Below are 93,748 nucleotides of genomic sequence, written 5' to 3'. Positions count from 1 at the left end.
GCATCAGCGTCAGCATCGGCATCGGCATCAGCGTCAGCATCGGCATCGGCATCAGCGTCAGCATCGGCATCGGCATCAGCGTCAGCATCGGCATCGGCATCAGCGTCAGCATCGGCATCAGCGTCACTGTCGTCTCCAGAGGATCCGCCACCAAGAGCGAGAGCCGCTCCGCCGGCCAGCAGGCCGAGTGCCGCCAGACCAAGAATAGAACCATCGCCTGTTGTGGCACCGACCAGCTGGTCTACACCTTCAATTTGCGAGAACTGGAAATCCGCCAAGCCATCGCCATGTTCGCCAAGCCAGAGATTTCCGTTTTCGTCTTCCAGCACCAGCTGGCTGTGTTCGCCGTCAACCTCATGATAGAAGTTGCCTATCCGGATCGTCTCACCTGATCGCATGCGCATCAGCAGATCGTCGCCATCACGAACGAAATTGGCAACGTCATTGGGCGACGCATTAATCTGTACGATACTGGGTCTATCTACATTCAGGTCATAGAGTGACACCGATCGAGAACTTCCCTCTGACTTATCTGTGACTATCGCAACCATGAAATTGTTCTCCTGCAACGCGGCAACAAGCGGTGACAGAAATTCACTGCCACTCGGAACACCAAGCAACTTTCAAGAAACCGGATTTTTGCGAACGGCGAACCGCCGCGAGGTGTAGAGCTGAACCATCAGCTCTGATTTTTGGCCTTAAGGAAATTTACCTCTGAAGGGCCTCTCCCATTCTCATAATTGCATAGAAGCTGGGCGTTGCAAGAAAAACAACCAGCAATAGTATTAGTAAAGTCTACTTTAGTTAATTCTTCGAAAACAAACGGCAATTTCCCAGAACAAAAAGCAGGGAATTAATGTGCGGCGCTCAGAACCACCTGTGCCGTTACGAAGGTGGTCTCAAGTAAAAAATCTGCTTTATTTTTGTTCTCTAGCGATCATTCGTACCGCTTGTAGACAGTACCGTTCCGATTTGTGCCACGTCAGCGGGCGGTAAAATCTCAATTAGAAGAACCGGCAAAGGTTCAGGAACCTACTCACACAACATGAAAAGACTGGAATATTTTCAATAAAATGACAAAAATCAATTATTTATCGGCCTCAAGATGGTTGTGTTGGCAACCACCTACAATGGCACGCCTTGAACGGTTTGACCTTCAAGCGCAAAAGCCTTGCGTATTTGTCCCGCACTGAACGTACAGTCAATATTCAACCGATGCAGATCATATTTAATATTGCTGATGTCAAACCTCGCCGCATGCAACTCCTGATCAGCATTGAGCAAATCCAGCAGGCTTCTGGTGCCTAGTTCAATATATTGCGTCTGGTAGAGATCGCGGGTCTGCCGCATGGTGGTTTGGCGGACGGAAAGAGAGCGATACAGGCTTTCCTTGCTCGATATCTGGCTGCTGGCCTCCGTGAGGTTCCGCAAGATATCGACCCGCGCGCGTGCTTCTGCCGCCTGCGATGCACCAAGCGCCTGCGTTGCCATGTTACGCCGGGCACTTGTTGCGCCGCCATTGTAGAGGCTGCCGGTTACCCGCAAGCCAACGCTATAGTCCGGTTTGTGAGAACCAATATCCGTGGGATCGACACCGATGCCTGCATCAAGCGACAGGGTTGGAAGCCCTTCGGCCCTGGCAAGATCAACCTGCGCTGCGGCAGCCTTGCGGTCCGCATCTGCCTGCATGACTGCCGGTACCTGCGACCAGTCCAGATTTGTCGAGCCACAGGCTTTCGCCAGCCAGACTGGCATCGCGTCAGAAACATCAATCCGTCCGGCAATACCGCTCAGATTCGAAAGCACCGCTTGCCAGCGGGCCAGTTCTCCCTCGATCTCCAGTAATGTGGCTTCAGCAGCCTGGACACGTGCCTCCGCCTGAAGCAGGTCGGAACGGGTGCTTGCACCCTTGTCTGTCCGGGAACTGACCAATTCCAGAATTGCTTTGGTATCCTTGATCTGGTCACGCGCCACAACGCGCAGAGCACGATTGCGCTGAATTTCAATCACCGCATATGACGTCTCTCGCGCGAGGTCATCCACTGCCATCAAAACCTGCGACTTGCGGCCAGAAATACCGGCCGTGGCAATCTTCACCTTGTTGTCGACCTTGCCAAAGTCATACAGCATTTGCGAGACATTGAGGTTAAGGTCCGGGCTGTAGCGATCCGATCGATTGGTATTGTAGGCCGAATCCACACCCCAGCTGACATTAGGCAGATAGCCTGAACGCGCTTCGTTAACGGCCTCTGTTTGTTGGCGCAGGCGGCCCACCGTCTCCGTGACTGCGGGGTGCCAATCAACGGCTTTTCGTACCGCCGTTTCAAGCGACAAAGGCCCCTTGTGTTCGGCCTTTTCAAAATTGCCCGGCTTGATTGAGCCGGTTATCGGCCCAGTCACGCCTGGCAGATCATCACCCTGCGATGTGCGCGCCTGAGCACCGGCATCTCCCGTACTTGCCGTGTTGACCTGTTGTTTCTGGATACGGGAACCGTTTGCGCAACCGGTCGCCAAGACACAAACGGCAATAGTGCAAAGAAGCGCGGGAAGCCAGTGAGACTGCATACAACGTTCCACCTTCAAACGAGAAGAATGAGCAACTTGCCAGTACGCAGAACAAAAAAATGGCCTGTGATACGCCGATACAACCCGGCTTTATAAGCCAAAGCTAAATGAGCATGGTTAATGGTAAGTTAATTGAAATTCGTGCACCGCAGCAATGCAGGGTAGAGCCAATAGTTATCGTAGCAGGCTTAAGCTGCTTCAATCGGTCTGCCACGGCGGCAGACCGAGCTTCATGTCATCATTAAAGATTGGCCGGACGCGGTGTCGGCACTGGTACATTCAGCACATTTTCGCTCGCCCATGTCCGGATAGCGTGCGGACGACCTGGCATTTCACTCTCTAGATAGCTGGCATGGCCCGGCAGTCCCATCGGGTACAAAGCCTCACGGCTGTTCTCATAGGCAACGCTCTGGTTTGTGCAAAGGCGAACACGCATATCCTCAGGCGCGACATCAGGTCGGTTACGGATATCATCCACGCGGCCTGCATTTGCGGTAAGACGTCCGTCAAAGGCCTGCGTTAGATACTGAGCTGAACGCTCATTGCGTTCGCGTTCAGTGGTTGCACCGAGAACAACCACCATCACCTGTTTGCCGTTACGCTCGGTAAGCCCGACGTAGTTTCTGCCAGAGGCACACAGGAAACCGGTCTTCATGCCAACCGTGCCGCTGAAGCGGGTCAGCAACAAATTATTGGACTTAATTTCCTTACCATCGATGGTGACCGCCGTTGCTTCAAAGAAATGCCGATACTGCGGAAACAGCCGGTCGATTTCCATTCCAAGGATCGCAAGATCACGCGCTGTGGAATAATTCTGTCGGCTGAACAGACCGTTTGGGCTAGCAAAATGCGTGCCGGTCATACCAAGCGAAGCCGCCCTTTCATTCATGTGCGCAACGAATGCTGGCTCACTGGCAGCCACGGTTTCCGCAAGGGCAACGGCCACATCGTTGGCGGACGCTGTGATTGTCGCGTAAAGGGCATCTTCAAGCGTCATAGTACGCCCAAAGGTCAGCCCCGATTCCAGAAACGCCTGCTTCGTTGCATTGCGCGTCATCACGACCGGCGTCGTCAGGGTCACTGTATTTGCACGAAGAGCCTCGAAAGTCAGCAGGGCCGTCATCAACTTGGTTGTGGAAGCAGGATACCACGGCACCCCTGCATCTTCCTGATAAAGCACGCCACGACTTGCAACATCAACAACAAGGACAGGCGTTGCATTTGCCGCTGAACTCGCCAGGAAAGAAGCGCTGAGCAACACGCTTGTCAGCATTTTTCCTGTGAGACGCTTTAGCGTCGTCCCCAGGTTTGCGATTGAACCGCGTTTTGGACAAGAAGAATGAGAGCGCTCTAAGAATGACATGCGGCATATGCTTTGGTTTGTGAACAGTCCCTTGGGTATAGGGCGGATCGGGCATGTTTGTCGATGCTGTCTTGCAATAAGCTCTGTTCAATAGCCGCATATGTGAACAGTACATATGTCGCGAATTACTTTTGTTGACTAAAATTATCATGTATTATAGAGCAATCCCCTGAAGCCGTTACCGGCTTTTTGCATGGGGGAATTTATGACATTTTTGGGAGTTTTAACCGCGCCAGTGGTGGCAGCGGCAGTCTTTGCTGTGCCTGCAAATGCCCAGCAACTGAAGGCTTTCACTGAATTTGAAGCACGCTGGCAAAGTCAGGAGTCCACGGCAAACCTTGGGCTAATGTTGCCGTTCATGCTGGATAACAGCACTGCACTGTTTTTCGATATCGGAGCCGCCATCCAGGAAGGTGATGTGCAAAAAGGCTCATTCGGCGGCGGCTATCGATTTTCGGCTGGCAGCTGGGTCAGTGGCCTTTATGGTTATTACGATTATCTCAACAGCGGACTGGACAACAGTTTCCACCAGATGTCCTTCGGTGTTGAGGCAATCGGCCAGATTTATGAAACAAGGGCCAACATCTACCTGCCGATTGGTGCGGGCAAGTCCGTCGATGGCGCAGGCGCCGGGGTGATTGATGGTGGAACCTTGAAATTCCGCGAAGGCATGGAAAGAGCAAGACCAGGCATCGATACCGAAATCGGCATCAAGGTTCCCGGAATATCGTCCACTGGCAACGCAGAACTCAAGCTGTTTGCCGGTAGCTACTGGTATGGTGGCAAGAACATGGACGACATGTTCGGCGCAAAATTGCGAGCAGAGCTGGCCTTTGCAAATCTTCCGGTGTTACCCGCAGGATCGACTGCGCATATCGGGCTGACAGGAACCTATGATAATGAGGACCGATTTGACGGCGCCCTGATGGCACGTCTCAGAATACCGTTCGGTGTTACAGAAACAGAAAACGCAGAGCCCTTTGATCCGTGGACGCAGCGCGTCGAGCGTAATTCTGCAATTCGCACACATGTTGGGGCAACAGGCGATCTCGAAGATGCTATTATCGACCTGAATGGCCAGATGGCTGGACAGGTTGTCTCTATTTCATCGGCAAGCGGCAACACATCGGCCATAAATGCGCGCATCGCATCGGCGGGCACTGGCGCGGTGATCCTAATCGATGGCAGCATCGGGCTCGACCAATCCTTATCACTGGCAAGCGGACAGACGCTGCTTGGCGGCGGTGGCAATCTGGCACTGCGCGGTGCCTCAAGCGGCGCCAAGGGAAGTTATGTCAACCAGAATGCTGCTGGCGTATTGACGGGTTATGACCCGTCGCAAGACGTCATCACCATGGCGTCGAACAGTGTTGTATCGTCGCTTTCGATCTCTGGCGGATTGGCGGGTATCGGCAGTAACGGTACATCCAACCTGTTCATCGACAGCGTTGATGTAACCAACACCGCACATGACGGCATTCGATTGACGCAGGTGGATGGAGCAACCATCCAGAATAGCCGTATCCACGATCTGTTCATTTGCGAAAACAATACTGCGTGTGAATTTGCCGTCGGAAATCCGAATGTCGCGCCTTATGCAGCTGTCAGCGCGCACGGCACCCGAAACCTCACGGTCAAGGACACGACAATCGACAGCGTAACATACGGTATCTTTGCAGGCAGTGCGATCGATGACAGTGGATGGCCACCCGTGGTCACGGATCTGGCCAGCAACATCAGCCTCGACAATGTGACGATTTCCCGCTCCCGTCGTGAAGGTATTCTTCTCGTTGCTGCAGACACAGTCAGCATGAATGAGGTTACGATCGATAACTCGCAGCAAGGCCGCGACATGGACCTGGTTGTTCTGCAGGGGACTTCTAATGTGACGATAACGGACATGACACTGAAGGGAGGCGTCAACGGTCTGATGTTGATTTCCGCCAGTACGTTGCCTGATGAAGCAAAGACAACCAATGTGCGTGTGAACGGACTGTCGATCGAAGACACCAACAATGCCGGGATATTCTTCAATCCAGTGACCGACATCAGCCTCAGCAATGTGACCATCAAGAATGCCGGTACTTATGGCATGTTCCTGTATGGCGATGAATGGGGTTTCCTGGGCGGCCCCATCAAAGACATCAGTTTCGACAATGTCGTCATCGATGACACGACGCTGGCAGGGCTTTATTTCATGGGGCCAAGTGAAAACCTCACAGGTAACATTCGCGTTATCAACACGCCACGCGATTGCAAATCCGACGCGTCGTGGATGGGCGGCCTGAGCGGCTCGATTTCGCAGGATCCGGGTTCCGTGCTGCTGCTTAACGGCACGGCGATCGACAGCACGAATTTCAATGGACGTTGCGGTTAAACCAACACAATCGGCTGAAAAACATCGAGGATCGGGCTATCCGGTCCTCGAACCAGCGGTTTTCAACATCAATTCCCTTGCTCTGATCAAAACGGGCCTTGGTGCCAATCAGCATCTTTTCCCCCGGCGTAGATCGGTGCCTTGTCATCCCTCTCACCGGCCAGAACGCAGCCACAAGTTTTATGCGTACCCGGCGGGAACGCCAAAAATTGCAAATTGGCTCTAGCTTTGGAGCGTGGTCTTGTTATACCTCTCTGCCCCAGAGGAAACCGAAAATGCCAGACGAAGCCGAAGACGGCGACAGTACTGACGGATACCGAATGACCGCGACCCGCTTCGACGCGGCGTCGCTTTTTCATGAAATCAAAGCTTTTACATCAACCGCGCCGGCAACGGGGCGGCTTTACGCGTTTCCTAATTTCAACAACAGAAGGATTGGCCTCACCCTGACGGGCGGTCTCTACAATATATGATTTTCGAATGGATGTCCGACCCGGCCGCTTGGGCGGGTCTTGCCACCCTTATCGTTCTCGAAATTGTTCTCGGTATCGACAATCTTGTCTTCATTGCCATTCTGGCGGACAAGCTCCCGGAACACCAACGCGAAAAGGCCCGCCTGATTGGCCTTAGTCTGGCGCTGGTCATGCGCCTCATCCTGCTCGCTTCGATCGCGTGGATCGTTACCCTGACCGCCCCATTGTTTACCGTTGCAGGCATGGAGATATCCGGTCGTGACCTGATCCTTATTGTTGGTGGCGTCTTCCTGTTGTTCAAGGGAACGATGGAACTGCACGAACGGCTAGAAGGACATACCGAACACAAGGAAGGCAAGATCCACCACGCCATTTTCTGGCAGGTTCTTGTCCAGATCGTTGTGCTTGATGCAGTCTTCTCGCTCGACAGCGTCATCACCGCCGTTGGCATGGTGAAAGAACTGTCGGTCATGATGATCGGTGTTATCGTCGCAATGGCCGTCATGATGATGGCATCCAAGCCACTGATGGCATTTGTGTCCAAACATCCAACCGTCGTCATCCTTTGCCTTGGCTTCCTGATGATGATCGGTTTCTCGCTGGTCGTTGAAGGTCTCGGCTTCCATATTCCGAAGGGCTACCTCTATGCCGCTATCGGTTTCTCGATCCTGATCGAAGCGTTCAACCAGGTCGGTCGCCGCAATCGCGAACGGTTCATGAGCACGGGTGACCTGAGAGAGCGTACCGCCAATGCGGTTCTGTCGCTACTTGGCAGCCGCAAGAGCGAGACGTCGCTTGGCGAAGCAGGCGACGTGATTGCCGACCGGGCAACGGAGAACGAACTCTTCACCCCGGTCGAGCATGACATGATCGAAAGTGTGCTGGCGCTCGCCGACCGTCCGGCAAAATCCATCATGACCCCACGCCGTGATGTCGAGTGGCTTGATATTGACGACAGCGAAGACGAGCTGAGAAAGCAGATCATCGAGACGGGCCATTCCCGTTTCCCGATCGGTCGTGGCAGCCTGGATGACTTCGTCGGCGTCGCGTTCGCGAAGGACTTGCTCCGCGACCTCCTGGAAACCGGTAAGATCGATTTCGACCGCTCCCTGCGCCAGCCTCTTGTCGTGCATGAAAGCGTCAGCGCCCTGCGCCTTCTGGAGCAGCTTCGCCAGTCGCCTCTTCAGGTTGCTATTGTCCTCGATGAATATGGTTCGATGGAAGGTATGGTCACACCAACCGACTTGCTGGAAGCCATTGCCGGCGAGTTCCTGGATGATGACGAGCCGTTCACTCTCGAGCGCGAGGCAGATGATGCCCTGCTGGTCGATGGTCGTACCGACATCCGTCACGTGTCAAAGATCGTTGATGCCGATCTGGTGGATGATGCCAACCGTTACTCCACGTTGGCGGGCCTCATCCTGTGGCGTCTTGGCCACCTTCCGCGTCAGGGTGAAACGGTCGTATTTAACGGTCTAGTCTTCGAAGTGGTGGCGCTTGATGGCCGCAACATCAACAAGGTGAGAATTAAAAAACACGTCACAGAGTTGGAAATAACCTCTCTCGAGGCGTGACTTCGGTCCGTCACTTACAATACATGCCCCGGCAGTCGTACCGCGAGACTGCCGGGGCGCCAACGACCTGTAGGCGTTGACTTTGCAGGGTCCGACCTCCATCTTTAACTGACATGCCGAAGAAAAAGCCGACAGAAAATGATGGCCCTGAGCTGGTCAAAACGTGGGAGTTGCCAACCTCGGCAACGCTCGGATCGGCTGTACGCGCCAAAGGCATTCTGCAGGAAGTTCAGGCACGGCTTCCGATGACCATTCGCAAGTCGATCGACCTTGAGGTCGGCATACTCACGCTGGCACTACCGGAAACGTCGAGAACAACTTTTCGTGCCGCATCAGCAACGGTTTCCGAAGTGCTCGCCAATATTGCCAGCCTGCCGGTAATACCCCGGGAAATCGAAGACATCCTGACCATCTCGACAACGGAACGCCATAGGTGGCTGAATGATGGCCGATTGCCCAGTGCCGGAACGCGCACGGTGAAACTGCGAGGACGTGCGAAAAAGATCACCTTCCATGTCTTCGAGCCGAAGGTTGTCGAAGATCTGCTGGACCGTGGAACGGTCGATGAATGGCGTGAAGAAGATGCCGCCGCCAAGCTGGAAAACAGACGGCGAGCAGCCTATCAGGCCAAACTCACACGCTCGTTGAAAAAGGCCAGCAAGGACAAAACAAAAGCAAAACCCAAATCCGATGAGACCAATCTGTCAGGATGGGAAGATTTCGACCGCGACGGATTTTTACGCTAGATTTTTGAGCGGCACGTAATGAGATACCTTGCTAGCACTATCCCATACGTTCAGAAACATATTCGCCCGGCGATGCTGGAAATACCACGGTCTTGTTTCCATTCAGGAAGACCCGGTGATGAATATGGGCATGTATGGCGCGGGCCAGCACTTGGCTCTCCACGTCACGGCCAAGACTGACATAGTCCATCGCACTTTGTGCATGGGTTACGCGCGTGGTGTCCTGCTCAATGATCGGCCCTTCATCGAGATCTGCGGTGACGTAATGCGCCGTCGCACCAATCAGCCGCACACCTCGCTCATAGGCCTGTTTGTAAGGGTTGGCCCCTTTGAAGGATGGCAGGAAAGAGTGGTGAATATTGATGATCCGGCCAGACATTTCCTGGCACAGTTGGTCCGACAGAACCTGCATGTAGCGAGCCAGCACAACAAGTTCCGCATTGGTATCATGGACAACCTGCAGGATCGCCGCTTCGGCCTCGGGCTTGGTCTCCGGCGTGACGCGAATGTGGTAAAAAGGAATGTCATCATTTACCACCTGCTTTTGATAGTCGAGATGATTGGAAATCACCGCAACGATCTCCACCGGCAGCGCACCTATGCGAGAACGGTACAGAAGATCATTCAGGCAATGGCCAAAGCGCGACACCATGATCACCACCTTGGCTTTGCGGGACTGGTCGTGGAACTCGTATCCCATGTCAAAATCTTTTGCGATGGATGCAAAGCCCTCAGCCAGGGCGTCCCGGTCCGTGCCCTTCTCCGAAACAAAACTTAACCGCATGAAAAAGCGGTCATTTTCCTGATCGGTGAATTGTGAACTGTCGTTGATGTTGCATCCGCAGTCGGCCAGATAACCGGACACGGCGGCAACGATACCGCTTCGTGCGGGGCACGAGACTTTCATGATGTATGCCATTCTACCCTGCTCTCCTGCTCAACCCTATCACCGGGGTAAAATCCGCTTTCACAGTGTTCTATTTCGCTGCTGCACGATATTTTAGACGATTTCTGCAGCAAGTTCCTTGCAGCCGGTTTCGAGCAGATGGCCAAGATGCGGCGCAAAACTGTTCCAGATATCCATGCGGAACCGATCTGCCGCATCACGCCGCAGCACCACGGTTACACCGTCGAAATTTGTACGACGCGCCTCACCAACAGGAATGGTATCGATGTCGCGGGCGCAGCCAAGCGTCAGCAGTTCGGCGGCCTGTGGCCCCTCGATCACCACTGTCACTTCGCGGCCGGAGATATCGACAAGACTATGCGGATGAGCCGCATAGATGTTTGCACAGGCAGCAACCAGACCCGCAACGTCATCCACCGGGCAATGGATCGTCCACTCATCCGGACCGAGGTGAACCACCTCGACTGCGCCTGAGGAAACACGCGCACCGATCCTGTTTGGCAAAACAAGACCAAGAGTATTGTTCAGCGGTGACAGGTCACCACGCGCCCGCAGCGACAAGCGCCCATTGGCCGAGGAAAGGCCGACCCGCGCAGCATTGCTTTCGGCCAGCGTACCTGAGGTGGGAAAAGAAACGCGCATATTCATGGTCATCTCCAGATCAGATCTTCAGGCGGGAGTTTTCGGGATCGACAAACACCATGCCGGTAATTTTTGCGGCAATGGTGCGGTCCGGCATCGGGATGTAGACCGTCTCACCGGCCCTCTCATGACCACCCTCCACCAGAGCCAGTGCAATTGGCTGGCCAACCGCGTCCGAGTGGTAAGCGGAGGTCACGTGACCCACCATTTTCATCGGGATCGGCTGGTTTGGATCAAAGACGATCTGGGCACCCTCTTCCAACTTCGAGCGGTCTTCGGTCAGAAGGCCGACAAGGTGTTTGCGCCCCTTGGCAGTGAGATCAGGGCGTGCAAGGCCACGTTTGCCAACGAAGTCAGGTTTGTTCTTGCCAACTGCCCAGCCCATCGCGGCGTCATAAGGCGTGACCGTGCCGTCGGTGTCCTGACCAACAATGATGTAACCCTTCTCGGCGCGCAGCACGTGCATGGTTTCCGTGCCGTAGGCGGTAATCCCATATTGCTGGCCGGCCTCCCAGAGGATGTCCCACAGCTTGCGACCAAGCGGCGCCGGAACATTGACCTCAAAACCGATCTCACCAGTAAAGCTGACCCGGAACAGTCGCGCCGGCATTCCGGCCACCGTGCACTCCACACAGGACATGTGCGGGAAAGCCTCTTCCGTCAGTTCGACACCCTCGACCAGCGGTGCAAGCAGCTTTGCCGCATTCGGACCGTTCAGGGCGATTGTCGACCACTGTTCGGTAGTGGAGGTCAGCCAGACATTAAGGTCAGGCCATTCGGTCTGGAGGTAATCCTCCATCATGTTCAGAACCCGCGCCGCACCGCCGGTGGTGGTGGTCACGTGGAAACGATCCTCCGTCATGCGGCCGATAACACCGTCGTCGCGGATAAATCCATCATCGCCGAGCAGCAGACCGTAACGGCAACGACCTGGTGCCAGTTTGGTCCACGGATTGGTATACATCCGGTTCATGAATTCAACGGCATCGGGGCCGACGACTTCGATCTTACCAAGTGTCGAGGCATCGAAAATACCGATGCTGTCGCGCACCGCACGGCATTCGCGGCCAACCGCAGCATCCATATCTTCGCCGGGCTTCGGGAAATACCAGGCGCGGCGCCATTGGCCGACAGGCTCATAGGCGGCGCCGTGCTCTTCGGCCCAGCCATCAATCTGTGTCTTGCGTGTTACCTCAAAATGTCCGCCACGGTGATACCCTGCAAAGGCGCCAAAGGTCGTCGGCGTGTAAGGCGGACGGAATGTGGTCAGACCGACTTCCGGCTGGCGTTTGCCCAGCGCTTCGGCCGCAATATTCAGGCCGTTGATGTTGGACATCTTGCCCTGATCGGTCGCCATGCCATTGGTGGTGTAACGTTTGACATGTTCGATCGAGCGCATGCCTTCACGAACCGCCAGTCGCAAGTCCTTGGCAGTCACGTCGTTCTGGTAGTCGACAAAGGCTTTTGCCTTGCCGGGATGACGGTCGCTTGGCAGTTCTGTATGCGAGACGCCTGTGCCTACCCGGTCATGATCCACCAGATAGCCGGAGGTACCACTTGTCTTGCCAAGCGCTTCTGCAACTTCACAGCCTCGTTCCGCACCGTCCTTCAGCGCAGCTTCAATGCCCCAAAGTCCCCGCCCTGCACCGGCAATCAAGCAATCTTCGTTGGTTACAACTGGCAGGAAAGTGGTGCGTTCATCATCCCAGGCTATCTTGCCTTGAGTGTGGGAAAAGAGATGCAAGGAAGGGGTCCATCCGCCCGACATCAGCACCGCATCGCAGGCGATAGACTGGCCGGCGCCCACTGTAGAACCATTGACCGGGTTCGCGCGAACTGAACTGACACGCAGCCGTCCCGACGTCGCCGTCACCGTATGAGACAATCGAACCGGGATGCCGAGTGCCCGGGCTTCATTCACCAGTTCTGGCCGTACATCAGGCCGTGTATCGATGATTGCCTGAACGCGAGCACCAGCACCATGAAGATCAAAAGCGGCATACCACGCACTGTCATGGCTGGTGACCACCACTGGCCTGTTGCCGACCTTAACGCCGTAACGGTTGAGATAGGTCTGGGCAGAACCAGCCAGCATTACCCCCGGACGATCATTGCCATGAAACACCAATGGCTTTTCCAGCGCACCCTGCGCCAGCACCACCTGGCGCGCCCGTACCCGCCACAGGCGTTCACGCGGCACATCCTGCGGCAGGGTTTGAAGGTGGTCGGTTAGCTTTTCGCATAGACCGATCATGTTCTGGTGATAATAGGCAATGGCTGTTGTCCGGGTCATGACCCTGACGCCCAAATCCTTCAATGCCTTCAGCTCATTGGCTAACCAATCCCACGCAGGTTGACCATTGATTTGTGCCTGCGGCTCAGACAGCAAGGTACCGCCAGCCTCGGCATTTTCATCGACGACAACGACTTTCAGACCATCAACGGCGGCAGCGCGCGCAGCAGCCAGACCGGCTGGACCGGCACCGACGATCAGCACATCGCAGTGAAGGTTGCGCGAGGCATAATGGTCCGGGTCTTCTTCGGTTGGGGAAACACCAAGTCCGGCCGCGGCCCGGATGAAAGGTTCATAGACCTTGTTCCAGAAGCTCTTCGGCCACATGAAGGTCTTGTAGTAGAAGCCGGCCGAAAACAGCATATAGGCCATGTCGTTGATGGCGCCGACGTCAAACTTCAGGCTTGGATATTTGTTTTGGGATGTGGTCTCCAGACCGTTCCAGATTTCCTGCACGGTGGCGCGGGTATTTGGCTCGAACCGTCCTGCACCCCGTCGTGTACCGATCAGCGCGTTCGGCTCTTCCGATCCGGCAGCGACCGGACCACGTGGTCGGTGATATTTGAAGGAGCGGCCCATCAGGTGCACGCCATTGGCAAGCAGTGCTGACGCAACCGTGTCACCCTTGGCGCCGCGATAGGTCTTGCCGTCAAAGGTAAAGCTTACAGGGTTGCTTGTATCGACCCGGCCACGACCGGAAACGCGGTATGAGTTCATTTCGACACCTCGGAGCGGACTGGCGAGCCGACAGGAACACCCGGCAAAGAAGCAAGATCAGGGCGTGGCTCACCTGCTCGGTAGGTGGTCAGGAAGCGGTCGCTGACCGTGTCGCGCACAGCATTGAAGAAGCGGCCACAGCCATGCAGATGCCGCCATCTTTCAAAATGCGGGCCTTTGGTGTTTTCACGGATGAACAGAAACTCTTCCCACTGCTCGTCCGTCTGTGACGAGGGATTAGCTGGGCGAATGACATGGGCCTGACCGGCATAGGTGAATTCAGCTTCCGGCAGTGTTTCCTGGCAATAGGGGCAATTGATCAGCAACATATCTTAAGCTCCTCAGTGAGCCACAGCCGCGGCAGCGGCCTCGTCGATCAGGCGACCCGAGCGGAAACGCTCCAGCGTGAAAGGTGCGTTGATCGGATGCGGTTCGTTTTTCGCAATGGTCCATGCAAAGGTATGGGCAGCACCCGGGGTTGCCTTGAACCCGCCGGTTCCCCAGCCGCAATTGACGTAAAGACCGTCAACCGGCGTTTTGCCAAGAATGGCCGAGCGGTCCGGTGTCACATCGACAATGCCGCCCCATTTACGCAACATCCGCATGCGGTTGAAAATCGGGAAGATTTCCGTAATCGCTGCAATCGTGTGTTCGATCAGCGGCAAACCGCCCCGCTGCGAGTAGGATGTATACTGGTCGGTACCCGAACCGATCACCAGTTCACCCTTATCGGACTGGCTGATATAGGCGTGAACGGCGTTCGACATCACGACGCAAGGGAAAATCGGCTTGATCGGCTCAGAGACCAGTGCCTGCAACGGATAACTTTCCAGTGGCAGGCGAACGCCTGCGGTTTCCATGACAACCGATGTATGGCCTGCGGCGGAAACGGCGACCTTCTTGGCCTTGATGAAACCTTTTGCGGTTTCTACACCGGCAACGGAACCATCAGCATTGCGGCGAATGGCCGTAACCGGGCAATTCTGGATGATGTCGACACCACGTGCTGCTGCACCGCGTGCATAACCCCAGGCGACCGCATCATGACGTGCCGTACCTGCACGCTCCTGCAACGCGCCGCCTACGACAGGATAACGAGCATTGGGCGAAATGCTCAGCGGAGGGCAATATTCCTTGCATTCCTCGGCGCTCAGCCAGCGGTTATCGACGCCGTTGAGACGGTTGGAATGAATGTGACGCTTGAAGCTCTGCACGTCATGCACCGTATGGGCCAGCATCAGAACACCGCGCCGCGAATACATGACGTTGTAGTTCAGTTCCTGACTGAGATTTTCCCACAGGTCGACGGCGTGGTCGTAAAGCCGCGCACTTTCATCATAGAGGTAATTTGAACGGATGATCGTGGTGTTGCGGCCGGTATTTCCACCGCCAAGCCAACCCTTGTCGATGACAGCGACATTGGTAATGCCGTGCTGACTTGCCAGATAGTAGGCGGCCCCCAGACCATGACCGCCAGCGCCGACGATGATCACGTCATATTCGGCCTTTGGCGCACTGTCGGGCCATTGCTCGTCCCAGTTCTTGTGGCCGGTAAGGGCGTTCCGCAATAGGTTAAAGGCATTAAAGCGCGTCATGAGCGGGCCTGCTGGTTGGAACATCTCGTGATGGAAAATCTACGGAGATTTATTTGGACCAAGCTGGACAATTGCGTCCCTTTGAATGAATATTTGCGCCATGTCTCTACAACACCCCAAGAAATGTCTCAGCGTCGCCTTCCTGCTTGCCGACCGATTTACGCTGTCAGCATTTGCAAATTTCGTGGATGTGTTGCGTTTGGCGGCCGATGAGGCAGACCGTTCCCGGCCTATATTGTGCGAATGGTCGGTGCTGTCGGCGAGCATGGACAGCGTGCGGTCAAGTTGCGGCGTAAAGGTACAGCCCGATACCCGTCTCACCCAGGCGAAAGACTATGATTATATCGTCGTCGTGGGCGGGTTGATTGGTGACCAAAGTGCGTTGGATCCGGAAACGCTGCGTTTTCTCCAGTCGCGAGCAACAACCGGCCTCCCTGTTGTTGGTTTGTGTACTGGTGTCTTTATCTTGCATGAGGCAGGTCTACTGGATGGTTATCGCTGCTGTGTAAGCTGGTTTCACCATCAAGATTTTCTGGACCGCTTCGATACCGAACAACTGGTTGCAGATCAGATCTTTGTGGTGGATCGCAACCGCCTGACTTGTTCCGGCGGTCACAGTGCTGCGCATCTGGCAGCCTTTTTGGTCGAGCGGCATATCGGTCAGTCGGCGGCGATCAAAAGCCTCAACATCATGATGATCGACAACGCGCTAAGCGGTGAAAAACCTCAACCTGGGCAACAAAGCTCAAGACGGGCCAATGATCCGCTCGTCAAAAAGTCCATCCTTCGCATGCAGCAGAATATCGAAACCCCAAAGACAGTCGCGGAGATCGCGGAGGATCTGGGCGTTGGACGGCGCAGTCTGGAACGGCGGTTTTTGAGTGATCTAGGCACGACGCCATCAAAGATTTATCTGGAAATTCGCCTTGAGAGAGCGCTCTCGTTGCTTCGCACCACAGAAGAAACCGTCACGCAAATTGCGCTGGCGAGTGGTTTTTGCGATGCTCCACACCTGACTAGGCTTTTGCGGGCCGAACGTGGAATGAGCCCAAGCGAATTTAGAAAAAGCCATCTGAGACAGGGCACTCCAACCGGGGAGTTTGCTGTCGGCGTTTTGGTGCCGCAAACCTAACACTTACACATGTCCCAATAAGACAATTTCGATGTTCTGACTTGCGACACAACGTTTTACTCAGGACGGAAAAACCGCCTGAAATAGATGCTTTAGTGGCGGGCTGTCATATCATTGAGAGCCTTATGGCGGGCCATGGCATCCTGCAGATCTGGCACATTTCTGTGGCCTTCCCGGAAAAGATTGATGCAAATCTCAGCTGCAATGCTGACATCCGGATCATCTTTTTTCAGCGCGTGATGGCTGCGCCACTCATGCAAAGCAGTATCAATAATTTTTAGTTCAATAGGTCCAAAAGTGGTTTCAAAAAACGATGGCATTACAAATGTGACCTCCACAACGGAAAGCGATGTAGGAGTCAGGTTTGATAATTCAAGACAGCCGATGGCAAATGTATTTGCTCAACCCCCCAGCCAAATTATCAATAATGTCGGGGATCGTTGCGGCACGCCTGACAATTGCTATCCGGTCAAAACGCCGGGGAAGTCCATGTCGTGAGCGTGCCGCGCGATGTGTAAAAGAAAACGGCTGAAGCCTTATCCAGTTCCCAAATTGGCGCCTTGGACGCAAAATAGTGAAGAGTGGGCAACAACGATAATATGTGTTTCGCGCCCTTATCTGCAACTTCGCTACGCTTTGAGACGTTGGTGCCTCAAACTGTCATCACCCTTCATTGGCCATGAAACTTGCTTTGTCAGACGTGGGGCATGACCATGACGAACCCCGAAACCGTTAAAGAGGAGATACACGGATGAAAAAGGGATTTTTGTCTGCTGTTTTGTGCGCAGCACTGACAGCAAGCACGTTCGGAGCAGCACTGGCCGATCAGGTTGCCATGATATCAACGGCAACTGTCAAGAATGACCTCAATTATCTGATTTACACGCCGGAGGGTTATGAAACCTCAAGCGAAACATATCCTCTCGTTGTCTGGCTTCACGGTGGCGACCAAGGCGGCAGCGATATTGAAAAAGTCAAATCGAGCGGGCTTCCGAAGCTGATCGCAGATGGCAAGCAGTTTCCGTTTCTGGTTTTTTCACCTCAAAACCCGAGTGAGGAGCTGCTTTACCCTATCGAGAAAGTAAAATCAGCGCTTGATGAAGTTATTGCAAAACACCGTGTCGATCCATCCCGTATCTATGTTGTAGGGTATAGCCGTGGCGGCTTTGGAGCCTGGGCCTTGGCTGAGCAATATCCTGAAACCTTTGCTGCGTTTGCGCCGATAGCGGGCGGCGGCAATCGCCACTACCTCAACAGAACCAACGAAAAAGCGACATTCTGGGTCTTTCATGGCGCCAATGACGACGTGATCCCTTTGTCGGATTCCGTCATCCTGTATGAACGTCTCAAGACTTTGAAACGGGACGCCAAACTGACGGTGTTTGAAGGTGTCGATCACTCAGGCGTTGAACTGGCTGCCTTGAACGACCCCGAACTATGGGACTGGCTTTTGAAACAACGGCTGCAAACCACCCCAAAATAACCACTTTAAGCGCCCGGATCAGCCGCTGGTTGTCCGGGCGTTTCTGTGTCTGAATTGACGACTGAAATCTGCACAAAATCAGCCTGCGTACCAACGGTATAGTATCAGGCAAAACCAAAACTCCTCTTCTTGCAGGGTACCAACATTTGCCATCATAATTTTCAAGCAATGTCTTGTTTTCGGGTATAGAAGATATGCTTTCCACCACGAGAACAGGCTCAAGGCAGCAGAAATGAACAGTAAAGCATCGGGCTACGTCTACGTATTGCTCGCCGTCACGATATTCGCCGGTCAGGATGCTTTTTCGAAGCTGCTTGGAGAAAAATACCCGCCAATCATGGTGACCATGATCCGGTTCTGGGCATTCGCCGTTTTTGTGACAATTCTGGCGGCCGCTGCACCTGGTGGCCTGCGGGCATCGCTCACCACCAAACGGCCGTTTCTGCAGATCATCCGTGGTTTGCTGCTGGTTAGCGAAGTGGTTGTTGTTGTTATTGCCTTTACGACTGCAGGCCTCGCCATGAGCCAGGCAATCATGCAGTCCACTCCCCTCATCGTCACGGTTCTGTCCATTCCGCTGCTTGGTGAGCAGGTTGGCTGGAAAAGAGGTTTGGCCGTTCTTGTCGGTCTGATCGGAGTTCTCGTTATCCTCAACCCTGTGAATGTCGATTTTGACGTTCGACTGCTCATTCCGCTCGGCGCCAGCCTGATGTACGCACTCTACAACGTCGCAACCCGTGCCGTCGGGCATCACGACAGCGCCACCACGAGCGTTTTTTATGCGGGCATTGTGGGCGCGATCGCGGCCTCCATCATTGGTCCCTTCTACTGGACACCCATTGCCCCAAGCGACTGGCTGCCGATGGCAGCTCTCTGCATCTGCGGTGCGATAAGCCACTATTTTCTGATCAAGGCGTATTCACTGCTGACAGCGGTCGAGGTGCAGCCGCTGACTTATTTCCAGCTGGTGCTCAGCGTCGCAGTTGCAACCCTGTTCTTCGGTGAAACCATCACATTGAACATGGTGTTTGGCGCATTGATTGTGGTGGGAGCCGGCCTGTTCACGGTCTGGCGAGAATATCGCCGCTCCAAGGTCATCACGAAGATCATCTGAACCATCACGTCAGATGAGCCGCTGACAAGAGGAAACTCCGGCTAACAATCAAGCCGGAGCCATTATTTTATCCAAACAGCGAAACCAGCTTGAAGGTCGCGTAGGAAATCAGCGCCGCTGCTGGCATGGTAACAATCCAGGCAATGACGATATTGCCCGCCAATCCCCAGCGCACCGCCGACATACGACGGGCTGCACCAACACCGATGATAGCGCCAGTGATCGTGTGGGTGGTCGAAACTGGAATGCCGAGCCACGTCGCGGCAAACAGCGTCAATGCGCCTCCGGTTTCCGCGCAGAATCCCTGCATTGGGTTAAGACGAGTGATCTTCGATCCCATCGTGTGAACGATGCGCCAGCCACCAAACAATGTGCCGAGCGCCATCGCCGATTGGCAGGTAATCACGACCCAAAAAGGAACGTAAAACTCAGAGCCGAGATAGCCTTGGCTGAACAAAAGGACCGCGATGATACCCATGGTCTTTTGAGCATCGTTACCGCCGTGACCGAGTGAATAAAGCGATGCCGAAATGAACTGCATGATACGGAAGGTACGATCAACCGCAAACGGCGTCTGGCGCACGAAGATCCAGGACACCGCCAGCACCAGAACCAGGGCCAGAAAGAAGCCGATTGCCGGCGACATAAAAATCGCGCCAGCGGTTTTCAGGAAGCCGCTCCAGACGATTGAGGAAACGCCGACCTTGGCAATGCCAGCACCGATCAAGCCACCGACCAGAGCGTGCGACGAGCTGGATGGAATGCCGAAAATCCAGGTAATGATGTTCCAGACGATCGCCCCGATCAATGCGGCGAAGATCACCGCAGGCGACACGATACCGGGGTCGATGATACCGGTTCCAAGTGTTTCAGCCACATGCAGGCCAAAGAACAGAAAGGCAATGAAGTTGAAAAATGCAGCCCAGGCTACCGCATATTGCGGGCGCAAAACGCGCGTCGAGACGATCGTTGCGATCGAATTGGCCGCGTCATGCAGCCCGTTGAGAAAGTCGAAAAACAGCGCGATGCCGATCAGGGCCGCCAAAAGCGGAAAAGCGAGTGTCGCGTCCATCAGACGTTCTCAATCACAATGCCGCTGACTTCATTAGCGACATCTTCGAACCTGTCGACAACCTTTTCCAGTTCGCCATAGATCTCGCTGCCAATCATGTAGGCCATCGCGTTGCCAGTCGCGCCGTGGCGCAAGAACAGGTCTTTTAGACCCTGATCGTGCAGGTCATCCGAACGACCTTCGACACGCGTAACGTCCTCGGCAATTGCGCTGAGTCGCTGGGCATTGGCGCCAACCTTGTCGAGAAGTGGAATGGCCGCTGCGACAAGATGTGCAGCCCGCACAATCTCTTCACCCATCTGGCGCATCAGCGGATCGAAGCTTCTCTGCTCAAACAGGCGGATGGTCTTTACCGTTTTGTGCATCATGTCGATCGCGTCATCCATCGACTGGATGAGATCCTTAATGTCACCACGGTCAAAGGGTGTGATGAAGCTGCGACGAACCGCAAGGAGAACGTCACGGGTGATATTGTCGGCGCGATCTTCAAGCTCAACGATACGTTCGCAATTGGCTTCAAGGTCTATGCCATTCAGAAGATTCCGCAAGGCTTCTGCAGCCTCCACGACCGTTCGCGCATGTTCATTGAACATATCGAAGAACTTGTCTTCGCGCGGCATCATTTTCCGGAAGATACTCATCATGACTTCTATTCCTTGCCTTCAGGCTGATCGCTGTTGCGCTGTCATAAAACTGTCATAAATGCAACTGGACGATTGAAGCTTGGCTAAAAATCAGCGATTTATCTTTGGATGAAAGCCCCAAAACCGGACCGTAAGAGGTCGCCTCCCAAATCAAGCAGTTTGCTGCAACAATTAGCATCGATGCCGGACAAGCTGTTCACTGGCGGGTTTCGAACGCAATATGGCGCGTTGTGTTTTCGGCGGTTAGCCGAGCAAGATGACATTCAGATCCTGCTGGTCACAACGAGAGGCACGGGGCGATGGGTCATTCCCAAGGGCTGGCCGATGAAAAAGAAAAAGCCCTATCAGGCTGCAGAAATCGAGGCCTGGGAAGAAGCGGGCATTCGTGGCCGCGCCAGAAAGAAACCGGTTGGTCGATACACATACCTCAAATGGCTGGATGACGGCGATGTCGCACCCTGCGTGGTTGAGGTTTTTCAAGTCGAGGCCACCGATGCCGTCGCCGACTTCAAGGAACGAGGGCAGCGCGAGGTCGCATGGTTTTCTCCCGACGAAGCCGCGCGCCGTGTCCGTGAAGTAGAGCTCAAGTCGCTGCTGGTCGAATTTCGGCCAAAAGGAAAGTAACAGCGAAAGTGCAGGCAGACGCGGCTGAAATCGAAACTTAGCTGACGAAGCAAAACACCCCCATACCTCCCCGAAATGCCAAGCGGCATCAAAAATAAATAGTAATAAATCATCACGATTTTTATTAAAAATTGAAGCTTTAGGCACATAGTCCCGAGGAGAGATATTTCGCGGAGGGGGACCGAAATGAATGCGAAAGCCGTAACAAAACCACTTTGGATCAAAATCACGGGCTACGGCTTTGCCGCTGTGCTTTTTGCCAGTGCTGCCATCGGTGGACTGGCCTGGTATCGTCAGGCGGATATGAATGACAAGGCGCTTGATAGCAAGGCAGCAAGTGATCTTCAGGTTATCCAGACCGATATGGCAGCCATTCAACGCTCTGCTTCGGCGATGGCTTTGGCCTTTGCGGGTGAACCTGATATTGCAGGCCTGGTTCAGGCAAATGATCGCCAGCAACTTCTGGAAAAATTTTCCAAGAACATCAAAGAAATCGCACAGGTCGGCGGGTTGCAGAACTTTACCGTTGCCGACGCCAAGGGTAACGTCATTGCGCGCGCCCATGCGCCTGAAAAATTCGGTGACAACTATCTGAACCGCCGCAAGACGGTCGCCTCGACAATCTCGACCGGCAAGGTTTCCGCCGGTATCGAGCCCGGTCGTACCGGCATTGGCATTTATGCCGTCGCACCTGTTCTTGTCGACGGCAAGGTTGTCGGTGTCGTCGATATCGGAACCGAACTTTCCAACGCCTATTTCACACCGCTTGCCCAAAGACTGGGCGCAGAGATCGCTGTCAACGTCATGTCCGAAGGCAAGCTGGTCAACCAGTCATCGACCGAAGACGGTAAGACGCTTCTGTCTATGGAAACGGTGCAGGCTGCATTTGATGGTAAAGCCATCTTCGAACCGTTGGTGCTCGACGGTCGCGACATACTGGTCAAGGCAGTACCTTTCAATTCCTTCTCTGGGGAAAAGATCGGCGTCTTTGAAATTGGCACCGATGCAACGGATATGCTGGCGCAGGCCCGTACCGCATTGTGGACCATGATCGGCGTGACCATTGTGACGTCGCTGCTTGCACTTGCGGCGTTCTTTATGTTTGCAAAATCACTTGGTGATGCAATCGGTCGCCTGACTGGGACTATGTCACGTCTTGCGGCTGGCGATCTCTCGGTTACCATCGAAGGCGAAGGCCGCTCTGACGAGACCGGTGCCATGGCGCGCGCCGTTCAGGTCTTCAAGGACAATGCCCTCAAGACACAGGAACTTGAACGTCAGGCCGACGAGCAGCGCAATCTGACCGAAGAGCAGCGCCGCAAAAATACCGAGGAAGAGCGTCAACGCGCCGAGGCCATGGCTGAAGCCACCAACGGCCTTGCTGCCGGTCTTAAACATCTGTCATCCGGCGACCTGACCTATCAACTTGATCGTCCGTTTGCGGCAGACTTCGAAAACCTGCGTGCAGACTTCAACGCAACGGCCGAACAGCTGCGCAACACGCTTCAATCTGTTGCGCACTCGACCAGCTCTATCGATAGCGGCTCGCGCGAAATCAGCCAGAGTGCCGACGACCTGTCGAAGCGGACTGAACAGCAGGCGGCATCACTGGAAGAGACCGCAGCGGCGCTCGACCAAATCACGGTGAACGTCACCAACTCTTCTAAACGCGCCGAAGAGGCTCGTACGGTCGCGATCCGGGCAAACGAGAGCGCACGCCTTTCCGGGGCCGTTGTTGCCAACGCCGTACAGGCGATGGGACGGATCGAGGAGTCCTCCGGCCAGATTTCCAGTATCATCGGTGTGATCGATGAAATTGCCTTCCAGACCAACCTTCTCGCCCTGAATGCCGGCGTTGAAGCCGCCAGAGCAGGCGAGGCTGGCAAGGGCTTTGCGGTCGTTGCACAGGAAGTGCGGGAGCTGGCCCAACGCTCAGCGCAGGCTGCCAAGGAAATCAAGGAACTGATCAGCAAGTCGTCTGTCGAAGTTGGCAGCGGTGTCAAACTGGTCAGCGAAACCGGAGAAGCTCTTCGTACCATTGAATCCTACATCGTCACCATCAATCAGCATATGGATTCGATTGCGACATCGTCGCGCGAACAGTCTGTTGGATTGGCGGAAGTCAACACGGCAGTCAACCAAATGGACCAGGTAACGCAGCAGAACGCGGCGATGGTGGAAGAAGCCAATGCCGCCGGTGCAACGCTTGCCACCGAAGCCGGTCGTCTGCGCGAATTGATCAGCCAGTTCCAGCTTGGACATGGTGGCGTTGGTGGCGCAACGAACCAGACCGCAGCCCTTCGCAAGACGGCAGGCGTGATGGCTGCCTCGCCGCGTTCAACCCCTGCCCCGTCGCCTGCGCGTGGTATGGTTGGCAAGATTGCCCAGGCCTTCAGTGGTCGTTCTGGTGCGGCAACGGCGGCAGCGACCGACAGTTGGGAAGAGTTCTGATCTGAAGGTTTAAAACGTTGAACAAGCAAAGGCGGGAATGGAGATCATTCCCGCCTTATTCATATCCGGACACCACGGGTATGCTGATCGCGAGATACGGGCTCCGCAATTAGACAGCAGCGCGACCTTCTGCCAGACGAATGGACCGCCGCTCCCATGCGACAAGAACAAGGCTTGAGGCAACGATTACAAAGGCACCGACAAAAACATTGGTCGCGGGGATTTCGGCCCAGATCAGATAGCCGTACACGAAAGCCCAGATGAGACCGGTATACTCCACCGGCGCCAAGGCAGACGCCGGCGCATGGCGGAACCCTTCGTAAAGCAGGTATTGACCTATTGTCGCGACAAGACCCAGACCGATCATCAAGGACCAACCGAGCATGTCAGGCGTTTTCCAGATCCACGGAAATGTCACGGCGCAAGCAAGACCGAACAGCAGGCTTGTCGCCCACATCTGGGTGAGCGTCGTTTCCGTCTTGCTGACAAGGCGAATGAGAATGGTGCTGCAAGCCCAGAAAAAACCAGCAAGGATACACATCAGCGCCGGAATGACGTGGGGTGAATGGGTCGGATTTGCCGCGATCACCATGCCGGCAAACCCGCCAAAACAGGCAATCCAGCGACCAATACCTACCTTTTCCTTCAAGATCGGGATCGACAGGAACACAACCATGATTGGCGCGGAAAAATAGAGCGTCGTCAGCTCCGCCAGCCCCATGACCTTGGCGGAATTATAAAAAAGCAACCAGGCAAACAACATCAAAGCCGCGCGAAGCACCAGCGTCCCACGATATTTACTCTTGAATATCGACGGGTGGCGAAATTGCGCTGCAAGCGTGCCGGTGATCAATACGATGACCAGACTTCGCATGAACAGGATTTGCGGCACTTCATAGGTATCCACCAGCCATTTAACCAGCGCGTCCTGTAAGGCAAAACAGGCGTAGCCGCCAGATGCAAGGGCAATTCCAAGAAGAGTTCTGCTGTGGGGAGCTGCGGTCATTATCTCAATGCTTTTACGATCGTGACGCTATCCGCCCGATGTTGTGGTACAAGGCGTTAGAGTGTGGCGCGCTTTGTTGCAACTGCAAAAGCAACTTGCAGGAGCCGGTGAGATTTGATTGTGCAAACAACCTTTGTCGTCCTGCGCCTGACACGTCGATTGACGAGACCAAGAATTGCGGCGTTCTAATTTCAAATCGCAAGCACTATCATATGGATATGCAGACACTTTGGCCGAATGGCTTGGAAAAGCAAATCTCTGATGCGACCAACTTTATTGATCGACTTTTAAGTAGTCGACGCTAATATGCCTTAATATTGAGCCAAGAAAAGAGCTTCTAGCAGCCTGTGATGAGGGAGAATCTCTCAGAGATGAGCAAAGCGCAATCGAGTTGGCAACGGTCTTCCGGCGGCACCAGTGATTGTGCTGACAAGTTGACGATCTTCGATCGTCAGTTCAAACTCGTTGATGTCACGGCAACTGTGCAAACCTCCGTTTCGCGTGAAAGCGATTTATCCCTTTGGGAGATCTATCCAGAGTTGGACAGGACGAGCGTCTTGAGCCACTTTGGTGCGACACCGGATCAACCACTGCGTCTCAGCCGTGACCTCGGTGCTGGCGCATTTCGCGAACTTGCAATCCACGCGATCGGTGATTTTTACGGCGTCGTCCAGACCCATCGAACGGCAGATGAAACTGAACGCATGGCCCTGCTCTATCAGGCAACCCATGACCCGCTGACCGGACTGCCGAACCGGCGCCAGTTCGCGCGAGATTTATCGGCGGCACTCACCGCCATTTCGTCTGATGGCAACAGTGTTTCACTGATGCAGCTTGACCTTGATGACTTTAAACCTGTCAACGACACGCTGGGGCATCCCGCTGGCGACAAACTGCTGCAACTGGCTGCTGACAAGATCAAGGAATGTCTTGTCGGCAAGGAGTCCGCCTACCGTTTGGCAGGGGATGAGTTTGCCGTCATCACCTCCGGTCAGGACCAGCGCCAACGTACCAGTGAATTGGGGGATGCCCTGGTTCACGCCTTCAAGCGATCCTTCACAATCGATGGAATTTCGGTATTCGTAGGCCTCAGCGTTGGCATTTCGATTGCGCCGGGTGATGGCAGCGATCCCGAGACACTGATGAAGGCCTCCGATATCGCGCTTTATGCGGCCAAAAAGGAAGGTCGCGGCCGCGCCAGCGCCTTTGATGTCGCGATGCTGCAAATCATCGAACAGCGCGAACTGCTGCGGAGAAGCCTACGCATAGCCTTGGAAAAAGACCAGTTTTCCATTGAGTACCAGCCGATTGCCGAAGGCAACAGGATATTCGGCTTTGAAGCTTTGTTGCGGTGGCAACACCCGCTGTTAGGCGAGATTCCGCCTGCCGTCTTCATTCCGATGGCAGAAACAGATGGCCTGATGAGTGAAATAGGACATTGGGTTCTGGAGAATGCATGCCGCGAAGCCTTGAACTGGCCTGCCGACTACATCGTTGCCGTGAACCTTTCGCCAGCCGAGTTTCTGGTCAGCGGGTTGACCGACCGGATTTCACAGATACTCGATACCGTGGGCCTTGCTTCCGACCGTCTTGAACTGGAGATTACCGAGGGTGTGCTGCTGGAACGCACCGTCAACAATCTCGACACACTCAATACTCTGAGTGTGCTCGGCATCCGAATTGCGTTGGACGATTTCGGAACACAGTACTCGTCGTTGAGTTACTTGAAGAACTTTCCCTTCGATACGCTGAAAATCGACAAGTATTTTGTGTCCGACCTGGAAACAAATGCCAAAAGCCAGGCCATTGTTCGATCTGTGATAGTGCTCGCTCACGATCTGGGCATGGAGGTTGCGGCGGAAGGCGTTGAAACCACCGAACAGGTTACCTGGCTGCGTGGTCTTGGATGTGACCGTCTGCAGGGTTATGCCATCAGCAAGCCGATGCCACCATCGGCGATAAATAGTTTTATGGCCGGTTCAGTGTCACTGCCGGAGACAGTCCCCCGACGATCGATTACTCCTGACAAATATACCCGTCTGTAAGCAATATCTCGACATCTTACCTGAAGTGTTTGGAGGTGATCATGACCGGACCATATGCCAGTCCCAACCCGGAAACGTTTCAGGACATGGCAGCATTGGCGCTAGACGTCAGCCTTTTCACGTCGGAGTTTCGCCTATGTGACACAATCTCCGAATATCTCGCCGACATTGTTGCCCAGTCGCACGAGGACCCGTCTCGCTACGCCAACTTCAGTTCGATGCTTATCAACGAGATTGTGGAATTGGCTTTTCGTTCTGCGAAACCTGTCGGCAATATTGATTTTAATCTTCTGAGGGGTGACGCATGTGTTCGCGTCTGTGTGGGCTTTACCCCGGACAGAAAGGCCCTGCTGCGCTGGCAAAACCCTGATCGATCAGCACGGAGAGAGGAATATCATCCCGACCACGATCTGCTGGTTCTTGCTGATGCCATAAAGGTCAATGTCCAAGCTGAGACAGACGCCGGCGATCGCGTAATCCTGACTGCAGATTTCATGCTGCAGGAGGGCGCATAATGAGCCCGTTCTCGCCATCATTTTCCGCTGAATTCGACGATATCAACCAGGAAATCGTGCTGAGCGGCAGGATACGTCCTTCGTCCCCTGACGAGATGGCTGGTGTTCTTGATCTGATCAGGCGCAGTCTCAATAGCAGCGGCAATGTCATCTATCTCAACATAAAACGGGTCACACATTTGAACATGACCGCGTTTCGTTGTCTTGAGCAGGTACTAACAGAGGCCTGCGAGACAAAAACCCAGCGCAACATCATCGTTGTTGCATCGAGTGTCATCGCCTGGTCCGCACCTCTTTTCCAAACACTTGCCTCCATCCAACCCAACCTGTCGGTCGAGATTTACGATTCAGCCTTTTATCCCGGGCAAACCTTCGTCGAGGATGAGAGCTTCATTCCTATTTTGCGAACACAGACCAAAATGACCTGGCGACACGAACGCGAAATTCTGCCGCGGCATGGTATGCGAAATGGGCTGAGCATCGCCGACATATGCTGCGGTATCGGTGACTTCGCGACCTTGATCAAACGTCAATTCGAACCGGCACGTCTGGTTGCGCTGGATCACTCGAAAAGAAGCCTCGACTACGCCAGGCGTGTCGCCGCAGAATTCGGTCTGACCTCAATTGAATACACCTATGGAGATGCCGCACAGATGTTGTTGGCCGACAATCAGTTTGATTTTGTCACCTGCCGCCACTCTCTGCAGATCTTTGACCGGCCGGACATCCTTCTGCGCGAGTTGTTTCGGATTTGCAAACCGGGTGGCCGAGTTTACATCACCAACGAAAAAAACTCCCATTGCCTCGGTGAACCCCATTCGGAATCGATCCGCTGGACCTATGAGCAGGTGGCGAAACTATTCAGCCATTTCGACATGGATGTGGAAATGGGACCAAAAAGCCGCCGTCTTCTCAACGATGCCGGTTTTGACGACATCAAGGTGGAATCCTTCATGGTAACAAACCTCGATGGGGACCCAAGAGATTTCGCCGATGTGATTGAAGCGTGGGAAGATGTTTATGCCGGACAAATGGCCGTCCGTCGCGGTGATCCTCCCGACTTCATCCGCCGGTTCCGGCAAGGGTTCAAAGATCATGTGCTCGCCGCCCTACACCCCAAGGGATATGCGGGATGGCCAATCTGGGCTGCATCCGGACGGAAACCATACTGATGCCCAAAACCTTGACCTCAATCCGCCCGTGGGGCTCATTTCGCGCCAAGTTCATTCTCGTCGTCGGTAGCGCCGTTCTCATTGACTTGCTGATCAGTGGAGGGTTGGCTTTATGGAATGTGCAGCGCCTGTCGCGTGACGCGACCGAAGAGGTCGGCCATGGTCTTGAGCAGGCGAGCCAGGACTATATCCGAACCTATGCCAATTCTACGGCGGCCCAGGTCTCGCTGCTTCTCGGTCAGGTCAACAATGACGTGAGCGTCCTTGCCGGCGTGTTGCAGGAACAGATAGACAATCCACAACGGCAGAAAAATATCGGCTCTGCAATTTCCGGAACCTCGCCGGCTAGCGTTCAGCTTACCTACGACCCCGCTGGTCAGTGGGCACAGAATGCGCCGGGTGCACCATCTGTCGTCAGCGCCTGGGGTTACCTGCTAAATGAAGACCGTTCACCGCGAGCTGATGTACAGGACGAAATTCAGACAAGCGCCGTTCTTGATCTCGTGGCACCCAGTCTTCTGAAAAACGGCTCTTCCAAACTTCAAATGTATTTTATCGGCCCAAAGGAACGGCCGATCTTTAGGACCGCACCCTATACCGATCAGGCGCAGACTTTTGACCGGCTTTATCCCGGGCACAACACCGCCAATTTCTGGGACTTCTTTTTCCCCGGCCTCTACGAGTCCTGGCAGGGTTGGGACGCGGAGTTGAGGGCACATACCGGTCCCGATGACATCACCCGAACAGCCCCGTATACCGATGCTATAACTGGCAAACAGATTGTCAGCTTTTTTCATCCGCTATGGAGCACTGACAGGAAAAACGTTGCCGGAACGGCTGGTGCCGACATCACCCTCGATCAGCTTGCCGAGATCGTCGAAAATGTGAAAGTTGCCGAAACCGGCTTTGGATTTTTGTCGATGTCCGATGGCAACGTCATCGCCATCAGCAAGGACGGTGAACAGACGATTGGCCTCCGTTCGGCCAGCGACACCAAGGGAACCGGTGTGACCGGTCTCGAACGCTCACTGAAAGGCAGCTCGCAACCTGCCATAACGGAATTGGCCAACAATCCCGGCGAGGACATAAGGCACCTTACACTGGATCAGGACGGCGAGCCGGTGCCCTATATGGTGATCATGAAAAACCTACCACCCAGCAACCTCTGGGAGCCGGGCCATGTCCGCAAAGATGCTATGTCGCTTGGCATCGTTGTACCTGAGCGGGAAATATATGCTTCCCTTTTCGCGGCTCAATCGAAGATTTCCGACGCGACCAACCGCATCATCATCTATCAGATCCTCGCGATCCTCCTGTCGTTGATCATTGTGACATTGGCCGTGCTGGCAGTGTCGAAACGCATTACCGGCGGCGTCAGTGCGCTTGCCAGTGCCGCACGCCGGATCCAGACGCAGGATTATTCGGTGCGTGTGCCGGTCACCAGCCGCGACGAGGTGGGGCAGGCAAGTGAAGCGTTCAATCGAATGGCGCAGCAGATCAGTTATCACACCGAAAATCTCGAACAGCTGGTTGAGGAGCGAACCGCCGAAATCGAAGAGGCAAAAGAAGAGATTTCGGTGCTCAACGCCCAGCTAGAAAAAGAAAATCGGCGCTTAGGCACGGAACTCGCAGTTGCCGAAAGAATCCAGATGATGGTTCTGCCGCTTGCCTCCGAACTCGCCTCATCCAAGGATCTGGAGATCGCTGCCTTTATGAGCGCCGCTGACGAGGTGGGCGGTGACTACTATGACGTTCTGGAAGCGAATGGGCGGTTCAAGATTGGTATCGGTGATGTCACCGGGCACGGCCTTGAAAGCGGTGTCCTGATGCTGATGGTGCAATCTGTTGCCAGAGCTCTGCATGAAGCAGGCACGACCGATCCGGTGAAGTTTTTGGTTGATCTGAACAGCGCACTGTTCAAGAATATCATCAGAACCCGGATCGACAAACATCTGACGCTGGCCTTCCTTGACTATGACGGGCACGATATGCTGATTTCCGGACAGCATGAGGAGGTCATTGTCGTGCGTGCCAATGGTGCGCTGGAACGAATTGAAACCATGGATCTCGGCCTTCCAATTGGGTTGGAGTCCGACATTTCGCCTTTTGTTGGAACGCGCAAGATCAGTCTGGCAAAAGACGATATCATCGTTCTGCACACGGACGGTGTGACCGAAGCGGAAAACGTTAGCGGAGAGCTTTTCGGCATAGACCGTCTTTGCGACGAAGCGGTGAAATTACACCGGCAAAGTGCTGACCGTATCGCCGCCGGCATCATCGCCAAGCTTATGGACTACATCGGTCCACACAAGGTTCACGACGACATCACCCTTCTCGTATTGCGGCACAGGTAAGCTATGTCCAGAAGCGTCCTTGGGGTTTACAATCTTACTGAAGCAAGCTTCTCACAAGGGGCCCGCCTGACGCTGGTTGACGGTCCGCTTGAACTTGGTTGGCGGCACTCGGGGCTCACATCCGATTTTATCGCCGAGGCGATGGCACTGCCTTTTTTCGGCTCACGAGCGCTGCACACGAATATTCGTCACAACATTGGATATCTGAGCAATGAACTGATCGAAAACGCAGTAAAATTTAGGCAGCCCGGCAAGATCGTCATCGAAGCCTGTGTTGTCGACGGCACGTTTCTGATGCGGGTTTGCAATAAGATCAATGCCGAAACATCAGGTAAATTTCAGGAAATACTGATAAACATGTTATCAGTTGACCCGGGCGAACTGCTTATCCGGCAAATTGAAGCCAATGCCGTATCCGACACCGGAGGTTCGGGATTGGGCTTGCTAACGCTTTTGGCGGATTATGATGCGCGCATGTCATGGGAGTTTGAGACTTCCAATGACGATCGCGTTAGACTGACAACAACAGCTTCGCTTGCGTTGCCACTGACCTCCAACAGGTGAATAGCAGATGGAAATCAGAGACGAGAATTTTCGGATATGGACCGAAAACGATTGCGTTTATTTTGATGGAGTTTTGCGGCTGGCTGGACCGGATGCCTATGCGCCGATCTACTCTCTTGCCCTGACTGCGCTTCACGAAAATCGCGATCGGGTGATCTTTGATCTGACCGGCCTGGAGTTCCTGAACTCATCCGGCATCAACCTGCTGGCAAAGCTAACAATCGAAGCACGCAAGCAATCGGACACGCAGCTTTTGATCAAGGGCACTTCGCAATATCCCTGGCAATCGAAATCCCTGCCAAACCTCAAAAAACTTTACCCACAGCTTGATTTGCAGCTGGCCTGAAAAAGCAGTCAATTCACAACCATCTGAAACCAGATGTCGAGAAACTTGCTGCGTTTGATCGTATCGCGAAACACCAGAAGTTCAGGCCCAAGCTCGATCCCCTGCAGACTGTCGAACGACGTAAAATCGATGGGATAGCTGAAACCGGCTTCGGCAAGAGCGGGCTTCGCGTCAACCGAGTGAAGCACTTGCAGGGCAGCGCGTGCATCGCGAAGGTTTGTTGCACCCTTTGGCATTAGCACAGTCCACGGCACCGCAAGCACGTAATCTTGCGGTACGGCAACCGTCACACCCGCTGGCAAGGCACCATTGGCTGATAGGGTAGACAGCGGCACATTGTACAAAACATCAATCTCACCGGCCCGCAACGCCTCCAGCAAATCGTCTGTCGTGTCGTAAATTCGCGCTTTGGCAACGCCGAAAGAGCGCATCAATCGCCAATAGAGCGAAGTGCGTATGGAGTCCTGCGAAGCCAGCAGGTAGCTTACATCATCTATCCCGATATTGACGATGCCGACACGGCGTGAGAACTGCTCGCTGTTCTGTTCAAGGGCACGTACCAGCTCGATACGGGTGCGCGGCAGTCGATCCGCAAAGGCGTCCTGCCTCAACACCATCACGGCGGGGTCTGACCAGAAACCAAAAACTTCATGACGCCATTGTTCTTCGGCAGCGATGACAGCCGCGCCGTTATCGGCTGCGTAACCCTCATTGGCGACGGAGACGGCAATATCCGGCGAAGAGAACAGAGCAATGTCAAATGGCGGGTTGGCACGTTTTGCTTCGGCAGCGATCTGCGCAGAGGAAAGCCTGACGTAAGACAGCTGCGTTCCCGGCAAGCGGCTCTCGATCACTGCAATCAAAGGCGCAATCCGTTCTTCAGACACGACACCGGCAATGCGGACCGCTCTGTCCTGTGCCTGCACGGTCATTGGCACAAGACTGCCAATCAACAACAGGCAAAACAGCGCGCTACGAACAACGTTAGACATCTTTGTCCTGCCCTCCAGCAATCATTGGCAGCACGACCTCGACGACAAGACCACCACCGACACGGTCCGCAACGGAAATACGTCCGCCGAAGGCCACGACCACATCCTTTGCAATGGCAAGGCCAAGGCCTGACCCTGGCTGTCGCGCACCACCGCGAACAAACCGCTGGAAAATCTTGCCCTTTTCCGCATCCGGTATACCCGGCCCACGGTCCATAACCTTTAAGGTCGCCGAACCATCCACCGCCTCCAATTGCACCGTCGTTGGACCAGCCGCGTGAATGAAGGCGTTTTCGATCACGTTCCGAACCATCTCACGCAACACGACCGGTTCTGCCTCAACCGGGACCGGAGCATCATGCGTCGCGAGCGTGAGGGAGTACATCTGGCTGGTATAGGCGCTCTCTGCCCGCAGCATTTGCAAAGCATTTCTGATGGCATCGCCGAAATCGACGATCTCGCGTTCCTGCGTTTCCAATCGGTGCAGTGTTGTTGCTTCGGAAAGCAACATGTTCGCCAGCAGCCCAGCTTCACGCGCATTGTGATGGATACGCGACAGACGGCGACGCGTTTGCGGGTCTTCCGCTTCTTCTAGCCCTACCTCGGCCTGCGCCTGAATGGCGGCCAGTGGCGTGCGCAACTGATGCGCAGCATCCGCAGTGACGCGTTTTACTCCATCCAAAACCGAGCCCAAGCGGTCCATAAACTCATTCAATGCAGACACCAGCGCGGACACTTCCACCGGAACTTCCCGGTCAATCCGGCTCAGATCGGACGGACGCCGTGCCCGCAGATTACTTTCGATAAGACGAAGCGGCGAAAAAGCCGACCGGACCGAAACGAGGATCAGACCACCGGCCAACAGCGCAATGGTGACAGCTGGCAACATGGCGTTGAAGGTCAATTGCCCGGCCAGTTCCCGTCGCGCCTCGCGGGTTTCAGCCACCATCACGCCGATCCAGCCGCCCGTTCCCGTCACCGTGTCGGCGCGGTAACGTTGCACAGAAGCGATACGCACTGCATCGCCGCGATAGACTGCATCATGCAGGTGCAAGGTCTCTTCATTGGCAAGTGGTATGTCGAGGCCGAGAATAGGGGAGCCAGTCACCAGACTGCCGTCGGGCGCTGTGACGCGATAGAACACCCGATTGAGACGCGAGGTCCCGAGGATAGCAAACGCGGAATAGGGAATATCGACCGTAACGGCGCCTTCCTCGATACCAACAGTGTCGGCAATGGCAAGCGCGGAGGCCGTCAGCACACGGTCAAACGCCTCGTCTGCCGCACGCCGCGCATAGGCTCGGACCGTCACGGCAAGCACACTTCCAATCACCACGAACAGACAGACAGTTGTGATAAGCAAACGGCGCTCGATCGACAATCGCGCCATCAGCTTACCGCATCGGTCTTGCTGCGCAGCATGTAACCCGCGCCACGATGGGTGACGATCTCGACATCAACGGCTTCAAGCTTTTTACGCACACGCGACACCAGCAGCTCCACGGCATTGGGTGTGCCAACGTCATCATGCCCGAACAGTTTCAGATAAAGCTTGTCCTTGCTGACCGTATTGCCAGCTTGTGTGGCGAGCACTTCGAGAAATTCGAATTCGCGACGCCCGAGTTCCAGCGGGCTTCCATCCACGCTGGCGGCCCGCGAATTCAGATCAATCTCCAGCCCGCCAATGCGAATGATCGATTTAGCAAGCCCCTTGTGACGGCGCGTGACCGCCCTCAACCGCGCCTCAAGCTCACCGAGGTCAAACGGTTTGACAATGTAGTCATCGGCGCCAAGATCAAGCAGGCTGATCTTGTCATCCAGCTGGTTTCTGGCCGTAATCACGAGCACCGGTGTCGGTGAATTCCGGTCGCGCATATGCGCCATGACCTCAAAACCGCTCCGCCCCGGCAGGTTGATATCAAGCACCACGACATCAAATTCGCCATGGATCGCCAACTCCTCGCCAGATATACCGTCTTGCGCCCACGTTACATGGTGTCCAGCCCGCATCAGCTTGGATTCAATCGCTTCGGCAATGTCGACGGAATCTTCTATGAGAAGGATGCGCATGAGGTTGACAGGACTCTGACAGGAAATTCGGTATAGCTGTCATCCTATAGCAAGGGTTTTGTCGACGCGAGACGGTAAAATCCTTCGGGAGGAGAAAATGAATTACCACGGCGCCCTTGCGGCATGCTGCATGCTGATTGCTTTCATGTTGACCGATAGTGCGGTTGCAAGCGCAGCCCCGTGCGATCAGCGCGCAGCGCTTGATCAGGCCTATTGCGACGCCGATGGCGACCTCGTTGCCGACCTGCCGACCGACCCGTCGAAATTGCGCAATCCCGATACACTCGTCTGGGCCTTCGCACCGATCGAGGATCCCGCCGTTTATGCGCGGTTGTTCCGCCCGTTCACAAAACACCTTTCCACCTGTCTTGACCGGCAAATCGTCTATTACCCTGTGCAATCCGTCTCGGCGGAAATTGCCGCGATGCGTTCTGGACGCCTGCATTTTGCTGGCTTTTCTACTGGCCCAACGGTCGAGGCGGTCAATATGGCCGGCGCTGTGCCTTTTGCCGCCAAAGGGCAAAATGGCGAGGTGCGCGGTTATCACCTCGTCGCAATTGTGCGCGCAGATTCCCCTTACCAAAATCTGGCAGATTTGAAGGGCAAACGTGTCGCCCATGTCGCTGTCGCTTCCAATTCCGGCAATCTCGCACCCCGCGCGTTATTTCCCGCCGAAGGTCTCGTGCCGGATACCGACTATCGCCCAATCATGTCCGGCGCTCATGACAAATCGGTAATGGGCGTGCTGTCAGGCGATTACGATATGGCAGCGGTCGCCTCCGACGTCCTGCAGCGCCTGGTGGAACGCGGGGCAATTGATACGGCGGCCATTCGGGTCATCTATCAAAGTCCGCTGTTTCCAACCGCCGCCTTTACCCATGCTCATGATCTTGATCCCGTGCTCGCGGATAAGCTGAAAGCATGTTTCTTTTCATTCCGTTTTCCACCGGAAATGACTGCCGCCTTCAACGGTGACGAGCAGTTCTTGCCAGTTCGATATGACGAGGCGTGGCGAGCCGTCCGTGCGGTGACCGACGCGGTGGGCACCTTGCCGGACTGACGTCGGAACAACACCGTTCAAACCCCAGAAAGTGATCCCATGACCCTGCAAACAACTTTGCCGGAGGACCCTTTGCGCCCTCAACCGGCCTGGAAAAGGCTTTTTTATCTGTTGCGCGTCAACAGCGCAGACCCGACGCTTTTGCTGGCGCTTTTGCTGCTGGTCGTCTTCGGTTATCTTATCCTCGCCCCGGTCCTGCTACTGTTGGTCGATGCGGTGACGGTGCATTTCGCCGATCTCGCACGCACCCGGCAAGAACTGGGCGATTTGACGCTCTACTACCTGAACCGCGTGCTTCTTTCGCCAATTTCGCGGGATCTCTTCTGGTGGCCACTTGCCCACACCGCCATCATTTCGGCTGCAGCCATCATCATCGCATTTCTGGTGGGTGCCCCGATTGGCTGGCTGCTGAGCCGAACGGATTTGATGTGCAAGAAGTGGTTCTCCACCGCGTTGCTCGTGCCTTACATGTTGCCATCTTGGACATTCGCACTTGCCTGGCTGACGCTTTTCAAGAACCGCACGACCGGTGGTCAACCCGGATGGATGGAGACACTTGGATTCACACCGCCGGATTGGCTTGCCTATGGTGCGCTGCCAATTTCACTCATTCTGGCGCTCCATTACGCACCCTTCGTCATTCTGCTGTTTGGCAATGCGCTCAAGCAGTTTGATACACAGCTGGAAGATTCCGCGCGCAGCCTCGGTGCGAGCCCTACCGTTGTCGCACGCCGCATTATCCTACCGCTGATGATGCCATCGCTGGTCTCGGCAACAACTTTGATTTTCGCAAAATGTCTCGGTGATTTCGGCGTTGCCTATGTGCTCGGTGTCCCAGTTGGTTTCGATGTGCTCGCAACCTCGCTGTTTCGCGCCATCTCCACCAGCCAGGCCGGTGCATCTGCCGTGCTTGCAGGCATGATCGTACTTTTAGGAGCTATTTCCATCGTCATCGACATGCGGCTTTTGAAAGAAGCCAAACGTTTCGTGACCATTGGCTCGAAAGGCTCGATGGTCCGTCAGACGCCGCTGGGCAAATGGCAAATTCCGGCACTCACCTGGGCATTCACGGTATTCGCCATCAGCGCAGCCATTCCGCTTATCGCGCTGACGCTGACGACTGTCATGCGCGTGCCGGGTTCGTTCAGCCTTGATAACTTCACGCTCGATTACTGGATTGGCACCAATCTCGGCACGACTGCGCTGCATCAGGGTATATTGCTGACCGGTGAATTCTGGCTGGCGCTGTGGAACACGGTGTGGATGGTCGGCCTTGCCGCCACTGGCGCGGGCCTGCTTGGCTTGCTGGTCGGTTACGCCGTGGTTCGCTCACCGGTGCCCTTCGTATCAGTGGCGCTACGGCAGATTACCTTCCTGCCTTATCTGGTGCCCGGCATCGCGTTCGCGGCGGCTTATCTCTCGATGTTTGCCGTTGCCCGTCCACCACTGCCGGCACTTTACGGCACACCGATCATCCTTGTTCTCGCCATTCTCGCAGACCAAATGCCATTCGCGTCGCGCGCCGGCATCTCGTCAATGATGCAGCTTGGCAAGGAACCCGAGGAAGCCGGGCAGATTGTCGGTGCTGGCTGGTCCCGCCGCATGCGCTCTATCGTACTACCAATCCAGCGCGGCGCATTGGTGTCGGCAATCCTTCTGCCTTTTATATCCGGCATTAAGGGCCTCAGTCTTGTCGTGGTGCTTGCCGTTCCAGGCACAGACCTGCTCACGACCTACGCAATCCGCCTCGTCGACTACGGCTACAGCCAGGCTGCCAATGCAGTGGTTGTGATGCTCTGCATCGTCGCATTCACCGGCACGATGCTCGTCCAGAAAATCGGCAAGGCCAGTCTCTCAGACGGCATGGGAAGCAAATAATGTCCAGCATTACCCTAGAAAACATTCGCAAAAGCTACGGTCGCAGCGGGCCTGCCGCGATCGGCAATCTCAACATGGAAATCGGTGCATCCGAGTTCCTTTGCCTGCTCGGCCCGTCCGGTTGCGGAAAAACCACGACACTGCGCATGATCGCAGGCCTTGAACATCCCACCGACGGTCGCATTCTCGTTGATGGCAAGCCTATCGTCTCCGTTGGTGACGGCGTTTTCACCGTGCCGGAAAAGCGCAATATGGGACTGGTCTTCCAGAACTACGCGCTGTGGCCGCACATGACAATCCGCGACAACGTCGCCTTCGGCCTGACATTAAGGTCGATACCGACCGCCGAACGCAACGCCATCGTTGATCAGGTCATGACGAAACTGGGCATCGCACGATATGCGGATCGGTACCCGGCACAGCTTTCGGGCGGTCAGCAACAACGCGTTGCCCTGGCCCGCATGCTGGCGTTGAAACCTTCTATCATTCTGCTCGACGAGCCGCTGTCAAACCTTGATGCCAAGCTGCGTCTGGAAATGCGTGCGGAGCTCAAGCGGATTCACGCGGAAGCCGGTTCAACCATCGTGTTTGTTACCCATGACCAGTGGGAAGCAATGACACTCGCCACCACCATCGCTGTCATGAGTGAGGGAGAGTTGCAGCAGATCGGCACGCCTGACGATATCTATGAGCGTCCTGCCAACCGCTTTGTCGCCGAATTCGTCGGCAGCCTTCCCATCAACATCATTGAGCGAGCCGAGGGTCAGACCGGCCCGCTGCATGTCTGGCTGAACGGCGTTCTCTCGCATTTCGGCATCGACAGTGTGGCCGTCGCTTCGGCCGGTATCAGACCGGAAGCCACACGTGTGGGCGTCCTGTCTGATGAAGAGGCCAGCCGCTGCGCGGCCGGACAAGGCACCATCGTTGACGTCGTTCCGACCGGCGGCAGCTGGATCGTCGAACTCGACGTCGAAGGAGCCAGCTTCTTCGCCATAGCAACCGAAAACCCGCATATCGCCGCAGGCGAGCGCATCCATTTCTGGGTCGAACGACAACACCTGCATCTGTTCGACCAGGAGAAGAAACGTATCGCCCGCTAACGGGGATGCGAAATCAAAGGCAGTGGAGGAAAACTATGCCTAAAACATCAATCTACATGCTGGCTGGCATTTCCGTTCTGGCAATGGGCCTTTCAAGCGCCCAAGCACAGGACGTTAAGGAAATCGGCATTCCCGACAGCGAATATTCGCTGGAAGCGCTGATTGAGGCCGCCAAAAAAGAAGAGCCGATCACCGTCATTGACGCCACCGGCAAGATTGTCTCGATGGCCGAGAATTTTTCGAAGACATACGGTCTGAAGGCAACCGGCGTCAAGATGAGCGGACAGGAACAGGAGCAGGTTATCGCTCGCGAAGCCGCCGCTGGCAACGTCCGCACTGACGTCTTCAACATGAGCAACCTGCCATCAGTGGCAAGCCAAATCCTGCCGCAGGGTTTCGGTGTTTCCTGGTTGGCACCCGATCTTAAGGATAAGATCCCGGCTGAATACCAAAGCCCGGCAATCACCAGCAACAACCCTTGGGTCTTTGCCTACAACACCGACGTCAACGGTGAGACCTGCCCGGTTAACAATCTGTGGGCCCTGACCACAGAGGAATGGAAGGGCCGCGTCGCCATTCCGGATCCATTGCTTCGCAATGAAACGATGTTCTGGTTCAACCAGCTGGCCACCCATGGCGACGACGCAATGCGCGAAGCCTACAAGGCACAGTTTGGGGAAGACCTGAAGACCGATGAGGCAAGCGCAACGGCCGAGTGGGTCAAACGCCTTGCCCAGAACAAACCGAAGGTCACCAAGACCGATACGGATGTTGGCCCGATCGTTGGTGCCAAGGAAGAAAAGCCACCGGTTGGTTTCCTCAGCGCCGCCATCTTCCGTGATGCGAAGAAAGACGGCTATGGCATGGGCATCTGCAAGGAGATGAAGCCTTGGATCGGCCAGCTTACGCCGCGTGTTGCTGTCATCGCCGCTGGAACCAAAAGCCCGAACGCTGCCAAGCTTTTCGCGCGGTTCATGATGACTGAAGAGGGCATGGCGCCGCAGCTCGGTGACGGAAAGATCTCCACCAACACCGAGGCCAAGATGCCTGAAAGCGAAGTCTCCGGCATCGCGAACCTCGTTGACCTACTCTACGTCAACCACTCTGAGACCACCCCGGACGACTTTGCCAAACTGCAGGATTGGCAGGACTTCTGGCTGAGCAATTCCCGATAACAACACAGTGCCCCACGCCATGGCTGGCGTGGGGCACTGCCTTTACGTTTGGCGAAACGAATAGGCCGCTTTAACGGGTAAGTCTTTGCTTTAACGCGTGAACAACCGTCGCGTCAGTGCGCTTTATCGTAGAAGCGGAAAAACCGAATGCGACCACCGCGGGATCGGTAATGTCGACTGTGGTCGAGCAGGATGAGTGCAGCTCTGTGACCTCAACTGTTTCCAGTATCGCGTCAACAGTGCCAAGATTGACGCCACCACCGGGCATAATACGGATACGCCGGTCGGCAATTTCCACCAGTTTTCGCAGCTCGCTCAGCCCCTTTGGAACAGACGTTGCTCGACCCGACGTCAAAATACGTTCGAAACCGCACGCAATCGCAACCTCAAGCGCTTCCTCCAGATCGGGAACCAGATCGAAAGCACGGTGGAGGGTTCGCGGCATGCCCGGAACTGCTTCCGACAGTTTTTTCATCGCTTCAGCGTCCAGCCTCCCATCGGCCAAATTTACGCCGAAAACAACACCCGCAAGACCGCAGGACGCGGCAAAGCGGATATCATCCTCCATGACAGTCAATTCGTCAGGGCTATAGACGAAGTTTCCGGCCCGTGGACGGATCATCGCATAGCACGGTACCTGCGTGCGTGCCGCAAAGGTCATCAATCCGGCAGAAGGTGTCATGCCGCCCAGGTCGAGCGCACTGCATAACTCGATACGATCCGCTCCACCCTCAATCGCCGCCTGAAGGCCTGCGATGTCATCGACACAGACTTCCAGCAGAATGTCTGTCATCTGATGGCATTGCCGTCTTCGCCAAAACGGTGCGTCGCACCGCCGTTGGGAGAGGCATAAACCACATCGTCAGGCTCGTAGGCATGTTCTCCGAACAGGCGCACAGTCAACAGACCGATGGTCTCGCTTTCGAGATAAACGATCGTGTCGGCACCAAGGTGTTCGACATGCACGACCTTGCCGGACCACGTGCCGCTTTCACGTGAAAGGGTCATATGTTCCGGTCTGATACCGAGGGTTTTATAACCACTCTCGCCCAACCGGGCAGCGTCGATGAAATTCATCTGTGGCGACCCGATAAAACCAGCAACAAACAGGTTGGCAGGACGATTGAAAAGCTCCATCGGCGAACCGATCTGTTCGATGCGACCGGCGTTCAACACCACAATCTTGTCAGCCAGCGTCATAGCCTCAACCTGATCATGGGTCACATAGATCATTGTTGCCTTGAGACGGCGGTGCAGTCGGGCAATTTCCAGACGGGTCTGTACGCGCAGTGCCGCATCGAGGTTGGAAAGCGGTTCGTCAAACAGAAACAATGTCGGTTCACGCACAATGGCGCGACCTATGGCAACACGCTGTCGCTGGCCACCGGACAGTTCAGCCGGTCGTCGGGCCAAGTAGGGTTCCAGCGACAGAAGCGATGACGCCATAGCGACACGAGATTCAATTTCGGCCTTCGGCGTTCCTGCCTGCTTGAGACCAAGCCCCATATTGTCCTTGACCGTCAGATGCGGGTAAAGCGCGTAGGACTGGAAAACCATGGCGATGCCGCGTTTGGCCGGCGGCACGTTGGACACTTCGCGACCATCAATGACGATTTCGCCGGCGGTGATATCTTCCAGGCCCGCAATCGTCCGCAACAGAGTGGACTTGCCACAGCCGGAAGGCCCGACAAAAATTACAAATTCCCCGTCGTCGACCTCGAGGTTGATGCCTTTCAGCACATCCACCGTACCAAAGGACTTCGCAACAGATTTGAGTGTCAGTTTACCCAAAACAATTCTCCAGATTCAAAGGTCGACCATTCGGCCGGTTCGCACACTTTCGTCTGCGGCAAGGCATATGCGAAGCGACTGCACAGCGTCGGTCATATGGCGGTCCAGATCAATGTCCTCGCGGATGGCCTTCAACACATAGGCCTGTTCCAGATCACACAGCTCCTGGTGCCCAGGTTCACCCTCCATCTGCAGGAACTGGTCCGGAGTGACAAATGTGCCGTCGGGTTTGGTGTCGGCCTTGTGCAGGCGAATGGTCGACGTCTTTGTGTGGGTATCAATGTCGTCGGACTTTGCATTCGGATCCATCACGATGGACACGCAGCCATTTGGCGACATTACATCCTTCACGAAAAACGCCGTCTCCGAGATCATCGGTCCCCAGCCCGCCTCGTACCAGCCGATCGAACCATCCTCAAATATCACCTGAAGGTGGCCGTAATTATACATGTCCGGCGCGATCTCATTGGAAAGTCGCAAGCCCATACCTCGAACCGACACCGGCTTCGCATCGGTGATCTGGCACATCACATCGACATAGTGCACACCGCAATCGACGATTGGCGGTGTGGTCTGCATCAGCGCTTTGTGTGTTGCCCAGGTATGACCTGATGACTGCTGGTTGAGGTTCATGCGGAACACATATGGACCGCCAAGATCGCGCGCAAGCGAGATCAATTTCACCCAGGATGGATGGTGACGCAGAATATACCCTACCACCAGCTTGCGGCCGTTGGCACGGGCGCAGGCGACAACGCGCTCAGCATCTGCCACGGTGGTTGCCAGGGGCTTTTCCACGAAGACATGCGAGCCCGCTTCCATTGCCTGAATGGCAAATTTGGCATGGCTATCCGAATAGGTGTTGATCGAACAAAGGTCCGGCTTCAGTTCGCTGAGCGCCTCATCAAATGATGGCAATATTTCACGTCCCGCAAGGGCTGCAGGCAGCTCAGGCGTTGAGCGATTGACGAGGCCGACAATCTCAAAACCCGGATTGGCCGCATAAGCCAGGGCATGGCTCAAGCCCATATTGCCGAGACCGGCCACGAGAACCCTAAGTGGCTGCGCGCTCATTTCACTGCTCCTGCCGTAATGCCGCGGATAAGCTGCCGCGAGAAGATGGTATAAAGGACAAGTACCGGCGCAATGGCCAACGAAAGCGCTGCCAGCACTGCATTCCAGTTGGTCACGAATTGCCCGATGAAGATTTGCGCACCGAGCGTGATCGTCTTGGTGGCTTCGCTAGGCGCCAGGATCAACGGGAACCAGAGGTCATTCCAGATTGGGATCATGGTAAAGACGGCAACGGTTGCCATGGCTGGACGGATCAGCGGCAGGACAAGCCGGAAGAATATCCGGTATTCGGAAAGCCCATCGATACGCCCGGCATTTTTCAGATCGTCCGAGACCGTGCGCATAAACTCTGACAAAATGAAGATTGCCAGCGGCAGGCCTTGCGCCGTGTAAACGAGAACGAGCGCCGTTTTGGTGTTGACCAGTCCGGTGGCGACCATGCCCTGCAAGATACCGATCGTGCCAAGCCGGATCGGGATCATGATACCGAGCGCCATATAGAGACCCAGCAGGGTATTGCCGCGGAAACGATATTCCGACAGCGCAAAAGCAGCCATCGCACCAAACAACAGGACCAGAGCAATCGCCCCGACTGTGACGACGAGAGAGTTCTGCATGTACTGAACGAAATCGCCCTGCCCCAATACCGTTGTATAACCCACCAGGTCAAACGTCGCAGGTGTCGGTGGTTGCATCGGATCCCGGAAAATCGCATTTCGCGATTTCATCGAGTTCATGATTGTCAGCACCACCGGAAACAGAGAAATCGCGGTGTAGGCCAGCAGGATTGCGTGGGCGGAGGCCGTGCGGGCAAAGGAAGATCGTGCTTTCGACATTCTTTGCTCCTTAAAATTGATAGCGACGCATGCGACGCTGAATGGCGAAAAGATAAAAGCTGACGCCCGCGAGAATGATGAAGAACATCACGGTTGCAATGGTTGCGCCCATCGAGCGGTCGCCGAGCTGCAGCTGGAAACCGAAGAACGTACGGTAAAGCAGAGTGCCGAGAATATCGGTCGAACCATCCGGTCCGGCGAGCGCCCCTTGCACGGTGTAAACCAGGTCGAAAGCGTTAAAATTGCCGACGAATGTCAGGATCGAAATGATACCGATGGCTGGCAGGATCAGCGGCAGCTTGATCTTCCAGAACTGGCTCCAGCCGGTAATGCCGTCCATTTCAGCAGCTTCGATCACCTCGTCAGGAATATTGAGCAAAGCTGCATAGATCAGCATCATTGGAATACCGACATATTGCCAAACGGAGATCAGGGACACGGCAATCAGCGCCGAGTTCGGGCGACCAAGCCACGGTGCAAACAGGCTCTTCAGATGAACCAGATCAAGCAGCATAGGGGCGATGCCCCACAAAGGCGACAGGATCAGCTTCCAGATGAAACCGACGATAACGAAGGACAAAAGCGTCGGCAGGAAGATCGCGGTGCGGTAAACCGCTGCAAAACGCAGCTTCGGTATCGAAAGCAGGGCTGCCAGCGCGATGCCTATCGGGTTTTGCACCAGCATGTGAATGATGAAAAAAATCGTGTTGTTGGTCAGCGCATTCCAGAAGCTGGCCGCCCAGCGCGGTTCACCGAACAACGTCCTGAAGTTCTGTAACCCGACAAAAACCCTCTGCCCCTCCACCTCGGTGAAAAAGGAAAGCCACAACGTGCTGCCAAGCGGCACGATCATGACCGCCGTGTAGACGAGAAAGGCCGGCAGCATAAACAGGAATATGTGCCAACGAACGGGGCGTCGGCTGGGCCTTTGATCGATTGAAGTCATGTCGGCGCTCATTGAACCAGCCCGGCTTGCATGAAGAAAATGGATCGCGACATCGTGCAGATGCAACGATACAGGATCGACGTTATAGCGATAGTGATTTTCGGTCAGTGCCCAAGGCGCTTATAAACGCCTTGGGCAAGGGATTGTGCCCTTACTTCGCTGGCTTGTACCAGCTGTCGAGGCCCTTCTGCAGCTTTTCAGCGGCCACAGCAGGCGTGTCGGTACCGTTGATCACGTTTGCAGATTCAACCCAGGTTTCATTTTCCAGGTTTGGCGTTCCGCGCGACAGGATCTGGTAGGTCGAGCGGATTGTCGGCTTGCAGGTTTCGCGCCATGAGACGAATTCCTGTGCCAGCGGATCGGCCATCTTAACGGCTGTCTTGTTCAGGCTGAAGAAGCCCGGCAGCGCATTGGCGTAAAGATCGGCAAACTCCGGCGAAGCAACCCATTCGAGGAACTTCGTGGCTTCTGCAGCATGTTTCGACTTTGCATTCAGACCGATACCGATGTCGGTGTGGTCAGAAATGTAGCAGGTGTCGCCTTCCTTCTCGACCGGCGGCGGGAATGCGCCCATCTTGAACTGTGCCTGCGTGTTGAAGCCGGAGATTTCCCAGGAACCTGCGGGGAAAATCGCTGCGCGACCCAGCGTGAACATGTTCTGGCTGTCAGGATAGGTCTGGGCTTCAAAACCGTCGCCGAGGTAGTCCTTCCACTTGGCGAGAACCTCATAAGGTTTGACCCAGTCGGCGTCGGTTAGCTTCTGCTCGCCCTTGATCAATGCCAGACGGCCTTCTTCACCCTTCCAGTAGTTCGGACCGATGTTCTGGTAGCCCATGGTTGCGGCTTCCCAAAGGTCCTTCGTACCCATGGCCATCGGAACATAAGTGCCGTCAGCCTTGATCTTGTCGAGGGCTGCAAAGAACTCGGCCTGCGTCTTCGGCACTTCGATCTTCAATTCGTCGAAGGCGTCCTTGTTGTAGATGAAGCCATGAATAACCGAAGCCATTGGCACGCAGAAGGTCTGGCTGCCATCGTCCGTGGACCACGCAGCCTTGGCGACGTCGGAGAAGTTCTCCATACCGCCATTCTTGGTCAGGTCAGCAAGATAGCCCTTCTTGAACAGTTCAAGCGACGCATCGAAAGGACGGCAGGTGATGAGATCACCGGCAGAACCGGATTCCAGCTTGGCATTCAGCGCGGCGTTATATTCCGTTGGCGCCATGGGCTGAAAGACCACCTTGATGCCGGGGTTCTTCGCCTCGAATGCCGGAATAAACTTGTCTTTCCAGATAGCGAGGTCGTCGTTGCGCCAGCTTTCGATGGTCAACGTTACGTCCTGCGCCAATGCAATATTGGCATAACCGAGAAGGCTTGCTCCCAGCAGCAGAGCCTTGGTGATATTACGGGTCATCGTTCGTTCTCCCTCTTGATGTGACGCCATCTTGGCGTCCAGCAACTATAATTTTTCCGTCTTATCCGCCGATCAGTGCGAGCGCACGGCGGACATTCTGGCCACTTTGCGAAAGCAGATCTTCGGCTGATTTTTTGTCGCCCGCCCCCTTGGCAAGCAGAATAGCAACCTTGACGGAGCCGGACGCCTTTTCCACCAGCCGTCCAGCCTCTTCCGTCTCAATCCCGGTCACGCCGGCAACAATCCCTGCCGCACGTGCGATGAGCTTTTTGTTGTCGGCCCGCAGATTGACCATGTAGCCGTCATGCACGTGACCAAGCCGGATCGCCATCAAGGTCGAAAACATGTTGAGAGCGATTTTCTGTGCGGTACCAGCGCCCATGCGCGTCGAGCCCGCCACGAATTCCGGCGGGGTTTTAAGCATAATAGCAACCTCGCTCAGGCTGAAGAGTTTCGCGTCCGCATTGTTGGCAATGCCGACAATACGCGCGCCTCTTTCCTTTGCGACTTGCGCAACGGCCAGCGCATAGGGCGTCGACCCACTGGCAGAAATGATGACAACGCAATCTCCTGCTGCCATCACCGCTTCAGCATCAAGGCGACCTTGCTCAACATCATCCTCGGGACCACCTGGCATTTCAGACAGATTGGCTGTGCCGCCAGCAAACAATATGGCGATCTGCTCTCGCTTGATGCCGAATGTCCCTGGCAATTCCAGCGCGTCGGCCAGCGCCATCAGACCAGAACTTCCTGCGCCTGCATAGATAAGCTTGTGGCCAGACGAAATGGCTTCCGCGGCAAGCGTCGAGGCCGCAGCAATATCATCCCGCGCCGCGTCCACGGCGCGCGCTGCGTCCTGCTGTCCTCCGCTCAGAAGGGAGAGGATCTCACTCGACACCATGGTGTCGAGGCCCTTTGCCCTGTCCTGCAAACCTTCCGTTCCGCCTGCAATCATTATGAAACTCCCAATGAGCAGATTTAATGCCAAAAAAATACCACTTGTCCAGCGTCTTTTAATTTTTCTTTTATTTTTGGGCCAGTGGCGCGTAACGAACGAACCATAATCGCCTATTTTGATTGGATTTTTACGAAAAACAGAAAATTATCGAGCTGCCACTTGGAAATTGGTATTTTGTTGGTATTATCAATTGAGGAGACAGTTCATGCATCGATATCTCGTCGGAGTCGACGGCGGCGGCACGAGTTGCCGGGCAGCGGTCGCAGACACTACTGGCAGAATTCTTGGACGCGGCAAAAGCGGCGCATCCAACATCATGACCGCGCCTGATATCGCTATTCAGAACATAACCAAGGCTGCACAAGCCGCATTTATCGATGCTGGCCTTGCGCCTGAACTCATCACAGAGGCCTGCACATATCTCGGTCTTGCTGGTAATAATGTTGAAAACACCGTTTCCTACGTGCTGCCGCGTCTGCCATTCTATGAGTCAGTTATCGAGTCGGACGGGCTCATTGCGCTTCAGGGTGCACTTGGCGACGGTGACGGATCGATTGCCATTCTTGGAACGGGTACGATCTACATTGCCCGCATCGGCACCGACGTTCGTTACATCGGCGGCTGGGGTTATTATCTCGGCGACCTGGGAAGCGGTGGCAGGCTCGGGCAGATGGCGCTGCAGGAAACACTGCTCGCCTATGACGGCATAGCACAACACACGCCGATGACGCATGCGCTGATGGGCGAGTTTTCCAATGACCCACGCAAAATGATTGCCTTTTCACAAAGCGCAATTCCGGGTGATTTTGGTCGCTACGCACCGCGTGTTTTTGAATTCGCAGCGCAGGGAGACACAGCGGCGCTTGCGCTGCTCAGCCAATCTGCTGGTTTCATTGATCTGGCGCTTGATCGGGTGGCCGAGATATCCAGTGGCGGCAGGCTTTGCCTGCTGGGCGGATTGTCGGCGCTGTATGCACCACACCTTGCAGAAAGACATCAGCGACGTCTGGTTCAACCTGCAGAGGATGCTCTCTACGGTGCAATCTCGCTTGCCAAAGATACTTTCTTAAAACACGCGGAGAATACAGCATGACCCTGGCGCTGTCTGACCTGTTTTCTCCCGATGATTTGCAGGCGAGCGGCAGCGGCCCGCTTTATATCAAACTGCGTCAATGCTTGGAAAATGCGATTTTGTCCGGTCGGCTGACGCATGGTCAGGCCCTTCCTCCAGAGCGTGATCTTGCCGAATTTGCCAATGTCAGCCGCGTCACGGTGCGTAAGGCGGTCGATGATCTGGTAAAGGATGGCCTTTTGACCCGCAAACACGGCTCGGGCACCTTCGTCATGCGACCCGTTTCGCGACTACAACAGCCACTGTCTCAGCTGACCTCGTTTACCGAAGATATGGCACGGCGCGGTTACGTCACGCGCTCCGAATGGCTGGGACGCGGTCTGTTTTCCCCGTCCCCGGACGAGATGATGATGCTTGGCCTGAAGGTCGGCATGCTGGTTGCACGTCTGGAGCGACTGCGTATCGCCAACGAATTACCGCTTGCCATTGAGAGGGCCAGCCTCGCCTCCGACATATTGCCGGAACCGAAAGTCATCGAAGCATCCTTATATGCCGAACTTCGCCGCACCGGTTACAGCCCTGTCCGTGCCGTGCAGCGGATTTCGGCCTGCAACGTCAATCGTGAGGATGCAGCCCTGCTCGCCGTTCCCGAAGGCTCGGCTGGTCTTGCAATCGAACGAATATCCTACCTCGACTCCGGCCGGGTCGTGGAACTGACCCGCTCGCTTTATCGCGGCGATGCCTATGATTTCGTCGCGGAGATGACGCTGACGGACGGCTGATCAAATTCGGTAAATGTGACAAGGAAGAATAGATATGCCGACAAATATGCGACGTGAAATCAATGAAATTCCCGAAGCAGCAGAACGGCTGCTCACACAGTCGCATGGCGTGCTGCAGGCCACCGGCAAAGCACTGCGCGAAAGGGATCCAGATTTCCTCATTACAATTGCACGCGGCTCATCCGATCACGCCGCACATTTCCTCAAATATGCCATCGAGCAGCAGGCTGGTCGCGCAGTGGCATCGATTGGTCCTTCGCTTGCCTCGATTTATGGCAAGTCGCTAAAGCTTGATCGTGCGGCGGCAATATCCATTTCCCAATCGGGAAAAAGCCCTGACATCGTCGCACTCGCCCGGTCAGCAGCACAATCCGGTGCGCTGACGATTTCCCTGACCAACACCAAACCGTCACCGCTTTCCGACGCATGTGCCCATCCGGTTGATATCAATGCGGGGCCGGAACTTGCGGTCGCCGCCACCAAGTCCTTTTTCAACTCGGTGTTGGCCGGACTAGCCATACTCTCAGAATGGACACTCGACACCGAACTTCAAAAGTCGATCCGGCAGCTTCCAGAAAAGCTCACAGAGGCTGTTAAGCTAGATTGGCACGAGCTTTCCAACGAGCTTGGTGAAGCTGAATCACTTTACATGCTTGGCAGAGGCCCCTCGCTGGCGATTGCGAGTGAAGCAGCCCTGAAGTTCAAGGAAACATCGGAAATGCATGCCGAGGCCTATTCCAGCGCCGAGGTTTTGCACGGCCCGATCGCACTTGTTGACCGCCGTTTCCCGGTCGTGACATTCGCGGCACGCGACGCTGCCCTTTCCTCTGTTCTGGCCACTGCGGATGGTCTTGCTGAAAAGGGCGCACTGGCTTTCATCTCTGCCGATGGCGCTGCTCACGCACGGCGTTTGCCGTTTATTGAAACCGGCCATCCCTTCACTGATGCCCTTGCGCTGATCGTACCGTTTTATGGATTTGTTGAATCATGGTCGCGCGCTCGTGGGTTTAATCCGGATGCGCCTGCAGCGCTTAAAAAAGTGACGGAGACCCACTGACCATGGCAACTGCACTGACGAATGCACGGATTTTCGACGGGCATGAATGGCACCAGGACAAATGCCTACTGATCAATGACGGCAAGGTTGCCGGTCTGCTGATAAAGAATGACATTCCCGCCGACACACGGCTGGTGGATGCGGCAGGCTTGATCATTGTGCCGGGCTTCCTCGATCTTCAGGTCAATGGCGGCGGCGGTGTGATGTTGAATGACGAGCGCTCGGTCGATGGCATTCGCCAGATTTGTGCCGCCCATGCAAAGTTCGGCACAACGGCCCTGCTGCCAACGTTGATAACCGATACACCGGAGATAACCGCGTCGGCCATCGAAGCCGGTTTAAAAGCGAAAGCGGAAAAGGTTCCCGGATTTCTGGGGCTGCATCTGGAAGGGCCGCATCTTTCCGTTGTGCGCAAAGGCACACACCATCCGGAACTGATCAGGCCGATGGAAGACACCGACCTGCAACGCCTTCTGGTGATCGGCGGCAGTTTCGACGCCTTGATGATTACGATCGCGCCGGAAAACACCACGCAAGAACAGGTTCGTGCACTTGCCGATAGCGGTTTCATCGTCAGTCTCGGGCATACCAACGCGACCTATGACATTGTGAAGGATTATGTCGCGGCGGGAGCACAGACCGTGACGCATCTGTTCAACGCCATGAGCCAGATCGAAAACCGCGCACCGGGCCTCGTGGGTGCAACGCTTGATCTCGGAGACCTTTCAACCGGCATTATCGCCGATGGTTTTCACGTTCATCCCGCGGTGATTGATCTTGCTCTGCGCGCCAAGCGTGGACCTGGCCGCATTTTCCTCGTGACCGACGCGATGTCCAGCATCGGCACGGACTTGACCGGCCTGACACTCAACGGGCGTCAGATTTTCCGCAAGGATGGACGCCTGACACTGGCAGATGGCACGCTCGCCGGCGCAGACATCGATATGCTGTCATCGGTTCTTTACGTTCATCGGAAACTGGGCCTCCAATTCGAAGAAGCAGTAAGGATGGCCAGTCTTTACCCGGCAAAAGCCGCCCATGTGGCGGACCGGAAAGGCCGATTGATGAGCGGTTATGATGCCGATTTTGTTGTGCTGAGCAAAGACTATCAGCTGCAACACACCTGGATCGGCGGCGAACAGGTGTATACCGCCTGACCACAACATCGACCTCAAGGTCGAACTCGATGCGTTACTGCGTCCTACGTTTCGGCACGATTGTTCGTGTCTGACGCACCCTTTTGCCGCACGTGATTCCGCGCTCAGTTTCATCAATCGACCACTCATCAAAGCCAGTATCTCCGCATCCCACAAAGATCTCCAAAAGGCAGACGTAACCCGAAAACTTGACCCGACGTCAGTCTAACTATGGACGTAGAACAATAGATGAGTATAATAGTATAGTTTATTAAGCTGTCTCTGGAAGACTTGATGCATACCAAAGCAGAGTTCACACCAAAAATGCAGACCAATGTTCATTCTCTGCGAACGTTGGAACCGCTTTCATGGCGACGCTTTGCCGGCACAATTGCCGATGTATGGTCCATCCGCGGCAAGGTAGGAGCTGGTGGCTTCTACGTGTCTCCGGATCCACGCATCGTCATAATGCTGGATGACGACATCCCAGCCCATTCTCTAACGACAAAGAAAGATGCCGATGAAAAACGCGGCGTGGGGGCGTTTTATATTCCAGCGGGTGTGCCTTTATGGAGCCGGCTGGAAACGGCCCAGGATTTCAGCCATATCGATTTTCATTTCGAGACGTCGACGCTTCATGCGCGCCTGGGTGCCGCAGGCATCAACGGCGACCTGACAAAACCGAGATTTATCGGTTCGAATGACGTTCTGGCGACGATCGGCCGGATGGCGGCAAAGGAAGTGCGCCAACCAAGCCGTGGCGACATGATGCTTGATGGCCTGTTCAGAGCAGCGCTGGGGGAAATTTTCACCACGGCAACCGATGTCATCGCCCCAGCTCCCGGCAATCTCACACCCCACAAACTTTCAGCACTCAAGCGCTTTCTTCAGGAAAACATGACGCGCCAAGTCACCGTCGCAGAAATGGCCACCGTTGCGGGCCTTTCTCCGAGCTGGTTTGCCCATTGCTTCAGCACGCAACATGGAGAGACACCGCAGCGCTGGCAGGCGCGCTTAAGGCTGGAAACAGCCTGCGAAATGGTGGCGGAAACTTCCATGTCTTTCGCAGAGATCGCTCACGCCACCGGTTTTTCCGATCAGGCCCATCTATCACGCGTGTTTCGTGCGAAATACGGCCAACCGCCATCGCGCTGGAGACGTGAGCGATTTCCAAAGCCTTGTTCAAAACGCAACAGCCCTGTTCAAGACATTATTTAATAGTGGAGTTAGACGCTCATGATATTTTCTTTGGGGGTATCATGATGTTGCACACCAAATCGACCGCATCTCTCATGCTGGGCGTCAGCCTTTCCGCGTTGCTTTCCGTCTCCGCCTTTGCGCAAGATGAGCAGAACGGCACTCGCTCGACGTTTCTGGGAGTGATCAACGTCACGGGCGGCGAAAACCCCACAGCCCCATTGGAAAGCAGTGTTGCAAAGATTGCAGCAACCAGCAAGACGAGCCGTACGATCCTTGAGACGCAGTCCTCCGTTTCGGTCGTGCCCCGCGCTCAGATCGATGCGATTGGTGCCACCAACCTTGCCTCCGCCCTTCGATATTCCGCTGGCGTGATCACCGAGAACTATGGCGGTGACCCGCGCTTCGACAGTCTCTATCTGCGCGGCTTCAACCTGGAAAACGACAAGTTCCTGGATGGTTTGCGCCTGATGCGTTCAACGCAGTTCCCCACCAGCGCGCCGTCATTCGAGCTGTACGGTCTCGAGCGCGTTGAAATATTGCGTGGCCCGGCATCCGTTCTTTACGGTGCAGGCACACCCGCAGGTCTGGTCAACTCCATCCAGAAGCGCGCCCAGGCCGACGGCGATTTCAGCGAAGTGGGCGTTGGTTTCGACACCAACAGCTCCCTTTCGACGTTCGGAGATGTGAACCGTGTCGTGAATGAGGATTTCGCCTATCGCCTGACCGGTAAGGTCAGCAACGAAAGAACTGATGTCCACGAGATCGACAACAAGCGTCTCTATCTCGGACTTTCCGCCAGCTATGCGCTGGGCGATGCAACCGAACTGGAACTGATGGGCAGCCTGCACAAAGACAAGCCGATGACGCCAACCGGCGTACCGGACAGTTTCGTGGGCGTTTATAACGACAAGGATCTGCGCGACTTCTACTTCGGTGACGATTCCGTCGACGATAGTTACCGCACCATGGGAACCCTGTCGGCGGGCATTACGCATGAGTTCGAAAACAACTGGAAGCTGAACGGAACCTTCCGTTATACGAACCATGACTGGACCTATCACAGCATGTACCTTGATCCCGCAACCGGCAGCTCGGTGGGACGCGGCATCATCACGCAGGACGAGTCGTTCAGCGCCCTTGCTGCCGATGTGCGTCTCTCAGGCACGGTTGATACAGGCGATGTCACGCATAACCTCGTCTTTGGCCTCGATGCCCAAAAGCTGCGGGAGAAGGCCTATACCGGCTTTTCTTATTCCAGCCCCATCGATTTCCTATCGCCGACCTATGGCGGCCTGACGGTCGATACACCGTGGTACACTGCAAATAAGACTGTCGACGCGTCGCAGATTGGCCTCTACGCACTGGACGAACTCGCACTCGGCAATTGGCGTGCCACGCTCGGCTTGCGTCAGGAATGGACAGACCAGTCCGGCGACAACGTGACCAATTTCGGCGGCTCGACAAACTTCGACCGTCGCGATCATCAGGCTACCGGCCATGCTGGCCTTGGTTATGTCTGGGACAGCGGCGTTGCGACCTATGTTTCCTACTCCACCTCGTACCTGCCCCAGCCTGGCGTTGATATTGAGAATGTCGCGCTGAACCCAACGCATGGCAAGCAGTGGGAAGTGGGTGTGAAATACGAACCCACAGCCTTCGACGGCCTGTTTTCCGCTGCGCTCTACGACTTGCGGGAAACCGACCGTAACACAACGGTGTTTGAAGATATCGGTGGCACCACGATCTCCGGTATCCGTCAGATCGGCGAGGCACAGGTTCGCGGTCTTGAACTGGAAGCCGCGGCAGAAATTGCAGACGGTTGGACGGTCAAGAGTGCTTATACCTATTCTACGACCGAGATCCTTGCAGGTCTGAACTCTGGCAACGAGCTGGCGAACACCCCACGCCACGCCGCAAGTATCTGGCTGTCACACACCATCAACAATGGCGCGCTGGAAGGCCTGACGCTCGGTGCCGGTGTCCGTCATATCGGCACGCGCTTCAGTTCCGATGCCAACACTCTGAAGCTGGACGCTGTAACGCTTCTCGACCTGGGCGCAAGCTACAAGTGGGACAACGGTCTGGTCGGACGTCTCAACATCTCTAACATCACGGACGAGGCCTACATCTCGGCAATTGGCCTGAACTCGGCCTATTTCGGAAACGGCCGCAACATACAGGCGAGCCTGACCTATAAATGGTGAATGGTGCCCACCCGGGCGACTTGACCAGACGCACACTTCTCGGGGGCATGGCTTTGGCCTTGCTTCCCAGGAACGCTGTTGCGGCAGGCTCATCATCCGGACCACGGCTTGCCGCAATTGACTGGGCAATGGCCGAAACCGCAGCCATGCTGGGTCATCCACCAACGGCGATTGCCGAATTGCGCGGTTTGCGGCGACTTCTCGACACGCATGTGCCCTTAGATACCGTAGATCTGGGCCTGCGCGGTTCGCCAAACCTCGAGGCGCTGAGCCTCGTGGCACCAGACCTCATTCTCTCGTCGAATTATTACGCGACCTTCGCACCGAAACTGGAACGCATCGCGCCTGTTTTTTCGAAGTCGATCTTCGTACCAAGTGAACCAGTCCTGCCGAAAGCAATGGAACTGATAGCCAGCATGTCGGAGCGGATGGATCTACCCGAGCTCGGGCAAAACACAAAGCGCGCCGCCGCTGACGCCATCGCATCCCTGAGCAGGCGCGTTCAAAGCTGGAGTTCCAGACCCTTCCTCCTTATCGAGATCGGAGATCCGCGTCATGTCCGCGTCTATGGCACCGACAGCCTGTTTGGCGGCATGATCGAGGCAATCGGGCTACGCAATGCCTGGGGAGCTGGTACCCGGTTCTCATTCGCCGCTCCCGTCCCGATGGAAAACGTTGTGCAGTTTCCCGATGCCTGGCTGGTCATAACGGGCGATATACCCGTCCAGACAGAGAACGGGCTTTCCCGCTCGGCGTTATGGAATGCGCTGTCGCCAGTACGTGCCGGTCGGGTCTTACGGATAGGCGACATGAACGGGTTTGGCGGCATGCCTTCAGCACTTCAGTTCGCACGAGAACTGACGCGATCGCTGGAGGAACGGGGATGAGACTATGGCCTCTGGCGACCGGAAGCGTCATCGCAGCCGGTCTTTGGTTTCTTGCTGCACTAAATGCCCTTCCCATCACACACTGGCCGACCCTGCCTTGGCATGCCACCGACATGACGATTGAGCAAATCCTTCTGGCCTTCGGTCTGGTCCCCCGCGCGGCGGTCGCCCTGCTTGTCGGTGCACTGCTGGGATTGGCAGGCGCGTTGATGCAGGCTGTCCTGCGTAATCCCCTGGCTGATCCGACCACATTGGGTACAGCCGCTGGCGCACAACTCGCCATCGTTATGGCCACGGTATTTGCCCCCGGCTTGCTGGCTGGCGGCAATCTGCTGATCGGGCTCTGTGGCGCGGCCGTGGCAACCCTTCTTGTGATGACGATCGGTGCGCAAAGGAATTATGCGCCGGTGACAATCACGATCACCGGCATGCTCGTGGGCATGCTTGCATCGGCAGTCGCCATGGCAGTCACCCTCGCACAAGGACATTACCTGCTGACACTGGTTTTGTGGAACGGCGGTGCGCTGACTCAAAACGATTTTGTTCCTGCCTTGCGGCTTTTTCTATGTCTGCTCGCAGCGCTGGTTGGCGCCGCCTTGCTCGCCCGGCCATTGACCGTCATGTCTCTCGGCGCGGAAGGTGCCCGGGGTCTAGGATTGAAAGTAGTGGGACTGCGCTCGGTGACCCTGTGCCTGGCAGTTCTTCTCTCGGCATTCGTCTCAGCAGAGGTGGGATTGGTCGGCTTTGTCGGACTGGCGGCGCCGGCAATCGCCCGCAGCCTCGGCGCCCGGACCATTTTGCAACGGTTGATCATCGCCTCCCTCTCCGGAGCCCTGCTGCTGTCGCTCACCGACAACGTCCTGTTGTTGGTCGCCGCATTCGGCGGACCTTCCCTGCCGACCGGAGCATTGACCGGACTGATCGGCGGGCCGCTGTTGATCTGGCTTCTTCCCCGAATGCAGGCAACCGTGCCGCAGACGGCCGAGGACGGCAGACACACACAGCCGCGCTCCGACAATCCAGTCCGGCTTTTGAGCATTATCACCCTTATGACAGGCGTCACTTTCGTTATCTGCCTGTTTACCGGACGTGGTCCCGAAGGCTGGAATATCGTGCCCTCCGGGCTGCGCGATACGTTTTTACCGATCAGGGCGACGGTGCTTGTCGCCGCCGCGTCAGCTGGCGCGCTGCTTGCCATTTCGGGTGCCGTTCTGCAACGATTGACGGCCAATCCGATGGCCGCACCAGAGGTTCTGGGTGTCACCGGAGGAAGCGCATTGGGCTACGCCGCGACGGTCTTTCTGATCACTGAACCGTCAGGCCTTGCACTGGCGCTTGGAACCGCGACGGGCGGCGCGCTGGCCCTGGTAAGCCTTTCAATCTTTGTGCTGCGCCGGGACATGGCACCGGCCCGGATTCTGCTTGCCGGCTTGGCGATCGGAGCGCTCGCCTCTGCCGTGTTGATGGCGATCATGGCATCGAGCAGCCCTCAGGCCTGGTCCATACTCGGATGGCTGGCAGGCAGCGCATCTTCGGTTACGTCAGGTGGGGCGACAATACTTGCAACGCTCGCACTTGCCCTGCTTTTTATCCCGCTCGTTACGGCACGCTGGCTGGAAATGCTGCCGCTTGGTACAGAAACGGTATCGGCGCTTGGGCTTCCTGTCCGGCGTGTTCAGTTCCTCCTTATCATGACTGCGGGACTTGCGACCGGGGCGGCCACAACCTTTGTCGGTCCGGTCAGTTTCGTTGGCCTGATGGCGCCGCATCTCGCCCGCAGTGCCGGCCTCGTCCGCCCTCGGTCTTTCCTCTTGGCCAGCTGGATGCTCGGGGCCCTGCTGATGGTGCTTGCAGCCTTTGGCGCGCGCACCGCCACATATCCCTATGAACTGCCCATCGGGCTTTTCGCCACGCTCATCGGCGTGCCTTGGCTGTTCATTCTTCTTCTCAGGAAAGGCCAAGCATGACCCTCTTTGCTTTGTCCGGCGTTAGTTACAGCGTCCCAGGCCGCCAATTGATCGACGAGCTCGATCTTGAGCTTGAGCCGGGCGTCGTGACCGCGCTCGTCGGGCGCAACGGCTCGGGCAAATCGACGCTCCTCCGGTTACTTGCCGGACAGGCACACCCATCCGCCGGCTCCATCGCTTATCATGGGCGCGCGCTCACCGACTGGCGCCGACAAGAGCTCGCCCGCGACCTTGCCTATTTGCCACAGGTCACGCCTCCGGCTGACGGCATGCAGCTCGGCGAACTCGTTGCACTCGGCCGTTACCCCTGGCGTGGTGCGCTGGGGCGCTTGAGATCGGAAGACAGACAAGCCATCGCATCTGCCGTCGCGCGTTGCGGCGTGTCACATCTGACGGAACGGCTGGTGGATACGCTGTCAGGGGGAGAGCGGCAGCGCGGCTGGATCGCCATGATGCTGGCGCAGGGTGCCCGCACCTTGCTGCTCGACGAACCGATCTCCGCGCTCGATGTGGCGCATCAGGTGGAGGTGCTCGGACTGGTGCACGATATGTGCCGCGAAACGGGGCTCTCGGCCGTCATTGTGCTGCATGATGTCAACATGGTCGCCCGCTACTGTGACCGTGTCGTGGCACTTGGTGGGGGCAAGCTGCTGCTCAACGGCCCGATCTCAGACCTCATGACCCCGGACGCCCTGATGCAGGTTTACGGACTGCCTATGACGGTGGCTTTGCAGGACGGTGATGCCTTCGCCCTTCCGCGCAATCAGCGGATATGCAAAGAAACGCCCTAGGGGGCCTCCCACCTATCCAAACCTTTCAAACTGCAAGCTTTCAGCGCAATCCTTGTGGATTGGGAAATGGCTCAAGGGAAGGTGACGACGGCTTTTTCGTCATCAGGATTTACGCGCCGAGTTTCAATTTGTAACCAAGGTGCGTGGCGACGAAGCCAAGCTTTTCATAAAACCGGTGTGCATCGGGGCGGTCCTTGTCGGTGGTTAGCTGCACGAGGGAGCATCCGCGTTGACGGCTCTCTTCGATTGCCCACTCAAACATCGTCTGACCAATACCAGCTCCCCGATGTCCCGCACTTGTGCGAACGCCCTCAATCTGACCGCGCCAAGCACCCATTCTTGCGATGCCAGGAATGAAGCTTAATTGCATCGTGCCGACCAGCTCACCGTTGAGCTCTGCGACAACCTGCATTTGGTTTGGATCGGCAATAATGGCCTGTAGCGCCGAAACGTAGCGCGGGTTTGGGGGCGTGCTGTTGTCTTCTCGGTCTTTTCCGAGGATATCGTCCGCCAGCATCGCGACGATGGCGGCTAGATCCTCGATTTTCGCGGCACGGAATTTCAACTCTGTCATCTACAACTCACCTTATGCCACTGAGCACGGTGATTTCTCGCCCACTTCGAAAAATCAAACCATGACGTTTTCTAAGCCGCTTCTCCACCGAACGACAGCGACAAATTAAAGTCGCGGTGGATAGAATGCAAAAAGAGCAATGACCGCGATGGACAGAAACACAAATCAGGTTTAAAGCCCCCAGCAACAACGCTTAACGTTGTCGGCGGGTGATTAGCTCAGTTGGTAGAGCAGCTGACTCTTAATCAGCGGGTCGTAGGTTCGAGCCCTACATCACCCACCAAATTAACAGATCTCACGGAGCACTCTCCTTAACGTACCCACACTCTCTCAACCAGTGCCCTTTCGCTTCGGCACGATCATTGGTGTCTGGGAGATGGGATCGGGAATGACGATGCTGGGCAGCTTGAAGCCAGTTTCGATTAATGGGACGTCGACAATGTGCTGCGGGTGACCGCTGGCAACAATCACTCCATTGGTCATGGCGACGAGGTGTGATGCGTAACGGCAGGCATGATTGACATCATGCAGCACGGCGACGATCGTACGGCCTTGCGCAGCTGGTCGATAGCCGCATTTTGTACATATCCAGCTACAATTCGCTCAATCGCCTTGTCCAACAGCCGCGTAAAACATCAATCGTCTGTGCCCAAGCCTGCAGGCAGAAACCCAATCCGACCGAAGGCGTTTACAGCGACAAAGCTTAAAAAAAATTCTGCCTTTGTATCGCTAATGTCCCGTCCGGATTGAAAACCGACCTAGTGGCAAGTTGATATCGTCAATGGTCTGGATAGCCAAACAGAGTCGTCTTGGCAGTTCGGAAAACGCAGCGTGAACATTGGGCTCAGATCAATCGAAGATATTGGTGCCTTCGAAATCTTTCTGCTGACGGATCATTCTTCCAATCACCCGGTCGCGCGATTGCTTGACATGGCGGATAATGGCTGTCCGAGCCCGTTTTCCATCATGAAGTGCCAGAGCTTCGATGATTTCATCGTGGTCATGTTCCAGTTCTTCGCCATCACCAAGGTCGAGATCTGCGAAAAGCAATCTTTGCATCTCGTCGAACATCTGACTGATGGCACGACGCAACCGGCCATTGTCGGCAATCTCTGCAATCTTTTCGTGAAAGTCCTGATTGGCCTGCATGAACTGGCGATAACTGGCCTTGTCGCCCACTACAAGCTTGGCGCTGGACAGGCGCCGCATTTCAAAAATATGTTTGTCGGTCACGCGTGGAGCGGCGAGCTCCGCAGCAGCCCCTTCAATGATCAACCGCATCTGCATCAGCTCGTGAAAATCCTTCAGGCTGAGTTCGGTGACCGTGTATCCACGTCTTGCAATAACCTTGACCAGTCCGTCCTGACGCAAGCGGGTCAATGCTTCGCGCAGTGGCGACGAACTTACCTTGTACTGCGCCATCAAGTCAGCTTCGTTGAAAACTACTCCCTGACGAATTTCACCCAGCGTAATAGCGGTACGAAGATCATTATAGACGCGGTCGCCCAGCGACTGTTTCGGTGGAGTGGTAGCGTCTGTCATGCAGGCTCCGCGTGAGGATTGGACGATGGCGGAAATCCGGCCATCGAATTGGCCCGCCATGTGTAAAAAGCACCCTGATATGTCTAAAGATATCAGGGTACTGGTGCAATGTCAGATATTGGTGCGAAAGCACCTTAAAGGAGATGAGACCTCTCGTTTACACTTCTGCGGGAACTGCCTTTGTTTCCGCGGTCATGAACCTATGAACAAGCAGAACAAGCAGCGCGGCAGCCAGCAAACCAAGACCACCAACTGTCAGAAGTCCGGCGGAAACACTGCCCGTCTCACTTTTCAGAAGCCCCAGACCGTAAGGTGCCAGGAAGCCGCCGAGATTGCCAAAGGAGTTGATAATCGCAATGCCAGCGGCAGCAGCCGTTCCCGCGAACAACTTGTTCGGCATCTGCCAGAACACCGGGATAGCGCCATATGCACCGGCCAGCGCGAAAGCAAAAGCCGCAATGACAAGAGGCGCGTTGTCATAGATCGGAAAGGACAGGGCAATGAAGGCAAGCCCGCCGACAATGATCGAAGCGACGCACTGGCCAAGCGGCCGTTTGGTACGGTCGGCCATTACACCATTGAAAATCATGGCCGCTGAACCGCACAGGGATACGCCTGAAATGATCCAGCCGATCGTCGCAATGTTCTCAAAGCCAGACTCCCGCACGATTGTTGGACCCCAGAAGGCCGCAGTCGCATTCATCACGATGATGAGGAAATACACGAGTGTGAAAATCCAGAGGCGACGGTCACGAAGAACGAGCGACAATGAATGCTGGCGCTCACCCAGTGCGCTGCTGTCTCGGTCAAGATCAGACCGGAGTTCTGCGCGCTGTCTGACGGTAAGCCAATGGGCGTCCTCAACCTTGTCGGTGAGATATTTCAGAACGAACAGACCGATCAGAATTGTCGGAATACCTTCCAGCAAGAAAAGCCACTGCCAGCCTGACGTTCCCAGATAGCCGTGCATTTGTGTCATGATCAATCCTGCAAGTGGCCCACCGATGACGCCCGACAATGCGACTGAAGACATGAAGATGCCAAATACCTTGGCGCGGCGATCTGTCGGGAACCAGAGTGTGAGATACATGATCACACCCGGGAAGAAGCCCGCTTCAAATGCACCCAGCAGAAAGCGCAGCGTATAAAAGACCGCAGGGGTGGTAGCGTGCGCCATCAACATGCAGATGATGCCCCAGCCGATGGCGATACGCGCAATCGTCTTTCGCGCTCCGATCTTTTGCAGCAACAGATTACTCGGCACTTCGAAGATTAGATAGCCAATGTAGAATATGCCAGCGCCAAGGCCATAAACGGCATCGCTGAACTGCAACTCCTCCATCATCTGCAGCTTTGCAAAACTCACATTCACACGGTCGATCCACGCCAGAACCCATAACACCATGAGAATGGGTATCAGTCGCCAGAAGACCTTCTTGTAGATCGCATCCAGATCACCTGATGCCGCGACCTTTGCACTTGTGTTCAAACCAACGCTCATTTTGGAGGTCCCCTCTTGTTATCTGAACGCTCAAACATCTCGCGGGCGCTATCTGCACTATCCGCGTCAACAATTAATGCATCATAAAAACATCATGAGTCAATTATCACGACATAAAATCGGGGCTTTTTTGCAACACATCAAAATATGCCTTTACACAGCCAGACAAAACGGTCGATATTGCTCTTCTCGAAATGCATCTAAAAAACATTAGGAGTTACCCGTGTCTTCAAAACTCGTTTTTTCAGCCGCCGGTGATATTGTCGTGCGCAATCGCCTCTACGCCGATGGCAACCCGGTAAGTGCCGGATATGAGAAAACGCTGCGCTATCTGCGTAAGGCAGATATCGTGTGGGCATCCTGCGAAGTTCAGTTTTCGGCGAAGGGATACCGGACGGATGCGCCCATTGCATATTTGGTCGACCCAGCCGTCGCAGCAGACCTAGGCAAAGCCGGTTTTTCAATGATGACGGTCGCCACCAATCATACGCGAGACTTCGGCGCCGAAGCGTTCATGGACACCATTGCGCATTTACATCAGGCAGGCATTGCCACTGTGGGCGGCGGTGAAGATCTTGCAGCAGCGCAGGCACCCCGTATTGTGCAGATAGGCGAAACGAAGCTCGGTGTAATCGCCGTGTCATGCCTATTGCCACCTGACTATGCAGCGACCGAAGGCCGTCCCGGCATTTCACCCATCCGCATTGAACAATGGCCGGAAATCAATCCGGTATTGCTAGCGACAGAACCCGGTGCACCGATGAAGATGCGCAGTCGCGCGGTCGCTGAGGATGTTGGAGGACTGGTTGCCCAAATAAAAAGCCTGCGGTCGAAGGTTGATGTGCTTGTCGTCAGCGTCCACTGGGGCTTTGGACGTGGAAACCCGAAAGCGGAATATCAGCAGCCGCTCGGGCATGCGATCATTGATGCTGGCGCAGACATGGTTCTCGGGAACCATCCACATAGCCCGGCTGGCGTTGAAACATACCAGGGCAAGCCAATTCTATACAGCCTTGGCAACCACATCGCCCAGCAGGACTGGGACAACGCCACCCCTGTGCAGAAGGATATCTTTTCGCAGATCGATCCATGGTCGATGGTGTGTTCCATCGCGATAGACAACCACAAAATCCGAGAAATCGAATTCCGGGCAACCCATTGTAATAGCGATGGCATGCCTGTGCTCATTGACGACGCAGATATCGCAGCTCCGGTTTTGGCGGATTTCAAGCGACTTTCGGCAGCGATGCAGACAGAGACTGTAGTGGACGGTGTGCGGGCAGTCTGCCGTTTCACACCCGCCGGCTGAAATCACTTTAGCCAGACAAACCATCTAAGCGCTGCAGACTAAGTGAGCATAATTCTTGCTCCATAAAGCTCGCAGCGCGCACTTTTCAGGAAACTACACAATGGCTCATCTCGTTGCCGAGATAGTACAATGGCGCCAGTCGCTGCATCGTGTTCCGGAGCTGCTCTACGACCTACCCATCACGTCAAATTTTGTTCTGGAGCGTTTGATGGGCTTCGGAGTTGATACAATTTCTAGCGGTATTGGCGGAAGCGGTATCGTCGCAACCATTCGCGGGAGCATTGGCGGTGGAAAATCCATTGCCCTAAGAGCCGACATGGATGCCCTGCCGATCTTGGAAACGACCGGGCTGGATTATGCATCACACCATCATGGCCGGATGCATGCCTGTGGTCATGATGGCCACACCGCCATGTTACTCGGTGCGGCACGCCAACTCGCCGTCAAAAGAGATTTTTCCGGCACCGCCGTCTTGCTGTTTCAGCCAGCGGAAGAAGGCGGCGCTGGTGCAAAGGCCATGATCGACGATGGCGTCCTTGATCGATTTGATATTGATGAGGTCTACGGTCTTCACAACATGCCCGGGCTTGCTGCGGGCAGCTTCGGTCTGCACGACGGAGCAATCATGGCGTCCTCAGACATCTTTGCTCTTCGACTGAAAGGTAAGGGTGGACACGCCGCAGCCCCTCATCTTGCGCAAGATATTGTTCTTGCAGGGGCGTCGCTTGTTCAGTCTCTGCAGCAGGTCGTGGCACGTAATGTCGACCCGATTGCGGCTGCTGTCCTTTCCGTCACCTGTTTTCAGGCGGGCTCGGCGGAAAATATTCTGCCCTCCGAGGCATTACTCAAAGGCACGGTGCGTGCCTTTGATGAGCAGACACGTGCGAAAGTTCAATTACGCCTGTCTGAGGTCGCACAGGCAACAGCCAAGGCCCACAACATCGAGATCGACGTGGATTACATCCGCCAGTATCCCGCTACGGTGAACACACCGGACAATGTGGCTTTGGTTAGCTCCGTAGCAGAAGACCTCGTGGGAAAGCAGAATGTTGATCGTCGAACTCCGGCACAACTAGCGTCCGAGGACTTTGCATATTTTCTCCAGAAACGACCAGGCGCTTTCTTCTTCCTGGGGAACGGCAACAGTGCGCCGCTTCACAGCCCTGACTACGACTTCAACGACCAGATCATCGCAACCGGCGTCGAATTCTGGTGCCGGCTCATACGAGCCGCGACGTAAGACCAACTTGGCTGGTCATCCTCACCGCGCGGGCCAGTTCCAGCCAGGCGCCTCAATGTCTCCAGCCACGGTTTCACCCAGCACCTTGCTGAGCATCACCATCATGGCCTTTCCCTCTGCCTCCAGAGCCGAGACCAATTCATCCGCATGGGAAACGACAATAAGCTGTGAGCGCTCGCAAGCCCGCATGATCAGGCGCGATAGCGGCGCAAGCAGACTTGGATGCAGGCTTGTCTCAGGTTCGTTCAGCACCATGAGCGATGGTGGGCGGGGTGTCATCAGCGCTGCGACCAAAAGCAGATAACGAAGCGTGCCATCGGACAGTTCGGCAGTTGAAAGCGGTCGCAGCAACCCCTTCTGCAACATCAGTAGCTCGAAGCGGCCACGGTCCTGCGTAATTTCGACGGTGCTTCCCGGAAAAGCATCATCGATAGCGGCGTGGAACCCCGCAGCGTCACCAATTTCCAAAATGGTAGCAACTGCGGCGGCAAGATCCGCTCCATCCGACGACAACACCGGCGTGCGGGTTCCCACCTGCATTTGCCGGACTGGTGCGTGAGGATCGGTACGGAAATGATCGTAAAAGCGCCAGCCGTTCATGCGCGCACGAAGATAAAGCAGTTCAGGCAGGTTTTTTGGATCTGCCGATTGCGTCATCATGCTTTCAAAAGATGGCAGATCACGGATCAGCACCTGACGCTGCCCACTTGCTGAAAGCACAGTAACAGCTGGGCCTGCACGCTCTGCGAATGCATTGCGTCGGCTCAAGACCTCGCCCGCCCAGACTGCCTCCGCCTTGATGACAGGATCGAGCGAAAAATAGCTCGGCGGCGGTGGCGGCACCGGCAGGCCAAGATCAATGGCATACCCGTAGTCTTCAGAGGCAAACCCCAGTTTCAAGGCAACCGGATTTTTGCGCACAGTTCCCTGCAAGGGTACGCTGCCATCCTTCATGCCACGCGAAAAGGCTTCCGGCCCGGCCCAGATTGTCGACTGCAATCCACCTTCGGCCGCCAGCGAAGCAATGGCCCGGCCTTGCGCAACATCGGCAAGAAGCCGAAGCGCCCGATAAAAGCTCGATTTGCCTGAGCCATTTGCGCCGGTCACGACGGTCAGCCTGTCTAACTGCAAAACCAGATTTCGAAGAGAACGATACCCTGATATGGCGATGGTCAAAATCATAGGTGGAAAGCTCTCACAAATTGCAAGGGCAAGGCAAGAGCTGGCTCACTTCGAAACATTACAACGTCCATCGTTACAAACCGTCACCGGCAGAAAAGAATGTGCAGCACACCGGCTCCATCAGGCCGACAACTCACACGAGAAATCTAAAAAAATCCTCAGGCATAAATCATCTTTTAAAGCCTGAGGATTTTTGTATTATGTGTGTTTATAAATCATTTTACTTTAAGGGATTCGTCGTTCGTGAGTGCAGTTGGGTATACGCCGGAACAGTTCACCCTTGAGACAGGTGAGTTAAGCTCCCTGCAAATCGAGGTGGCCCGCAAACTGATGCCTATTATCCGTGGTGGACGCTGGGCGGCAGGTGAAAAGATTTCCGATGCGGTGCTTGCGCGTGAGTTTGGCATTTCCCGCACCCCGGTCCGGCAAGTCCTGCAGTTTCTGACTGAAAAGGGCATGTTGGCACAGATCGACAACAGAGGTTTTGCATTAGTGCGTGCGCCAGCCGAAAACGACAGGCTGGACGAATTGGTGCCGCCATCAGGGGTGGATACACTTTACCGACAAATCATGCATGCGAGAGCAAACGGCTTGATCGGCAGCGAAGCCTCCGAGACGGAACTGCTGGAACATTTCGGCACGTCACGTGGTGTCGTGCGTCGCACGCTGATGCGCCTGTCTGCCGAAGGACTCGCCGAGCGACGAGACGGGCACGGCTGGCGTTTTGCCGAGTGCCTCGACAACCGGCAGGCGGTCAATGAAAGCTATGCTTTCCGCGCTATCATCGAGTGCGGCGCCGTCATGGAGGATACATTCCGGGTCGACATGGACATGCTGTTGGCACTTCAAAGTGAACAGACCGCACTGCTCAATGCCCCCTTGGCATCCATCGAAGGATCCGCGTGGTTTGAGGCAAATGCCCGTTTCCACGAAACTGTGGTTTCCTGGGCAAACAACCGCTTTCTTGAGCAGGCAATCCGCCGCCAGAACAGCCTGCGGCGCATGACCGAATATGCCGAGTTTGCCGAGTTGAGCGAGGCTGGCGTGCGCAAGGCAGCGCGTGATCACCTGGCAATCCTCGAAGCCATCAAAAGCGATGACCGAAAGCTGGCCTCAGCCATCCTTTTCCGGCACCTCAGCCGTTCGTCCGCAAGTGGCGAGGCCCACCCCGCCCGGCTGGGCGATTGATCGCAGATGGCATCACGTATCTTTTGCCGTGACCTGTGTGCTGAGCGCGGCGAACCGGCATCGGGGCTTGGCCCATCATCAAAAAGCTATGTGCTGCTTCACTGGCCGCGCGGTGATTGGCGTGTGCCACGCATCAAGTCGCACGGCATGTCCGAGGGGCTTGGGCAAGCGATTTTGGCCGCAAACGCCGCAGGCATTCATGTCGCGCTGGTGGATGGCGACGACATCGGCTTCACGCATCAAGATACTGTCAGGGACCATGTAACGCCTGAGGAAGCCGAACAGCTGTTGATGCATATTGCCGGTGGAGGCGTGCTTGAGGGCATACACGACCCACGCTTGACCATCGTATGCTGCACCGATGGAAAGCAGGACCCTTGCTGCGCCCGTTACGGCTTTGCGACATGGAAGGCTCTGCGGCAGGAAGCCGATCCAAAACGTTTTCGTATTCTGCAATCCACCCATCTCGGTGGATGCCGATTTGCCGCCTCGCTTGTCGTTTTACCACAAAGGGCCCGCTACAGCCGACTGGAACCGTTGCAGGTTGGAGATTTTCTCGACTGCCTGGAACAGGGCATTCCCTACCTGCCCGCCTATCGCGGCAACCCCTCCTACGATGCGCCTGCACAGACGGCAGAAATCGCGCTGCTGGAATGGGCAGGACAGCGCGGCATAACGGGGGTGGTGACACTTCACAAGATGGAGAGCGACATCTCCAACCCCGACCAAGTTCATTTCCACGCGACGATTGGCACGCAACACGCCACTGTAACCGTTGACAGACCCGAGTTTGCGGTCAACACACGCTGCGTCACGATTGGTGAACCTGCGGGCACAAAAAATGTGGCGCGATGGGTCGCCACATCTGTTCCGGCCGAAAACTGAACACCGCAGTTTTCGGCCAAACCGATATTTCCTCAGCCTTCGAGAACTGCCGAGAAGAATGCCTTGACGGGCGGCTGAATGCCGGTGCCATCATGGCTGATGCCAGCAACCGTATCGAAACGCGGTTCGACACCAACCGCCTTCAGACCCTTTTCCAAGGTGCGCAAGCGCTCAACGCGGGTTTCACCGCTATCATTGATGCCCTCCATCCAGAAGGGTGATTTTGGCCCGACGGTGACATCCCAGGTTTCGATATCCGCGTCACCGATCACCAGCTGCACGGCCACCTGACGCATTGCATCGATATCAATGGGCTGGCCAAATATCTCTTCCATGCCGTTTAAACCGACCCACCACTTGGCACGATCATCGGGAAGCGTGACGGTACCGGGTGCACCCACCGAAACGGCCCGAAGCCTGCGCGGGTGAAGGTAGAGAAAACGATGGGCAAATTGCGCGCCGCCGGAAAATCCGTGCATTAGCACCTTGTCTTTTTCGACACGGTAACGTGTCGCCAGTTCATCGATCATATCCAGCAGAACAAGATCATAACGAATGCCGTGATAGATCATGTGTTTGTAATTATGCAGATCATCAGGATCATCGATGCCAGCCGGGAAAAGCGGGGCCAGCAAAACGCATTGATGTTGTTCGGCAAAATCGATGAATTCGTCCCGCAGGATATCAGCATCCCGCAGGCTGCCATGAACGAGAACGGCAAGCGGATGCACGGTTTCACCGGTCGGGTCATAGCCTTCTGGAATATAGCAGCACCACGAAAAGCGCTGATCCATACGCGACGCAAAGATCGGTGTGCGGCCACGGCGATAGAAATTAAGTGGCGCAGCGTGTTGCGGGACAGACATGAGACAATTTCCCTCACAGTTTTTTCGGTGGTTGCTGGCTGGCGTAATCGGCCAGCACGCGGTTCATACGGGCAAGAATGCCCTTTAATGCCTCGTAACCGTCGTTACGTTCGCGCGTTGTCTCATCCATGTAGAGCTTGCGGTTGATCTCGAACTGCACACTGTGACGTTCAAGTGCGGGGTTTGAATAGGCCGCGACCAGTTCCGCGCCACGAAAAGGTTTATTGAGCGCAACGACCAACCCCTCCGCTTCAAGAGTCTCGGTGATCAACGCTATAAATTCACTGGAGGCCGACCCGCCATGCAGATCGCCAAGGCAGATATCTGCCCGCACCGTTCCCGCAGGATCAGACGAAATCGCATGACCAACGGCGGTCATGGAATGGCAGTTGATGTGATAAACGCGGCCAAACCGGCTGTAGACCGCATTCAGCAGGCCAGCCAGATGCTCATGATAGGGCTGCCAGTAGGTCGCGATCCGCCCCTCAGCTTCCACCACACTTATGGGTGCCGCATACATTGGCTCATCGCCCCAGGCGTAACGCCACATCAAGCCCATGCCACGTTTTGCGGTTGCGCTTTCACGCACGGGATGAGGCCAATCGCCGTCCACTAACTGGGCGTCCATGTCGAGCAAGGACCGGTTCACATCGAGAAAACTGCGGGGAAAATGCGCACTCAGCAACGGTGCACCGACATCACATGCCGACAAAAACAGATCATCGACATGGGTGTCTGCGGCCACTCTCACACGCTCTGCGGAAACAGCAGGGTTGAACCCCTTGGGCATGTCTAGACCGCTATGGGGGCTGTCAAACACCATAGGGACCAAAGGCGTGCGAGGTGCAATCACCGAAAGCACGCCATCCAGCGTCACATCTTTCAACTGGCCATAGAGCGGGGTCATTTCTGTGTTCCTTCCATTGCGCCCGGGTTGAGGCGCGCATTCACCTTGTCTACCGCGCGGGTGATGTCACCGAGCTTTTCGCCATCAAGCAGCCGCTGCATGGTACGGGCGACACGTGTTTCACGGGCAATGCAGATCTCAGCTATGTCTGCGGCCTCATCTGCTGGCAGCACCACCACGCCGGAAGCATCCGCCAATACGATATCGCCCGGCAAAACCGGCACACCACCACAAGCGATCGGACGATTGAATGTGCCGCCGAGATCAAGCTGGCGTGTTGTCACAGACGAAACACCGCGGCACCATACAGGTAGTCCTTCGGCGATGATTTCCGCCACATCGGTGCACGGGCCGTCAATGATCACACCCGCAACGCCCGCCATACGCGCAGCCCGTGCCACCGCACCGCCCAGGCAGGCATGGCGACTGTCGCCCAGCCTGTCAATTACCAGCATGTCGCCGGGGCGCACCTGGCTCAGCGCATAATGCAAAAGGGTCGAGCACATGGCCGGAATGGCGAGCGTGACGGCGACACCGGCACGGGCCTGTTGTTGCGGCAGGATCGCCTGAATGGAACCGCTCATGAAACCGGTATGACGCAGATGCCCGACACTGGCCGTTTCAATTTGCTGCAACGCGTCGACAATCTCCTGCGCAGGCGTAAGCGGCATTGCACCGATGCGTAATTCAGTCATGGCGTTCTCCTTGCAGGCCTGCGGCAGATGCCTCAAACGGCTGTACAGCATTTCGTGGATCGAAACCGGCCAGATGACGCATCAGCCGTGCGGTATGGCCGACAATATGGTCACAGATCACCTGGCCTTTTTCAGCACTTGCCAATGAGGCCCGACCACCGAGCATGCCGGCCGGATCAACCTCAGTGCAATCCAGTGGTATCTGGACCGGTATTCCTTCGAAACGAGTGGCCGAGACACCACCGACAGGCAGACCAAACACACTGCCACGCGGCGCGGGATCGCGCATTGCTTCGGTTCGAACCAGTTCGGGAAAAAGGTGCATATAAACCGAGGTCATCGGCTCACCGCCGTGGCCACGCACACGTGCAGCATCATCGCCGTAAAGCGACTTCCACAGGCTATCCGGCAGGCTCTGCCAGATATTCAGTGCTGGTATCAGCACGCCTTTCTCACGGCGCAACTTGCGGCAAACCTGATCGATCAGCGGCGCATTGGTTGTATGGCCGTTGAAAATCAGCAGCTGTTCATGGCCGTGATCAAGGAAGGAGGTCAGGATATCCTCGAGCACTGCAGTGAACGTCGCGGCACGTAACTGAATTCCACCGGCAATGGCGCGGAAAAATTCAGCATGGCCAAATGGTAGTACAGGTGCTGTCAGTCCGTCGCCCGCCCGGGCGCTCATTTCCGCCAGCCTTTCAGTCAGCATGAAATCCCCCATCGGCGCATGCGGGCCCTGCTCTTCTTGCGACGCAAGCGGAATGAGAATGACTGCGGGACGTTTCATACGCTGCGCAAATGTCTCATGTGTCATGCGGGAAATCGCAACCTGTTGATCGTCAACCATGCTGTTGCTCCCTTGCATGCTGCTCCAGCAATCGCCCCTTGATGTCAGGCAATTCGAGCTCGGATGAGTTGACATTCACCCGCCGCGAAAGTGTCATCGAATTGTCTGCAAAACGTAAGCGGACAGTATCGCGGAACGCCGTTTCAACGAATATCCAGTCCATTTCCAGCACCGCGCCGGCACCATCATTTTCAAGAAGACGGGCGGACGCCAAGACCCTCAACCCGCCAGCAGGCTGGTAGGAATGGTGCAGCCTTGCGCCGGGTATTGTGGTGACGGTTTCAACGTAAAAACCGCATCCTGCCCGCACGAGATGTTCACCTTCGGCGTCGCGAAGAATGACACTCAGTTCGTTATTGTCGGGCGCAAGAGCGATGCTTTTGATACCTTGATCGTTGGGCTCGACCATCCATATGCCGCATGGCACTTTGTCTGACGAAAACCGGTTTTCAGCAAAATTTTCAAGCCGCAATCCAGCCAGACGCGCTTCCAGTTTCTCGGCGCTCTCAGGGGTGCCACCGCCTTTCCCGAGTGCTGGACGCAGCACGTCGTAGATAAGCTGATGGACACGGCGATCACTGTCTTCCAACCCGCCGGTAAACGCCACGACGGCATTTTCATCCGGCAGCACGATACAATATTGGCCAAAAAGGCCATTGGCGGAAAAGCTATTATGTGGCCCACGCCACCATTGATAACCGTAGCCTTCACGCCGGCTAACCTTTTGACCGTCACCAACTTCGTCCGGGCCGAGATAATGGTCACCGGTAAACACACCGAGGACCACGTCGCGGATTTGCATGCCGGTTGCCGCTTGAACCCATGGGCGCGGCAGAAGCTGTCGGCCCTGCCATTCGCCACTCTGCAAATGTAATATACCGAGTTTCAGCATGTCCTCACTGGTGCAGCTGAGACCATTACCGCCGGTGTTGACGCCGTCAGTGCCCGTATCCCATGTCATGTTGGCGGACATGCCCATCGGCCGGAATATCCGCTCTGAGAGGTAATCCGCGATCATGCGTCCTGTGACCTGCTGTGCGATGGCAGACAGCATGTAGCTTGCGGCACTGTCGTAGACGAACACGTCTCCAGGATTGTGGGGGCTGGGCTGGCGCAGGAAATCGTCCACCCAGCTTGAAAGCACTCGCCGCCAAGAGCCACCGGAAATGCCGCGCCCATGACCGCTGGTCATCGTCAGCAGATGCCGTACCTTCATGGCCCTTAGGTTATCGTCGACCGGTCCAGCATAGTCAGGGAAAAATTGCAGAACCGCATCATCGACCGACAGCAGACCATCCGCGACCGCCAGACCAACAGCCATGGAAGTAAAACTTTTGGTCACGGAATGCATCATATGCGGGCGGACAAGTGAGTAAGGTGCCCAGTAAGCGCTGGTGATCAGTGCACCATCCTGCCAGACAAGAAGGCTATGCAACTCGAGATCGTGACGTTTGATCTCATCCAGCATGGTAAGGATTATCGCCGGATCCGTGCCACGCGCAGCAGGTGTTGCCCGTGGCAGATCCGTGGTTATTGCTGTCATTTTCATTGCAATGCGTCCGCCTGCTGTTTTTCCGCTTCAGCGAAACGCCAATTCAACGAAACGCCGGTTTGGGTGCGGGTCAGGGTTGGAATGGCGGACAGCAAGGCCCGCGTATATTCCGACCGCGGAGCATCAAAAATGTCGTCGCGGTTGCCTTGCTCGACGATTGCGCCATCACGCATCACCACCACCCGGTCTGCGAGCTGTTCGACTACACCGAGGTCATGGCTGATAAACAGGCACGAAAAGCCATATCGTTTTTGCAGATCAGCCAGCAGTTCCAGCACTTTGGCACGCACGGTAACGTCAAGCGCCGACACCGCCTCATCAGCGATCACGAACTGCGGTCGCCCGACAATGGCACGCGCAATTGCCACGCGCTGACGCTGGCCACCGGAAAGCTCGTGCGGGAACCGGTCAAGATACCGTCCGTCCAACCCCACCTCTTCCAGAATGGCACGAGTTCGGTGCAGCTTTTCTTCCCGCGTCGACGTGGTGTCGTGACGCAAGGCTTCCGCCACGATATCGCGTATTTTCATGCGCGGATCGAGTGAACCGAACGGGTCCTGAAAGATCATCTGGCAATTGAGACGGTAGTTACGCCATGCCGGTGAATCCGGCTTTACCTCTTCACCGTCAAAGAAAATACGGCCGGCGGATGCAGGAACCAGCCCGGCAATACAACGACCAAGCGTGGTCTTGCCGGAACCGGAGGCGCCGACCAGCGCCACGATTTCACCCGGCCGCACGACAAGGTCGACGCCATGCAAAGCTTTCTTGGTCGTCTGCGGTGCCAGAAACCCTGCCCGGGCGCTGTATGTCACCTCGATGCCCCGCACTTCCATGACCGGTTTCGATTGCGGATCGATGTCTCTCAGCGGTCCACGCATCGGCATGCATTGCAGCAACTCGCGTGTGTAATCGTGGCGCGGGTTAGAGATGATGTCGGTTACCGGACCCTGCTCGACAATCTCGCCTTGTCGCATCACGATCACACGGTCGCAATAACGCGCCACCATGGGCAAGTCATGGCTGATCATCAACAGTGCCGTGTTTTCACTGCGCACCATCTCCAACATCAGTTCCAGCACTTCGCGCTGCACCAGCGCATCAAGCGCCGTAGTCGGCTCGTCGGCTATCAGCAGGGATGGTCGCAGCAGCATGGCAGATGCCAGCATCATGCGTTGGCGCATGCCGCCGGAAAAATGGTGCGGAAAGGCCAACAAGGCACCTTCTGGATCATGAATGCCAACCCGCCGCAAAATCTCGAGAATTTTGGCGCGCCGCGCCGCAGCATCCAGCCGCGTATGCAGTTTCAGTGGCTCTTCCAGTTGCTTGCCGATGGTCATCGACGGATTGAGTGAGGTCATCGGCTCCTGAAACACCATGCCCAGCCGGGAGCCGCGCAATGCGCGGATGTCCTTACCTTTCATTGATGTTACCGAGCGACCTTCGAAACGGATATCTCCACCGGAAATGGCGATAGCTGGTGGTTGGAGACTCATGAGGCTGCGTGCCACCATGGTTTTTCCCGAACCGCTTTCGCCGACAATACCGACGATTTCACCCGCACCAACGCTGAACGAAACATCGCGGACGATGCGGTGATCATCGATTCCATTCACGGAAAGGCTAAGATTTTCGACCTGAATAAGAGGCTGTTTCATTGCTTACAATCCTCGCATGCGGGGGTCGAAACGGTCGCGGATCGCATCACCGAACAGATTTATGCCAAGCAGCGACAGCGAAATGCAGAGACCAGGGAAGATGCCGAGCCATACAGCTTCTGCGATATGGGGACGGCCACTGGCCAGCATGTTGCCCCAGGTCGGCGCTGGCGGCGGCACACCAAGACCAAGGAAGCTGAGTGCACTCTCAGTCAGCAGGACCGATCCGAACATGGAGGTTGCCAGCACGATCACCGGACCAAGGCAGTTCGGCACGATGTGGCGGAACATGGTATAGGCGGCCGAATTGCCCATGATGCGGGACGCTTCGATAAACTCCCGCTCACGCAGGGACAGCACCGAACCGCGCACAACGCGAACCATGGACGGCGTATAGGCAATGCCGAGCGCCAGGATGATACCGTACATATTGGCGCCGGTAATCGATAGCAGCGCCAGCGCCAGCAACATGCTGGGAAACGCCAGCAGCGCATCGTTGAATGCCATGATGACGCGGTCCGTCCAGCCACGGGCATACCCCGCCAGAACACCAAACGACACGCCGGCCAGAACTGCAATGCACACCGTCACAAGGCTGATCGAGACACTGGTACCTGCTGCGGTCATCAGTCGGGACAGCACGTCACGACCGAATTCGTCTGTTCCAAACCAGTGGGCAGCATCCGGCGCCTGCAACTTGGAGCGCAGATCGATGCGCATCGGATCGAAAGGTGTCCAGATGCGTCCGGCAAGTGCGGCCCCAAAAAAACAGACGAGAAGGGCGCCGCCGAGGATACGGTTTCGTTGATGGCGTTTCATTCTGCAGTCACTCTCGGATCGAACAGGGGATAGAGCAGGTCAACCAGCAAATTGACGAGCAGGTAGGTGACAGCCACAAACAGCAGGCATCCCTGCACCACAGCGTAATCACGAGCGTAGATGGAATCGACAATCAGTCGGCCGAGCCCCGGAATGGTGAACACGGTTTCCACCACCGCAACACCGCCAAGAAGGTTGCCGAGAATAAGACCGATAAGCGTCCAGGTCGGGCCGAAGGCATTGCGTGCCGCATGGCGCAGAAGCACCGCCGCCTCACCCAACCCCTTGGCGCGGGCATGGGTAATGTAATCCAGCCGCAGGACATCAAGCGTCGAGGCACGGGCCATACGAACGATAATGCCTACTTCATGGAGCACCAGCGTTGCGACTGGCATGATCAGGTAGATCAATCCGGCAATCGGGTCGTCAGTGACCGATACATAACCCAGCACCGGTAACCAGCCGAGTTTGAGGCCGAAGCCGAGCAGGATCATCAATCCCAACCAGAAGGTCGGGACTGAAAGCAGCAAAGTGGACATGGCAACAATAGCAAGATCAAGTCCGCCATTCTGTTTCCATGCCGCTGCCATGCCGAGTGGCACGGCAATGAGTACGGAAAGACCAACTGCAATCAGCACCATCCACGCACTGGTCGAAAAACGCTGCAACACAAGATCAAGCACCGGCTGGCCATTCAGCACAGAGTGGCCGAGGTCACCTTGCACGACATTGCCGAGCCAGATGACAAATTGCAGCGGCACGGGTTTATCCAGTCCCATCGTCTTGCGGGCGGCGGCCAGCGCATCCGCATCGGCGAGATCGCCGAGCATCAGACTGGCCGGGTCGCCGGGTATCAGGCGGATGAGGCCAAACACCGCCACCGAAACGATGAACAGGGTGGGGACTGCCGACAATAATCGGCTCAGGGCAAATTTCAGCATGGTCAGTATCCGCCAGTCATTCTCACTGGGTTTTCTCAACACCCCAGAAGCGGGCAAAGCCCTGCCAGGTGCGATATCCCTTTACCTTCGGGCCGGACACGCCGACATCGAGGCCGTTGGCCAGCATCACCAGCGGTGCCTGCTCCAGAAAACGGGCATGCAGGTCATCAAAGATTGCCTGACGTTTTGCCTGATCGGTTTCCTGCAGCGCCTGATTGACGAGTTTGCTGACATCAGCATCATCCCAGACAGCATTGGCTTTTTTGGCTTTCGAACCGACAACGGTCTGATAGGCGAGCGCCGGATCGGTGCGGTTGGAATAATTGAATGCCATGATCTGGTATTTGCCGCTGTTGAAGCGGTCGAGTTGGCTTGCCCATTCAAGAACTTCGATTTCCGCATTGATACCGGCAGACTGCAACATGGCCTGCGCAATGATTGCGGTATCGTAGTTGATGGCCGAACGACGGTTGGTGAGAATATTGATCTTCTCGCCCTTGTAGCCTGCCTTGTCGAGCAAGGCTTTCACCGCAGTTGGGTCATAGGTGTACCCCTTGTCCTGTGCCGCCGTATGATAAAGCGAGCCGGATGCAACGAGCGAATTGTTGGGGACACCCAGCCCGTAGGTTACGGAATCAACGATCTGCGGCGTATCCAGCGCGGCAATGACAGCTTGACGCATTTCAACCTTCGACATCAATGGATCAGCCGTCTGGAACAGCATGGTCACGAGGCCACCGTGAGGAGCCGCAACGATATTGAAGTCTTTTTCGTCCTTCAACTTTGCGGCCTCGCCCGGCGGAAGGTAGGGCAGCACATCAAGAGCGCCACTTTTGAGACCGGCCACCGCCGTTGCGGTGTCTGGCACCACAACATACTTCACCTCATCCACAAGAACTTCCTTGCGTCCGCCGTAACCATCGGGCTGCTCTCCTGAAATGGAGTAGTCAGTGAACTTCTTCAGTGTCAGCCCCTGCCCGCGCTTCCATTCTCCGAATTCAAATGGGCCGGTGGCGATTGGCGCCTTCCATTTACCGTCATCTCCGAATGACGCACGGTGGACGATACCTGTAGAACCACACTGCGCCTGCGCCATATAGTTCAGGAACATCGCATCGGGACGATCGAGCGTTACGACAACCGTGTTGTCCTTCGCTTCGATTGTTTCCACCTTGGCGTCACGGCTGCCGTCAAAGAATGTCTTGCAACTGAATTCCGGATCACGAATGAGTTTTTCAAGGCTCCACTGCACATCGGCAGCGGTCATCGTCTCACCATTGTGAAATTTCACGCCGTCACGCAGCGTGAATGTATAGCTTTTGCCATCGTCGGATACCGTCCATGCCTTGGCCAGCATTGGGTGGATTTCGCCCTTATCACCCGCCGCAACCAGTCCTTCAACCACGTTGAGCATGACTGAATCCGTGCCAGCATCGCGGTTTATACCCGGTTGGGAGCTTCTGATATCAGCGGTAATCTGCACGTTCAGTGTGTTGGCTACAGCCAGTCCGGGGATAGCTAGGGCCACAGATGCAAATAGTGCACGCAAGGCCGGTTTCGACAGTGACATAAGTTCGCCCTCTTGTTTTATGTTGATGCAAAAAACATTTCATATGTAAAAATCATAGTCAAGCATGTTTCGATGTGCATTATGAAAACATGTTCGAACCACCCCAGATTACGCCATTCCGCAACTGTAGCGGCGGCCGCATGGAGGAAAAACTGAAACTGGATGCAATAGACCTGCGCATTATCGAGGCCATGAAGCGCAATGGGCGCCTGACCAAACAGGCGCTGGCGGAGGCCGTTGGCCTGTCGGCCACCCCTGCCTGGGCGCGATTGAAACGGCTTGAGGCACAAGGCGTGATCACCGGTTATCACGCCCGCATATCGAGGGCGGAACAACCACTGCCCGTTCGGGTGCTGATGGAAGTAACACTGGCCAGCCATCGCCATGCGGATTTCAAACGCTTCGAGAGCGCTGTCAGTGACATAGCGGAAATTGTGTCCTGCTGGTCAGTGGGCGGTGGCGTCGATTATTTCCTGACCGTGGAAACCACTGATATCGACAGTTATCAACGCCTCGTTGACCGAATGCTGGCCATGGAAATAGGTATTCAGCGCTACTTTACCTATATCGTGACCCGGGCTGTGAAAGACCGGATGGACTAAATTCAATCCAGGATCAGACCGGACGGGCTGCGCAGCAGCTCTCTTTGGCCCGATCATGTCGCCGTGTTCTGCAATACTCGCTGTATTCAATAACAGCCAAGGACAGAACACATGAGCGAGGCCCGGATGAGCCGCCACGAAAGGCGGCATGCCGCACTCGACAGCCTGAATGATCCGGGCCTGCTGCGCGAGCTTTCCTACTCCGGCGGGCGCTGGATCGCCGGACCTGCCGATTTTGCAGTCAATGACCCGGCAAGCGGTCTGCCGGTGGCACGGGTCACTGCCGTCGGTGTGGACGACGTTCGCGAGACCGTCGCGGCAGCCGCGGCTGCATTTCCCGTCTGGCAGGCATTGTTGCCGGAACAGCGTGGCACCCTATTGCGTCGCTGGGCAGAGCTTATCCGCGAACACCGCGAGGATCTGGCGAGGATCATGGTGCTTGAACAGGGCAAGCCGTTCAATGAAGCACTAGGAGAACAGGATTACGCCGCCTCGTTCCCGGAATGGTATGCAGAAGAGGGCAAACGCCTCAACACGGAGAGCGTAACGTCGCATCTTCCTGGCGCGGAGATGATTGTCCGCAGGGAAGCGATTGGCGTTGCCGCATTGGTGACGCCGTGGAACTTTCCTTCCGCGATGCTGACACGTAAGGCAGCTGCCGCACTGGCAGCGGGCTGCACGGTCGTCGCCCATCCCTCTGGAGAAACACCGCTTTCTGCGTTGGCCTTGGTGGAACTCGCCGAGCGTGCCGGCATTCCCTCGGGTGTCTTGAATGTACTGACCGGCGATTCCAAAGAAATCGTCGGAGCACTGTGCGATGACAATCGTGTCGGCGCACTGAGTTTTACGGGATCAACCACCGTCGGAAAACTGATTGCCGCACGGTGTGTACCCTCGATGAAACGGTTGGTCATGGAACTGGGTGGCCATGCACCTCTGATTGTTTTTGAAGATGCAGACGTATCGCGTGCAGTCGACATCGCCATGGACGCAAAATTTGCGACCTCCGGCCAGGATTGCCTCGCGGCAAACCGCATCTTCGTGCATCGCTCGATCTACGAACAGTTTCTGACGCAATTCACCAAACGTATTGCCGCCCTTCGCGTAGGCAACGGACTGGATCAGGCAACGGAGATCGGTCCGCTGATGCATCAGCGGGCAATAGACAGCGTTGAAAACCAGGTGAAGGATGCAATGGCCTATGGTGCACGCTGCCTGACCGGCGGAAAACGTCACCCGGCCGGATCACTGTTTTACACCCCTACTTTGCTTGCCGACGTGCCGGATGACGCACTTATCATGCACCAGGAGACATTCGGCCCTGTGGCCGCAGTCAACGCATTCGACAGCGAAGAAGAGGTCATCAGACGCGCCAATAATACCGATTACGGCCTTGTCGCCTATGTGCTGACGGAAAACGGCGCGCGCCAGTGGCGCATGGGACGCGCACTGCAATTTGGCATGGTTGCCATCAACCGCATCAAAATCACCGGCGGCCCGGTGCCATTCGGCGGCTGGAAACAGTCCGGGGTGGGGCGTGAGGGCTCACGCCACGGCATCGAGGCATTCACTGAACTCAAATATCTGTGCATCGACACCCCCGCTGACCGCGGGATGGAAAGGAACTACGCATGAACGACCATCGCAACGATCTTAACGCTTGGGACCGCAATCACTTTTTCCACCCCTCGACGGCCATGGGCGCCCATGCACGCGGTGAAAGCCCCATTCGCACCATCGCCAGCGGCGAAGGCGTCTACATTACCGACACCAATGGTCGCCGCAGCCTTGACGCCTTCGGCGGTCTCTACTGCGTGAATGTCGGTTACGGCCGCCAGAAAATCGCCGACGCCATTGCCGAACAGGCGCGGTCACTGGCTTACTATCACGCCTATGTCGGTCATGGCACCGAAGCGTCAGTAACACTGGCGCGGATGATCATTGAACGGGCACCGCGCAATATGAGCCGCGTCTATTTCGGCCTTTCCGGGTCCGATGCCAACGAGACCAACATCAAGTTGATCTGGTATTACAACAACGTACTCGGTCGTCCGGAAAAGAAGAAGATCATTTCGCGTTGGCGCGGTTACCACGGTTCTGGCATCATGACCGGCAGCCTGACTGGCCTTGAAGCGTTCCAGAAGGCTTTCGACCTGCCTCGCGCGCCGATCCTGCATACCGAAGCACCCTATTTCTTCCGCCGCGAAGACCGCAGCATGGATGAGGCCCAGTTTTCGGCACACTGCGCAAACAAGCTGGAAGAGCTTATTCTAGCCGAAGGCCCGGATACGATTGCCGCATTCGTGGGAGAGCCAATTCTCGGCACCGGCGGCATCGTGCCACCGCCACAGGGTTACTGGCAGGCCATTCAGGCCGTTTTGCGCAAATACGATATCTTGTTGGTTGCCGATGAAGTCATCACCGGCTTTGGGCGATTGGGCAGCATGTTCGGCTCAGATCATTACGGCATGGAACCGGACCTGATCACCATCGCAAAGGGACTGACCTCTGCCTATGCACCGCTTTCCGGCAGTATCGTCAGCGAAAAAATGTGGAATGTTCTGGTTCAGGGTTCTGATCAGCTCGGGCCGATCGGCCATGGCTGGACCTACTCTGCCCACCCTATCTGCGCCGCAGCCGGTGTCGCCAATCTAGAGCTGATCGACGAATTGGGTCTGCTAGAGAACGCACGCGTTACCGGCGCATGGTTCCGCGATGCACTGGCACAGGCCGTTGGCGGCCACGCCAATGTCGGTGATGTGCGTGGTGACGGCCTGATGGCCGCCGTGGAACTGGTGGAAGATCGCGATGATCGCCGTTTCTTTGATCCATCAAAGAAAGTGGGCGCCTCCATCGTGGCGGCCATGCTGGAGCGAGGCATCATTGCGCGCGCCATGCCGCAGGGCGACATCATCGGCTTTGCGCCGCCGCTGTGCCTGACACGTGAAGAGGCAGAAGAGATTGTTTCGGTCACCGCCGACGCCGTCAGACAGGTGCTGGGATAAATGCGCCAGCCAATCCATTTCCAGATCAGGGATACCGTCGCATGACAAAAAATTCCGGACATAAATCAGCCGTCTGGCTCTCCGGGCCGAACATCGCAGCTGCAGAAATTGCTGCCTCCATCGGCTACACCGCCGTCGTGCTCGATATCGAGCACGGCAGTTTTGACCTCGACACACTTGAACGGTTCATTCCGGTTCTCAAGGGTTTGGGGCTGGAGGTCCTGGCCAAGGTATTGGCGCCTGAGCGTGGTCCCATCCAGCAGGCGCTGGATTTCGGCGCAGATGCCGTGGTCATTCCCCACATTCTTGATGCTGCCCATGCAGAGAAAACATGTGCCTTTGCAAAGTTCCCGCCGCATGGCGAGCGCAGCTTTGCCGGAGGTCGAACCGTGGCCTATGGCAGTCCCGATGACCAATGGTTCATCGATCAGGATCGCAAGACCAGGTGTTACCCAATGATCGAACACGCCAGCGCATTGAGAGATATCGAACACATCCTGTCACTCGACACAGTGGACGGCGTTTTTATTGGTCCGAGCGATCTCTCCCTGCGGCGCGGCCGCGGATCCTACAAACGCAGCGAGGCCGATTTTGCCGATCTGAAAGCGATTGCCGATGCAGCTAAGGCCGCTGGCAAACACTGGCTGCTACCAGCCTGGAGTGTCTCCGAAAAGCAATTCGCCCTAGAAAATAATGCCCACACACTTGTGTTGACCATGGAGCATGGTGCCATCGCACTTGGTTTTCGTGACGCCTGGAACACCACCGCGCAACTTCTCTCGCCAGCGCACTGACAAAGGAAATAGCGACATGAAAATCTCACTGATCCAGATGAATTCGCAAAACGACAAGGCGGCGAACCTGCAAACTGCGGCGAAGCTTATTGAGACCGCCATCCGCGATGAAAAACCTCAACTCGTCGTCTTGCCGGAATATTTTGCATTTTTGGATGATGACAGAAACGCCATGCACGCCAGTGCTGAAATATTTCCCGGTGGCGAGACTTGGTCCTTTCTCTCAGAAACCGCAGCGCGACATGGCGTAACCTTGCATGCGGGATCGATCGTCGAAAAGGAAGGAGAGGACTTCTACAATACGTCACTGGTGTTCGGACCGGACGGACAACAGATAGCACGATACCGCAAGATCCATCTTTTTGATGTCGAAACGCCTGAAGGCATTGTCTACCGCGAGTCTGACTCCATCCGTCGCGGTGAGGATGTCGTCACCTACAAGGTCGGAGATATCACCGTTGGCTGCGGTATTTGCTACGATATCCGTTTTCCCGAGCTGTTTCAGCGGTTGCGTGACCTTGGCTCCGAAATCATTGTCCTGCCTGCCGCATTTACACTCTCGACCGGCAAGGACCACTGGGAAATCCTGGCACGGGCGCGCGCCATTGAAACGCAGACATATTTTGTGGCTGTCGGGCAAACCGGCACTCATGCTGGCGGCAGGAAGGCATGTTACGGCCACTCGATGGTGGTCAATCCTTGGGGTCACATGATTGCGCAGAGCCCGGATTTGGTAACCGCCATTACGGCGCGGATTGACCTACCATACATCAAGTCCGTCCGGCAAAACCTGCCCGTTGCCAACCATTGCGTGATGCGTTCAAGACCGGGCGCGGCCCGAGCCTAAGGCTGTTTTCGCGACGATTAAACAAATGGCGTTCCGCTCTCGCGGGCGGAGTGTCATTTTTGATATGGGCAATAAATCACTAAGTCGACGTTAGGTCCGGCACACTTGAAACCTGCTGGATCACCTGCCGCAGGTTCTCGACAAACAGGCTGGCAAGAGCACTTGGTGTTCTTTCACTTCCAATCAGCATCAGTTGCTGCGTGTGATGCGCCAATTCATGGATCGGAATATAGACCAGCCTGCCCTGCCTTAGCTCATATTCAATGTCGAACGGCGTCAGGAAAGTAATTCCCTCATCCGACAGGGCCGTGTGCCGCATGACCTCAATCGAGTTAGTCTCTACCGCAAACTGCGGCTCCAGCTTCATTTTGCTAAACAGCCTATCGAGATGCGGCCGGATAGCCATGGTCATATCCGCAACAATCAGTCGGTAACCGATGCAATCACTGATCCGAATGCTGGACCGCGACGCCAGCGGATGATCCGGCGCCATGACGGCGCCCAGACGGCCGATTGCCACATCAAGAACGCGGATATTGGGTCTGGATGGAAAGTCGAATCCGATACCGATATGTGCCTCACCATTTTCCACGCTGTCCATGATGTCATCACCAGTCGGCAGCAGCCGAAGCTGGAGTTTGACGCGCGGATTACGCTTCTGGAAATGCGCAACAGCACGCGGCACCAGGTTGGCGGCAAGGCCGCTCATAACCGCGACCGTAATTTCACCCCGTCTTAAGCCTTTCAGCTCCTCGATCTGCGACTGGACGCGCTCCATGTCCTTCAACGTCGCACGGATATGTCTAATGAGAATTTCACCCGCCGCCGTCAGCAACAGCTTGCGGGTCGTGCGCTGAAAAATCGGCGTTCCGAGCTCCTCTTCGAACGCAAGAATCTGCCGGCTGACCGCGGACGGCGCGACATTGAGCTTTTCGGCGGCCTTACGGATCGAGCCTGAACGGGCCACTTCATCGAAATAGCTGAGCAATCTGGCGTGCAGCATAACGTCAAATCCATGTTGCCCAAAAGGCAACGCAAACAACACAATTAAGCGCTTTTAATTCATTTTATCCTTGCTAACAATGTCCATGCGCCTGAAAAAACGCCACGCCTACAAACTAGGCAAATACTCCATAGGAAGCGAATATGAAAACCTTTTCTTTTGAAAATGCGACAAGTGCCGAGGCGTTCCAGATCTCGCCGACGGATACCAACTACTTCGCCATCCTGTTCGACCCGAAATCAGCACCAACCGACAACATCTTCGTCGTCGAAATCTTCAACGTCGGCGGCGCAACGCCTCCCAACAGCCACTCAGATGCGCATGAATTTTTCTACGTGCTGCACGGTGAAGGCACCGCCGCAAGCGACGGCGACGAAATGCCGATCAAGAAAGGTGATGCATTGTTGCTCAACCCCGGCAGCGTCCACATTGTCAAAAACACGGGCACATCAAAGCTTTACACACTGACCGTGATGACGCCGAACCAGGATTTTTCCGAACTTATCCGCAGCGGCCAGCGCATCAGCCTCGACGAAGAAGACCTTCGCGTTCTGCAGGGGCTTTGATCAATGGACACTATGGCAAGCCAGCCGCACCTCAATCCCCTCGGCCCATCAGCCCGCAATGAATGGCGGGTTTCAGCTGACACGGTCAACATGATCCGTGTACCGGTCAGCGCACGTCCAGTCTCGGTACAGGACCGTAACCGCACCATCACATTCGACGCGGCCCGCACGGCGGTCATCGTCATCGATATGCAGAACGACTTCTGCCATCCCGACGGCTGGCTTGCCCATATTGGCGTAGACGTTACCCCTGCACGCGCGCCGATTGAGCCGTTAAAAGCGCTTTTACCAGTGCTGCGCAAATCCGACGTCCCCGTGATCTGGGTGAACTGGGGCAACAGGGCGGACCGCGCCAACCTTTCGCCCGGCGTGCTGCATGTCTACAATTCGGACGGCGTCAGCATCGGCATCGGCGACAAGTTGCCATCACGCAACGCGGAGGTTCTTCAGGTCGGAAGCTGGGCTGCACAGGTCGTTGATGAACTGGCTATCGAGCCGGATGATATCTGTGTCGACAAATACAGCATGTCCGGTTTTCATGACACAGTTCTGGAAAGCATCCTGCGCAATCTCGGCGTTACAACCTTGCTGTTTGCTGGCGTGAATGCGGACCAATGTGTTCTGTGCACACTACAGGACGGAAACTTCCGGGGTTTCGACTGCATCATGCTGGAAGATTGTTCGGCCACGACATCACCGACCTTCTGCATGGATGCTACCCTCTACAATGTGCGCCAGTGCTTCGGTTTTGTCTGCGGTTCCAACGAAATTCGGGAGCAGCTGGCATGACGACGAACACCACTCCGTCAAGCGCAGCCGTATTGCCGGTCAATTTGCCCGACGTCATCGCCGAAGTCACCATTTTGTGTGACGCCTATGAGGTGGCATTGATGGCGAATGATCTGGACACGCTTGACGCGCTTTTCTGGTCTGCCAGCGAAACGCTACGCTACGGCATTGCCGAAAATCTCTACGGCATAGAAGAAATCCGCGCCTACCGTGTCGGGCGTACTGGCGGCTCGCCGCAACGGGACGTCCTTCGCCGCGTCATCACGACCCACGGAACCGATGTCGCGACCTGTAATCTCGAATTTATCAGGCCAGCAACCGGCACCCGAGGGCGCCAGAGCCAGACCTGGATACGTACCGTCGACGGCTGGAAAATTGCCGCCGCTCACGTCTCACTTATCAACGCCGACCGTTAAGCCGCAGGAGGCCGGAATGTCTGATATTCATGCCTTCATTTCAGATCTTGGCGGTATTCCCGCAACAACAGATCCACGCACCATCCGGACAAAAAGCCGCGATCATTATTCGCTGAGCCCGCTCTTGCAAAAGACACTGGCGGGATTGCAGGCGGAACTGGTGGTGTCGCCCCGCACAAAGGATGAGGTTCTGACGGTTGCCAAAGTCGCCCACAAGCACCGCATATCACTGACACCACGTGGTGCGGGAACCGCAAATTATGGTCAGAGTGTTCCGCTGCGTGGCGGTGCCATGCTGGACCTTTCCGGGCTGAGCGGTATCGTATCCATTCTTGATGGTGCCGTACGCGCTCTTGCGGGAACGAAGATCGAGGATATCGAGGCCGCAGTTCAGGAAACGGGACAGGAACTGCGTTTCTTCCCGACCACCAGACGACAGGCAACGATTGGCGGCTTCATCGCAGGCGGCACGGGCGGTGTGGGTTCTATCACCTGGGGCGTCCTGCGTGACCGGGGCAACATCATCGCACTGGAAGCCTGTTCCGTAGAAGCGGAGCCGCAACTGGTGGAACTACGCGGCAAGGAGACCCGTCTTCTGCAGCATGGCTACGGCACCAACGGCATCATTACCGAAGTCGAATTTGCGCTGGCACCGGCCCGCAAATGGGTTGAGATCCTGGTCGGTTTCAACGACTACCCGACAGCCATACGTCACGCACTGGCAATCGGTTACGAGACCGGGCTAGTCAAAAAACTGGCCTCGGCTTACGAGTGGCCAATCGGTCAGTGGCTTACCCCTTTCGCACCCTTTGTGCCGCAAGGACAGTCCGTGGTCATGGCAATGATCGATGCCTCCTCGATGGAGCTTTACCGCGAGATGGTCAGCGAGGCCGGCGGCACGATCCTGACCGAGGCACCTGAAGCCAAAGGACCCTACGGCAGGCCAATGCATGAATTTGCCTTTGGTCACACAACGCTTCAAGTCCAGAAAACCGTGCCGACGGTCACAGAGGTTGAGGGATTTTTCCGCTCAAGCGACCTCAAGGGTCAGGTTTTGCGGGTTTATGAGCGCATCCGTCACACCGGCCCCCTGCGGCTGGAGGTTCGCCGCTGGGAAGGCGATCTCGTTTGCTCCGGCTCAACCTTCATCACGTTCGAAAAGGAAGAAGAGGTCGACGATGTCGTGCGGATGATGCGCGAAGAGGGAATTCGCGTCGCCAATCCCCATGCCTCAAACGTGCGTGGCGTCGGGAAAAAGGAAATCGGCCCGGCCGACATCGCCTTCAAGAAACGCATGGATCCCGAAGGCCTGCTCAATCCGGGCCGTTTCGAGATTGATGAAACCAAGGATGCCGTCATCGATAAATTTTTGAAAACCGATGGCTGGCTGGAAGCCAAAACCGCCTGATCGCATACCCCAAAACAACAATAAGGGAACAATGAAAATGAAGATAGGCAATTACCTGAAATCCTCCATCGCGGCCCTGGCCGTCTTTGCAGGCCTGGCCGCTCCCGCAGCCGCCAACGAACCAGTCACCTTTCAGCTAAGCTGGAAAGCCCAGCCGGAATTTGCAGGTTTCTATGAAGCTCTTGAGAAAGGCTATTATGCCGCCTGTGGAATCGACATGACATTGCGCGAAGGCGCACCAGGTATCGATCCAACCCAGCTTCTGACAACAGGCGCGGTCGATGTGGCCCTGCTGCCGCAGAATGATGGTGTTTTGCGCATGAATTCGGTCGGCTTCCCGGCCAAGGCCGTGATGGCGTCGATGCAGAAATTCCTGACGGTGATGCTGTACCACGACGAATCCGGCATTAAGAAGCCTGAAGACATCAAGGACAAACCTGTCTTGATTTCGCAGAGCAACCGCACGACTTTCTGGCCATTCCTGAAATCCAAATATGGCTACACCGACGATCAGCTGCGCACTTACACTGGCCAGATAGCAACCTGGATGTCGGACAAAACCTCCATCCAGCAGGGTGTCGTGACGCAGGAACCCTTCCGCATCAAGGCTGAGACCGGCAAGCTGCCATCCTACTTCCTGCTGTCGGACATGGGTTACAACCCCTACACCGTGATCGTCGTTGTCTCGCAGAAGATGATCGATGAGAAGCCTGAGGTCGTACAGTGCCTCGTTGACGGCTCTCGCAAGGGCTGGGTCGATTTCCTGAAAGACCCGTCGGTCGCTTTTGCTGCCATCAACAAGCTCAATCCCCAGATCACCAAAGAGCTGATGGATTACAGCCACGAGATGATGACGGCCAATAACCTGGTCGAAAACGACGACACCGCCAAACACGGTATTGGCTGGATCTCAGCTGAGCGATGGAAGTCTCACTATGAGATGCTGGTCGCTAACGGTCTGTTTGCTGCGGACTTCGACTACGCCAGCGCCTTTACGACACAGTTTCTCGAAAAGCCGATGAACTAACAACGACGTCGAGGGCGGGCGCTTGCCGCCCCTCTCACAACACTTCGCATAATAACCGGGAATATGAGTATGAAACTGAAATCGCATTGGTGGTGGGATCTGACGGCGCGTGACTTTGCAACGCTGGACATGAGCAAGATCGTGGCCGTTCTACCGGTTGGCGCCGTCGAACAACACGGACCGCATCTACCCGTCCGAGTGGACGCCGCCATAAACAATGGCATCATGGAACATGCGGTCGCCAAGATGGCACCCGATTTTCCAGCCCTTATCCTACCAACCATGAGTGTTGGCAAATCCAACGAACATTCTGCCTTCCCCGGAACATTGACACTGTCTGCCGAAACGCTCGGCCGTCTCTGGTACGAAGTCTGCGAAAGCGCCTACCGCGCTGGTGTGCGCAAAGTGCTGTTCGTCAATTCGCATGGTGGCCAGCCGCAGGTCATGGAAATCGTCTGCCGCCAATTGCGGGTCAATCTCGGCATGTTCGCCGTTTCATCGCAGTGGTCGCGCTTCACCGACCTGAGCGACCTTTTCGATGGCGAAGAACGCAAACACGGCATTCATGCCGGCGAAGTCGAAACCAGCGTCCTTCGTTACCTGCACCCGGAACTCGTCGACATGCAATATGCCGAGGATTTCGTACCGCTCTCCAAGCAGCTCGAAAAAGAATACGACATGCTGATGACCGAAGGCGGTGCAGTCGGTTTCGGCTGGCAGTCGCAGGATATTCACCCGTCCGGCGCTTGCGGCAATGCCGCCGCAGCCGACGCGGAGCGCGGCCGCATCACCGTCGAGCGGGCGTCTGACCGACTGATCAAGCTGATTGGCGAAATTGCCCACTACCCACTCGATCGCATCACATCCGAGACAATGTACACGAAGGGGAAATGAGCCAATGACCTCATACCCGCTGACCGAGTTCGCCGCCGCCATTGAGGGTGTCGAATTGACGATGGACCCGCGCCGCATTCGCGTCAAAAGCCGTGACCGCTACGCCGTCAGCCCGCTGCTGCGCACCATGCTGGAAGGCAAGCAGGCCGATGTAGTCGTCACGCCGAAAACCATTGAGGAGTTGAAGCGAGTCGTCTCGGCAGCGGTCCGTTATCGCATCCCCATCACCGAACGAGGTGGCGGGTCTGCCAATTACGGCCAGAGCGTGCCGCTGCGGGGCGGCATCCTGCTCGACATGAGCGCCTATGCCGGCATGGTCGAGCTAGCTCCCGGCATGGCCCGCGCTAAGGCAGGCACACTGGTCATCGACATTGACAAGGCAGCCCGCGAGATCGGCTGGGAGTTGCGCGTCCACCCGACAACAGCTCGCATTGCTACCATCGCCGGCCACATCGCTGGCGGTACCGGCGGGCCGGGTTCGGTCGTCTACGGCATCCTGCGTGATCGCGGCAATATTGCCGGCGCGCAGGTGCTGACAATGGAGGAAGAACCACGCTTGATCGAACTGCGTGGGCCAGACGCGCAGCTCATTCACCATACCTATGGCGCAACCGGCATCATCACCGAAGTCGAGATGCCACTTGCTCCGGCATGGCCTTGGATCGAAGCAATCGTTGCTTTCCCGGAATACATGCAGGCGGTGCGTTTTGGCGTGACGCTTGCCAATGAAGCGGGCATCAACCGCAAGGTCGTTTCGGTTCAGGAATGGCCAACACCAAAGCTGATCCGGCAATTTGCCGATATCGTGCCCGAAGGTCATTCGATCTGCTCGACCATGATCGCAAAAGACAATTGGGAGGATTTCGAGGCCTGTGTCGCCTCCTTCGGTGGCACCATCGTTTCGTCCGCGCGAGAAGGCAAAGGTCCCTATGGCGGGCCGATCTGGGAATTCGTGTTCGGCCACGCGCTGTTCCAGATTCAGAAGACCGAGCCCGGCCGTTCCGTCGTCGAAGGCTTCTTCCGCGATGCCGATCTGGTGGGACTTGTGCAGCGGGTGCACGACAAGGTCAGCCATTATGGCCCGATGCGCATGGAAATCCTGCGCGTTGGTGGTCAGGTGGTTGGCTCCGGCTCGCCCTATTTCGTTTACGAAAGCCCGGAACAGATGGCGACCATGGTGCGGCTGATGCAGGAGGCCGGAGCCGTGGTCTCCAACTCACATACCTCCAATGTGCGCGCCGTCGGCAAAAAGGAAATCACCGAACGCGAGATCGCCTTCAAACGTCAGGTCGATCCTTACAATCTGCTCAATCCAGGCCGCTTCGAAATCGACGACAAGGCCGATGAAAAATTCGCCATCGAACTTCCAACAGACAAATGGGATCGGCGTCAGGCATGAACGACATTTCAAACACCAAAGACCTCACTGGCAGGCTTGCCGTTTTGCCTCCGGAAACGCAGTCGATGCATTTGAGTGACGGCATAAGGCTTGATGCAGATATCTACCGTCCGGTTGGCCCCGGCCCTTACCCGGTGCTTCTTCAGCGGCAAGCCTATGGCCGTCGCATCGCATGCACCATCTGTTACGCGCATCCGGCCTGGTATGCGTCGCATGGTTATATCGTTGTGGTCCAGGACATCCGTGGTCGCGGCACGTCGGAAGGTGTGTTCCGTCCCGGCGAAAACGATATCGAGGATGGTGCGCAAGCGGTTGAATGGGCTGCAGCACTGGAAGGATCGACCGGCGATGTCGGCATGTATGGTTTTTCCTATCAGTCCTACAACCAGCTCCTTGCCGCCGCTGGCAACAGCCCGTCGCTAAAGGCCATCGCACCGGCCATGGGTCCATGGGATGCAGGTTCCACCTGGGCCTATGAAAACGGCGCGCTGCGGATGAAACAGATGGTCGGCTGGGGCATTCAGATCACCGCCGAAGCTGCACGCCGTGCCGGTGACGACGAAGCCTACGCGGCACTGATGGCTGTATCCGCCAACCTACCGGTTAACGGTCCAATTGCCGCAAAGCCCGAAATTCTGGCAAAATACCGCGATTACTCTCATGTCATGGACTGGCTTGAAACACCTGCGGACTCCGATTTTTGGGCCAAAATTTCCCCTTCAACCCATGCCGAAAAAATCAAGGCCCGCAAACTCCCCGTGCTGGTCATTGGCGGTTGGTTTGACACACATCTGGCCAGCACGATCAAAGCGTGGAAAGAGCTTTCGCACGGCGATGACGGCATATCACGGTTGATCATCGGCCCCTGGGTCCATTTCCCTTGGGTCAGCAAGGTCGGCACTGTCGACTTCGGGCCTGCGGCGGAGCGAGACACCGACATGGAGCATATCCGATTCTTCGATCAGGCTCTCAAACATAAGCCAACTACCGAAATCACCAGCAAGCCAATCTCATTCTTCGACATGGGCACAAAATCCTGGCGCGACCTGGAAAGCTGGCCTGAGGATGAGCAGACCTTCTACCTTGGCAGCACCGGACGTGCGGCGATCCGCGCCGATGACGGCACGTTGAGCGAACAGCAAGGTCTATTGGATGCCAGCGATTACATCGTACACGATCCTTGGCGCCCAGCTCCTGTAAGCGGTGGCTGTTACGGCGTACCGGCCGGCCCTGTCGACCGCCGCATCACTGACGAGCGCGGTGATGTTCTGACATTCACGACCGCGCCGTTGCAATCCAGCCTGACCTTGGCCGGAGAACCGGTGATCGAGATATCCGCGACCTCAGATTGCCCGAGTTTCGATCTGTCCTGCGTTCTCTCCGCAGTCACAAAGGACGGTAGGGTCCTGCAGATTTCGAGCGGTTATGCACATTATAGAGACGCTGGCGAGGGAACCTACACCCTGCCTCTGACAACAACGTGTTCGACCATTCTGGCGGGTGAACAGTTGCGACTATCCATTGCAGCCTCCGATTACCCCGCCCATCCGGTCAATCCCGGCACCGGTGAAGACCCGGTATCCACCCCAAAAACAAAGGCGGTGGTTACGACGATTTGCGTGTCACATGGCCCGTCGCATAGCTCAACCCTGCGTCTGCCCATCGCCAAACTTTCGGGAGTGCCGTCTTGACCGATCTTGCTGTGAGCTCTTCCAATCCAACCCCGGTCAAATGGCGCAGGGCGGCGGCCGAGACTGCTGCTCCAGCTCTCGGCGGTGTTATTTTCCTCATTGCATGGGAAGCACTGGTCACCCATTTTCAGGTGTCGCGTTTTATCCTGCCACCACCGTCGGCAATTATCGTCAAGATGGTCGATGAGTTCCCCTCGCTGTTGAGCGCTCTTGGGTTCACTGCATCGATCACCGTCTGCGCCTTTGTCGCCGCACTCGTATCCGGCGTAACCCTGGGCGTGCTTCTGACCCAAAACAAGCAGGTGGAACGTATCCTCTGGCCCTATGCCGTTGCCCTGCAGGTGACCCCGATGGTGGCGATTGCTCCGCTCGTGGTAATCTGGGTTGGCCTGAACCGGGTATGGCTTGGACTGATGATCCTTGCCTGGATCGTGGCTTTCTTTCCCATGCTGTCCAACACCGCAGTCGGCATGAAATCTGCCGATCACGGCCTGCGCAACGTCTTCAGCCTCTACAAGGCAACCCGCTGGCAGCGTTTTCGCTACCTGCAACTGCCATCCGCACTTCCCTTCATACTGGCAGGGGCGCGGATATCCTCCGGTCTTTCAGTCATTGGTGCCGTGGTTGCCGAATTTGTTGCTGGCGCTGGTAATGCCACAGGCCTTGCCTGGACCATCGTTGAAAGCGGCGCGATGCTGGATGTCGCCCGCATGTTCGCGGCACTTTTCATGCTCTCCGCCTTTGGTCTGACGATCTGGTTCATCATGGCCAAGGTGCAACATGCTTTGCTCAGCCGGTGGCATGAGAGCGAGCTGGTGCAGGAGGGTTGATGATGAACGCAGGAAACACCGCTATGCTCGACATTGCCTCGACACAGGTAAAACCAATCGTGCGCCTCAGCGGCGTCGACAAGATTTATGGCAATGGCACGGTTGCTCTTCGCGACCTTAACTTGAAAGTTCAGCCCGGCGAATTCGTCAGCCTTCTCGGCCCAAGCGGCTGTGGCAAGTCTACCGCACTGCGCATTGTTGCCGACCTTGGCCAGCACACCGCAGGGCGTGTCGACCGACCGGGAGACGACGTAACCGACGCACGCGGGGAAATCGGTTTCGTTTTTCAGGAGCCGCACCTCATGCCTTGGGCAACGGTTTTCGACAATATTTTTCTGCCGCTGAAACTGGCGGGAAAATCGAAAAACGCCGCCCGTGATGACGTGCTGTCCGTCATTGAAATGGTTGGCCTGCAAAACTTCGCGAATGCCTATCCGCGCGAGCTGTCCGGCGGCATGAAAATGCGTGTTTCCATCGCCCGCGCATTGGTCACAAAACCAAAACTGCTGCTGATGGATGAGCCCTTTGCAGCGCTGGATGAAATTACCCGCAACCGCCTGTCCAACGACCTGTTGCGCATCTGGGCATCTACCTCGTCCACAGTGATGTTCGTCACCCACAGTGTTTATGAAAGCGTGTTTCTCTCAAGCCGCATCGTGGTCATGGCAGCCCGCCCCGGCCGTATCATTGGCGAAATCCCCATCGAGCGGGCTTATCCACGCGATGCCGAATACCGCCTTTCCCCTGAATATGCTGGTTACTGCCGCGACGTATCCGCGCTGCTCAACAAGGCGATGGAGTAAGGCCGATGCAGGTTTCGATGCGTGACATCGTCATTACCGCCATCGATGATGAGGCAGACGGCATTCGCTCCTACAGACTGGAAAGTACCGATGGTGAGCCTTTCGCAGCTTCTCCGGCAGGGGCACATATCGATATCCACCTGCCCGACGGTCTGGTGCGGCAATATTCGCTTTGCAATGATCCGGCGGAAACCAACTTCTACCGGATTGCCATCAAGCGAGAACCTCAGTCACGGG

85 protein-coding genes and 1 tRNA gene (1 of these 86 cut by a window edge) are annotated in these 93,748 nt (G+C 55.9%); 49 read left to right on the top strand and 37 right to left on the bottom strand.

The annotated features are described in order from the left end of the window. The 3 genes from M2418_RS14435 to M2418_RS14425 form a co-directional block, all read right to left on the bottom strand. Nucleotides 1-551 (bottom strand): BapA/Bap/LapF family prefix-like domain-containing protein (locus M2418_RS14435; RefSeq protein WP_259147357.1); only part of this gene is annotated, 551 nt, incomplete at its 3' end. Nucleotides 552-1,125: 574 nt separating this feature from the next. Beyond that, on the bottom strand, nt 1,126-2,565 hold the full coding sequence (locus M2418_RS14430) for a TolC family outer membrane protein (protein WP_259147355.1): 1,440 nt from the start codon (nt 2,563-2,565) through the stop codon (nt 1,126-1,128). A gap of 241 nt (nt 2,566-2,806) precedes the next feature. Continuing rightward, nucleotides 2,807-3,838: a D-alanyl-D-alanine carboxypeptidase family protein gene (locus tag M2418_RS14425; RefSeq protein ID WP_259147353.1), complete on the bottom strand. Its 1,032-nt coding sequence runs from the start codon at nt 3,836-3,838 to the stop codon at nt 2,807-2,809. Between the two features lie 295 nt (nt 3,839-4,133). Between M2418_RS14425 and M2418_RS14420 the strand changes: the two genes are divergently transcribed. The 4 genes from M2418_RS14420 to M2418_RS14405 all read left to right on the top strand — a co-directional run bounded on the left by M2418_RS14420 (nt 4,134) and on the right by M2418_RS14405 (nt 9,098). After that, on the top strand, nt 4,134-6,305 hold the full coding sequence (locus M2418_RS14420; protein WP_259147352.1) for a right-handed parallel beta-helix repeat-containing protein: 2,172 nt from the start codon (nt 4,134-4,136) through the stop codon (nt 6,303-6,305). A 275-nt stretch (nt 6,306-6,580) separates the two neighbouring features. Further along, nucleotides 6,581-6,778, top strand: coding sequence for a hypothetical protein (locus M2418_RS14415; protein WP_250985111.1), 198 nt, complete (start codon nt 6,581-6,583; stop codon nt 6,776-6,778). Continuing rightward, the gene (locus M2418_RS14410; protein WP_259147349.1) at nt 6,775-8,352 is read left to right on the top strand and encodes a TerC family protein; all 1,578 of its coding nucleotides are present in this window, start codon (nt 6,775-6,777) and stop codon (nt 8,350-8,352) included. Before M2418_RS14415 ends, M2418_RS14410 begins: the two co-directional genes overlap by 4 nt. A 113-nt stretch (nt 8,353-8,465) precedes the next feature. Then, on the top strand, nt 8,466-9,098 hold the full coding sequence (locus M2418_RS14405) for a hypothetical protein (protein WP_259147348.1): 633 nt from the start codon (nt 8,466-8,468) through the stop codon (nt 9,096-9,098). Nucleotides 9,099-9,135: 37 nt separating this feature from the next. Here M2418_RS14405 and purU read toward each other — a convergent pair whose 3' ends face one another. The 5 genes from purU to M2418_RS14380 all read right to left on the bottom strand — a co-directional run bounded on the left by purU (nt 9,136) and on the right by M2418_RS14380 (nt 15,252). Then, nucleotides 9,136-10,017, bottom strand: coding sequence for a formyltetrahydrofolate deformylase (gene purU / locus M2418_RS14400; protein ID WP_259147347.1), 882 nt, complete (start codon nt 10,015-10,017; stop codon nt 9,136-9,138). An 81-nt stretch (nt 10,018-10,098) separates the two neighbouring features. Further along, on the bottom strand, nt 10,099-10,653 hold the full coding sequence (gene soxG, locus M2418_RS14395; protein ID WP_259147346.1) for a sarcosine oxidase subunit gamma family protein: 555 nt from the start codon (nt 10,651-10,653) through the stop codon (nt 10,099-10,101). A 13-nt stretch (nt 10,654-10,666) separates the two neighbouring features. Beyond that, complete coding sequence (locus M2418_RS14390; protein ID WP_259147345.1) at nt 10,667-13,657, bottom strand: sarcosine oxidase subunit alpha; 2,991 nt, start codon at nt 13,655-13,657, stop codon at nt 10,667-10,669. Then, nucleotides 13,654-13,986 carry a sarcosine oxidase subunit delta gene (locus M2418_RS14385; protein ID WP_250985105.1) on the bottom strand — a complete coding sequence of 111 codons (333 nt, stop codon included), beginning with the start codon at nt 13,984-13,986 and terminating at the stop codon, nt 13,654-13,656. The genes M2418_RS14390 and M2418_RS14385 overlap by 4 nt, the downstream gene beginning before the upstream one ends. Before the next feature lie 12 nt (nt 13,987-13,998). Next, a complete protein-coding gene (locus M2418_RS14380) occupies nt 13,999-15,252 on the bottom strand; it encodes a sarcosine oxidase subunit beta family protein (protein ID WP_259147342.1) in 1,254 nt (417 codons plus the stop codon). 85 nt (nt 15,253-15,337) lie between these two features. Here M2418_RS14380 and M2418_RS14375 point away from each other — a divergent pair, with 85 nt between their 5' ends. Next, nucleotides 15,338-16,384 (top strand): GlxA family transcriptional regulator, encoded by a 1,047-nt coding sequence (locus tag M2418_RS14375; RefSeq protein ID WP_259147340.1) that lies wholly within the window; start codon nt 15,338-15,340, stop codon nt 16,382-16,384. Nucleotides 16,385-16,476: 92 nt separating this feature from the next. On the opposite strand, the gene M2418_RS14370 is transcribed toward M2418_RS14375, so the two are convergent. After that, the gene (locus tag M2418_RS14370) at nt 16,477-16,704 is read right to left on the bottom strand and encodes a hypothetical protein (protein WP_259147339.1); all 228 of its coding nucleotides are present in this window, start codon (nt 16,702-16,704) and stop codon (nt 16,477-16,479) included. A 431-nt stretch (nt 16,705-17,135) separates the two neighbouring features. Between M2418_RS14370 and M2418_RS14365 the strand changes: the two genes are divergently transcribed. Together M2418_RS14365 and M2418_RS14360 are read left to right on the top strand one after the other, a co-directional pair. Next, complete coding sequence (locus M2418_RS14365; protein WP_259147337.1) at nt 17,136-17,867, top strand: prolyl oligopeptidase family serine peptidase; 732 nt, start codon at nt 17,136-17,138, stop codon at nt 17,865-17,867. Between the two features lie 232 nt (nt 17,868-18,099). Next, nucleotides 18,100-18,981 (top strand): DMT family transporter, encoded by an 882-nt coding sequence (locus tag M2418_RS14360; protein ID WP_259147335.1) that lies wholly within the window; start codon nt 18,100-18,102, stop codon nt 18,979-18,981. Between the two features lie 67 nt (nt 18,982-19,048). Here M2418_RS14360 and M2418_RS14355 read toward each other — a convergent pair whose 3' ends face one another. Then, nucleotides 19,049-20,053 carry an inorganic phosphate transporter gene (locus M2418_RS14355; RefSeq protein ID WP_192488926.1) on the bottom strand — a complete coding sequence of 335 codons (1,005 nt, stop codon included), beginning with the start codon at nt 20,051-20,053 and terminating at the stop codon, nt 19,049-19,051. Further along, complete coding sequence (locus tag M2418_RS14350; protein ID WP_192488927.1) at nt 20,053-20,697, bottom strand: DUF47 domain-containing protein; 645 nt, start codon at nt 20,695-20,697, stop codon at nt 20,053-20,055. Before M2418_RS14350 ends, M2418_RS14355 begins: the two co-directional genes overlap by 1 nt. Nucleotides 20,698-20,805: 108 nt before the next feature. On the opposite strand from M2418_RS14350, the gene M2418_RS14345 reads away from it, so the two are divergent. Together M2418_RS14345 and M2418_RS14340 are read left to right on the top strand one after the other, a co-directional pair. Next, a complete protein-coding gene (locus M2418_RS14345; protein WP_192488928.1) occupies nt 20,806-21,321 on the top strand; it encodes an NUDIX hydrolase in 516 nt (171 codons plus the stop codon). Between the two features lie 186 nt (nt 21,322-21,507). Next, complete coding sequence (locus M2418_RS14340; RefSeq protein ID WP_259147334.1) at nt 21,508-23,772, top strand: methyl-accepting chemotaxis protein; 2,265 nt, start codon at nt 21,508-21,510, stop codon at nt 23,770-23,772. Nucleotides 23,773-23,881: 109 nt separating this feature from the next. Here the strand turns inward: M2418_RS14340 and M2418_RS14335 are convergent, their stop codons facing one another. Continuing rightward, entirely contained in the window at nt 23,882-24,778 is an 897-nt protein-coding gene (locus M2418_RS14335) for a DMT family transporter (protein ID WP_259147332.1), read from the bottom strand. Between the two features lie 371 nt (nt 24,779-25,149). Here M2418_RS14335 and M2418_RS14330 point away from each other — a divergent pair, with 371 nt between their 5' ends. The 6 genes from M2418_RS14330 to M2418_RS14305 are packed head-to-tail and all read left to right on the top strand — an operon-like array spanning nt 25,150 to nt 31,774. Then, a complete protein-coding gene (locus M2418_RS14330; protein ID WP_259147331.1) occupies nt 25,150-26,823 on the top strand; it encodes a bifunctional diguanylate cyclase/phosphodiesterase in 1,674 nt (557 codons plus the stop codon). A gap of 41 nt (nt 26,824-26,864) precedes the next feature. Continuing rightward, nucleotides 26,865-27,338 (top strand): hypothetical protein, encoded by a 474-nt coding sequence (locus M2418_RS14325; protein ID WP_259147330.1) that lies wholly within the window; start codon nt 26,865-26,867, stop codon nt 27,336-27,338. Continuing rightward, the gene (locus M2418_RS14320) at nt 27,338-28,510 is read left to right on the top strand and encodes a class I SAM-dependent methyltransferase (protein WP_259147329.1); all 1,173 of its coding nucleotides are present in this window, start codon (nt 27,338-27,340) and stop codon (nt 28,508-28,510) included. The genes M2418_RS14325 and M2418_RS14320 overlap by 1 nt, the downstream gene beginning before the upstream one ends. Next, a complete protein-coding gene (locus M2418_RS14315) occupies nt 28,510-30,864 on the top strand; it encodes a SpoIIE family protein phosphatase (protein ID WP_250985095.1) in 2,355 nt (784 codons plus the stop codon). Before M2418_RS14320 ends, M2418_RS14315 begins: the two co-directional genes overlap by 1 nt. Before the next feature lie 3 nt (nt 30,865-30,867). After that, the gene (locus tag M2418_RS14310; protein WP_250985094.1) at nt 30,868-31,428 is read left to right on the top strand and encodes a slr1658 superfamily regulator; all 561 of its coding nucleotides are present in this window, start codon (nt 30,868-30,870) and stop codon (nt 31,426-31,428) included. Nucleotides 31,429-31,435: 7 nt separating this feature from the next. Further along, on the top strand, nt 31,436-31,774 hold the full coding sequence (locus M2418_RS14305; RefSeq protein WP_259147327.1) for a slr1659 superfamily regulator: 339 nt from the start codon (nt 31,436-31,438) through the stop codon (nt 31,772-31,774). An 8-nt stretch (nt 31,775-31,782) separates the two neighbouring features. Here M2418_RS14305 and M2418_RS14300 read toward each other — a convergent pair whose 3' ends face one another. The 3 genes from M2418_RS14300 to M2418_RS14290 are packed head-to-tail and all read right to left on the bottom strand — an operon-like array spanning nt 31,783 to nt 34,836. Continuing rightward, nucleotides 31,783-32,766 (bottom strand): ABC transporter substrate-binding protein, encoded by a 984-nt coding sequence (locus M2418_RS14300; protein WP_259147326.1) that lies wholly within the window; start codon nt 32,764-32,766, stop codon nt 31,783-31,785. After that, nucleotides 32,759-34,156 carry a sensor histidine kinase gene (locus M2418_RS14295; RefSeq protein ID WP_259147325.1) on the bottom strand — a complete coding sequence of 466 codons (1,398 nt, stop codon included), beginning with the start codon at nt 34,154-34,156 and terminating at the stop codon, nt 32,759-32,761. Before M2418_RS14295 ends, M2418_RS14300 begins: the two co-directional genes overlap by 8 nt. After that, nucleotides 34,156-34,836: a response regulator transcription factor gene (locus M2418_RS14290; protein WP_250985090.1), complete on the bottom strand. Its 681-nt coding sequence runs from the start codon at nt 34,834-34,836 to the stop codon at nt 34,156-34,158. The genes M2418_RS14295 and M2418_RS14290 overlap by 1 nt, the downstream gene beginning before the upstream one ends. Before the next feature lie 97 nt (nt 34,837-34,933). Here M2418_RS14290 and phnD point away from each other — a divergent pair, with 97 nt between their 5' ends. The 4 genes from phnD to M2418_RS14270 are packed head-to-tail and all read left to right on the top strand — an operon-like array spanning nt 34,934 to nt 40,049. Beyond that, a complete protein-coding gene (phnD, locus tag M2418_RS14285; protein ID WP_259147323.1) occupies nt 34,934-35,896 on the top strand; it encodes a phosphate/phosphite/phosphonate ABC transporter substrate-binding protein in 963 nt (320 codons plus the stop codon). Nucleotides 35,897-35,935: 39 nt separating this feature from the next. Next, nucleotides 35,936-37,774 carry an iron ABC transporter permease gene (locus M2418_RS14280; RefSeq protein ID WP_259147322.1) on the top strand — a complete coding sequence of 613 codons (1,839 nt, stop codon included), beginning with the start codon at nt 35,936-35,938 and terminating at the stop codon, nt 37,772-37,774. Continuing rightward, complete coding sequence (locus M2418_RS14275; protein ID WP_259147321.1) at nt 37,774-38,874, top strand: ABC transporter ATP-binding protein; 1,101 nt, start codon at nt 37,774-37,776, stop codon at nt 38,872-38,874. Before M2418_RS14280 ends, M2418_RS14275 begins: the two co-directional genes overlap by 1 nt. A 35-nt stretch (nt 38,875-38,909) precedes the next feature. Then, a complete protein-coding gene (locus M2418_RS14270) occupies nt 38,910-40,049 on the top strand; it encodes an ABC transporter substrate-binding protein (protein ID WP_259147320.1) in 1,140 nt (379 codons plus the stop codon). Between the two features lie 70 nt (nt 40,050-40,119). Here the strand turns inward: M2418_RS14270 and M2418_RS14265 are convergent, their stop codons facing one another. The 7 genes from M2418_RS14265 to M2418_RS14235 form a co-directional block, all read right to left on the bottom strand. After that, a complete protein-coding gene (locus M2418_RS14265; RefSeq protein WP_259147319.1) occupies nt 40,120-40,842 on the bottom strand; it encodes a copper homeostasis protein CutC in 723 nt (240 codons plus the stop codon). Further along, nucleotides 40,839-41,840 carry an ABC transporter ATP-binding protein gene (locus tag M2418_RS14260; RefSeq protein ID WP_250985084.1) on the bottom strand — a complete coding sequence of 334 codons (1,002 nt, stop codon included), beginning with the start codon at nt 41,838-41,840 and terminating at the stop codon, nt 40,839-40,841. Before M2418_RS14260 ends, M2418_RS14265 begins: the two co-directional genes overlap by 4 nt. A gap of 15 nt (nt 41,841-41,855) precedes the next feature. After that, the gene (locus M2418_RS14255) at nt 41,856-42,914 is read right to left on the bottom strand and encodes a Gfo/Idh/MocA family protein (RefSeq protein WP_259147318.1); all 1,059 of its coding nucleotides are present in this window, start codon (nt 42,912-42,914) and stop codon (nt 41,856-41,858) included. Continuing rightward, entirely contained in the window at nt 42,911-43,750 is an 840-nt protein-coding gene (locus tag M2418_RS14250) for a carbohydrate ABC transporter permease (RefSeq protein WP_250985082.1), read from the bottom strand. The genes M2418_RS14255 and M2418_RS14250 overlap by 4 nt, the downstream gene beginning before the upstream one ends. Before the next feature lie 10 nt (nt 43,751-43,760). Next, nucleotides 43,761-44,696, bottom strand: a complete 936-nt coding sequence (locus M2418_RS14245; protein ID WP_405049420.1) for a carbohydrate ABC transporter permease — start codon at nt 44,694-44,696, stop codon at nt 43,761-43,763. Nucleotides 44,697-44,847: 151 nt separating this feature from the next. Further along, nucleotides 44,848-46,107 carry an ABC transporter substrate-binding protein gene (locus M2418_RS14240; protein ID WP_259147315.1) on the bottom strand — a complete coding sequence of 420 codons (1,260 nt, stop codon included), beginning with the start codon at nt 46,105-46,107 and terminating at the stop codon, nt 44,848-44,850. A gap of 61 nt (nt 46,108-46,168) precedes the next feature. Next, a complete protein-coding gene (locus tag M2418_RS14235) occupies nt 46,169-47,062 on the bottom strand; it encodes an N-acetylmuramic acid 6-phosphate etherase (protein WP_192488950.1) in 894 nt (297 codons plus the stop codon). A 208-nt stretch (nt 47,063-47,270) separates the two neighbouring features. On the opposite strand from M2418_RS14235, the gene M2418_RS14230 reads away from it, so the two are divergent. From M2418_RS14230 to M2418_RS14190, 9 genes are all read left to right on the top strand, one after another. Next, nucleotides 47,271-48,158, top strand: a complete 888-nt coding sequence (locus M2418_RS14230) for a BadF/BadG/BcrA/BcrD ATPase family protein (RefSeq protein WP_259147313.1) — start codon at nt 47,271-47,273, stop codon at nt 48,156-48,158. Then, nucleotides 48,155-48,919 (top strand): GntR family transcriptional regulator, encoded by a 765-nt coding sequence (locus M2418_RS14225; protein ID WP_250985077.1) that lies wholly within the window; start codon nt 48,155-48,157, stop codon nt 48,917-48,919. Before M2418_RS14230 ends, M2418_RS14225 begins: the two co-directional genes overlap by 4 nt. A gap of 34 nt (nt 48,920-48,953) precedes the next feature. Beyond that, complete coding sequence (locus M2418_RS14220) at nt 48,954-49,976, top strand: SIS domain-containing protein (RefSeq protein ID WP_259147310.1); 1,023 nt, start codon at nt 48,954-48,956, stop codon at nt 49,974-49,976. After that, on the top strand, nt 49,973-51,133 hold the full coding sequence (nagA, locus tag M2418_RS14215) for an N-acetylglucosamine-6-phosphate deacetylase (RefSeq protein WP_405049429.1): 1,161 nt from the start codon (nt 49,973-49,975) through the stop codon (nt 51,131-51,133). The genes M2418_RS14220 and nagA overlap by 4 nt, the downstream gene beginning before the upstream one ends. 273 nt (nt 51,134-51,406) lie before the next feature. Further along, nucleotides 51,407-52,330, top strand: coding sequence for a helix-turn-helix domain-containing protein (locus tag M2418_RS14210; protein WP_259147306.1), 924 nt, complete (start codon nt 51,407-51,409; stop codon nt 52,328-52,330). A 41-nt stretch (nt 52,331-52,371) separates the two neighbouring features. Further along, nucleotides 52,372-54,516, top strand: a complete 2,145-nt coding sequence (locus tag M2418_RS14205; RefSeq protein ID WP_259147304.1) for a TonB-dependent siderophore receptor — start codon at nt 52,372-52,374, stop codon at nt 54,514-54,516. A gap of 53 nt (nt 54,517-54,569) precedes the next feature. Further along, complete coding sequence (locus M2418_RS14200; protein ID WP_259147303.1) at nt 54,570-55,403, top strand: ABC transporter substrate-binding protein; 834 nt, start codon at nt 54,570-54,572, stop codon at nt 55,401-55,403. Next, entirely contained in the window at nt 55,400-57,370 is a 1,971-nt protein-coding gene (gene fhuB, locus M2418_RS14195; RefSeq protein ID WP_259147301.1) for a Fe(3+)-hydroxamate ABC transporter permease FhuB, read from the top strand. Before M2418_RS14200 ends, fhuB begins: the two co-directional genes overlap by 4 nt. Further along, nucleotides 57,367-58,161: an ABC transporter ATP-binding protein gene (locus tag M2418_RS14190; RefSeq protein WP_259147299.1), complete on the top strand. Its 795-nt coding sequence runs from the start codon at nt 57,367-57,369 to the stop codon at nt 58,159-58,161. The genes fhuB and M2418_RS14190 overlap by 4 nt, the downstream gene beginning before the upstream one ends. 109 nt (nt 58,162-58,270) lie before the next feature. Here the strand turns inward: M2418_RS14190 and M2418_RS14185 are convergent, their stop codons facing one another. Then, a complete protein-coding gene (locus M2418_RS14185) occupies nt 58,271-58,735 on the bottom strand; it encodes a GNAT family N-acetyltransferase (protein ID WP_259147297.1) in 465 nt (154 codons plus the stop codon). A 207-nt stretch (nt 58,736-58,942) separates the two neighbouring features. On the opposite strand from M2418_RS14185, the gene M2418_RS14180 reads away from it, so the two are divergent. Further along, nucleotides 58,943-59,018, top strand: a tRNA-Lys gene (locus tag M2418_RS14180). A gap of 47 nt (nt 59,019-59,065) precedes the next feature. Here M2418_RS14180 and M2418_RS14175 read toward each other — a convergent pair. The 3 genes from M2418_RS14175 to M2418_RS14165 all read right to left on the bottom strand — a co-directional run bounded on the left by M2418_RS14175 (nt 59,066) and on the right by M2418_RS14165 (nt 61,778). Then, a complete protein-coding gene (locus M2418_RS14175) occupies nt 59,066-59,269 on the bottom strand; it encodes a hypothetical protein (RefSeq protein ID WP_259147295.1) in 204 nt (67 codons plus the stop codon). Nucleotides 59,270-59,584: 315 nt separating this feature from the next. Then, entirely contained in the window at nt 59,585-60,277 is a 693-nt protein-coding gene (locus M2418_RS14170; protein ID WP_259147293.1) for a GntR family transcriptional regulator, read from the bottom strand. Nucleotides 60,278-60,434: 157 nt separating this feature from the next. After that, nucleotides 60,435-61,778 carry an MFS transporter gene (locus M2418_RS14165; RefSeq protein WP_259147291.1) on the bottom strand — a complete coding sequence of 448 codons (1,344 nt, stop codon included), beginning with the start codon at nt 61,776-61,778 and terminating at the stop codon, nt 60,435-60,437. 223 nt (nt 61,779-62,001) lie between these two features. Between M2418_RS14165 and M2418_RS14160 the strand changes: the two genes are divergently transcribed. Together M2418_RS14160 and M2418_RS14155 are read left to right on the top strand one after the other, a co-directional pair. Beyond that, a complete protein-coding gene (locus M2418_RS14160; protein WP_259147290.1) occupies nt 62,002-63,087 on the top strand; it encodes a CapA family protein in 1,086 nt (361 codons plus the stop codon). A gap of 100 nt (nt 63,088-63,187) precedes the next feature. Continuing rightward, nucleotides 63,188-64,327, top strand: a complete 1,140-nt coding sequence (locus M2418_RS14155) for a M20 aminoacylase family protein (protein ID WP_259147289.1) — start codon at nt 63,188-63,190, stop codon at nt 64,325-64,327. A gap of 21 nt (nt 64,328-64,348) precedes the next feature. On the opposite strand, the gene M2418_RS14150 is transcribed toward M2418_RS14155, so the two are convergent. Then, complete coding sequence (locus tag M2418_RS14150) at nt 64,349-65,509, bottom strand: AAA family ATPase (protein WP_259147288.1); 1,161 nt, start codon at nt 65,507-65,509, stop codon at nt 64,349-64,351. A 243-nt stretch (nt 65,510-65,752) separates the two neighbouring features. On the opposite strand from M2418_RS14150, the gene M2418_RS14145 reads away from it, so the two are divergent. Continuing rightward, on the top strand, nt 65,753-66,697 hold the full coding sequence (locus M2418_RS14145; RefSeq protein ID WP_259147286.1) for a GntR family transcriptional regulator: 945 nt from the start codon (nt 65,753-65,755) through the stop codon (nt 66,695-66,697). A gap of 6 nt (nt 66,698-66,703) precedes the next feature. Further along, nucleotides 66,704-67,582 (top strand): sucrase ferredoxin, encoded by an 879-nt coding sequence (locus tag M2418_RS14140; RefSeq protein ID WP_259147285.1) that lies wholly within the window; start codon nt 66,704-66,706, stop codon nt 67,580-67,582. 32 nt (nt 67,583-67,614) lie between these two features. Here M2418_RS14140 and M2418_RS14135 read toward each other — a convergent pair whose 3' ends face one another. The 9 genes from M2418_RS14135 to M2418_RS14095 are packed head-to-tail and all read right to left on the bottom strand — an operon-like array spanning nt 67,615 to nt 77,437. Next, the gene (locus tag M2418_RS14135; protein WP_259147284.1) at nt 67,615-68,448 is read right to left on the bottom strand and encodes an alpha/beta hydrolase; all 834 of its coding nucleotides are present in this window, start codon (nt 68,446-68,448) and stop codon (nt 67,615-67,617) included. A 13-nt stretch (nt 68,449-68,461) separates the two neighbouring features. Continuing rightward, the gene (locus M2418_RS14130) at nt 68,462-69,355 is read right to left on the bottom strand and encodes an N-formylglutamate amidohydrolase (RefSeq protein ID WP_259147282.1); all 894 of its coding nucleotides are present in this window, start codon (nt 69,353-69,355) and stop codon (nt 68,462-68,464) included. Continuing rightward, nucleotides 69,352-70,050 carry an RraA family protein gene (locus M2418_RS14125; protein WP_259147280.1) on the bottom strand — a complete coding sequence of 233 codons (699 nt, stop codon included), beginning with the start codon at nt 70,048-70,050 and terminating at the stop codon, nt 69,352-69,354. The genes M2418_RS14130 and M2418_RS14125 overlap by 4 nt, the downstream gene beginning before the upstream one ends. After that, nucleotides 70,043-70,897 carry a creatininase family protein gene (locus tag M2418_RS14120; RefSeq protein WP_259147278.1) on the bottom strand — a complete coding sequence of 285 codons (855 nt, stop codon included), beginning with the start codon at nt 70,895-70,897 and terminating at the stop codon, nt 70,043-70,045. Before M2418_RS14120 ends, M2418_RS14125 begins: the two co-directional genes overlap by 8 nt. After that, on the bottom strand, nt 70,890-72,446 hold the full coding sequence (locus tag M2418_RS14115) for a serine hydrolase (protein ID WP_259147276.1): 1,557 nt from the start codon (nt 72,444-72,446) through the stop codon (nt 70,890-70,892). The genes M2418_RS14120 and M2418_RS14115 overlap by 8 nt, the downstream gene beginning before the upstream one ends. Continuing rightward, a complete protein-coding gene (locus M2418_RS14110; RefSeq protein WP_259147274.1) occupies nt 72,443-74,107 on the bottom strand; it encodes an ABC transporter ATP-binding protein in 1,665 nt (554 codons plus the stop codon). The genes M2418_RS14115 and M2418_RS14110 overlap by 4 nt, the downstream gene beginning before the upstream one ends. 3 nt (nt 74,108-74,110) lie before the next feature. Then, nucleotides 74,111-74,926 (bottom strand): ABC transporter permease, encoded by an 816-nt coding sequence (locus M2418_RS14105; protein ID WP_259147272.1) that lies wholly within the window; start codon nt 74,924-74,926, stop codon nt 74,111-74,113. Beyond that, entirely contained in the window at nt 74,923-75,867 is a 945-nt protein-coding gene (locus tag M2418_RS14100) for an ABC transporter permease (RefSeq protein WP_192488967.1), read from the bottom strand. Before M2418_RS14100 ends, M2418_RS14105 begins: the two co-directional genes overlap by 4 nt. Before the next feature lie 22 nt (nt 75,868-75,889). Continuing rightward, nucleotides 75,890-77,437 (bottom strand): ABC transporter substrate-binding protein, encoded by a 1,548-nt coding sequence (locus M2418_RS14095; RefSeq protein ID WP_259147270.1) that lies wholly within the window; start codon nt 77,435-77,437, stop codon nt 75,890-75,892. 140 nt (nt 77,438-77,577) lie between these two features. Between M2418_RS14095 and M2418_RS14090 the strand changes: the two genes are divergently transcribed. From M2418_RS14090 to M2418_RS14070, 5 genes are all read left to right on the top strand, one after another. Further along, on the top strand, nt 77,578-78,039 hold the full coding sequence (locus M2418_RS14090; RefSeq protein WP_259147412.1) for an Lrp/AsnC family transcriptional regulator: 462 nt from the start codon (nt 77,578-77,580) through the stop codon (nt 78,037-78,039). Between the two features lie 126 nt (nt 78,040-78,165). Beyond that, nucleotides 78,166-79,674 carry an NAD-dependent succinate-semialdehyde dehydrogenase gene (locus tag M2418_RS14085; protein ID WP_246787934.1) on the top strand — a complete coding sequence of 503 codons (1,509 nt, stop codon included), beginning with the start codon at nt 78,166-78,168 and terminating at the stop codon, nt 79,672-79,674. Next, entirely contained in the window at nt 79,671-81,044 is a 1,374-nt protein-coding gene (locus M2418_RS14080) for an aspartate aminotransferase family protein (protein ID WP_192488970.1), read from the top strand. Before M2418_RS14085 ends, M2418_RS14080 begins: the two co-directional genes overlap by 4 nt. 41 nt (nt 81,045-81,085) lie before the next feature. Then, nucleotides 81,086-81,838, top strand: coding sequence for an aldolase/citrate lyase family protein (locus M2418_RS14075; RefSeq protein ID WP_192488971.1), 753 nt, complete (start codon nt 81,086-81,088; stop codon nt 81,836-81,838). Between the two features lie 16 nt (nt 81,839-81,854). Then, complete coding sequence (locus tag M2418_RS14070; protein WP_259147266.1) at nt 81,855-82,685, top strand: carbon-nitrogen hydrolase family protein; 831 nt, start codon at nt 81,855-81,857, stop codon at nt 82,683-82,685. A 79-nt stretch (nt 82,686-82,764) separates the two neighbouring features. Here the strand turns inward: M2418_RS14070 and M2418_RS14065 are convergent, their stop codons facing one another. After that, nucleotides 82,765-83,688 (bottom strand): LysR family transcriptional regulator, encoded by a 924-nt coding sequence (locus M2418_RS14065; RefSeq protein ID WP_259147263.1) that lies wholly within the window; start codon nt 83,686-83,688, stop codon nt 82,765-82,767. A gap of 143 nt (nt 83,689-83,831) precedes the next feature. On the opposite strand from M2418_RS14065, the gene M2418_RS14060 reads away from it, so the two are divergent. The 11 genes from M2418_RS14060 to M2418_RS14010 all read left to right on the top strand — a co-directional run. After that, nucleotides 83,832-84,254, top strand: a complete 423-nt coding sequence (locus M2418_RS14060) for a cupin domain-containing protein (protein WP_192488974.1) — start codon at nt 83,832-83,834, stop codon at nt 84,252-84,254. A gap of 3 nt (nt 84,255-84,257) precedes the next feature. After that, a complete protein-coding gene (locus M2418_RS14055; RefSeq protein WP_192488975.1) occupies nt 84,258-85,043 on the top strand; it encodes a cysteine hydrolase family protein in 786 nt (261 codons plus the stop codon). Beyond that, nucleotides 85,040-85,459: an oxalurate catabolism protein HpxZ gene (gene hpxZ / locus M2418_RS14050; protein WP_210323932.1), complete on the top strand. Its 420-nt coding sequence runs from the start codon at nt 85,040-85,042 to the stop codon at nt 85,457-85,459. The genes M2418_RS14055 and hpxZ overlap by 4 nt, the downstream gene beginning before the upstream one ends. A 16-nt stretch (nt 85,460-85,475) precedes the next feature. Beyond that, nucleotides 85,476-86,867 carry an FAD-binding oxidoreductase gene (locus M2418_RS14045; RefSeq protein WP_259147259.1) on the top strand — a complete coding sequence of 464 codons (1,392 nt, stop codon included), beginning with the start codon at nt 85,476-85,478 and terminating at the stop codon, nt 86,865-86,867. 31 nt (nt 86,868-86,898) lie between these two features. Beyond that, nucleotides 86,899-87,894 (top strand): ABC transporter substrate-binding protein, encoded by a 996-nt coding sequence (locus M2418_RS14040; RefSeq protein ID WP_259147257.1) that lies wholly within the window; start codon nt 86,899-86,901, stop codon nt 87,892-87,894. 69 nt (nt 87,895-87,963) lie between these two features. Further along, nucleotides 87,964-88,788 carry a creatininase family protein gene (locus tag M2418_RS14035; RefSeq protein WP_259147254.1) on the top strand — a complete coding sequence of 275 codons (825 nt, stop codon included), beginning with the start codon at nt 87,964-87,966 and terminating at the stop codon, nt 88,786-88,788. A 4-nt stretch (nt 88,789-88,792) separates the two neighbouring features. Further along, the gene (locus tag M2418_RS14030; protein ID WP_259147251.1) at nt 88,793-90,187 is read left to right on the top strand and encodes an FAD-binding oxidoreductase; all 1,395 of its coding nucleotides are present in this window, start codon (nt 88,793-88,795) and stop codon (nt 90,185-90,187) included. After that, a complete protein-coding gene (locus M2418_RS14025; RefSeq protein WP_259147248.1) occupies nt 90,184-91,878 on the top strand; it encodes a CocE/NonD family hydrolase in 1,695 nt (564 codons plus the stop codon). Before M2418_RS14030 ends, M2418_RS14025 begins: the two co-directional genes overlap by 4 nt. After that, on the top strand, nt 91,875-92,708 hold the full coding sequence (locus M2418_RS14020; protein WP_259147245.1) for an ABC transporter permease: 834 nt from the start codon (nt 91,875-91,877) through the stop codon (nt 92,706-92,708). Before M2418_RS14025 ends, M2418_RS14020 begins: the two co-directional genes overlap by 4 nt. Before the next feature lie 2 nt (nt 92,709-92,710). Continuing rightward, nucleotides 92,711-93,511, top strand: coding sequence for an ABC transporter ATP-binding protein (locus tag M2418_RS14015; RefSeq protein WP_259147410.1), 801 nt, complete (start codon nt 92,711-92,713; stop codon nt 93,509-93,511). A 5-nt stretch (nt 93,512-93,516) separates the two neighbouring features. Next, on the top strand, nt 93,517-93,748 hold the start of the coding sequence (locus M2418_RS14010) for a PDR/VanB family oxidoreductase (RefSeq protein WP_259147243.1). It continues 728 nt past the right edge of the window; the window shows 232 of its 960 coding nt (coding positions 1-232); its start codon is at nt 93,517-93,519; the stop codon falls past the right edge of the window.

The organism is Rhizobium sp. BIGb0125 (assembly GCF_024810055.1).
Taxonomy (GTDB): Bacteria; Pseudomonadota; Alphaproteobacteria; order Rhizobiales; family Rhizobiaceae; genus Agrobacterium.
The sequence above is the reverse complement of the archived record's forward strand: the minus strand, read 5'-3'. Positions and strand labels throughout refer to the sequence as shown.

Coding starts and splice junctions, on each gene's coding strand:
- M2418_RS14430 (WP_259147355.1), bottom strand. CDS start 2,565: ATGCAGTCTCACTGGCTTCCCGCGCTTCTTTGCACTATTGCCGTTTGT.
- M2418_RS14425 (WP_259147353.1), bottom strand. CDS start 3,838: ATGCTGACAAGCGTGTTGCTCAGCGCTTCTTTCCTGGCGAGTTCAGCG.
- M2418_RS14420 (WP_259147352.1), top strand. CDS start 4,134: ATGACATTTTTGGGAGTTTTAACCGCGCCAGTGGTGGCAGCGGCAGTC.
- M2418_RS14415 (WP_250985111.1), top strand. CDS start 6,581: ATGCCAGACGAAGCCGAAGACGGCGACAGTACTGACGGATACCGAATG.
- M2418_RS14410 (WP_259147349.1), top strand. CDS start 6,775: ATGATTTTCGAATGGATGTCCGACCCGGCCGCTTGGGCGGGTCTTGCC.
- M2418_RS14405 (WP_259147348.1), top strand. CDS start 8,466: ATGCCGAAGAAAAAGCCGACAGAAAATGATGGCCCTGAGCTGGTCAAA.
- purU (WP_259147347.1), bottom strand. CDS start 10,017: ATGGCATACATCATGAAAGTCTCGTGCCCCGCACGAAGCGGTATCGTT.
- soxG (WP_259147346.1), bottom strand. CDS start 10,653: ATGAATATGCGCGTTTCTTTTCCCACCTCAGGTACGCTGGCCGAAAGC.
- M2418_RS14390 (WP_259147345.1), bottom strand. CDS start 13,657: ATGAACTCATACCGCGTTTCCGGTCGTGGCCGGGTCGATACAAGCAAC.
- M2418_RS14385 (WP_250985105.1), bottom strand. CDS start 13,986: ATGTTGCTGATCAATTGCCCCTATTGCCAGGAAACACTGCCGGAAGCT.
- M2418_RS14380 (WP_259147342.1), bottom strand. CDS start 15,252: ATGACGCGCTTTAATGCCTTTAACCTATTGCGGAACGCCCTTACCGGC.
- M2418_RS14375 (WP_259147340.1), top strand. CDS start 15,338: ATGAATATTTGCGCCATGTCTCTACAACACCCCAAGAAATGTCTCAGC.
- M2418_RS14370 (WP_259147339.1), bottom strand. CDS start 16,704: ATGCCATCGTTTTTTGAAACCACTTTTGGACCTATTGAACTAAAAATT.
- M2418_RS14365 (WP_259147337.1), top strand. CDS start 17,136: ATGAAAAAGGGATTTTTGTCTGCTGTTTTGTGCGCAGCACTGACAGCA.
- M2418_RS14360 (WP_259147335.1), top strand. CDS start 18,100: ATGAACAGTAAAGCATCGGGCTACGTCTACGTATTGCTCGCCGTCACG.
- M2418_RS14355 (WP_192488926.1), bottom strand. CDS start 20,053: ATGGACGCGACACTCGCTTTTCCGCTTTTGGCGGCCCTGATCGGCATC.
- M2418_RS14350 (WP_192488927.1), bottom strand. CDS start 20,697: ATGATGAGTATCTTCCGGAAAATGATGCCGCGCGAAGACAAGTTCTTC.
- M2418_RS14345 (WP_192488928.1), top strand. CDS start 20,806: ATGAAAGCCCCAAAACCGGACCGTAAGAGGTCGCCTCCCAAATCAAGC.
- M2418_RS14340 (WP_259147334.1), top strand. CDS start 21,508: ATGAATGCGAAAGCCGTAACAAAACCACTTTGGATCAAAATCACGGGC.
- M2418_RS14335 (WP_259147332.1), bottom strand. CDS start 24,778: ATGACCGCAGCTCCCCACAGCAGAACTCTTCTTGGAATTGCCCTTGCA.
- M2418_RS14330 (WP_259147331.1), top strand. CDS start 25,150: ATGAGCAAAGCGCAATCGAGTTGGCAACGGTCTTCCGGCGGCACCAGT.
- M2418_RS14325 (WP_259147330.1), top strand. CDS start 26,865: ATGACCGGACCATATGCCAGTCCCAACCCGGAAACGTTTCAGGACATG.
- M2418_RS14320 (WP_259147329.1), top strand. CDS start 27,338: ATGAGCCCGTTCTCGCCATCATTTTCCGCTGAATTCGACGATATCAAC.
- M2418_RS14315 (WP_250985095.1), top strand. CDS start 28,510: ATGCCCAAAACCTTGACCTCAATCCGCCCGTGGGGCTCATTTCGCGCC.
- M2418_RS14310 (WP_250985094.1), top strand. CDS start 30,868: ATGTCCAGAAGCGTCCTTGGGGTTTACAATCTTACTGAAGCAAGCTTC.
- M2418_RS14305 (WP_259147327.1), top strand. CDS start 31,436: ATGGAAATCAGAGACGAGAATTTTCGGATATGGACCGAAAACGATTGC.
- M2418_RS14300 (WP_259147326.1), bottom strand. CDS start 32,766: ATGTCTAACGTTGTTCGTAGCGCGCTGTTTTGCCTGTTGTTGATTGGC.
- M2418_RS14295 (WP_259147325.1), bottom strand. CDS start 34,156: ATGGCGCGATTGTCGATCGAGCGCCGTTTGCTTATCACAACTGTCTGT.
- M2418_RS14290 (WP_250985090.1), bottom strand. CDS start 34,836: ATGCGCATCCTTCTCATAGAAGATTCCGTCGACATTGCCGAAGCGATT.
- phnD (WP_259147323.1), top strand. CDS start 34,934: ATGAATTACCACGGCGCCCTTGCGGCATGCTGCATGCTGATTGCTTTC.
- M2418_RS14280 (WP_259147322.1), top strand. CDS start 35,936: ATGACCCTGCAAACAACTTTGCCGGAGGACCCTTTGCGCCCTCAACCG.
- M2418_RS14275 (WP_259147321.1), top strand. CDS start 37,774: ATGTCCAGCATTACCCTAGAAAACATTCGCAAAAGCTACGGTCGCAGC.
- M2418_RS14270 (WP_259147320.1), top strand. CDS start 38,910: ATGCCTAAAACATCAATCTACATGCTGGCTGGCATTTCCGTTCTGGCA.
- M2418_RS14265 (WP_259147319.1), bottom strand. CDS start 40,842: ATGACAGACATTCTGCTGGAAGTCTGTGTCGATGACATCGCAGGCCTT.
- M2418_RS14255 (WP_259147318.1), bottom strand. CDS start 42,914: ATGAGCGCGCAGCCACTTAGGGTTCTCGTGGCCGGTCTCGGCAATATG.
- M2418_RS14250 (WP_250985082.1), bottom strand. CDS start 43,750: ATGTCGAAAGCACGATCTTCCTTTGCCCGCACGGCCTCCGCCCACGCA.
- M2418_RS14245 (WP_405049420.1), bottom strand. CDS start 44,696: ATGACTTCAATCGATCAAAGGCCCAGCCGACGCCCCGTTCGTTGGCAC.
- M2418_RS14240 (WP_259147315.1), bottom strand. CDS start 46,107: ATGACCCGTAATATCACCAAGGCTCTGCTGCTGGGAGCAAGCCTTCTC.
- M2418_RS14235 (WP_192488950.1), bottom strand. CDS start 47,062: ATGATTGCAGGCGGAACGGAAGGTTTGCAGGACAGGGCAAAGGGCCTC.
- M2418_RS14230 (WP_259147313.1), top strand. CDS start 47,271: ATGCATCGATATCTCGTCGGAGTCGACGGCGGCGGCACGAGTTGCCGG.
- M2418_RS14225 (WP_250985077.1), top strand. CDS start 48,155: ATGACCCTGGCGCTGTCTGACCTGTTTTCTCCCGATGATTTGCAGGCG.
- M2418_RS14220 (WP_259147310.1), top strand. CDS start 48,954: ATGCCGACAAATATGCGACGTGAAATCAATGAAATTCCCGAAGCAGCA.
- M2418_RS14210 (WP_259147306.1), top strand. CDS start 51,407: ATGCATACCAAAGCAGAGTTCACACCAAAAATGCAGACCAATGTTCAT.
- M2418_RS14205 (WP_259147304.1), top strand. CDS start 52,372: ATGATGTTGCACACCAAATCGACCGCATCTCTCATGCTGGGCGTCAGC.
- fhuB (WP_259147301.1), top strand. CDS start 55,400: ATGAGACTATGGCCTCTGGCGACCGGAAGCGTCATCGCAGCCGGTCTT.
- M2418_RS14190 (WP_259147299.1), top strand. CDS start 57,367: ATGACCCTCTTTGCTTTGTCCGGCGTTAGTTACAGCGTCCCAGGCCGC.
- M2418_RS14185 (WP_259147297.1), bottom strand. CDS start 58,735: ATGACAGAGTTGAAATTCCGTGCCGCGAAAATCGAGGATCTAGCCGCC.
- M2418_RS14170 (WP_259147293.1), bottom strand. CDS start 60,277: ATGACAGACGCTACCACTCCACCGAAACAGTCGCTGGGCGACCGCGTC.
- M2418_RS14165 (WP_259147291.1), bottom strand. CDS start 61,778: ATGAGCGTTGGTTTGAACACAAGTGCAAAGGTCGCGGCATCAGGTGAT.
- M2418_RS14155 (WP_259147289.1), top strand. CDS start 63,188: ATGGCTCATCTCGTTGCCGAGATAGTACAATGGCGCCAGTCGCTGCAT.
- M2418_RS14150 (WP_259147288.1), bottom strand. CDS start 65,509: ATGATTTTGACCATCGCCATATCAGGGTATCGTTCTCTTCGAAATCTG.
- M2418_RS14140 (WP_259147285.1), top strand. CDS start 66,704: ATGGCATCACGTATCTTTTGCCGTGACCTGTGTGCTGAGCGCGGCGAA.
- M2418_RS14135 (WP_259147284.1), bottom strand. CDS start 68,448: ATGTCTGTCCCGCAACACGCTGCGCCACTTAATTTCTATCGCCGTGGC.
- M2418_RS14130 (WP_259147282.1), bottom strand. CDS start 69,355: ATGACCCCGCTCTATGGCCAGTTGAAAGATGTGACGCTGGATGGCGTG.
- M2418_RS14125 (WP_259147280.1), bottom strand. CDS start 70,050: ATGACTGAATTACGCATCGGTGCAATGCCGCTTACGCCTGCGCAGGAG.
- M2418_RS14120 (WP_259147278.1), bottom strand. CDS start 70,897: ATGGTTGACGATCAACAGGTTGCGATTTCCCGCATGACACATGAGACA.
- M2418_RS14115 (WP_259147276.1), bottom strand. CDS start 72,446: ATGAAAATGACAGCAATAACCACGGATCTGCCACGGGCAACACCTGCT.
- M2418_RS14110 (WP_259147274.1), bottom strand. CDS start 74,107: ATGAAACAGCCTCTTATTCAGGTCGAAAATCTTAGCCTTTCCGTGAAT.
- M2418_RS14105 (WP_259147272.1), bottom strand. CDS start 74,926: ATGAAACGCCATCAACGAAACCGTATCCTCGGCGGCGCCCTTCTCGTC.
- M2418_RS14100 (WP_192488967.1), bottom strand. CDS start 75,867: ATGCTGAAATTTGCCCTGAGCCGATTATTGTCGGCAGTCCCCACCCTG.
- M2418_RS14095 (WP_259147270.1), bottom strand. CDS start 77,437: ATGTCACTGTCGAAACCGGCCTTGCGTGCACTATTTGCATCTGTGGCC.
- M2418_RS14090 (WP_259147412.1), top strand. CDS start 77,578: ATGGAGGAAAAACTGAAACTGGATGCAATAGACCTGCGCATTATCGAG.
- M2418_RS14085 (WP_246787934.1), top strand. CDS start 78,166: ATGAGCCGCCACGAAAGGCGGCATGCCGCACTCGACAGCCTGAATGAT.
- M2418_RS14080 (WP_192488970.1), top strand. CDS start 79,671: ATGAACGACCATCGCAACGATCTTAACGCTTGGGACCGCAATCACTTT.
- M2418_RS14075 (WP_192488971.1), top strand. CDS start 81,086: ATGACAAAAAATTCCGGACATAAATCAGCCGTCTGGCTCTCCGGGCCG.
- M2418_RS14070 (WP_259147266.1), top strand. CDS start 81,855: ATGAAAATCTCACTGATCCAGATGAATTCGCAAAACGACAAGGCGGCG.
- M2418_RS14065 (WP_259147263.1), bottom strand. CDS start 83,688: ATGCTGCACGCCAGATTGCTCAGCTATTTCGATGAAGTGGCCCGTTCA.
- M2418_RS14060 (WP_192488974.1), top strand. CDS start 83,832: ATGAAAACCTTTTCTTTTGAAAATGCGACAAGTGCCGAGGCGTTCCAG.
- M2418_RS14055 (WP_192488975.1), top strand. CDS start 84,258: ATGGACACTATGGCAAGCCAGCCGCACCTCAATCCCCTCGGCCCATCA.
- hpxZ (WP_210323932.1), top strand. CDS start 85,040: ATGACGACGAACACCACTCCGTCAAGCGCAGCCGTATTGCCGGTCAAT.
- M2418_RS14045 (WP_259147259.1), top strand. CDS start 85,476: ATGTCTGATATTCATGCCTTCATTTCAGATCTTGGCGGTATTCCCGCA.
- M2418_RS14040 (WP_259147257.1), top strand. CDS start 86,899: ATGAAAATGAAGATAGGCAATTACCTGAAATCCTCCATCGCGGCCCTG.
- M2418_RS14035 (WP_259147254.1), top strand. CDS start 87,964: ATGAAACTGAAATCGCATTGGTGGTGGGATCTGACGGCGCGTGACTTT.
- M2418_RS14030 (WP_259147251.1), top strand. CDS start 88,793: ATGACCTCATACCCGCTGACCGAGTTCGCCGCCGCCATTGAGGGTGTC.
- M2418_RS14025 (WP_259147248.1), top strand. CDS start 90,184: ATGAACGACATTTCAAACACCAAAGACCTCACTGGCAGGCTTGCCGTT.
- M2418_RS14015 (WP_259147410.1), top strand. CDS start 92,711: ATGAACGCAGGAAACACCGCTATGCTCGACATTGCCTCGACACAGGTA.